Raw genomic sequence first — 94,203 nt, 5'->3', positions numbered from 1 at the left:
GGGCCAGGACTTTGCAGTCCTGGCCCGCTTCCACGCTGCGGAGTTGCGGCTACCGCGAGGCAGTCGGGGAGGCCGACGACGAGGCGCCGCTGCCCGAGGACATCGTCGCCGAAGAGGTGGACGAGGCAGTCGACGAAGCCGAGCCACTCGGCGAGGACGTGCCCATTGAACCCGACGAACCGGTGGAGGACGGGCTGGAAGTTGCGCCCCCGCCGTCGGCCTTCTTCAACACGTCATTGATGAGGCCCTCAAGTTCCTTCTGGTCCTTGTCACCCAGGTCGGTGCCGCTCTTCGTGGCCACCACCAGCAGGCGCCCCTGCGCGGCGGAAACCTGCATCAGCTTCTGCTGGTTGTCACCGCTGCGGGTGCTGACGGTGGCGAAGGTCTTGTCCGCGTCGGTGTCCGCCTTCAGTTCCTTGCTGGACACGTCGTATTTCTGCCCCAGCGCGGAGACCGAGAACTTGGCGCACTGGTCCATCTTGCCGCTGATGTCGTTCAGTGTCTTTACGGCATCCGGGCCGTCGCTGCCGGACTGGGCCGACAGGCTGCGCGGCTGGTTACCGTCGGATAGCGCCACGGCAACGTCACCGTTTTCCACCTTGTCCAGCAGGCCCGCCGTGGCAATGTCCTTGCAGTCCTTGGGATCGACGGTTGCCGTGCTCATGAGCAGGTTGGCGATGTTTCCGCCCTGGTCAACCTGCTCCTTGGAGTACAGCTTGAGCTCGTTGCCGTCGGCGTCCTTCATCCCCGAGATGAGGTCGCGCAGCTGATCCTCCGAGTACACCTTGGCGTCAGCAGTCTGGCTGGCGGACGCCGACGCCGTCGCCGAACCCGACGGGCTGGCAGTACCACTGCCCCCTCCCGAACAGCCGGCCAACGCCAGCATCGCCGCAGCCATGACTCCAAGCGCAGAAACTTTTCGCATCAGGTTCACCCTCCGAAATAGACAGCATGCTTAGCACTTTCACTGTAAAGGTTCCCACTGGCACGGTGAAATAACGGCACGGGGAAGTTTGCCTGATAGCGCCGCGTGCAGGATTTGTGCCGAATGCCCGCGGGCCCGTTGTGGAATAATCCGTGGCGGGAGGCGAGTGGACCGTGAACAGTGAGCTCATCCTCCGCGGGCACATTGTTTCAGCGAGCCTGGATGTGCCGGACGGTGTTGTAGCGGTCGACGGCGGCGTGGTCACCTTCGCTGGGGCGGCGTCGGAATTTTCCGGGGTTCTTCCGGATCGGGCCGCGGCCCCGGGGTTTCTCCTGCCCGGCCTGGTCGACCTGCACTGTCATGGCGCACACGGCTCTGACTTCTCGGAAGGCAACCTTGACGGTGCCCGTCACGCCGCCCGCTACCTTCACAGCCGCGGCACCACTACTCTTCTGGCCAGCATCGTCACGCGGCAGCCCGGGCACCTTGTCCGCAACCTTGCCGTTCTTCGGGGGCTGGCTGGTGAGGGGCTTATTGCCGGTTCGCATCTCGAGGGTCCATTCCTCTCAACGGAGCAGTGCGGTGCCCATGACACTGCGCTGCTGTTGGATCCCGATCCGGGTCTGGTGTCCGGATTCCTTGGTGCTGCCGGGGAATCAATGGTCTCCATGACCCTGGCGGCCGAGCTTTCCGGAGCGTTCGAACTTGTGGATCTCCTCGCGGCGCGCGGCATCATCCCGTCCTTGGGACACACGGCTGCGGATCATCCGACGGCGGCGGCTTTCCTTAAGGGCGCAGCGGGCGGTTTGGCCGCTGCCGGGCATTCCACGGGACGGCGGCGGCCGACGGTCACCCACCTGTTCAACGCCATGCCTCCACTGCACCATCGCTCCCCCGGACCAGTCGCGGCCGCCCTCAGCGCGGCACGGGCGGGAGAAGCGGTGGTGGAGCTGATAGCCGACGGAGTGCACCTGGCGCCTGAAACGGTGAAGCTGGTCTTCGATCTCGTAGGTGCGGCCAATATCGCCCTCGTTACCGACTCGATGGCTGCAACCGGCCTGGATGACGGCCGGTACCGGCTGGGCTCCCTTTCCGTCACGGTGGACCAAGGCGTGGCGCGGGTGGACGGCACTGGTGCCATTGCGGGTGGTACCAGCACGCTGCTGGAGGTCGTCCGGACTACTGTGGCAGCAGGTGTTTCCCTGCGCGACGCCGTAACCTCGGCGTCAGCTGTTCCCGCGTCCGTGCTGGGGCTTTCGTCGCTGGCCGGGGACCTGCATCCCGGCATGCTGGCGGACGTCGTGGTGCTTGACCAGGATTTGGAGCAGGCCCGCGTGCTGCGCAAAGGCGCGTGGGTAACCCCCTCGGGCTAACCGCTAACGCCTGCTGTGCCGGCCTGGCTTCGGGTGCCCTTTGAATGTCGGACCCCCGTTGGATGATGTTCTTATGGGAATCGACGGTGGTGTTGGGGTGGCGTTGGAGGGTGTCCGTGCCTCTGTTGCTGCCCTGGACGCTCTGGAGAAAGAGGACGCTTCCCTGGCTTCCGGGGCTCATGTTGGTGCCGGTGTGGATGCGTTGCAGCGGCGGTATGGGATCCGGCTGGAACGCCTGGAGCTTACGGCGCGGCTGGAGGCGCAGCTCGCTGCGGTGAAGGCATGGGACGCCGCTGAGGCAGTGGAGTTCCAGCAGGCGATGACACCGCCGGACGCATCCGCGCAGGACCGTACCTACGTCGGGATGTCCGTTATCGAGGAGATCGCCGCAGTCCTGACCATCAGCTCCGCGGCGGCAGGGGCGTTGGTGGAGCAGTCACGGCGGATCTGTTCCCTGCCGTTGGCTTTCGAAGCCCTGGCCTCGGGCGTGATGTCGTGGCAGCACGCCCGCATCATTGCCGACGAAAGCGAAGGCCTCACCGCCGAGGGCGCGGCGTCCCTGGTGGCGCACTTCTTCGACCCTGATGCACCGAACCCCGCCCGGGGTGCGGCTCCAGGTGACCTCGTTCCGTCCCGGTTCCGGGCCAAGGTCCGTAGCTGGAGGGAACGCCACCACCCCGACTCCATCGAGAAGCGGCACGCCAAGGGGGTGGCTGACCGGCGGATGGAATACACCCCGGACAAGGACGGCATGGCCTGGGTCTCGCTCTACCTCCCCGGGGACACCGCCTGCGCCATCTGGAACCGGACCACCGCCACCGCCCGTGGCCTGCAGGGACCGGACGAAGAGCGCACCCTCACCCAACTCCGCCCCGACATCGCCGCATCCCTGCTCCTCGGCGCTGGAACTGCCATTGAACTCAGCGAAGTCCCCACCCCGCGGGCCGACGTCCTGGTCACCGTGCCCGTGCTCGCCCTCCTCGGCCAAACCGACGAGGCCGCCGTACTGGATGGTTTCGGGCCGATCCCGGCATCCATGGCACGGAAACTGGTCGCGGACGGGGCGGACTCTTTCTACCGGGTCCTCGTCGACCCCCGCAACGGGGCAGCACTGGAAATCGGCCGCACACGTTACCGGCTCACCGAAACCATCAAACGCTGGATCAGGATGCGCGATGCCAAGTGCACCTTCCCGGGCTGCACCAACCGCACCCCCGACAACGACACCGACCACCTCACCGCCTGGGAACACGGCGGCACCACCAACGTCAGCAACCTGGCCCAGCTCTGCCCCAAACACCACCGGCTCAAGCACCACAGCCAATGGACACCCGACCCCGCAACCGAAAACAATCCGCCCGGCTGGACCTCACCAACAGGCAGGCACTACAAACCCGAACACCAGGACGCAGAACCAACCCACTGGCCACCGGAAAGCGGCCGGGATGGCCACAGTCGCCTATGCCAATGGAGCGAAGCCTCCTGGAGGAAGCCCTGCTGGAGAGCCTGGCCGTGTAGGAACTCTGCAGGAACTACAGTGCGCCTTGCCGTGTAGGAACTGCAAGACGGGGCTGCAGGGCAGGAACAGGGTTAGAAACCGTAGAGCGCCTGATGCTTCCCCGCGGCCCATCCCGGACAGCCCACGGGCCGGCTACGCAGCCTCGGGGGATCCCGCAGCGCGGCCGCGAAGCTTCATCCGTTGCGTGCGCTCCTTCATTGTGAGAGCCCGCAGCCGCGGAACGGCTCCAAGAGCAAGTGGCTGCCCATGGCCCGGTGCCAGCAACCGGGGGCCCAGTCCTGCGAGGCGTGTGATGGAGTCCATGGACTGTTCCCAGTTCCACGTGGTGTACCTGGGTGGCCCGGACAGCTCCGGTACGCCTGACAGGATGCCGCGGATGGAATTCAAACCCCCCGTCACCACCGCATCCCCGGTAATCAGAACCCCATCGCCCGCGCGCCAATAGGCAACATGTCCGGGGGTGTGGCCGGGTGTGGGAATCGCCGCCCACCCGGGCAGCCCTGGTATTCCTCCATCGCGGGGCAGGCTTTGGGCCACGTCGGTAATATCACCGGACGCCTCGATCCTGCGGCGGGCGCGGGCGGGCAAGGACCACAGGAGCGGGGCGATGATCCAGCGGTCCAGCGGCATTGAAAACTCGGGGATGTATTTTCCGGCGGCCATGGGCAGCTCTGCTTGGTGGACGTACACCGGCACCTCCCACCTCCGGGCCAGGGCACCGGCAGCGCCGGAGTGGTCCGGATGGATGTGCGTCAACAGGATGGCATCAGGCGTTTTGCCATTCCCCAACTCTTGCTCCACAGCGCGCCGGACCGGCTCCGCGCTGCCGGCCCAGCCAGAGTCCACCATCGCCCAGGTGGTACCCGAGCGCACCAGGTAGAGGTTTGCGGCCATCGGACCTGCACCGGAGGTCATCAACAGCACGCCGGAAGCAATCTCCCGCGGTTCGGTGATGCGCGTCATCGGTCCTTCACACCACCGGGTGGCGAATCAGCGTGCGCAGCTTGTCAGGTGCGCTCCGGCGGGGGTCGCCAAGGTAGATTTCGTGGTGCCTGCCGCGGACCTTCAGCCCGGCCTCCACCACCGCCGCGTCGAGGAGGGCGATTGTGGCACCTTCGTCAGCGTAAGGACCGACATGGAGCGTTTGGGCGCAGCGGCCCTCTTTCCAGCGCTCGAACTGGAGCAGGTCAAGTGCCGGAAGTTCCTTGGCCCGGGACTCCTCCCTGGCCCGCTCCAGCAGGGCTTTGTCGATTGGTTCGGGCTGAACCATCATGGCCTGCCATCGCCATGATTCCCGGTCGACTCCCGAGAGGCCGCCGAAGCCTGCTGTTACGGCCTCGTCGGGGTCAGCGTGCCCAGCCTCGTCGAACCACCACAGTGCTTCCAGGGGCATTACTTTCGTAATCAAACCAGCCTGCTTCTTGAGCCCGAAGTGCGCGGCGTAGCTGACCGTAAAGAGCACCTGAACTGCCTCCGCGAATGCAGGCCCGTCTGGGTCCCCCTTGCCCCGGACCATAGCGAAGAGCAGTGGAGGAACGTCGACGAAATCGACGAATCCCTTCCGCCCTTTGTAGAGGACCGCGATGTCCTCGCGAAGATCGCTCACCGCGCCTGGACTCACCTCGACTGGATTCCCCTTGACCTCGCCATGCACCCAGTTTTTCGCCGCCCCTGCCAACCCAAAAGGGCCGAACGGCCCTTCTAGCCATCAGCCCCCGGCAGGCGCACCTCCACGAGTTCACCGGTCACCCGCGTTTCGAAAAGTGGCTGCCGCGAAGTTGCCGGGCCGGCTTTCACTTCACCGGTGCGCAGTGAGAACGTGCTCCGGTGCCAGGGGCAGACGACGCACGGGTCGCCGTCGTTGTCCTTGATCTTGCCTTCGTGAAGCGGACCGGAGAGGTGGCTGCAGACGTCGGAGAGTACGTTAACCGTCCCGCCCTCACGGTGCACCAGCAAGGGGATGCCGGCCACTTCGCGCTTGTGCAGCCCGCCCTCGGGCAGCTCCGCCAACGGTGCCAGCGAATGCCAGCCGGACGGGAAGCGGTGCGGGATTTCCTCGCTGTGGTTCACGCCCGCAGCCTGGCGGTACGAAAGGTGGCCGCCCAGGAAGCCGCCGGCGCTGACGGTGGCCAGCCCGAGATACGCAAGCACCTTGCCGCTTCCCTGGCTGCCAGTTGCCCGCTGCACCAGTGACGCGATGTAGAGGCCCGTGGCGGTGACGTTGGCCGCTGCGTGCACCAGGCCCACCCTCTGCTGCTGTGGATGCAGCTGGGACCAATCGGTGAACCCGGCCAGCGCAGACGGAATCACGCTGGCAGTACCCACACCAATAAGCAGGCGGGCAGCTTTTTCTCCGCCCGGGACCGCATCGAGTACTCCTGCGGAGAGCCAGGCACCGATGGGCACCTGGACAGCAAGGGGGTGCACCGGGTGGCCGATGGGAACGCCGTGGAGGACATCACGGGCCCAGCGCGGTTTGATGACCTTCAGGACGGCTTTCCGGACGCTCTTGGCCAGTGGGTCAAGCCACTCGGCATCCTCGAAACGAGTGACAAGCTCAAGTGCGGGCAACGGTTTCATGTGTCCTCCCTTACCCCGATTACCGCAATCCACTCACTGCCAATTACCTGTCCTGGGAGGAGGTATTTCGCTTTGGCCGCAGCTCAGCGGAGGGGCGACCCCAGCACCGTGAACCGGTGGCCTCCCATTTCACCGGACAGCAGCGGCATCGCCTCGGCAATCGCGGCCCGCGTGCTGTCCAACTGCAGTGATGCCTGGTGCGCCTCGGCAGATTCCCACAGTTCCGAGACGAACACCGTGTCCGGCATGTCGGCATTGATTCCCACCTCATACAGCAGGCACCCGGATTCCTTCATCCCGGGTTTCGGCCGGAGCAGGATGGCCACCAGGGCCTCGCGCTGGCCGGGCTTGGTTCCCAACATTCCCACATTCGCAAAGGTCATAGGGACAGTCTGCAGCCTGCGGCGGACGCCGGAAAGGGGCTCAAACGGCCGGCACCGGCACAAGCGGCGCCCAACTCCAATGGGAGGGCGGAACTCTTGAAGGAAACCCGTCAAGCAGGGTGCGGTTGCCCCTAGCGCAGTCAAACAAAGCGGAGGATATTTTAAAAATCGGGTTCAGCAAACATAAGGATCCGGAGTCGAAGCCACCCGCACTGCGGGGCGCGCTGTTTGAAAACGGGACGGGCAGGCTCCTGCCACCAATTATTGAAATGTGCTCAATTCCGGCGGCTTAAGGCTGCCCGCAAAGGTGAATCGCATCCTTTGAGGAGCAACAAGATATGTCCAACACTCGAATTAAGAGGCCAACCCGGGCAAGGTTGGCCATGGTTCCGGTCCTCTCACTGGGTCTGTTCGGAGGCTTCCTCGCGCTGGCCGCACCCGCCAACGCGGAAACAAGCCGCAACGGCTGTACCGTCGACCCGAAGGATCCCAAGGATCTCCGAGGCAACAAGGCCGATTTCAGGATCAAAGTGGACTGCAACGGCGAAAAGACCGTCGAGATCCGCCAGCTGCGCTACGAAGACGACCCCGGTCCGCGCAGCAGCGACGACTTCCTCGGCCGCTCAGTATTCACCGAGCAGTTTGATCGCCACGACGGTGCAAGGACCATTTCCAGCATTGACCGTGTGCCCAACCTCGACCGCAGGGGCGAAGAAGAGGTCTACCAGCTGGTCTCATTCCGCGTGCAGAACCACGGCGGACACTGGTCCGACTGGACCCCATGGGAGAAGAGCGCCGTAGTGGAAGTTCACCGCGACGGGAAGTAGAACTCTTCCCCTCAGCGAGGAGCCAGGGGCAGTGCCCCTGGCTCCTTCCCGTTATAGCTCGTCGGTTTCAGTCTGCAGCGCCCAGGCTTCCGGCATGGACGATTGCGCCACTCGCCGTCGTATCTTCCTTCAGCATCCAGCCCACCCGCTTGACCGTCCGCAGCATCACCGCACTCTCCACAATGTCGATGCCGGGCACCTTCTGCTGCAGCGCCAATTCAGCCGACATGACGTCCGCCAGCGTGTGCAGCCACATGATGATCACGAAGTTGGTGGGTCCGGTGGTGGAGGCGCTCAGCCGCACGTTGCTGATGGTGCGGATCTCCGCCGCGGCTGCCTCGTGCTGGCCGGCCGGTACATTCACGAACCACTGGCAGGTCACCGGGAACGATGAGTAGCGCTGCGCGATTTCGCAGCGGAACGACAGGATGCCGCTGGCCAGAACACGGTTCAGCTGGCGCTGCACGGTGGCGGGATGGCGGCCAAGGGCACGGGCAATCTGGGCAGCTGTGGCACGGCCATCCCGGGCCAGGAACGGCAGCAGGTCAAGGTGGCTTTGCGGAAGCTGCCCGGCCACCTGCGCCGGCTCCGGGCTTGCCTGCGGTGCGAGGGTCCGCAGGGTGGCCAGCTGGGAACGGCTCAGGACATTCAACCGCCAATCGTCGCCGCTGCTGTGCAGCCGGGTGCACAGGGCCACCTGGTACTTGGTCAGGCCGTCGATGGTTTTCAGGTGCGAAACCACCCGGTCACTGAATTCCTCCAGCGAGCGGGTGATCACAGTCAGCATCAGGTCGCGGTTGCTGGCCGCCTCCTCCACCGTAACGATCTCCGGTACAGCGGCCAGCTGCGCCGTGACGCTGTCCCTCCGGTTCATTTCGCAGTCAACGGCCACATACGCCAGGAGCATCTGCTTAGGGTCACCCGCCAGGTGCGCCGTCACCCACGCGGCGCCCTGCGAGGCCAGCCTGTCCCAGCGGGCCGCGAGGGTAGTTGCATGGACGTCCAGCACCTTGGCGGCGTCAGCCCAGCCAAGCCTCGGCGCAGCCTGCAGCACCTGGATCAGGGCAAGGTCATCCTCGCTGAGCTCCACCCACGCCCCCTTTGCCTTGCATGAATCCTGACATCATCAGGCACTTCCAGAATAATTCGAGTGCTTTTCAGGAATGTGAACCACGCCACTTCAGAATAGTTCCCAAGCCCCGATGCCCATTGCCAAGGAGTAACACGTGACCATAACCGCCGACGCCAAGGACCTGCAGGATGACCTGGTCCGCCTGCGCCATGACCTGCACCGGCAGCCGGAAATCGGGCTCCACCTTCCGCGCACCCAGGAGAAGGTTTTGGAGGCGCTGGACGGACTCCCCTTCGAGATCACCCTGGGCAAAGAGACGACGTCCGTCACCGCCGTCCTGCGTGGTGCCAATCCTGATCCCGCCGTGCAGCGTCCCGCGGTCCTCCTCCGCGCAGACATGGACGGGCTGCCCGTCCAGGAAAAGACCGGAGTCGACTTCACGTCACAGGCCGACGGCGCCATGCACGCCTGCGGCCACGACCTGCACACCTCCATGCTCGCCGGAGCCGCCACCCTCCTGGCCGAGAAGCGGCACCAATTCCAGGGCGACGTCGTCCTCATGTTCCAGCCCGGCGAGGAAGGCTGTGACGGTGCCAGCTACATGCTACGGGAAGGCGTGCTGGACGCTGCCGGCCCCCGCGTCCAGGCCGCCTACGGCATGCATGTGTTTTCCTCACTGGAGCCGCACGGCACCTTTTGCACCAAGCCCGGCGTCATGCTCAGCGCGTCGGACGGCCTGGAAGTCACGGTGCTCGGCGCCGGCGGCCATGGTTCGGCACCGCACTCCGCGAAGGATCCGGTCACAGTGGCAGCAGAAATGGTGACAGCCCTGCAGGTCATGGTCACCCGCCAGTTCAACATGTTCGATCCCGTAGTCCTGTCCGTGGGTGTGCTGCATGCCGGGACCAAACGGAACATCATTCCGGAGTCGGCCCGCATCGAGGCAACCATCCGGACGTTTTCCGAAGCGTCGCGCCTGAAGATGATGGACGCCGTGCCCCGCCTGCTCAAGGGGATCGCCGCCGCACACGGGGTGGAGGTCGCCGTCGACTACCTGCAGGAATACCCGCTCACCATCACCAACGAAGACGAAACACACACCGCCGAAAAAGTGATCACCGAGCTTTTCGGCGAGCGCCGCCTCTCGCGCTGGGCCACCCCGCTCAGCGGCTCGGAGGACTTCTCCCGCGTGCTGGCCGAGGTACCCGGCACGTTTGTGGGCCTCAGCGCCGTGTCCCCCGGGGGCGACCCCGATGCATCGCCGTTCAACCACTCCCCGTATGCCACGTTCGATGACGCCGTGCTGGCGGACGGGGCCGCACTCTACGCGGAACTCGCCATCTCGCGGTTGGCCACGCTGTCGCGGACCGCCTAAGTTCCCCATCCCGTCACCGGCAGCAGCGCCGCTGCCCTTTCCCGCAGACCAACCGACCAGGAAGAAGACCATGTCCGTTGCAGTAACCAAGCCCCAGACTGGACGCATGTCCACCGCAAAGACCATCATCGGCACCGGCATCGGCAACGCCGTTGAGTGGTACGACTGGGCCATCTACGCCACCTTCACCCCGTTCATTGCCAGCCAGCTGTTCAGCAAGGCGGACCCGGCGTCCGCGGTGTTGTCCACCCTGGCGATCTTTGCGGTCGGCTTCGTGGCCCGGCCTTTCGGCGGCTTCCTCTTCGGCTGGATCGGCGACCGGGTGGGCCGGAAGACCTCGATGACCTTCGCCGTCGGCCTCGCCTCGCTGGGCAGCCTGCTGATCGGCATCGCCCCCACGTTCGCCAGCGTCGGGGCTTTCGCCTCGCTCATGCTGCTGGTGGCCCGCCTGGTGCAGGGCCTGGCACACGGCGGCGAGCTGCCGTCGTCGCAGACGTACCTGTCCGAGATGGCACCCAAGGAACACCGCGGCTTCTGGGCCACCCTCATCTACACCTCAGGGACTGTGGGCATCCTCTTCGGAACACTGCTGGGCGCCGTCCTGAACATGGCGTTGAGCACCGAGGCGATGAATGCCTGGGGGTGGCGCATCCCCTTCCTGATCGGTGCCGCCATGGGCCTGTACGCGTTGATCATGCGGTCGCGCCTGCACGAGACCGAGGCATTCCAGGACGAGGCCGTCACCACCAAGCGCGCTCCCATCTGGCCGCAGATTGTCCGCTACCGCAAGCAGGCCATGCAGGTCATCGGACTGACCGTGGGCCTCACGGTGATCTACTACATCTGGGGCGTCGTGGCGCCAAGCTACGCCACCACCGCGCTGAAGATCGACCGTGGCGAGGCACTGTGGGCCGGCGTGGTTGCCAACATCGTCTTCATCGCCGCACTGCCGGTATGGGGAAAGCTGTCCGACCGTATCGGCCGCAAAAAGGTCCTGTGGGCCGGCGCCATCGGCTCCGCAGTGCTGCACTTCCCCATGACCTGGCTGCTGAAAGACTCCGCCTGGCAGCTGGCCGTGAGCATGTCCGTGATGCTGGTCTTCGTGGCCGCGAGCGCCGCCATTGTTCCGGCCGTGTACGCCGAGCTGTTCCCCACCTCCATCCGCACCGTGGGCGTGGGCGTCCCCTACTCCATCTGCGTGGCTGTGTTCGGCGGCACCGCACCGTACCTGCAGCAGTGGCTGGGTTCCTCCCTCGGGGCGCCGCAGGTGTTCAACATCTACGCAGTGCTGCTCCTGGTGGTCAGCGCAGCCTTCGTGTTCACGATTCCCGAAACCAAGGGCAAGGACCTGACCCACTAGCCCTCCGGCAACACAAGGAAGGTCCCTGGCACACCGAGCCGTGCCGGGGACCTTCCTGTGGTGCGTTAATGGGCGCCGGTCTTCAGTGCCTCACGCACGGCCGCTTCGGCGCCCGCTTTCCAGGGCTCACCGTGACCGGGCAGGAGCGTGGTGGCTCCAGTGGCGGCGACGGCGGCCAGCGATGCCAGCGCCTGCCCGGTGTCCTTGGTGGCCGCGGACGCGACGATCTGCGGCCCAGCCTTCCCGGTGTAGGGGTCCAGAGTCACCAGGGCATCTCCGGTCAGGAGGACACCGCGGTCCGGCAGGTGCAGGATGCAGTGCCCGTCGGTGTGGCCCGGAGTATGTACGACGTCGGGACGGCCCGTTAGCGCGTCCGCCACTCCAGTGCCCAGCGGCTGAGTGTCGGAGACACCTTTGACGGCCAGGGCACCCGCCGCCGCCATGCTGCCGAGGCGCGGCAGGGACCTGGGGTGGGTGAAGGGATAGAGGAAGCGGTTGCGCTGCGGCTTGTAGCGGTAGGGGTGGGCCGCGAGACGGGCGTCCCCCGCATGGACCAGCACGGGAATTCCCCACTGCCGGTGGGCACGGAGCGCGAAGCCGACGTGGTCAAAGTGGCCGTGGGTGAGGACCAGCGCTTTGACATCCTGGGGCCGCCGGTTCCGCTCCTCCAGGAGCTGCGTCAGCATCGGCCACATGCTCGGCAGGCCCGCGTCCACGAGGGTCACGCCGTGGTCGTCCTCAACCACGTAGCAGTTGACGTTGGCGTGGGTTATCAGGTGGACGCCGTCTGCGACGTTGGGGACGATCATGCCGGAACTCCGTTCGCGTGGGCAAAGAACTTTCGTTGCTGCACGAAAGGTGCTGCACCAAAGGAAAGTACCCAGCAATCCCGGACCTAAAGCTTCGACCGGCGATGCCCCTTAGGCAGCACGCGGCAACACCAGGAGGTAGCCGGCGGCCAGGCCGCTGCTCCAGCGCCGCGGCTCCCGCACCACGAACTGCGTGGCCAACTGCTCCGGCGTGAGCAGGGCATTGGGTGCCGGCGACGGGCCCCACTGGCCACTGCCGTAGGGGTAGAGCGGATCGAGGACGCGGATTCCGGTCACTGAAAAATCGGGGAACTGGCGTGGATCGCCCACCGATTCGAATCCGCTCATCACCCAGGCGTGGCGGCCGCTCCACATCACCAGGCCCACCGGCCTGCCCGTCTCCGTGATGGCACGCGCCGCCGTCCGAACCGCTTCCTCATAGCCTGGGATGCTCACCACGGCGTAGGGTCCCATTCCCGCCTCCGTCAGCACCTGCGCCCACCCGAAGGGGTTGGCACCATTGAACGAGTCGGAGGAACGCGCCCTCGCCATCTCCCACAGTTCATTCTGCTGCGCGCGGTCAGCCCAGGTACCGCCGCCGGTGTCGTCAATCAGGTTGTGCGCCATCTGGATACTCGCGGCCACGCACCAGTCGAAGGTGTACTGCGGAACGAAGTCCCCCTCCCGGTACAGGTTGAGGGCAAAGGGCTCGGGCACCGGGGCGGGAGCGGGAGTACTGGCGGGAGCGGCCGCCGGGATCGGCGCCTGCGGAGGAGCGAGGGCGACGTCGGCCGCATCCGGCGCGGAGCTTGCCGAACCGGCCGCCGCGGTGGCCACCGTGGCGGCCACCCCTGGCGAGGTGGTCGCGGATCGAGGCACGCCCTGCCCAGAGCCCATCCCGGACGTGCAGCCGGCAAGGAAGGCCATCACGGCAATGAGCCAGGCCAGAAGCCGGAGGCGGGCAGCGGTCATGATCGCTCCAGTCCATTTCACGTTGAGCGGGCGTACCTGCTACCAGTCTCCCGCCCGCGCCTCCCCTTGACTACCCCACCCCACCTTCCCTACACTTTTCATAAAGCAGAATCTAAATTCCACAAAGCGGAAACGGTGAAGATGCCGGCAGCAAGGGAAGATAGATCAAAGCCCCTCCTCGGAAGGACCTACGATGACGTACACAGTGAACTGCTCCATCCTCCTCACGGAGCTTCCCCTGCTCGAGCGCCCCGCCGCCGCCAAGGCAGCAGGCTTCGACGCCGTTGAGTTCTGGTGGCCCTTCGAAACCTCGGTCCCGGCGGACAGCGAGATCACCAGGTTCGAGAACGCCATCACGGACGCCGGGGTGCAGCTCACGGGGCTGAACTTCAACGCCAGCAACATGCCCGGGGGCGACCGCGGCCTGGTGTCCTGGAAGGGACGCTGCTCCGAGTTCAAGGACAACATCGACGTTGTTGCCGGCATCGGCGGGCGCCTGGGCTGCAAGGCCTTCAACGCCCTCTACGGCAACCGGCAGGACGAATTCACCCCCGAAGAGCAGGACGAGCTGGCCGTCAAGAACCTGGCGGCAGCAGCTGAAGGCGTTGCCCGCATCGGCGGCACCGTCCTCCTCGAACCGGTCAGCGGTGCACCCAAATACCCGCTCCTCACCGCCGACGACGCACTCAACGTCATCGCGCGCGTCAAGGAGGAAGCCGGCGTCGGGAACATCAAGCTCCTCGCCGACTTCTACCACCTGGCGGTCAACGGCGACGACGTCCAGGCAGTCATCGAGAACCATGCCAAGGACTTCGGCCACATCCAGATCGCCGACAACCCCGGCCGCGGCGCCCCCGGCACCGGCACCCTTCCGCTCGGCGAATGGATCGCCCGCAGCCGCGAACTCGGTTACGAGGGCTACATCGGCCTCGAATACAAGGAACCGAAGGAAACGGCCTTCAGCTGGGCCATCCGCGAGCACGCCAGCAACTGATCCCCACCGCTTTACACAGACTTTCCAGAAAGAGAACCATCATGAGCAACGTTGCAGTCATCGGACTCGGAATCATGGGCCTGCCCATGGCCATCAACCTGGTCAAGGCCGGCCACGCCGTCACCGGCTTCAACCGCAGCCAGGACAAGATCGACAAGCTGGTCTCCGAAGGCGGCAAGGGCGCCTCGAGCATCGCTGACGCTGTTAAAGAGGCCGACGTCGTCATCACCATGGTGCCGGACTCCCCCGATGTCGAGGGTGTTGTCAGCGGCAAGGACGGCGTCTTCGCCAACGCCAGGCAGGGCGCCCTGTGGATCGACGCCTCCAGCATCCGCCCCGACGTCGCCAAGCGCCTGTCCGACGAAGCCCGCGAAGCCGGCATCCGCCCCCTCGACGCCCCGGTCTCCGGCGGCGAACAGGGCGCCATCGACGCCGTCCTGTCCATCATGGTGGGTGGCGACAAGGCAGACTTCGACGACGCGCAGGACGTCCTGAACGCCGTCGGCAAGACCATCGTTCACGTGGGGCCCTCCGGCTCCGGCCAAACCGTCAAAGCGGCCAACCAGCTGATCGTTGCCGTCAACATTGAAGTCCTCGGCGAAGCCATTGCGTTCCTTGAGGCCTACGGCGTGGACACCGACGCCGCCCTCAAGGTCCTCGGCGGCGGCCTGGCCGGCTCCAAGGTCCTGGACCAGAAGGGCCAGAAGATGCTGGACCGCAACTTCGACCCCGGCTTCCGCCTGGCCCTGCACCACAAGGACCTGGGCATCGTCACCGCCGCCGCCCGCGAAGCCAACGTCGCCATCCCGCTCGGTGCCGTGGCCGCCCAGCTCGTCGCCGCCACCGTCAACCAGGGTGACGGGGCACTGGACCACTCCGGACTCTTCAAGCAGGTCCTGCAACTCAGCGGCAGGAAGTGAGCACCCGCGCCAAAGGCGCCGAGGAAACACCAGCAGGGAACCCGCCGTCGTACACGAAAACGACGGCGGTTCCTCCACCACACCCAAAAACAGACTTTCAAGCTTTCAAGGAGCACCCCATGAGCAAGATGCGTACCGTTGATGCAGCGGTGGCCATCCTGGAAAAGGAAGGCGCCATCGAGGCGTTCGGCCTGCCAGGCGCCGCCATCAACCCCTTCTATTCCGCAATGCGCGCCCACGGCGGCATCCGGCACACGCTGGCACGCCACGTTGAGGGCGCCAGCCACATGGCCGACGGTTTCTCACGCGCCAAGGACGGCAACATCGGCATCTGCATCGGCACCTCCGGCCCTGCCGGCACCGACATGATCACCGGCCTCTACGCAGCCTGGGCAGACTCCATCCCCATGCTCTGCATCACCGGCCAGGCCCCGGTGGCCAAGCTGCACAAGGAAGACTTCCAGGCCGTGGACATCGAGTCCATCGCCAAGCCCGTCACCAAGATGGCTATGACCATCCTGGAGCCCGGCCAGGTTCCCGGTGCCTTCCAGAAGGCCTTCCAGCTGATGCGCTCCGGCCGCCCCGGTCCGGTGCTGCTGGACCTGCCCATCGACGTGCAGATGGCGGAAATCGAATTCGACATCGACACCTACGAGCCCCTCCCCGTTGAGAAGCCCAAGGCCTCCCGCAAGCAGCTGGAAAAAGCCCTGGACATGCTGCTCGCCGCCAAGCACCCGCTGATCGTGGCCGGCGGCGGCATCATCAACGCCGGCGCCTCCGCGGAACTGGTGGAACTGGCCGAGACCCTGAACGTTCCGGTCATCCCCACTCTGATGGGCTGGGGCACCATCCCGGACGACCACCAGCTCATGGCCGGCATGGTGGGCCTGCAGACCTCCCACCGTTACGGCAACGAGAACTACCTGCAGAGCGACTTCGTGATCGGCATCGGCAACCGCTGGGCCAACCGCCACACCGGCGGCCTGGAAACCTACACCGCCGGCCGGAAATTCGTGCACATCGACATCGAGCCCACGCAGATCGGCCGCGTGTTCTCGCCGGACCTGGGCATCGCGTCCGACGCCGGCGCGGCGCTGGCAGGGCTCGTTGAGCTCGCCAAGGAGCGCAAGGCGGCCGGGTCCCTGCCGGACTACAGCGCCTGGGTTGCCGAATGCCAGGACCGCAAAGCCTCCCTGCACCGCAAGACGCACTTCGAGAACATCCCCATCAAGCCGCAGCGCGTGTACGAGGAGATGAACAAGTCCTTCGGCCGCGACACCACCTACGTGTCCACCATCGGCCTGTCCCAGATTGCCGGCGCCCAGATGCTGCACGTCTTCGGCCCGCGCAAGTGGATCAACGCCGGCCAGGCCGGCCCCCTGGGCTGGACTGCCCCGGCAGCCCTCGGCGTCGCCCGTTCCAACCCGGACCAGACCGTGGTGGCCCTCTCCGGCGACTACGACTTCCAATTCATGATCGAGGAACTGGCCGTGGGCGCACAGTTCAACCTGCCGTACATCCACGTGGTGGTGAACAACTCCTACCTGGGCCTGATCCGCCAGTCCCAGCGCGGCTTCAACATGGAACAGAACGTGTCCCTGGCGTTCGAGAACATCAACAGCGCGCACCTGTCCGAGGACACCCGCGGCTACGGCGTGGACCACCTGAAGGTGGCCGAGGGCCTGGGCTGCAAGGCCGTCCGTGTGGAGGACCCCAGCGACCTCGCCGCCGCGTTCGACAAGGCCAAGGCACTGATGGGTGAGTTCCAGGTTCCCGTGGTGGTGGAAGTGATCCTGGAGAAGGTCACCAACATCTCCATGGGCGTGGAAATCAACGCCGTGAACGAGTTCGAGGAACTGGCGGAATCCGCCGCCGACGCTCCCACCGCCATCCTGGCACTGCAGGCCTAGCCATGCGCATCGTGATCGCCCCGGACAAGTTCAAGGGATCGCTGTCAGCTCCGGAGGTGTGCAGCCATCTGGAAAAGGGCCTGCAGCGCGGGGCCGGCGGCAACCTTGACGTGGTCCGGATTCCGGTGGCCGACGGCGGCGAGGGCACCCTCGATGCCGCCGTCGGCTCCGGTTTCACCCGCCGCACGGCAACGGTCGCCGGGCCAACCGGACAGCCGGTGGAGGCGGACTTCGCGGTCCGCGGGCACGAGGCCGTCATCGAAATGGCGACGGCGTCCGGGCTGGCCCTGGTGCCAAGCGTCCGGAATGGCGGCCGCCCGGACTCAACGTCTGCCGCCACGGCCAGCAGCCTGGGCACGGGCCAGCTCATCCGGGCTGCGCTGGACGCCGGTTGCCGGCGGATCATGCTGGGCGTGGGCGGCAGTGCCAATACCGACGGCGGCGCAGGGCTCCTGCAGGGGCTCGGCGCCAGGTTCCTGGACAACAGGAACAACGAACTTCCCCCGGGCGGGGCTGCGCTGGCCAACCTGCACAGCATCGACTTCACCGATTTCGAGCCCCGCCTGGTGGACACCCGCTTTGTGCTGGCATCCGACGTGGACAACCCGCTGCTCGGCGCCCAGGGCGCCGCGGCGGTGTTTGGTCCGCAAAAGGGCGCCGCACCACAAGACGTCGGCATGCTCGACGCCGCCCTGGCCAGGTTTGTCGAAGTCCTGGCCAGGGAAATCGGATTCCGCGCCGTCAAGGCTGCCGAGGCTCCCGGAGCCGGAGCAGCCGGCGGCGTGGGCTACGCCGCCATCGCGGTCCTGGCCGCAACACGGCGGCCAGGCATCGACGTCGTCCTGGAATTCACCGGGCTGGCGGACCGCCTGGCGGGCGCCGACCTGGTGATCACCGGCGAAGGCAGCCTGGACGAACAAAGCCTGCTGGGCAAGACACCCATGGGCGTTGCCCGCGCCGCGGCGGCGCAGGGGGTTCCGGTCATCGCCGTCTGCGGCCGGACCACCCTGGACCAGGACCAGGCAGCGGCTGCCGGGTTCGAGGATGTCTACGCTTTGACGGCGCTCGAAACCGATGTAAACAGGTGCATAGCAGAGGCAGGACCGCTGCTGGAGCAGCTGGGCACCCAGATCAGTGCGGGGTTGGCGGCCGACAGGACCGCCGCCGCAAGTACCAAGGAGGACCTCCGTGTCTGAAGAACGTTTTGACCTCGTCATCCGGGGCCGGCGCATCCTGACCACCGCAGGCATCGCCCCGCGTGAGGTGGGCGTGCGCAACGGGAAGATCGTGGCCATTGAGCCGCTGGGCAACGGCCTGGCCGGCACTGAGGTCATCGAACTGGCCGACGACGAAACCCTGCTGCCCGGCCTGGTGGACACCCACGTCCACGTCAACGAGCCTGGCCGCACCGAATGGGAAGGCTTCGCCTCCGCCACCCGCGCAGCTGCAGCCGGCGGCGTGACCACCATCATCGACATGCCGCTGAACTCAGTCCCCCCGACCACCACGGTGGAGAACCTCAAGCTCAAGCGCGAGGTGGCCGAGGACCAGGCGTTCATCGACGTCGGGTTCTGGGGCGGCGCCATCCCGGGCAACAAGGCGGACCTCCGTCCCCTGCATGACGAAGGCGTCTTCGGCTTCAAGTGCTTCCTCCTGCACTCCGGCGTGGACGAGTTCCCGCACCTGGACGCGGACGAGATGGAAGAGGACATGGCCGAGCTGAAGTCCTTCGACTCGCTCATGATCGTCCATGCCGAGGACTCGCACGCCATCGACCGTGCACCCCACCCCGGCGGCGACCACTACGAGACCTTCCTGGCTTCCCGCCCCCGCGGTGCCGAGAATAAGGCCATCGCCGAGGTCATCGAGCGCGCCCGCTGGACCGGCGCCCGTGCGCACATCCTGCACCTGTCGTCGTCGGACGCCCTGCCCATGATCGCCAGCGCCAAGCGCGACGGCGTCAAGCTCACCGTGGAGACGTGCCCGCACTACCTGACGCTGATGGCGGAGGAAATCCCGGACGGTGCCACTGCCTACAAGTGCTGCCCGCCCATTCGGGAAGCCTCCAACCGCGAACTGCTGTGGCAGGGCCTGCAGGACGGCACCATCGACTGCATCGTCTCGGACCACTCCCCGTCCACCCTGGACCTCAAGGACCTGGAGAACGGCGACTTCGCCGTGGCCTGGGGCGGCGTCTCATCCCTGCAGCTGGGACTGTCCCTGATCTGGAGCGAGGCCCGGCACCGCGGCATCCCGCTGGAACAGGTGGTGTCCTGGATGGCGGAGAAGCCTGCCAGCCTGGCCCGGCTAACCAACAAGGGGCAACTGGCTTTGGGCTACGACGCCGACTTCGCCGTGTTCGCCCCGGACGAGGCGTTCGTGGTGGACGTGTCCAAGCTCAAGCACAAGAACCCCATCACGCCATACGACGGCAAGGCCCTGTCCGGCGTGGTCCGCAAGACCTTCCTCCGCGGCGCCGTAGTGGACGGCCAGACCCCCACGGGCAAGCTGATCCGCCGCGGCGGCGTATAAGGGCCCGCCATGGCAGTGGAAGCCCACCATCCGCGGACGGCGGTCCCGCATCCGGTTCCGCACCGGGTTCCGCCCAGGCGCGCCACCGCCCAAGGGCTGGCCGTCTGGGTGGTCCCGGCCGAAGGGACCAGCCCGGATATCCTGCGCCACGCCGCCCAAATGGTCCTTGCCAGGGCCCTCGAAACTGCTCCGGAGGCGGAAGTCCATTGGCCTGCCGCCGGAGCCCCCACGTCCGGGGTCTCCGCCAATGCGGAAGGAGCCGCAGCCGACTCCTCTCGCGTTCCTTCCACGGCGGAGAACCCCGGCGCAACCGCGGCCGACGGCGGCACCCGCCTGCCGCCGTCGGCCGGCCCCGTCAGCAGGGTCGCCGTGGACCTCGCCGCCGACTCCGTCCTGCTGGACGGCAGGCCGGTGGCGCTGACCGGCGTCGAATACAAGGTGCTGCGCTACCTGGTGACGCACCTGTCCCGCACGGTAGGCCGCGAAGAACTGCAGGAGTTCCTGGAATCGCTGGATTTTCCCGGTGCCACCGCACGTTCCATCGATGTCTACGTGGGCAGGATCCGCAAGAAACTGGGCAACGCCCGCCATGCCGTGGCCACTGTCCGCGGCGGCGGCTACCAGTTTGTGCCGGGCCCGCACGCAGCCGTTCGGGGTCCGGCGGAATACTGCATATGACGCGCTGGTTTGTATCAGTAAGCGGTGACCCGCTTCACTTGATGTTTGGCCATCACTGACCGAGTCTTACAAAGGAACGCCATGAGCCCCACCCTGACCACCAAGCTTCAGCCCGGCACCCCGGCTCCTGATTTCACCCTCCGGGACGCCCAGGGCCGCGAGACCTCTCTGGCCGAATACCGTGGCAAGAACGTCATTGTCTACTTCTACCCGAAGGCCGCAACCCCCGGCTGCACCACCGAGGCCTGCGACTTCCGCGACAGCCTGGCCTCCCTGCAGGGCAAGGGCTATGAGGTAGTGGGCATCTCCCCCGACGCCCAGGAAGCCCTGTCCGGCTTCAGCGGCGACTTCTCCCTCACCTTCCCGCTGCTCTCCGACCCCGACCACGCGGTTGCCCTGGCCTATGGCGCCTGGGGCGAAAAGCTGGTCCACGGCGAAATCCACGAGGGCATCGTCCGCTCCACGGTTGTGGTGGACCCTGAAGGAAACGTCACCCTGGCCCAGTACCAGGTACAGGCCGACGGCCACGTCGCCCGCCTCAAGGAAGCCCTGGGACTCTAAGAACCCATCACTTCCTGGAGCATTTCCGCGGACGCCCCGGCACCTGGTGCCGGGGCGTCCGGTGTTTAATGCGCAGTTTCTGCCGCCACCTGCGCATACGACGCCGACACCCGGCGGTAGACCGGGGTCAGGAAGGCCAGCAGTGCCGCCACGATCATGATGATCCCGGCCACCAGGAACACCAAGGCGATGCCGCGCGAGGTGCCCTCACCCAACAGCGGTGCCAGGATCGCGGCGCCGTCCGCGGACCGCGCATACGGGATGATCCAGAACTGGGCGATGGGCGCGACGAGGAACGCCGTGACGGGGGCCGCGGCGGACTCAAAGGCCATGGCGAACCCGAAGACACGCCCCTGCCGATCCAGCGGCACCACCCGTTGGATCACAGTTTGTTCTGCCGCCTCCACGAACGGGACCAGCACCAGGTACAGCCAGATCCCCAGGATGTAGAGCCACGCCCACTCCCGCAGCGTAAAGACCGCGCCGAGTACGCCCATGGCCGCCACTGCGATCAGGAGGGTGCGCAAGGGGTTGGCGCCGAGCCCGAACTTACCGATCACGGCACCGCCAAGGATGAATCCCGTGGAACCAACCGCAAAGACCGCGCCCCACATCTCCACCGAAAACATTTCCAGCCCGTACGGGTCCATCAGCGCCATGTAGACGCCGCCGATGAAGTTGTTGAACGTTGAAAACAGGATCAGCGCGAACAGGCCCGATATCGCCAGCACTGCTGTAAACGAGCCCCGAAGGTCGAATCCACCGTGGGCGTCCGATGCCGCCGCACGCAGCTCCTCGGGCATCCGGAGGGTGAGGAGGTGTGCCGCAGCCAGCGCCGTGAGCACCAGCGCGACGGCGATGGTCCAGCCCATGCCCAGCAACCCGATGGACAGCCCGGACAGCAGGGAGGTGACGATGAACATCAGGCCCTGCACCATCCCCACCAGCCCGTTGGCATTCGCCCGCCGTTCCGGTTCGATGAGGATGGTCACTGTGGTGGATAGGGCGATGTTCCGCAGGTTCTCCACCACGGCGCCGACCAGGATGATCAGGGTGAAAATCCAGAACCATGGCTGCCCCAGGTCCAGCAGGGACGGGGCAGGCGTGAGCAGGAACATCACCCCTGACAGCACGAACATCACCAGGGTGAATCCGGCGGCGAAGCGCATCACTGCGAGCTTGCGGCAACGGTCCACGAACGTGCCGAAGCTGATGCTGGACAGGGCGATCAACAGCATGTAGGCGCCGCCCACCACCCCGGTGGCGATGACGTTGCGCGTCTCCAGGTACAGCCAGAACGTCAGGGCGAACCACAGGTAGCTGGTGGTGATGTTGGCCAATGCCGTGTTGACCAGGATTCCGGCGAAGGTGCGGGAGCGCTCAGCCGGCGTTCGCAGGGAGGCGGCAAGGGTATCCGGATCCGCGGCAGCACTGCCCGGTTCCTGCTGGGTCATGCGTCCCAGTGTAGTGAGGGGCAACAGGAGCCAACAGGGTGGAAACTGGGCTGATGGGGAGACACTCAGCTCCGCGGGATGAGGAAGGGATGGTCATGGACAGCGAAACGGACAAGGAAATACCTGCAGCCGGGACGGACCCCCGCCTGGCGCTGCTGCTGGCCTCGATCTTTGAGGCAGGCGATGACGCAACAGTGGAGCTCACCGTGGTGGTTGATGGAGCCGTGATCTCCGGATCGGTTGTGTCGGAGCGCGCGTGGACGCAGCGGCAAAATGACCAGGTCCGGATCGGGAGCTGGGCCATCGCCGGAGTTCTCGACGCCTATGGGTCCCCAGCGGGCGAGGCCGGCACGGAAGCCCAGCCACGGTACCTCCACTTCCTGGCGCCGGTGATGCTCTCAGGGGGAACCAGGGTTCCGCTGCAGGCCACCCGGGTTGACCTGCGCAGGGTCGCCGCCTGGAGCATTGGCCGGATTCCCGGCGACTAGGATCGCACCATGGCCATTGAGGTGCGCCCGGCAACCAGCTTCGAGGACGTCAAAATACTCGTAGGGCCCAAACGGCCCGACGCCACCGTCTGCTGGTGCCTGAGCTACCGGATTCCCTCGAAGCAGAACGTGTCATTGCGGGGCGAAGAGCGCGCGGAGCTGGTCAGGCAGCTGGTGGCGCAGGATCCGCCGCCAGGCGTGGTGGCGTACGACGGCGGCGAACCGGTCGGGTGGGCAGCGGTGCACCCGCGTGCGGACACCAGTTTCGCCCGGAACCGCAGAATCCCGCACGTGGATGACCGGGACGCCTGGTCTGTCTGGTGCTTGCGCGTCCGTCCCGGCCACCGGGGCAGGGGAATCTCGCACCATCTGCTGGCCGGCGCCGTCGCCCTGGCCCGCGCTTACGGGGCTCCCGTGGTGGAGGGCTATCCCGTGGACAACGGCGGCCACAAGGTGGACCTCACCATGGCTTATGTGGGAACCCGCAGGCTGTTCGAGGATGCAGGCTTCACCAAGGCGGCAGACACAACCTCGGTGCTCAACGGCTTTCCCCGGGTGCTGATGAGGCTGGAGCTGGCATGACAGCTCTACTTCCGGCGCCAGTACTTGCCCCAGTCGACTTCCATGGCCCACAACGCAAGCAGCAGCGCGTCCATGGTCATGAGTCCCGCCATCAGGTACGACCAGCCCAGCAACAAACTCACAGCAATCTCCTGACTATCCCCCAGCCAATCGATTGCTGCTAAGTGTGGCACCTACAGGGCCGCTACGGAATGCCCTCCGCCCGCAGTCTTTAAAAGGGCCTCAAGCCTGTGGTGGGCCTCGGTCTCCAGCTTGAGCCGGTGGGTGAGCCTTTCCACCTGGCGGGACATGTCCTCCCCCACCTGCAGCCGGTCCCCCGGCCAGCTGGATACTTCCCGTGATTCGGCGAGCGCATGCTCAAGTTCCCGGGCAGCGGCCCGCACTTTCCGGGAGTGGAAGAGGACGCGCAGCAGCGCCCTGGCTTTGTCCATCCCGCTCTTTTTGACGTATTCCATTGGCTTCCCCGCCTTCCGCAAGCCGTACAGCCCCCGCGCGGATCGTCGTCCCACCCTGCTGCCTGGAAAGCTGCTGTCGTTCTTCGAGTGTGACCGGCGTTCCTCAACGTCCCGGCAAGCAGGCACCAAGATTTCCGCAAGATCTGCTGGGTGCGGATCAATGCATCCGGACCTGTCAGCGACGCCACCGGAACCTGTGAAGCCTAAGACATGCCCTGTGCGCCTTAATACGGTAGAAGTAGAGCTATGGTCTCTCCCTCCGAATCCCGCCGTGCGGTTGTCATCGAAGATGACCCGGACATCCGCGGACTGCTGGTCCGTGTCCTGGTCAAGCAGGGCTTCGACGTCACCCAGGCGGGAGCCGGCCTGCCGGGTGTGGAGGAGGTCCGCCGCCGCAAGCCGGACCTGGTGACGCTGGACCTCAATCTCCCGGATCTCGACGGACTCGAGGTCTGCAAGCTGTTAAGGGAGTTCTCGGACGCCTTCATCGTGATGCTCACCGCGCGGGCAGACGAACTGGACAAGCTGACGGGCCTGGACAACGGCGCCGACGAATACATCAGCAAGCCGTTCAGCCCCCGCGAGCTGCAGTCCCGGATCAATGCGCTGTTCCGCCGCCGGCCCTCCGCCGCCGCTGAATCCGCTGCCCGGGGGGAGCTGGAACGCGCCACCGAGGTGCAGCAAAGCCTCCTCCCCAAGGAGGACATCCGGGTGGACGGCTACGACGTGGCAGGCCTCTTCCGGCCCTCCCGCAGCGTGGGCGGCGACTTCTATGACTGGTACCAGACCCCTGGCGGGCTCCACCTGACCTTCGCCGACGCCATGGGCAAGGGCATGGGCGCGGCACTGATCGCAGCCACCGTCCGTGCCGTCATGCGCTCCACCGGCCTGCGCCAGGACCTCGACGCCGGGTTCGCCTCAGCCAGCAAGGCGATCGCTGCGGACCTGGACTCCTCCAACTCCTTCGTCACCCTGTTCCACGCCCGGCTGGACGCAGCGTCCGGCAAGGTCAGCTATGTCGACGCCGGACACGGCCTTGCGCTGCACGTCCAGCCCGTGGGCCCCGCGGACCGCCTCCCCTCGGGCGGGCCACCGGTGGGCGCCTGGCCGGGGACCCAGTGGCCGAAGGCAGAGCTGGAACTGGCCGAGGGCGATTCCCTGGTGGTGGTCAGCGACGGAGTCCTGGACGTCTTTGAATCGGTGGAGGACTTCACCGACGCCGTGCAGCAGGCTACGCAGGCGGCAGCCTCGGCGCAGGAAGCGACCAACTCCATCCTGGCCCTCGCCCCCGCAGAGACCGCCGAGGACGACGTCACGGTGGTCGTGGTCCGCCGGCTTCCCGAGGAGATGGCCGCGTGACCCGCTTCTGGACCCGCGTGGTGGTGGTACTCACTGTCCTGACCGGCCTGAACTACATCGCCTGGCGCTGGGCGGCGTCCCTCAACTGGGATGCCTGGTGGATCGCCCTCCCCCTGGTGGTGGCTGAAACCTACAGCCTCATCGACGTCATGCTCTTCGGCATGACGGTGTGGAAGCTGAAGATCCGCAAGGGTGCGCCGCAGCCGCCGCACGACGCCACGGTGGACGTCTTCATCACCACGTACAACGAGGACCTGGACATGGTCCTCACCACGGCGCTGGCGGCCCAGAAGATCCGGCACCCGCACAGCACCTGGATCCTGGACGACGGCGCACGGCCGGAACTCAAGGCGCTGTGCGAACAGCACGGCCTGGGCTACGTCACCCGGAGCGAGGACTGGACCAAGGACCTCCCCCGGCACGCGAAGGCGGGCAATCTCAACAATGCCCTCATGGTCACCCACGGCGAGTTCCTGCTGATCCTGGACGCGGACCAGATCCCCGAGCCGGACATCCTGGAAAAGACCCTGGGCTACTTCAACAACCGCCGCGTGGCCCTGGTCCAGACACCCCAGTACTTCAGCAACGTTCCTGACAGCGACCCGCTGGGCAGCCAGGCACCGCTGTTCTACGGCCCCATCCAGCAGGGCAAGGACGGCTGGAACGCCGCCTTCTTCTGTGGCTCCAACGCCATCCTGCGCCGGGAGGCCCTGATGCAGCTGGGCCTGGTGGGCTACGTCAAGGAGACCGAAAAGAGCATCCGCCGTGCGCTGGCCGCCTCCCGGGCAGCCATCAAGCAGGCCCGGAAGTCGGCGGACGTGGAGTCACCCCTGGTGGCGGAGGTCCTGGACGAGGTGGAGGCCGCCACCCGCGAAGCCCAGGAGGAAGTGGACGCCGGCCGGCCCCTCAGCGAGGTCACCTACCGGGTCCGCCGCCGCGTGGACGCCGCGGTCCAGACCCTGGTCCAGGCCGACGTCGCAGCCCTGCAGGCGGACCTTGAGGAAATTGCCGCCATGGAACTGGCCCACGTGGGCGAGTCCGGCGTCCCGGTAGTGGCGGACGACGCAGTCCAGCGCATGTCCGCCCGTGACTGGTCGCCCCTGGGTGCCCTGGAATCCGTCCAGGCCGTGCTGGATGCGCTGACCGTGGAACGCAGCAACGAAGCCCAGCCCGTCATGCCCCTGGCCACCATCTCCGTCACCGAGGATATGGCCACCGCCATGCGCATGCACGCCATGGGCTGGGAAAGCGTCTACCACCACGAGATCCTGGCGTACGGCCTGGCGCCTGAGGACATAGCCACCATGCTGACGCAGCGGCTCCGCTGGGCGCAGGGCACCATCCAGGTGCTGCTCCGCGAGAACCCCCTGGTGCAGAAGGGCCTCAAGCTCGGCCAGCGGCTGATGTATTTCGCCACGATGTGGACGTACCTCAGCGGCTTCGCGGCGGTCATCTACTTCGCGGCGCCCATCATTTACCTGCTGCTGGGCATCCTGCCGGTCAGCAGCCTCAGCTGGGACTTCTTCATCCGGTTCATTCCGTTCATGGTGGTCAACCAGCTGCTGTTCGCAGTGGCCGGACGTGGCATCCCCACGTGGCGCGGGCAGCAGTACAGCCTTGCGCTGTTCCCCACCTGGATCAAGGCATGCACGACGGCGGCCCGCAACGTTTGGTTCGGCCGTCCCCTCGGGTTTGCCGTCACCCCCAAGGCCCGCCAAAGCGGCGGACCCAGCTGGAGCCTCATCCGGCCCCAGATCGTGGTGTCCATCCTGCTGGCGCTGGCCGCCGTCGTCGGAATTGCCCGTCTGGTAACCGGCCTGGCGGAACCGCTGGGCACCCTGGTCAACGTCGTCTGGGTGGTCTTTGACCTGGTGGTCATGAGCATCCTTGTCCGCGCCGTCCTCTACAAGGGGTACGAACCGGCCGCAGAACCTGCAAACAGAGAGGAATCCTGATGGAGTTCAGTTATGAGGTCAAAGACTCGTACGCGGAGGTTAAGGCGGACGGGCGGCTGAACATGGTCTCCGCGCCCAAGCTGCGCGAGTTCGTGACGGACGTGATCGCGGGTGGGTCCAACCGGATCGTGGTCAACCTGGAAAACACCGCGTTCATGGACTCCTCGGGCCTCGGCGCGCTGATCGGTTGCCTGAAGGCTGCCCGGCAGGCCGGCGGGGACCTGCGGATCGCTGCCGTGCAGCCGCAGGTGAACATGGTCCTGAAGCTGACCAGCATGGACAAGGTCCTCACCGCCTACCCCACGGCCCAGGAGGCGTTCAGCAATGACTGAGGTCCTGGCTTCGCGCAGCTTCCGGGGACCCGCTGCCGAGGACGCCATCGAGGCGGTCCACAACGACCTCGACAGCCTTTGGCTCGACGTTCCGTTCGTCAATGACATGGACCAGATGACGTTCACGACGGCGGTCATCGAGTCCGCGTCCAACATCGTCCAGCACGCCCAGCCCGCCGGGGACCGGGAGGTGGAACTGGGTGTGGAGACCACCGTGCAGCCGGCCATGCTGCAGGCACGGGTCAGCGCCTACCATGCAAAGCCGCCGTTCGGCCCCATGGAGCCGGCCGTCCCGGGCGAGGACGCAGAGTCCGGCCGCGGCCTGGCACTGATCGAGGCACTGGTGACCACGGTGACCTTCGAACGCCAGGACGGCACCAACACTTGGGTCCTGTCACGGACGTCATCACAGGACTAGGGCTCCCAACGGCTTGACAGTGCACCGCACCTGCTCTTGAATATTACGTATGCTGAAATAACAGTTCCATGATGCGGAAGCCTTGCTCGAGGGTAGGCGCCGGACTATCCGGCATCCGCATAGCCGTCACCATGGATGCCAGCATGACCCCAAGGATTGCGACCAGCATGAAGCTTGCCGAATTCAACAGCGCGGATGCCGCCGCCGCCCAAGCCATCCTCCGGCCCTGCATCGACGTCAGCCGCTGGGTGGAGGCGGTGGCCGGAGCCCGGCCCTACGCGGACCGCGACGAGCTCCTGGCGTTTGCCGCCGAGGCCGCCAGCCCCTTCACCCCGGCCGAGGTGGAAGCCGCCATGGCCCACCACCCCAGGATCGGGGAACGCCCGACGGCGGCCAGCACCGAGGCGTCCATGTCCCGTTCCGAGCAGGCCGGGGTGGACCCGGCGGATGCTGCTGTCGCCGATGCCCTGGCGCGAGGGAACCGGGAGTACGAGGAGAAGTTCGGCCGCGTCTTCCTGATCCGGGCGGCCGGACGCAGCGCGCAGGACATCCTGGCGGCGCTGGACCAGCGGCTCACCAACTCTCCCGAAGAAGAAGACAGCATCGTGGCCCAGCAGCTGCGCGAAATCGCCGTACTGCGGCTCGAAGGAGTGATCAGCGAATGAGCGTCTCCCATGTGACCACCCACATCCTTGACACCGGCGCCGGGCGCCCGGCGGCGGGTGTCGCCGTCGTCCTTTCGAAGAACGACGCCGGCACCTGGCGTGAGCTGGCCACCTCCAGCACCGACGCTGATGGCCGGGCCAAGGACCTGGGGCCGGAGCAGCTGGAACCCGGCCACTACAAATTGAACTTCGCCACGGGCGCCTACTACGCGGACTTGCAGACGCGGACGTTCTTCCCGGAAGTGGACCTGGTCTTCGAAGTCACCGGCCCCGAGCACTACCACGTGCCCCTGCTCCTGAGCCCGTTCGCGTACTCCACCTACCGCGGCAGCTAGCGGGCCCGCAAGGGCTTCCGCGGCCCGGCTGGCCTGCCGCAATGTCACGGCCGTCACATTAACCGGCATAGGATCAGGAAGTATGGCTTCGAATAAGGAAACTGAATCCGATACCGATGCGGAAGGCGGACAGTCCGGCGGCGTGCAGTCCGTGGAGCGGGCCCTGACCGTCCTGGAGATCCTGGCACGGGAGGGACATGCGGGCGTGAGCGAAATAGCCGAGGAAATGGGGATCCACAAGTCCACCGTGTCCCGGCTGATGGGCTCGCTGGTCACCCGTGAGATGGTCCATCAAAACAGTGAACGCGGCAAGTACCAGCTCGGTTTCGGGATCCTTCGCCTGGCCAGCTCCATTCCGGGCCGCCTGAGCCTGGTCCGCGAGGCAAGGCCAGTCCTGGAGAGCCTGGCGGAAGAGTTCAAGGAAACCGTCAACCTGGCTGTCCTGCGCTCCAACTACGCCGTGAACGTGGACCAGGCGATGGGCCCCTCCACCTTGGCCACCTACGACTGGGTGGGAAGCCTGACCCCGCTGCACGCCACCTCCAGCGGCAAGGTCCTCCTGGCGGCGCTGGAGGCGGACGACCGGGACCGAATCCTGAAGGAGACGGGCCTGACTGCCCGCACCGCCCGCACCATTACCTCCCGCAAGGAGCTGGATGCACAGCTGCTCGAGGTAGTGGCCAAGGGGTACGCAGTGGTGCGGGAGGAGTTCGAGATCGGCCTGAATGCCGTGGCAGTGCCCGTCTACAACCACCAAGGCGTCGTGATCGGGGCCCTCAGCATTTCCGGGCCGGCATTCCGGTTCGACCCGGAGAAGATCCCGGGCCTGCTGGAAACCCTCAAGGACGCAGGACTCAAAGTCAGCGCCAACATGGGTTACACGCGGCACTGACAGCCGCAAGAGTCAGCACGGCAATGACCCCGGGTTCGTTGGGACCTGGGGTCATTGCCCTTTTAACGGCGACGCGCCCCTCTTCTTAACGGCGGCCGGCCCCTCTCCGCCCGCCTGAAGAATCACGTTTCGCCGCGCCTGGTGCCCTTGACTTTGAAAGTGACGTACAGCACTCTTGTTGCTTAGCGCGAACTCTGTTGATCTTTGCGGAACACCTCCCCCATGGGGCTTAAGGCCCTGACCCCGCTGGCGACCGGCCAGGCGGCAATCCCTCCGCGGATTGCGCTGCCCACAGCCAGCACTAAACGCAAGCCCATGGACTAGCCAAAGGACCCGCTTTCATGGCCATTAACAGTGACCTGAGCTCCGCCAAGCCAAAAGTGCCGCCTTCAGGGGACATTCCCCCCGAGCCGCTGGACACCTATCAAGAGGAAGCGGCAACGGCCCTTCCCACAGTCAACGAACACAAGCAGATCCTGGAGGAACTGCGGCAGAGCAACAGGGAGCAGGCCGTCTCCCAGCGCCGCAACCGAAAGCTGACGCTGGACAAGGCGACGTTCGGCATCACCGGCGCCATCGCACTGGCGTTCGTGGCATGGGGATTCCTCGACAAGGACGGCCTGGCCACCACTTCCAAGGACGCCCTCGACTGGGTCATGGAGTACACGGGCTGGCTCTTCATGGTCCTCGCCTCCCTGTTCGTCGTCTTCGTCCTCTGGCTGGCCCTGGGCAAGTTCGGCAATATTCCGCTGGGCAAGGACGGCGAGAAACCCGAGTTCCGCACGGTGTCATGGATCGCCATGATGTTCGCCGCCGGAATGGGCATCGGCCTGATGTTCTATGGGGTGGCCGAGCCGCTGTACCACTTCGTCTCTCCCCCGCCCGGAACCGTTGACGGCCGGACCCCCGCAGCCATCCAGACGGCCATGGCCACCTCGATCTTCCACTGGACCCTGCACCCGTGGGCCATGTACGCCGTGGTGGGCATTGCCATGGCCTACGGCACCTACCGGCTGGGCCGCAGGCAACTGATTTCCGCCGCCTTCACCTCCCTGTTCGGCATCAGGACCGTAGAGGGGCCGGTGGGCAAGGTCATCAACATCCTGGCCATCTTCGCCACCCTGTTCGGCACCGCCGCCTCACTGGGCCTCGGCGCCCTGCAGATCGGCAGCGGCTTCACCTCCAACGGCTGGACAGGCGAGATCGGAACACCTGTGCTCGTGGGCATCGTGGCGATCCTGACAGCGTGCTTCATCGCGTCCGCCGTGTCCGGCATCAGCCGCGGAATACAGTGGCTGTCCAACGTCAACATGGTCCTTGCGGTGGTCCTCGCCCTCATCGTGTTCGTGGCGGGCCCCACTCTTTTCATCCTTAACCTCATCCCCTCGGCGGTCGGCGACTACTTGCGCGATCTGGCCGAAATGTCCTCCCGTACTGAGGCCGTAGGCGACGAGGCACTCCGGACCTGGATGTCCGGCTGGACCATCTTCTACTGGGCCTGGTGGATTTCCTGGACGCCGTTCGTTGGCATGTTCATCGCCCGGATCAGCCGGGGCCGGACCATCCGACAGTTCGTCACCGGCGTACTGCTGGTCCCCAGCATTGTCAGTGTCATCTGGTTCGGCATCTTCGGCGGCACCGCCTTCCATATCCAGCAGGAAGCGGACAAAGCCGGCACGCCTGGCCTGATGACCGTCACTGACGGCAAAGCAACCATCGATTTTGACGGCGCCCTGTTCAACCTTGTGAAGAACCTCCCCCTGCCCCCGTGGATGATTGCGGCCGTGATCGTCCTGGCCATGGTCCTGGTGGCAATCTTCTTCATCACCGGCGCCGACTCCGCCTCCCTGATCATGGCGTCACTGAGCTCCAACGGCAGTTCCGACCCCAAGCGTGCGCTGGTAATTTTCTGGGGTGCCCTCACCGGTGCCGTGGCCGCCGTCATGCTGTTGGCGGGCGGTGACCAGCCCTCCGAAGCGTTGTCAGGCCTGCAGCGGATCACCATCGTCGCGGCCTTGCCCTTCGTCATCGTCATGCTGTTGCTCTGTTTCGCCATCACCAAGGACCTGCGCAGGGACCCCCTCTCCCTGCGCCGCCGGCTGGCGGACTCCGTGGTGGAACGGGCTATCCGGACCGGCGTTGAGCAGCACCGCGGTGTCCAGTTTGAGCTTGTGACCAAGCATGAATGTGCCGAAGGATGCGCCCAAGGCACAAACTGCACCGGCACGGGTCCGGACGTGGAAGAGCCGGAGCCGGAAAAGGCAGCCATGCGGTAAGCAGTGTGGAACGGATGGAGCCCCGGCGCGGGAAGCGCCGGGGCTCCATGGTTATTGCCTGCGTTGAGAGCTCCAGCACCCAGCGCCGGGGGGCTAAACCCAGATTTGGTAGCCGGATGACTTATCGAAGATGCGCCGGGTGCTGATGCCCTCGGCGGCTATCCAGAGCACTGAGCCGTCCTCCGAGGCCTGGTCCACCACCCCGCTGGCCACGTGCTCCCCATGCAGCCACACTTCTACGCTGCGGCCGGCCAAGCGCGCCCAGTCGGCCCGGAGGCCGAGAACCTTTTTCGACGCGCCGCCGCCCTGGCCATCCTGTTCGGGGTTAAGGTCGGTGGCATCACGGGGGGCTTCAAGGGTTGCTTGGGAATTCACTGGTTACTCCGATCGCCGGCGCCGTCGCCGCTCGAATCCATCGCTGATATTTGATTGATATATCAATCTGGATCCAGTGTATGGTCCACGTCACACTCTGTGTCAACAGGCGCCCGGGGCGAAAGGCACTAGGCCTTGAAAAGCGCCTCCCGAACCGCACTTTCGAATCCGCTCACGTGGACGCGGGCAAGCTCGGCAGCCCGCTCCTCATCCCCGTCGATGACGGCGCGGAGCAGATCGAGGTGTTCACGAACGTGGTGGGACAGGTCCGGCAGCCGGTCGATGACCATACACCAGATGCGCGTTGCCAGGTTGTCGTAGCGGATCAGGATGTCTTCCAGGTGCGGGTTGGCGGCGGCGGCGTAAATGCCCTGATGCACTCGGGCATCTAGCTGCAGCGTCTCGGTCACGGTCGCCGAGGACACATCGAACGCCTCAACCTTTTCGAGCGTGGCACGCAGCTCGTCCCGGACCGCGGGGGAAGCCACCCGTGCGGCACGGGTGGCCGCGAGGGGCTCGAGCTGGGCGCGGATCTCCGAAATAAAGGAAAGGTCGGTCACGTCCACCCTGGTAGCAAAGGTGCCCCGGCGCGGGTAGGTCTTCACCAGCCGGTCCAGCTCCAGCCGCTTCAGGGCTTCGCGCACCGGAGTGCGGCCCACACCCAGATTCTTGGCCAGGAGCTCGTCATTCAGCAGCTCTCCGGGTTTGATTTCAAGGGTCAGCAACCAGTCGCGGATGCTTTCGTAGGCGACGTCAGCCAGGGACTTCTTTCCCGTGGCCTCCGCCACCGCTAAAGCTTCGAATGCCATGCTGAGCCCCTTCTTCCCAACCAGAAAAAACTATTGACCTCGCCTGTGGACCAGTATACGCTGGCACCCAATCTAATATATCAGTTTGTCGCTTTTGAATATATCTAGAAGGAGTAGGGTATGACCCTCATCGAAGCAGTCCCAGCAACCACCACCCTGCCGGCGCTCAAGGAAGAGCAGCCGCAGAAGTTCGTCCTGACCCTGTCCTGCAAGGAGCAGGCAGGAATTGTGCAGGCCGTCACCACGTTCCTGTTCGAGCGCGGCTTCAATATCGACGAGCACCAGCAGTTCGACGACAGCCTGCGCGAGACACTCCACCTGCGCACCGCGTTCTCCGGCTCCCCCAACTACACGCCTGCCATGCTCGAGGAAGAGTTCGCGGGCATCGCCAGCCGGTTCGACATGAAGTTCAGCTTCCACGACCAGACCCCCAAGCGCGTCCTGGTCATGGTGTCCAAGTTCGGCCACTGCCTGAACGACCTCATCTTCCGGTGGCGCGGCGGCAGCCTGGGCGGCGAACTGGTGGCAGTCGTTTCCAACCACGAGACCCACCGTGCGATGGCGGAAGCCGCCGGGCTCCCCTTCATCTACGTCCCCGTCACCCCGGACACCAAGGCCGATGCGGAGCGCCGGCTGCTGGAACTGGTGGATGAGTACGAGGCCGACCTCGTGGTCCTGGCCCGCTACATGCAGGTGCTCTCGGACGACCTTTGCCGGGCACTGGAAGGACGGGCCATCAACATCCACCACTCCTTCCTTCCCGGGTTCAAGGGCGCCCGCCCCTACCACCAGGCCTACGACCGCGGCGTCAAGCTGGTGGGCGCCACCGCCCACTACGTCACGGCAGACCTGGACGAGGGCCCGATCATCGAGCAGGAAGTCATCCGCGTGGACCACACCTATGGCCCGGCGCAACTGTCCACCGTGGGCCAGGACGCCGAGGCGCTGGCCCTCTCCCGCGCCGTCCGCTGGCACTGCCAGCACAGGGTGCTGAAGGACCAGACCAGCACCGTGGTGTTCCGGTAAGCACCCCTCGTCCGCAGACATAACCCGCAAAGCAGCAGGAGAGACCCCCTTGGAATCGTCACCACGCATTGTCATTATCGGAGCCGGCATCGTCGGCACCAACCTCGCGGATGAACTCGTCACCCGGGGCTGGAACAACATCACCGTCCTGGACCAGGGACCCCTCAACATGCCCGGCGGCTCCACCTCGCACGCCCCGGGACTGGTCTTCCAGACCAACCCCTCCAAGTCCATGGCCCTGTTCGCCAAGTACACCGTGGAGAAACTGCTGTCCCTGACCGAGGACGGCACCAGCTGCTTCAACCAGGTGGGCGGCCTGGAAGTTGCCACCACCGAAACCCGCCTCGCGGACCTGAAGCGCAAACTCGGCTACGCCCAGGCGTGGGGCATCGAGGGCTCCATCCTCACCCCGGCTGAGTGCAAGGAGCTCTACCCGCTCATCAATGACGAGGACATCCTCGGCGGCCTCCACGTTCCCAGCGACGGCCTCGCTTTGGCCGCCCGCGCCGTACAGCTCCTGATCAAGCGCACCGAGGCCGCCGGCGTAAAGTACATCGGCAACACCGAAGTCACCGGCATCGAACAGTCCGCCCGCCGGGTCACCGGCGTCCAGACGCCCGACGGCGTGATCCCGGCAGACATCGTCGTCTCCTGCGCCGGATTCTGGGGCGCCAAGGTCGGCGAGCTGATCGGCATGTCCGTGCCGCTGCTGCCGCTGGCGCACCAGTACGTCAAAACCACCCCGGTCCCGGCGCAGCAGGGCAAGAACGAACTGCCCAACGGCGCTTCGCTGCCCATCCTCCGGCACCAGGACCAGGACCTCTACTACCGCGAGCACGGCGACCGCTACGGCATTGGCTCCTACGCCCACAAGCCCATGCCCGTGGACCTGGACGAACTCGGCAGCTTCAAGCCGAACGAGATCAGCGAGCACAACATGCCGTCCCGGCTGGACTTCACCCTCGAGGACTTCCTCCCCGCCTGGGAGGCCACCAAGCAGATCCTGCCGGCCCTGCGCGAAAGCGAGATCGAGGACGGCTTCAACGGCATCTTCTCCTTCACCCCCGACGGCGGCTCGCTGGTGGGAGAGTCCAAGGAACTCGATGGCTTCTTCGTCGCCGAAGCCGTCTGGGTCACCCACTCGGCGGGCATCGCCCGCGCCGTCGCCGAACTCCTGGTGGACGGCAAGTCCAGCATCGACCTGGGCGACTGCGACATCCACCGCTTCGAGGACGTCCAGCTGACCCCCGAGTACGTCAGCGAAACCTCGCAGCAGAACTTCGTGGAGATTTACGACGTCCTGCACCCGCTCCAGCCCAAGCTCTCGCCCCGCAACCTGCGCGTGTCCCCCTTCCATGCCCGGCACAGGGAACTCGGCGGCTACTTCCTCGAAGGCGCCGGCTGGGAACGGCCCTACTGGTTCGAGGCCAACGCCGACCTGCTCAAGGAAATGCCTGCCGAATGGCAGCCGCCGGCCCGCGACGCCTGGTCAGGCATGTTCAGCTCCCCCATCGCCGCCGCCGAGGCGTGGAAGACCCGTACCGCCGTCGCCATGTACGACATGACGCCCCTGAAGCGCCTCGAAATCTCCGGACCCGGCGCCCTGAAGCTGCTGCAGGAACTGACCACCGCGGAAATGAACAAGAAGCCCGGAGCCGTCACCTACACTCTCCTGCTGGACGAGCAGGGCGGGGTCCGAAGCGACATCACCGTCGCCCGCCTGGACGAGCAGACCTTCCAGCTCGGCGCCAACGGCAACATCGACACCGCTTACTTTGATCGGGCAGCCCGGCACCAGACAGCAAGCGGAAGCGCCGAAGACTGGGTCCAGGTCCGCGACACGACCGGTGGCACCTGCTGCATCGGCCTCTGGGGCCCGCTGGCCCGGGAGGTTGTCGGCGCGGTCAGCAGCGATGACTTCTCCAACGACGGCCTGAAGTACTTCCGGTCCAAGAATGTCGTCATCGGTGGCGTCCCCGTTACTGCCATGCGCCTGTCCTACGTCGGTGAGCTGGGCTGGGAACTGTACACCAGCGCTGACAACGGCCAGCGCCTCTGGGATGCGCTCTGGAAGGCCGGCCAGCCGTTCGGCGTCATCGCCGCCGGGCGTGCCGCGTTCAGCTCCCTCCGCCTGGAAAAGGGCTACCGCTCCTGGGGCACGGACATGACCACCGAGCACGACCCCTTCGAGGCCGGCCTCGGCTTCGCGGTGAAGATGGCCAAGGAGAACTTCGTCGGAAAGGCGGCGCTGGAAGGCCGCACCGAGGAGAACTCCGCGCGGCGCCTGCGCTGCCTCACGGTCGACGACGGCCGCAGCCTGGTGCTGGGCAAGGAGCCTGTGTTCTACAAGGACCAGGCGGTTGGCTACGTCACCAGCGCCGCCTACGGCTACACAGTTAAAAAACCGATCGCCTACTCCTACCTGCCCGCAGAAGTCTCCATCGGCGACTCCGTGGAGATCGAGTACTTCGGACGCCGGATCGTCGCCACGGTCACCCAGGACCCGCTGTACGACCCCACCATGACCCGGCTCCGCGGCTAGCACCATGATCAGTTCAGAGACAGTCAGCAGCTACCTCACCCGGCTGGCCGCAAAGCAGCCCACACCAGGCGGTGGCGCTGCAGCGGCCCTGCACGCCGCCCAGGGTGCAGCCCTGGTGGCCATGGTGGCGCGCTACACCACCGGCGCCAAATACGAGCAGCATGCACCGCTGGTCCAGCGCATCACGCAGGCCGCCGACGGCCTTGTCACCGAAGCACTGAGCTTGGCTGAAGCAGATGAAGAGGCCTTCCAGGCAGTCATCGACTCCTACAAGCTCCCGTCCGGCACTGATGACCTCAAGGCCGCCCGGGCGGCCGGGATCCAGTCCGCGCTCATCCAGGCGGCACAGACGCCTGCCCGGCTCATCAAGCTGTCGGGCGCAATCGTGGACCTTGCCACCGAACTGTTCGACGTCGCCAACACCAACGTCATCAGTGACGTTGCGGCGGCCGCTGACGCCGCCCGCGCAGCTGCCACCACGGCGCGCGTCAACATCGACATCAACGTCGTGGCGGTCAAAGATACCGAGGCACGCGCACTGCTGGCCCAACAGACAGACGGCATTGAAGAGAAAGTGGTCCTGGCGGCAGATGCCCTCTCGGCCCGCGTGAGGGAAAGGATCCTGGGTTGAGCACCGCAGTACTTTCCGGAAAGCCTTTGGCCGGTTTGATCCAGCAGGAGGTCCAGGACCAGGTCCGCTCGCTTGAACGGGACGGCGTCCGCCCGGTCGTGGCGGTGGTCATGGCGACCGCAGATGAGTCAACGCGCTGGTACGTCCGTTCCATCAAGCGGGCAGCTGAGCGCGCCGGAGTCGGCTGCCGGATCATCGACCTTGGCCATGACGCAACGGAACCGGCACTGGCCAGGGTCCTGCAGGACCTGAGCGCCGAACCGTCCGTGAACGGCATCATCCTGCAAACCCCGCTGCCGGCGGGGGTCCGGACCGACAACCTGGTGGGCCTGATCGCCCCGGAAAAGGACATTGACGGCGCCAATCCGCTGAGCCTGGGCCGGCTGGCCGTCGGTCAGCCGGCCTTCGCTCCCGCAACCGCCCGCTCCGTCGTCGAAATCCTGGAACACTACCGGGTTCCCGTAGCGGGCAAGTCCGTGGTGGTGGTGGGCCGGTCCGCCGTTGTGGGCAAGCCACTGTCCCTCCTCCTGCTGGCACGCGATGCCGCGGTGACGGTCTGCCATTCCAGATCGGGCCCGCTGGAGCGCTACACGAAGGATGCCGACGTCGTGGTGGTCGCAGCCGGGCGCGCCGGGCTGCTGACCGGCAGCCACGTCTCCTCCCGGACCGTCGTGGTCGACGTCGGCACGAACGTCCTTGCCGATGGCTCGCTGGTGGGTGATGTGGACGAAGCCAGCGTCACCGGGACCGCAGCGGGGCTCACCCCCGTTCCCGGCGGCGTCGGCTCCGTGACCACCGCGCTGCTGCTCCTGCACACCGTCGAGGCCGCACGCCGGCAATCGTCCTCCCTGCCGCTGCCTGCCGAAGCCGTGGAGGCCCAGGCCCTGGAAGCGGCGGGCTAGGAAAGGCACAGCGTCAGCAACGGGTGTCCCGTTTTTCGTAAAAGGTGCTTCGGTGGGCCTAAGACCTGGGGAGGTATTCCTCATCGAAGCACCGTTTTCGGAAAACGGGGCCCCGCAGCCGGCATTTGCCGCTGAATCAGCAAGGAGGAGGCCCGGATGCCTGCCAATGGACCGACAGCCACCGTTATTAGGAGTACCGCCGGGACGGGTCCCGCGCCGGGCCCCGCCCCGGAAAGGGGATGCATACCGTGGTCCGAAGCGCGCCATGTCGCCTTCGGCTCAGCCAATCCGCTCCCGCCCGTGGCCGTCCCCCTCACTGAAGCCATTGGGCGGACCCTGAGCCGGGACGTCACCGCACTCCAGGACCTGCCGCACTATGCCTCGTCCGCGATGGACGGCTGGGCCGTGAACGGGCCCGGTCCGTGGCTGCTGGGCGGGTCCGGCCAGCACGGATCCCTGCCCCGTGAAGGCAACAGATTTTTACCCGCAAACAGTGCCGCCGTGATTGCCACCGGCGGCCTCGTACCGCACGGTGCCGATGCCGTCCTGCGGAAGGAAAGCGGCCTGGCCGCACGGGACACCAACGGCAACCACATCCTGACACTCCGCCCCGAGGCAAAGGCCGGCGAGCCGCGCAGCGGCCAGCACATCCGTCCCGCTGGGCAGGAAGCCCGGTCAGGGGACGTACTCTTACCTGCCGGCACTGTCCTTAATCCCGCGCACGTGGCCCTGGCTGCGGCGGCAGGGCACGACGCCGTGCAGATCCGCGCCCGGCCCGCTGTCGCCGTCGTACTCACCGGGGCTGAAGTGGTGACGCAGGGTGTCCCCGCTCCCGGGCAGGTCCGGGACACCTTTGGCCCGCAACTGGGAAGCGTGGTGTCCCTCCTCGGCGGTGTTGCCGGCACCCCGCAGAGGATCGGTGACTCCTTTGGCAGCTGGCTGGATGCCCTGGACAGCCCCGTCCTGCCCGCCGGCGGCACAGATGTCATCATCACCACCGGCGGCACCGGCAAGTCCGGGACAGACCATTTCCGTGCCGCCATCCATGCCCTGGGCGGACAGCTGCTGGTGGACGGCATCGCGATGCGTCCCGGCCATCCGGCCGTGCTCGCCAGGCTTCCCGACGGGCGGTTCGTGATCGGTCTTCCGGGCAATCCCCTGGCAGCCGTGATGGCCCTGCTCACTGTCGGCGCACCCCTGATCGCCTCGCTTGGGGGCGCGCAACTGCCGCCGCTGCAGCTTGTAATGTCCGGCTGCGACCTCGAGGGCGATCCAGGAATGACACGGCTCCTCCCTTGCCGGTTCCTGTCCGGCCTTGCGTTCCCGGTCGGGCACACCGGCCCTGGCATGATGCGCGGGCTTGCCTGGGCCGACGCGGTCATGGCCGTTCCTCCCCAGGGCGCTGACTCGGGGGGACCCGTACCCGTGCTCCCGCTTCCGTGGGCAGCACAACCAAGAACCTCAAGGACACCCGGGGCGGAGGCCGCCATCCCAGCCTGACGCAATGGTTTGCCTTGGTTACCCCCTCACCAGCCGCTGGGTACAACAAACCGGGGCGGTCTCCCTATCCCCATGGGCAGGGCTTTCGGCATGCCCCTGAACACTTAGCAGAAGGGCTTACATACTGCGCCTCTCAAGGGTCACACTCTTGACATTGAGTGTGAGCTAGCGCACGATTTTGTTGCATAAAGCGAACGTTGTTGATCATCACGGAACGCAACTCGCCCGGATGTGCTCCTCCAGTCCCCCGGCTCCACCCGTGATGGCCTTGGGAAACAGACGAACGAATTTCACGATGGCCGATCCGAAAGGGGCCTGGCCCCCCGCATCGGCCGCACAACGTTGTCAGCATCCTTGCGGCAGCGCCAGATCACCAAAGGAAACTGTCTATGACTATCAAAGGTGGCAGCACCATCGATCAAAGCAGCGCGGAGCGCCGGAGCCTGGGGGCGGCGCCGAAATCAGTCTGTGCGTTCAGGAAACGGCGCTCCGGTGCCGTCAGCGGTTTGCGCTGAAGCCCGAAGGGAACGAATTTCAATGATCAATCCGACCAGGACGACGGCCCCCGTCGACACCTCCACATCAACAGAGACCAGCTCCAAGTTCAAACGCCGCTTCATGGTGCGGCTTGTCGCGGTCTTCATCGGCGGGATGTTCCTCGACGGTTACATCCTCGGAATCATCGGCCCCGTCACCGGACCCATGCGGTCAGATCTCCAGCTCGACGCACTGTCGCTGGGCATGATCGCTGCAGGCCCCCTGGCAGGTATCTTCATCGGCTCCCCGCTGGCCGGCTGGGCTACTGACAAGTTCGGACGCAAGCCCATGTTCCTCGTGGACATGGGCCTGTTCCTGGTCGCATCAGCTGCCCAGTTCTTCGTAACCTCCGGAGACGGCGCCGTAATCCAGCTGGCCATCATTCGATTCCTGATGGGCGTTGCGATCGGCGGCGAGTACTCAATCGGGGGGCCACTGCTGTCAGAGTTTTCCCCTCCCAAGCTCCGCGGACGGCTGCTCGGGCTGACCCTGATCGCCTGGTACGTCGGTTTCATGATGGCATTCATCATTGGCACGCTCCTGCACGACGCCGGCACCCCGTGGCGCCTTGTCATCGGCACGAGCACGGTACTGGCATTCGTTCTGTTCCTCGCCCGCATAGGCCTCCCCGAATCGCCGAGCTGGCTCATTACCAAGGGACGGCGTGAGGAAGCACTTGCGATCGCACGCAAATACGTCGAATCACCACAGATGCACGACAGCATCACCGAGGAGATCGATCTGAGGATGCTCCAGGAGGCCCAAGCCGCGCAGGGCAGGACCAAAATCAAAAACGCCTCCTTCGGAATGTTGTTCTCGAAGGAGCACTGGCGCACCACCCTCTTCACCGCGGGTTTTTGGTTCTGCGCGGTCACTCCGTACTTCGCGATCGCGACCTTCGCCGACGACGTGCTCAGCCAGTTCGGCTTCGGCGGCGGCTGGGCCGGTGGAGTCGGCCTGTCCGCACTTGCGGCCGCGGGTGTTGTCACCACCGTGCTTCTGATTGACAAGCTGGGCCGCCGAATCCTCACCGTGCCCGGACAGTGGCTCTGCGCAGGCATCCTGCTGGTCATCGGCGTCTGGGCGGACGCACCAGCGATCCTCGTGCTCGCCCTGTTCCTCGCGTTCTCCTTCTTCAATGCCGGCTACACCACATTGACCCAGGTCTACCCGGCCGAGGTATTCCCCGCCCCCCTGCGCGGCATCGGCATGGGCTTCGCCGCGGCTTTCAGCCGCATCGGAGCCGCACTCGGCACCTTCGCCCTGCCGTGGGCAATCAGCAACATCGGCTTGGGCCCAAGCATGGTCGTGGCTGCCATCGTTGCATTGCTCGGCGCGGTCCTTTCGCAATGGCTCGCGCCTGAGACGAAGGGGCGCACCCTCGCCGAAATCTCAGCAGACGTTTCCCACTGACACCGGGACCGGACGGCCTCGCGCCGCCGGATAACCGGAGCTGCACCAAAGAGGCCTTCGCCGCACCAGCGGCGGAGGCCTCTTTGCTGCCTTTCGACTAGCGCTGCCGTCCCCCGCAACAAAGCAGGAAACCCTTGACATCATCTGTGAGCTGCGACACCCTGTTGCATATAGTGATGCACGTTGCTCATGGCGAAGCAAACTCCATCACCCGGTCAGGCGGATTCCAGCACCAACCAGGAGAACCCAACATTATGAGCGCATCACCCCGTGTCGTCATCATCGGAGCCGGAATCGTCGGCACCAACCTCGCCGACGAGCTGGCAAGCCGCGGCTGGAGCGACATCACCGTCGTCGAGCAGGGTCCGCTGGAGCTCGCAGGCGGCTCCACGTCGCACGCCCCGGGTCTCGTGTTCCAAAACAATCCGTCCAGGACCATGACGGAATTCGCCACGTACACCGTCAACAAGCTCCTCGCCCTGGGCAAGGACGGCCAGTCCTGCTTCAACCAGGTGGGCGGCCTGGAGCTGGCCACCACTCCCGAGCGCCTGGCCGACCTCAACCGCAAGATGGGCGTCATGACCTCCTGGGGTGTCGAAAGCAGGATCGTCGACGCCGACGAATGCGAAAAGATCTACCCGCTGCTGAACACCGGCAAGCTCGCCGGCGGCCGCGAGGTCCTGGGCGGCCTGCTCATCCCCACCGACGGCCTCGCCCTGGCGGCCCGGGCCGTACAGCTGCTGATCGAGCGCACGCGCGAACAGGGCGTCACCTACCGCGGCTCCACCACCGTCACCGGCATCGCCCAGGAGGGCGGCAAGGTCACCGGCGTCGAAACCTCCTCCGGCGTGATCCCTGCTGACATCGTGGTTTCCTGCGCAGGGTTCTGGGGACGTGAACTCGGCCGGATGGTGGGCCTGGAGGTGCCGCTGCTGCCGCTGGCCCACCAGTACGCCGTCACCACCCCCCTTGCCGAACTCGAGAACGTCAACGAACTTCCCAACGGCGCCAGCAAGCCCATCCTGCGCTACCAGGACAAGGACCTGTACTACCGCGAATGGGGCGACCGCATCGGCATCGGCAGCTACGCCCACCGCCCGATGCCCGTGGACATGTCCGCACTCCCGAAGGTCTCAGCCGAGGACATGTCCCACCACCGGATGCCCTCCCGCCTGGACTTCACCCTCGAAGACTTCGTTCCCGCATGGGAGGACAGCCAGGACCTGCTGCCCGCGCTGCGCAGCACCGAAATCCAGGACGGTTTCAACGGCATCTTCTCCTTCACCCCGGACGGCGGCCCCCTCATGGGCGAGGCACCGGACCTCGAGGGCTTCTTCGTGGCCGAGGCCGTCTGGGTCACGCACTCGGCCGGCGTTGCCAAAGCCATGGCAGAGCTGATCATCGACGGCCAGCCGCAGACCGACCTGCACGGCTGCGAACTGACCCGTTTCGAGAAGGTGCAGACCTCTGACGCGTACGTCAGCGAGACCTCACAGCAGAACTTCGTGGAAATCTACGATGTCATGCACCCGCTGCAGCCCCGCGAATCACCGCGGGACCTGCGCGTCAGCCCGTTCAACGTCCGCCAGAAGGAACTCGGGGCTTTCTTCCTGGAGTCCGCCGCCTGGGAGCGCCCGCACTGGTTTGAAGCCAACCGCGGGCTCCTTGAGGAGCTTCCAGCCGAGTGGCGGGCCCCTGAGCGGGACGAATGGTCCGCCATGTTCCACTCCCCCATCTCCGCCGCCGAAGCGTGGAAGACGCGCACCGCCGTCGGACTTTTCGACATGACGCCGCTGAAGCGGCTCTCCGTGGTGGGCCCGGGCGCGCAGGCGCTGCTGCACCGGCTCAGCACGGGCAACATCGCCAAGAAGCCAGGTGCCGTGACTTACTGCCTGCTGCTGGCGGACGACGGCGGCATCCGCAGCGACGTGACCGTGGCCAGGCTCGCTGAGGAAGAGTTCCAGCTGGGCGTCAACAGCAACGTGGACTTCGATTACCTCCGGGTGGAGGCCCGCCGGCAGTCAGCGGCCGATCCCTCCCAGTGGGCGCACGTCACCGACATCACCGGCAGCACCTGCTGCATCGGTCTGTGGGGCCCGCTGGCACGCGAGGTCATCGGCAAGGTCAGCACGGACGACCTCACCAACGACGGCCTCAAGTACTTCCGCACCAAGGAAATCTCGGTTGGCGGCATCCCCGTCACCGCCATGCGGCTCTCCTACGTAGGCGAACTCGGCTGGGAGCTCTACACCACCGCCGAGTACGGGCTGAAGCTGTGGGACCTGCTGTTCGAGGCCGGCCGGGAGCACGGCATCATCGCCGCCGGTCGCGGCGCCTTCAACAGCATGCGCCTGGAGAAGGGCTACCGGCTGTGGGGCACGGACATGACGTCCGAGCACCACCCGTACCAGGCCGGCCTGGGCTTCTCCGTGGCCAAGGACAAGACCGGGTTCGTGGGTGCCGAGGCGCTGGCGGTCCGCAAGGAACAACCGGCAGCCAAGACGCTGCGCTGCCTGACGGTCGACGACGGCACGTCAGTGGTGCTGGGCAAGGAACCGGTGTATGTGGCCGGGGAAGCCGTTGGGTACGTCACCAGTGCCGCGTACGGCTACACCGTCCGCAAGCCCATCGCCTACGCCTGGCTGCCCTCCTCCGTGACCGAAGGCGACTCCGTGGAGATCGAGTACTTCGGCAGGCGTGTGGCGGCCACGGTCACAGCCGAGCCCCTCTTCGATCCGGCCATGGAGCGGCTCCGCGGCTGATCTGTCCCGGCGGTTGAGCCGTCGAAATCTGTGGTTGGGCCCGCTTGAGACCGGCAGGCCCAACCATCTTTTTTGTGCCCGCTGGATGGTGCCATCCGCCCTGGGTCAAGGCCGTAGAATCACCTCGACAACCAAAAAATGGGGGATTGATGGTGTTCGGCAACAAGCAAACGAGCGGGATACGCGGGAAAGCGATGGCGGCCCACGACAGGGAGTGCCCACACGACATCCTCGCCTCCCTGCCGTGAATCAGCGGCCTGCCCGCCGCGCCTGGACGTTCGCCGCCGTCTGCGTCATGGTGGCCTCACTGACGCTCCTGATATTCGGCCCGGCCCGCGGGCCGATGATCCAGCTGCTGCCCTGGTATGTGGCGGCGTACCTGCTGATCGGGGCGTGCATCTTCGGCCCGCCCCGGAACGTGGTGTACCTCCGGCAGATTGCGGCGTTCCTGCTGCCCGGGGCCCTGCTGGTGCCCCTGGCACTGCTGAACGCCGGCGTCTGGGCAGGCGGCTGGCTGCTCGGGCTCCCCGCGTGGGGACTGCTGCTGAGCCGGTGGACGCCGGCCAACGCGCTCCGGGCCCTCGATGTGCTGAAGTTCCTCGGCCTGCTGGTGCTGGGCATGCTGATCTTCACCTTCAACGTCATCTACCCGGTCTTCAGCCTCGGCTTGTTCCTCCTCCCGGTCATCCCCCTGGTCCGGCTGGCCTGCCCTGAGTACCGGGCAAGGCCGCTGCAGGCGGCCATTGAGGTCCTTTTGGCCGTGGCCGCCGTCGTCATCGCATTTGTCCTTCCCACCCCCGAAGGATCCTGGGCCTCACCGTGGACGTATGCGGGCGGGGCGGCGACGGCAGGACTCATGATCGCGTATTCGGCCCGGGGCAACCCCCGCCGTTCACGGCCGGTGCGGCTCAATGACGGAGCCATCGTTTAGCGACCGCACCAGGCTCCTAGGAATGTCAGACCCCCTTGTCATGATGGGTTTATGGGGAAGGCAGCGGTGGTGAGGGCTTTTGAGGAGATCCGTGCTGCCCTTGCCGTGCTGACTGCAGAGGTTGGTGCCGTGGTTGATGGGGCCGGTGCAGTGCCTTTTTCTGCGGCTGACCCTCTTGCTGGTTTGGCGGAGGGCTGCCTGGACATTCTGGCCGGGTCCCGGGAGGTGGAGGCCGGGATTGCTGCGGTGAAGGCCAGGGCCGCTGTGAAGTACGCGGAGAGCGCCGCGGCTGTTGCGGGCCCGGATGTTCCGGTGCAGGCACAGGAGATGGCGGTCGCGGCGGAGATCGGGTGTGTGCTGGCTCTGGGTCCGCGGGCGGCGGGTTCGTTCCTGGCCACCTCGCACGCTGTCACGGCGACGTTGCCGCGGACGTTGGAGGCTTTGCAGGCCGGGGTGATCTCCTGGCAGCACGCGGTGGTGATGGCGGACGAGACAGCGTGTCTGGATGCTGTTGGGGCGGCGGCGTTGGAAGCCCATTTCCTGGACCCGGACGCACCGGACCCGGCACGGGGGTGCCCGGTGGGGCAGCTTCCGGCGCACCGGTTCAAAGCCAAGGCCCGCACCTGGCAGGAACGCCACCAGGCCGGGTCCATCGAACAACGCCACGCCAAAGGGGTCGCGGACCGGCGGGTGGAGTTCCGGCCGGACCAGGACGGGATGGCCTGGCTCTCCGCGTACCTGCCCGCGGACCAGGCCCTGGCCGGGTGGAACCGGCTCACGGCGACCACCCGTGGCATGCAGGGACCGGATGAAGGCCGCACCATGACCCAGCTGCGTGCGGACACCTTCGCCGACGCGATCCTTACCAACGGCACACCAAACGACAGCGACACCCGCGGCAGTGACAGCACCAGCGGCAGCTTTACCGAGGGTGTGAGTGCCGTGGGGGACCGGGTGCAGGCGCCGATCCGGGCGCAGGTGCTGGTCACGGTCCCGGTGTTCTCCCTGCTGGGCCTGACCGACGAGCCAGCGATGCTGGACGGGTACGGTCCCATCCCCCCGTCAATGGCCCGGGCACTCGTCGCCTCCGGTGCGGGGTCGTTCTACCGGGTGCTGGTGGACCCGCGGGACGGGGCACCGCTGGAAATCGGCCGGACAAGCTACCGGGTCACCGGCGCCATGCGGGCCTGGTTGAGGATGCGGGATGGGAAGTGTCCGTTCCCGGGGTGCAGCAACAACTCCCTGGACAACGACGCCGACCACATCCTCGCCTGGCACAAGGGCGGCACCACCGGAATCAGCAACCTGGGACAGCCCTGCCCCAAACACCACAAACTCCGCCACACCACCGGCTGGAAACCCACACCCGCCACGAAAATCGAACCACCCGGCTGGACCTCACCCACCGGCCGCCACTACCAAAGCGAACACCAGGACTGGGAACCACCACGCTGGCCGAATCTCCACAACCGCGTCCAGGCGCAGGAGGAAGGCAGTCCGCTTGGCGCTGTTCCGGATCTCGTGCACTTCCAGCTATCCCCGGCAGAAGATTGGCTGGACCGGGTCCTGCACCCCCCATCCGCCTGAGACGGCGAGGTCAGTGCGGCCCTGTCCAGGCCTTGCATGGTGTCTGGTGCCGGTGCTTGGCTGATGAAGAGGTATCCAAAGACATTCCAGACGACGAGCACCTGCTGGGAGGATGTGGCGCCGGGGTCTGAGGCGACACCGCAGGACACCCAGGATGACCAGTTCACGCCAGGCCAGACGAATGCCGGGCAGCAGGTAGCCGGGCTTGCCTCAGCGAGCGGCTATCGCAAGGACCTGGACCAGGAAGCGGGTCCCCGATGGAAACCACCCGGTGTAAAAGCCTGGTTGGGGGCAACAACGACGGCGACACCCGGCACCTGCCGGACTTGCCGCCGTCCTTATTTCGAGCTCTGGCGCAGCCAACCCACCGCGGTGGGGCTAAGCGTGTGTTCCGGCCAGCGCCCCCGCGGACTCTTCAGCCACGCCCACCCCGCCCTTGTGGGGTTCGAAGCGGACGAACATGGCCTTGAAGCCCGGGGTGTTGGATACGCGGGCGACGTTTTCCTTGTGGACCAGGGCGTTGGCCTCGGGGAAGTAGGCGGCGGCGCAGCCCCTGGCCGTGGGGTAGGCCACCAGGCGGAACTTGTCCGCGCGGCGGTCGACGCCCTGGAAGGTGCTGACCACGTCCACGAGGTCCCGGTCCTGGAAACCGGCTTCGGCGAGGTCATCCGGGTGGATCAGGATCACGCGGCGGCCGCCGGAGATGCCGCGGTAGCGGTCGTCCAGGCCGTAGAACGTGGTGTTGTACTGGTCGTGGCTGCGGATGGTCTGGAGAACCAGGTGCCCCGGCGGCGGGGTGAGGTATTCCAGCGGGCTGACGGTGAACCGGCCCCGGCCGATGTCGGTGGCGAAGGAGCGGGTGTCGCGCGGCGGGTTGGGCAGCACGAACCCGTTCTTCGTCCGCACCCGGGCGTTGAAGTCCTCGAACCCCGGCAGGACGCGGGCGATGTGGTCGCGGATCACGTCGTAGTCCTCGGCCATGCCGCGCCAGTCCACGGAGTGGTCCGGCCCGAACGTCGCTTCCGCCATCCGGGCCACGATCACGGGCTCGGCGAGCAGGTGCTCGGAGACCGGCGTGAGGCGTCCCTGGGTGGAGTGGACCACGGACATGGAGTCTTCCACGGACAAGAACTGGGCGCCCTTGGGATGCTTGTCGTCCTTGTCCGTGCGGCCCAGAGTGGGCAGGATCAGCGAGGTGCGGCCGTGCACGATGTGCGAGCGGTTGGGCTTGGTGGAAATATGCACGGTCAGCCCGATCCGCTGCATCCCCGCCTCCAACGCTTCCGTGTCCGAGCACGCCAGCGAGAAATTGCCGCCCATGGACACGAACACGTCCACCTCGTCGCGTTCGAAGGCCTCCATTGATTCCACGGCGTCGTAGCCATGGTGCCGCGGGGACGTGATCCCGAACTCGGCGTCGATGGCAGAGAGAAGTTTTTCGCTGGGCTTTTCCCAGATTCCCATGGTCCGGTCGCCCTGGACGTTGGAGTGCCCGCGGACGGGGCAGGCGCCGGCACCGGGTTTGCCGAAGTTGCCTTGGAGCAGCAGGACGTTGACCATCTCTTTGATGGTGTCCACCGAGTGCGGCTGCTGCGTCACGCCCAGCGCCCAGCAGAAGATCGAGGCCTTGGACGCCACCAGCATCCCCGCCACCTTCTCGATCTGTGCGCGGGACAGGCCCGTGGCCTTCTCGGTCTCCTCCCAGTCGAGGGTGCGGCGGGCGTCGCGGTAGGCGTCGAACCCGTCCGTCTGCGCGGCAATGAAGGAATGGTCGACGACGGTTCCCGGGTTTTGTTCCTCAGCCTCCAGGAGCAGGTGGCCCAGCGCCTGGAACAGCGCCAGGTCACCGCCCACCTTGATCTGCAGGTATTCGTCGGCGAGCGGGGTGCCACCGCCCACCACGCCCGAGATGGTCTGCGGGTCCTTGAAGTTGAACAGTCCGGCCTCGGGCAGCGGGTTCACGGCCACCACCTTCCCGCCCTTGTCCTTGCACTCCTTCAGCGCGGAGAGCATGCGCGGGTGGTTGGTGCCGGGGTTTTGACCGACGACAAAGATCAGTTCGGAGTCGTGGATGTCGTCGAGGGACACGGTGCCCTTGCCGATGCCGATGGTCGGGTTCAGCGCCGATCCGGAGGACTCGTGGCACATGTTGGAGCAGTCCGGCAGGTTGTTGGTGCCCAGTGACCGTGCGAACAGCTGGTACAGGAACGCGGTCTCGTTCGCAGTGCGCCCGGAGGTGTAGAAGACGCTGCGGTCCGGGGTGGTCGCCCGGAGGTGCTCCCCGATCAGTTCGAAGGCGTCAGCCCAGGAGATCGGTGAATAGTGCGTGTCACCCTGGCGGATCACCATCGGTTCACTGAGCCGGCCCTGGTTCCCCAGCCAGTACTCGGTCTTCCCTGAGAGTTCGGCAATGGAGTGCTTGGCCCAGAACTCCGCGCCCACGGTCCGCACGGTGTTCTCCTCGGCCACGGCCTTGGCACCGTTTTCGCAGAACTCGGCAGTCTTGCGCTTCTTGTCCGACTCCGGCCACGCGCAGCCCGGGCAGTCGAACCCGCCGCGCTGGTTCAGCCGGAGCAGGGAATGTGCCGTCCGGGTCACGCCTGCCTGCGCCACCGCCCGCTCCAGGGCCACCATGACGGCCTTGACGCCGGCGGCCTCGGTCTTGGGCTTGTGGACTTCGAGGTTGTCCTCATTGATGTCCGCGACGGGGGCAGGCTGCTTGCCGAACTTCATTGTCCCAACTTCCTCGCCGGCACCGGGGAACTCCCGGGTCGGCTCTCTTGTTCATTTGCAGTGGAGGGGGGGCGGGCCGCCGGCGGGCCCCCCCGGGGCCCGGTGGGTTGTTAGGGGGGTGCGGTTTTTTTTTCTTGTGGCGGGGGCGGCCGCCCCCCCCCCCGCCCCCCCTCCAGGGCACTCGTTGCTGATTTCCGCTACTGGGAAACCTTCGCCAGCGTTTCCTGCTCCGCGGCGATGGTGGTGTTGTCGCCGTGGCCGGTGCGGACCACGGTCTGAGCCGGGAGCGTCAGCAGGCGTTCGCGGATGGACTTCAGGATGGTGGGGTAGTCGCTGTAGGACCGGCCCGTGGCACCCGGGCCGCCGTTGAACAGCGTGTCCCCGGTGAACACGGTCCCTTCGCTTTCGAGGTAGAAGCAGGTGGACCCCGGGGAGTGGCCGGGCGTGTGGATCGCCTTCAGCGTTGCCCCGCCCACCTCGAACACGTCCCCGTCGGAGTGGTAGCGGTCCGGCTTGGCGTCAGGGTAGACCTGCTCCCACAGCACCAGGTCCTCCTGGTTCAGGAGGATCGGTGCTCCCAGCGCGTCTGCGACCTCCCGGGCGGCCCCGATGTGGTCGTTGTGCGCGTGGGTCAGCAGGATGGCCTTGACCTTGCGGCTGCGGACCTGGTTGATGATCGCGGCGGCGTCGTGGGGAGCGTCGATGATGACGCATTCCTCGTCGTTGCCCACGATCCAGACGTTGTTGTCCACGTCCCAGGTGCCGCCGTCGAGCGAGAACGTGCCCGAGGTGACCAGGTTCTCGATGGTGACGGCCATCAGATCTGCACCGGGCTGACTTCAACTACGGAACGCAGGACCTTGCCCTCGTGCATTTTGCCGAAGGCCTCCTCCACCTGGTCGATGGTGATGCGCTCGGACACGAACGCGTCCAGGTCCAGGTTGCCCTGCTTGTAGTGGGACACCAGCATGGGGAAGTCCCGGGAGGGCAGGCAGTCGCCGTACCAGGAGGACTTCAGCGATCCGCCGCGGCCAAAGACATCCAGCAGCGGCAGTTCCAGCGTCATCTCCGGCGTCGGCACGCCCACCAGGACCACGCGGCCGGCAAGGTCGCGGGCGTAGAACGCCTGCTTGTACGTTTCGGGACGGCCGACGGCGTCAATCACCACGTCGGCGCCGTTGCCTCCGGTGAGGGCGCGGATGGCCTCCACCGCGTCCTCCTGCTTGGAGTTCACGCCATGGGTGGCGCCGAGGGACTTGGCCATCCCGATCTTGTTGTCGTCGATGTCAACGGCGATGATCGTCGTCGCACCCGCCAACTTCGCCCCGGCGATCGCGGCGATGCCCACGCCGCCGCAGCCGATCACTGCCACGGACTCGCCGCGCTTGACCTCGCCGGTGTTGATCGCGGCACCGATGCCGGCCATGATGCCGCATCCCAGCAGGCCCACCGCCGCGGCGTCGACGTCGGGGTCCACCTTGGTGCACTGCCCCGCGGCGACCAGCGTCTTTTCAGCGAAGGCACCGATGCCCAGGGCGGGAGAGAGGACCGTGCCGTCCTCGAGGGTCATTTTCTGGGTGGCGTTGTGGGTGTTGAAGCAGTACTGAGGCTGGCCCTTGGCGCACGCCCGGCACTCGCCGCACACGGCGCGCCAGTTCAGGATGACGCGGTCCCCGGGGGCCACGGACGTCACGTCCGGACCAACTGCAGAGACAACGCCGGTGGCCTCATGGCCCAGCAGGTACGGGAAATCATCGCCGATGCCGCCCTGCTTGTAGTGCAGGTCCGTGTGGCAGACACCGCAGGTCAGGATGTCCACCAGGGCCTCCCCCGGGCCCGGATCCGGCACCAGGATGGTCTCCAGCGACACCGGGGCGTTCTTCTCCCGGACAACGACGGCTTGAACTTTATGGACCATGGTTCTTGTGTTCCTTTCCTGGATCCGGCCGGATCCGGTGAGTCGGCACCAAGTGCCAATCTAGCCGACATGCCACCTCCGGGGACCATGTCATTGCCGCAAAGCTGTGCATCGGATTGCGCATTACACAACACGGCGCACATCGTGCCCACAGCAAAATATGACAGTGGCCACACTTTGTGTCAATAGATATATCAGTTACAGCCTGGTTGGCTATCAGCTGCCACCCCTTGGTAAGTCGCGCGTCTCCGCTCCGGGACGGCGGCGGACCCGTTACACCCACTGTTTCGTCCGGCAGTAGGCTGGATGCCATGGCTTTTCACGAAACCCCTGCCGAGCGGCGCGAAGTAACCGTCCGCCGCGCACCCAAGTACGTTCCCTTTTTGATTGTGGGTGCACTGGCAGGCATTATCGCCGCCGCAGTGGTGGCTTACGCGCTGCCCGGCGACGCCACCTTCGACCCCGGCGCCGTCTTCGGATTCTTCATGGTGATGTTCGCGGCCGGCGGCGCTCTCCTTGGCGCCCTGCTGGCGCTTGTCCTGGACCGCCGCAGCGTGAAGCGGCAGGAACGGGCCGTCGTCGAGGCCGTCCCGGACTCGGAACCTGACACCGATCCCCAAGGCTAGCCGGGTCACAAACTGAAGCGGGGGAAAGTCATACCCCATAACGTGCGATAATCGATCAGTGGCACGCGGCGATGGCAAACTTTCCCATGATCTTCTTCCCGGCGAAAAAGGACCCCAGGATGCCTGTGGCGTCTTTGGTGTTTGGGCGCCCGGTGAAGAAGTAGCAAAACTTACCTATTACGGGCTGTATGCACTGCAGCACCGCGGTCAGGAGTCGGCTGGCATAGCCACCAGCGACGGCAAGCGGATCAACGTCTACAAGGACATGGGCCTCGTATCCCAGGTCTTCGACGAGACCACGCTGAACACCCTGACCGGGCATCTGGCCGTGGGCCATTGCCGCTACTCCACCACCGGCGCCAGCCACTGGGCCAACGCGCAGCCCACCCTGGGCGCTACCTCCACCGGCACGGTTGCCCTGGCGCACAACGGCAACCTGACGAACACCGCCGAACTCAACGCCATGATCACGGAGCGCAACGGCGGGCAGCTCACCGGCGAGATGAAGCAGGGCAACACCTCGGACACCGCGCTGGTCACCGCCCTGCTGGAAGGTGAGCCGGGCAAGAGCCTGGAAGAGACCGCCACCGAGCTTCTCCCCAAGATCAAGGGCGGCTTCTGCTTCGTCTTCATGGACGAAGGAACCCTCTACGCAGCCCGCGACACCTTCGGCATCCGCCCGCTGGTCCTGGGCCGCCTGGAACGCGGCTGGGTTGTCGCCTCCGAACAGTCCGCACTGGCCACCGTGGGTGCCAGCTTCATCCGCGAGATCGAGCCCGGCGAGTTCATCGCCATTGACGAAGAAGGCGTGCGGTCCAAGAAGTTCGCAGAGCCGACGCCGGCCGGTTGCGTTTTCGAGTACGTCTACCTCGCCCGTCCGGACGCCGCGATCGCCGGCCGTTCCGTCTACGAGTCCCGCGTTGAAATGGGCCGCCAGCTGGCCCGCGAAAACACCCACGAAGCGGACATCGTCATCCCCGTCCCGGAGTCGGGCACCCCTGCAGCCGTGGGTTACGCCGAGGAATCCGGAATTCCGTTCGCGCACGGCTTCGTCAAGAACTCCTACGTGGGCCGTACCTTCATCCAGCCCTCGCAGACCCTCCGCCAGCTGGGCATCCGGCTCAAGCTGAACGCCCTTGAGTCCGTGATCCGCGGCAAGCGCGTGGTGGTGGTGGACGACTCGATCGTCCGCGGCAACACCCAGCGGGCCATCGTCCGGATGCTCCGGGAGGCCGGCGCCGCCGCCGTGCACGTCAAGATCTCCTCCCCGCCCGTGCAGTGGCCCTGCTTCTACGGCATCGACTTCGCCTCCCGCGCCGAGCTGATCGCCAACGGCGCCACCATCGAAGAGATCTCCCAGGCCATCGGCGCCGATTCGCTGGCCTACATCTCCGAGGACGGCATGATCGGCGCCACCCGGCAGCCGCGCGAACGCCTCTGCACCGCCTGCTTCACCGGCAAGTACCCCATCAAGCTTCCGGACGCGGACAAACTGGGCAAGAACCTCCTGGAGCGCACCGACCTGGGCGGCCTCAAGCCCTCCCCCGCGGCCCTTCCCGGCGAAACGGCCGCCCTGGCCGTCGACGCCACCGAGGACCCGGCGGAAAAGGCCGGCGCCACGGGCTGCGATCCCGGCCCCGACTCCGAATTCGAGAACCTGCTGACCGAAGCCGACCTCGTGCCCGACGTACACGCCGCCACCAGCGCCGACAAGAAGGACTCCGTATGACCTCCGCCAGCCCCGCCGCAGACAACGCCGGCATCACCTACGCGTCCGCGGGCGTGGACGTCGAAGCCGGGGACCGCGCCGTCGAGCTCATGAAGGATGCCGTGAAGGCAACCCACAACTCCTCGGTGATCGGCGGGGTGGGCGGCTTCGCCGGCCTCTACGATGTCTCCCGGCTGCTGACCTACAAGAAGCCGCTGCTGGCCACCTCCACGGACGGCGTCGGCACCAAGGTCGCCATCGCCCAGGCCATGGACATCCACGACACCATCGGGTTCGACCTGGTGGGCATGGTGGTGGACGACATCGTGGTGGTGGGTGCCGAACCCCTGTACATGACCGACTACATCGCCTGCGGCAAAGTGGTCCCCGAGCGCATCGCCGGCATCGTCCGTGGCATCGCGGCAGCCTGCTCCGTGGCCGGCACCGCCCTGGTGGGCGGCGAGACCGCCGAACACCCCGGCCTGCTGGGTGAACACGAATACGACGTCGCCGGTGCAGCCACCGGCGTCGTGGAAGCCGATGCACTGCTGGGGCCGGACCGCGTCCGCGCCGGCGACGTCGTGATCGGCATGGCTTCCTCCGGCCTGCACTCCAACGGCTACTCCCTGGTCCGCCGCGTCATCAACCACGCCGGCTGGGCCCTGGACCGCCAGGTCTCCGAACTGGGCCGCACCCTGGGCGAGGAACTCCTGGAACCCACGCGCGTCTACGCCGCCGACTGCCTGGACCTGGCCCGCGCCTTCCCGGTCAGCGCCGGCGCGGCCGTTCACGGCTTCAGCCACGTCACCGGCGGTGGCCTTGCTGCCAACCTCGCCCGCGTCCTTCCGCAGGGCCTGGTGGCCACGGTTGACCGTGCCACGTGGGAACTGCCCGCCATCTTCAAACTGGTGTCCGAGCTGGGCAACGTTCCGCTGGCCGACCTGGAACGCACGCTGAACCTTGGCGTGGGCATGGTGGCCATCGTGTCCCCCGAAGCCGCGGATGCCGCCGTCGCACGCCTGAACGAACGGGGCCTGCCGTCCTGGATCATGGGCACGGTCACCGAGGACTCAGACTCCATCCTCAAGTCCGGACCTGACTACGTCCAGGGCGCCAAGGGCGTGGACGGCGGCGCTGTCCGCCTGGTGAACGCCTACGCCTAAAGCCTTTTTTGAGTGCTCCCCACCACCGGCGGGGAGCACTCGGCGTTTAAGCGGGGGTTTGGATCAGGTTGAGGACGCCGCCCTGCGGGTCCCTGATGGTGGCCAGTGATCCGTCGGCGGGACGCTCGTCCGGCTCTACGAGGACCTGGCCCCCTGCTGCCTGGGCGGCTGCTGCCGCCGCGGCAACGTCTGCCGTGCCGTAGTAGATCTGCCAGCCCGCTTCGTCGCCCTCATCGGCAGGAATGACCCCGGCCACCTCGTTGCCGTCGATGAGCAGCGTGCTGTAACTGCCGCCGTCGTCCTGGGGGTATTCGGTGACCTCATGCCCGAAAAGCTGCTGGAAGAAACCGACGGCGGCCTGGGGCTCCGGCGTGAAGAGTTCGGCCCAGGCCAGCGCGCCCGGCTCGTTGAAAAGTTGGCTGCCGTAGTGGCTTCCTGCCTGCCAGATTCCTGTGGTTCCGCCACCGGGAGGAGCGAGGAAGCCCAGAACACCGGTATCGCCTACCGCCTCCGGCCCGAATTCGGCCGCCCCTCCTGCGTGGGCCGCCTCCTCCAGTACGTCCGCAGCGTCTGCGGCGGCGAAGTAGACGTTCCACTTTGCGGAGGTGCCGGCCTTCAGCTGCAGGGGGCTTTGCGGTGCAATGGTGGCCACCAACCGCCCACGGACAAAGGCCTGCGCGTAGCTGCGGCCGTCCGGGGTGGGAAAGTCCTGGAAAGTCCAGCCAAAGAGCCTGCCGTAGAAGTCCTTGGCGGCCGCAACATCGGGGGTCTGCAGATCTGCCCAGCAGGGCTCGCCGTGACGGTATCCCTCAACTAATGCCATGCAGGCAAGGCTACACGGACCCCTTGAGCGGCAAAGGGGCAAGAGGCACAATAACGTCCACACGACTGGGCTCAGGGATCAGCGGCATCATCGGCAGAACGTCAATCCGGAACGGGAGAACACATGGCCGGCATCGTAGACATTGATGGACACCCGACCTGGTTGGAGGACCGCGGCGGCAATGGCGCTCCACTGCTCCTGCTGCACGGCGGCCTCAGCAACAGTGATGCCCTTCTTGGCACTATTGGCACCGGACTCGCGGAACACTACCGTCTCATCGCCTTCGACCGCCGCGGCCATGGATACACCGCCGACACCGATGCCGACTTCCATTACAGCGATATGGCGCGGGAGGCAGTCAGCGTCCTCGAGAGGGTGGCCGCCGGCCCCGCCCACCTCGTCGGCTGGAGCGACGGCGGCATCATCGCCCTCCTCGTGGCACTGGCGCGGCCGGACCTGGTGGCAAAAATGGTCATCATCGGCACCAACTACCACGTGGACGGCATCCATCGAGTGGACATGGACCCGGACTCGCCAGTGTTACAGGAGCTCGCCAGGGCCTACGCCGAGCGTTCTCCTGACGGACCCGGGCATTTTGAGGCGGTGGCCCGGAAAGGGATGCAACTGATCAGCACCGAGCCTTCGCTCACTACGTCCCAGGTCTCGCGGATCCAGCAGCAAGTACTGGTGGCAGTGGGGGACGACGACATTGTAACCCTGCCTCATACCGTCTCCTTGTATGAGGCATTGCCCAATGGGCAGCTGGCGGTGATTCCCGGGGCGTCCCACGGCCTGCCGTTTGAGCAGCCCGCAATACTCACCAGCCTTATGCTTCCGTTCCTGGCGGCCGATGGGCCTCCCATGACCCTCATGCCCGTCAGGCGCCGCGCACGTTAGCCGGGAACGGCAAAAGGTCCGTTGGGGGCACACCGGAAACAGGTGTGGTCCCAACGGACCTTTTTGACTGCGGTCAGCACCGATAGCGCTGCAGAAAAAGCAGCGAGGCGAAGATTATTGAGACTGGCGTGCAAACTGCCTAAAGGGGCAGTCGCTGCCGGCGACAACTAGCCGATGCGACGGTTGTCTACCTCGTCGTCATCGTCATCCAAATCATCCGCGTACTTATCCACATAAGCCGAATAGTCCGGTTCAACCGGCTCATTCGAGTAACGGCTCGTCGAACGACTGCCCGGACCCGTCAGCTCACGCTGAAGTGCCGAGTAGTCAGTGTTCGGGGAGTAGTACTTAATGTCCCGAGCCTGCTTGGTAGCTTTTGCCTTTTGACGGCCGCGCCCCATGGCGTGACCCCCTTTTGTACTTGGACCGGAGGTGGTCACCTTGGCGATCGGTGAGGCCCCGGAATGTTTGGTCAATTTGTCGTACACCTAGATTACATGCTTTCGGCGGGCCCTGCTTGCCGCCTCATGGCCCGGCCGCCCGCGTGGGGTACCATCACGCACCTGCGCCCGCGGGATTCCGGGATTTTTCTTCGGTAGAGTCACTTAAGAACTGCCGATTTTGTGTGGCCTTTGGCGAGCCGCGGTACCAAACCCAGGAGGATGCGCACCCGTGAACCACCAGGACATCCCGCCGAAACCAGCCTTGCCACCCCGGACCGGAAGCCTGCCAACAGTCCAGGGCGGGGACGCCGGTTCAGCACTCGCTCCGGAGTCTGTGACCTGGTCCCAGCCGCGCCAGGATCCCGGGCCCGAAAAGCGGGCCAACAGGAGGCCGGCGTTCTGGAAAGCGTTCCTCATCGTCGTCATCCTCGCCGTTGCCGGCTCGCTGGTGTGGCTCGCCGTGTGGCTGAACTCTGCTCCCGGCACCGACACAGCGAAAAGTGCAGCGCCGGGCGTGCTGCAGACCGCTGTGACTCCGCCGGCCACTCCCCAGCCGCTGCCCCGGGACGGCGTTGCGCCTGCAGACTACGCGGTAGGTGACTGCTTCAAGGACTTCGATCCCCAGGCCTTGGCGTCCACGGTGGTGCCATGCGACACGGGCCATTCCGCACAGCTGGTGGCCACCCTCCACTACCCGGACAGCGCCAAGTATCCGGGGGCAGACCCGCTCAAGGCCAAGGCCCTGGAAGTGTGCCAGGCAGCGAAACTCGGCCCGGCGGCCAAGCAGTTCCAGCTGAACTACCAGCGCAGCTATCCAAGCAACACCAGCTGGGAGTCCGGGGACCGCAGGGTGGACTGCTACGTCACTGCCGACGGCGGCAACGTGATCAACGCGAGCGTGCTGCCCTGACGGCTAAACCGCCAGGGCAGCACTCCCATATCCAATCGGCGGGCTAGTCCTTCCGCCGCACTGAGAGGCCGGAGCTCGGGGCACCCGTCAGCGCGTCGACGTTGCCCTCGGTGAGTTCGCCCAGGTCAGCGGCGGTATCAACCACCACGGTGTCGCCGTCGCTGATCCCACCGGCAAGGATGGCCTTGGCCAGCCGGTCGCCGATCTCACGCTGCACCAGGCGCCGCAGCGGCCGGGCGCCGTAGGCGGGGTCGTAGCCGGACAATGCCAGCCATGCCTTGGCGCCGTCGGTGACTTCCAGGGTGAGGCGCCGTTCGCGCAGCCGCCGCCCCAGCTCCTCCACGTGCAGCTCCACGATGTGGGCCAGCTCGTCCACCGTGAGGGCGTCGAACAGCACCACTTCGTCGAGCCGGTTGAGGAATTCCGGCTTGAAGGACGCGTTCACCGTGGCCATGACCGCGTTGCGCTTGGCCGTGGCGTCCAGGGACTGGTCCACCAGGAACTGGCTGCCCAGGTTGGAGGTCAGCACCAGGATCACGTTGCGGAAGTCCACGGTGCGGCCCTGCCCGTCGGTGAGGCGGCCGTCGTCGAGCACCTGCAGGAGGATGTCGAACACCTCCGGGTGCGCCTTCTCCACCTCGTCCAGCAGCACCACGGAGTACGGACGGCGGCGGACGGCCTCGGTCAGCTGGCCGCCTTCCTCGTAGCCCACGTATCCCGGAGGGGCCCCCACCAGGCGGGCGACGCTGTGCTTCTCGCCGTACTCGGACATGTCGATACGCACCATGGCGCGTTCGTCGTCGAACAGGAAGTCCGCCAGCGCCTTGGCCAGCTCGGTCTTGCCGACGCCCGTGGGGCCCAGGAACAAGAAGGAGCCGGTGGGGCGGTTGGGGTCGCTGATGCCGGCCCGCGCGCGTCGGACGGCGTCGGACACTGCGGTCACGGCCTTGGACTGGCCGATCAGGCGCCGGCCCAGCTCCTCTTCCATGTGGAGGAGCTTCTGGCTTTCACCCTGCAGCATGCGGCCGGCCGGGATACCAGTCCAGGCGGAGATGACCTCGGCGATATCCTCCGCGGTGACTTCCTCCGCCACCATCTGCGCGGACTTGTCCGTCACGGCGGCCTCGGCTTCGGCAGCGGCGTTCACCTCGCGCTCAAGGGCCGGGATTTCCCCGTAGAGGATCCGGGACGCAGCCTCCAGGTCGCCCTCGCGCTGAGCCTTGTCAGCGGCGGAGCGCAGTTCGTCCAGCTTGGCCTTCAGGTCACCCACCCGGTTAAGGCCGGCCTTCTCCGCTTCCCAGCGGGCGTTCAGGGCCGAGAGCTCCTCTTCCTTGTCCGCCTTGTCGGCGCGAAGTGCCGCGAGCCGCTCCACGGATGCGGGATCCGATTCTCCGGACAGTGCCAGTTCCTCCATGGTGAGGCGGTCCACCTGACGCCGCAGCTGGTCGATCTCCTCCGGAGCGGAGTCGATTTCCATGCGGAGGCGTGACGCGGCCTCGTCCACGAGGTCGATGGCCTTGTCCGGCAGTTGACGGCCCGAGATGTAGCGGTTGGACAGGGTAGCGGCGGCCACCAGGGCGGAGTCGGCGATGGATACCTTGTGGTGTGCTTCGTACCGTTCCTTCAGGCCGCGGAGGATGCCGATGGTGTCCTCCACGCTGGGCTCGCCCACGTACACCTGCTGGAAGCGGCGTTCCAGGGCCGCGTCCTTCTCGATGTTTTCGCGGTACTCATCCAGGGTGGTGGCACCGATCAGGCGGAGCTCACCGCGGGCCAGCATGGGCTTGAGCATGTTGCCGGCGTCCATGGAGGAATCACCGGTGGCCCCGGCACCCACCACGGTGTGGATCTCGTCGATAAACGTGACCACCTGCCCCTCGGAGCCCTTGATCTCCTCAAGGACCGCCTTCAGCCGCTCCTCGAACTCGCCGCGGTACTTGGCGCCGGCCACCATCGACCCAAGGTCCAGGGAGATGAGCGTCTTGCCGCGCAGGCTTTCCGGGACGTCGCCGGCCACCATCCGCTGGGCCAGGCCCTCGACGACGGCGGTCTTGCCCACGCCCGGTTCGCCGATCAGCACCGGATTGTTCTTGGTGCGCCGGGACAGCACCTGCACCACGCGGCGGATTTCGGAGTCGCGCCCGATCACAGGGTCCAGTTTGCCGGCGCGGGCCATGGCAGTAAGGTCCGTGCCGTACTTCTCCAGGGCCTGGAAGGTGTTTTCGGGGTCGGGGCTGTCCACCTTGCGGTCGCCGCGAACGCCGGGGAGGGCCGCGAGCAGCGCCTCCCGTGAGGCACCGGCTTCACGCAGCAGGCGTGCAGCAGCATCATTGCCGGCGGAGAGGCCCACCAGGAGCACCTCGGTGGAAACGAAGGAATCGCCCAGCCGGTCCGCTTCCTCCTTGGCGTGCTGGATGGCCTGCAGGGCCGGGCGGGACAGCTGCGCCTGCTGGCTGGAGCCGCCGGAGGTGGCGGGCAGGGCCTTGATGGCGCTGCTGGCCTGGACGCTGACGGCGTCCGGGTCCGTGCCGGTGGCGCGAAGGAGCGCAACGGCGACGCCCTCACGCTGGTCCATCAGCGCTTTGAGGAGGTGGGCCGGCTCAACCTGCGGGTTGCCGGCCGTCGAGGCGTTCATTGCCGCCGCGGAAAGAGCCTCCTGGCTCTTGGTGGTGAATTTGACGTCCAAAGAGAGCTCCTTTCGGGGGCTTGTTGACTAAGTTGAGTGTACTACGCTCAACTTTGCGCGGCGAGGTTCCCCTGCCATGTTTGCCCACGGCGAAACGGCTGTCCAGAGCCGGAAGTCCTTCCGGCCCACCGGCCGGTCCGCACCGGCCGGTCCTGGCGCTATGTGCCGTACACCGACACGGCGGCAGCCTTGACCACGAAGTGCACCGTCATCCCGGGAGCAAGGCCCAAGTCCGCAGAGGCAGCCGGCGTGATATCGGCGGCCAGGCTGCCGGCGCGGACGCGGATCTGGTCTCCATGGGGCTCGAGGTCGGTGATGGTCACAGCAAAAGAGTTCCGCGGGCTTCCGTGGGCGTCGTCGAGGAACACGGACACGGCCGACGGCGGGAACACGGCCACGCCCGGACCGCCCGGCCCGGGCAGCCGGCCGGGTTCCCCGGAGTCGCCCAGTTCTTCGTCGTGCCCCGCGATCCGCAGGCCTTGGCTGGTGCGCACGCCAGCGCCGTCGAGGGCGCCGGGGATGAAGTTCAGTCCGGCAAGTCCGGCAGCAAAGGAGCTGCGCGGTCGTTCCAGCACGGCACGCGTGGGCCCCTCCTCTGCAACCTTCCCGTCTTCCAGGATGACCACGCGGTCCGCGAGCACCAGCGCATCCAGGACATCGTGCGTGACGATGATGGCTTGCCGCCCCGCAAGGACCCGTTTGAAGAGGCGACGCAGCAGCGGTGCGGAATGGATATCCAGGGCGGCCAGCGGTTCATCCAGCAGCAGGAGTGCGGGGTCGGCGGCGAGCGCGCGGGCCACGGCAACACGCTGGGCCTGGCCGCCGGAGAGTTCGGCGGGACGGCGCCCGGCGAGATGCTCCGCTTCCACATCCGCCAGCCAGCGCAGGGCACGCGCCTTCGCATCCCGCTGGGGGACGCCGGCGCTGCGCGGCCCGAACGAGACGTTGTCCACCGCGCTCAGGTGGGGAAAGAGCAGGGGTTCCTGGGCGAGCAGGGCGGTGCCGCGGTGATGGGGAGGCAGCCAGACGGGCTTTCCGCCGTCGAGGTCAAAGAGCGTCCTGCCGTTGAGTTCGGCCCGGCCGCTGTCCGGCCGCAGCAGGCCCGCGATGCTGGCCAGCAGGGTCGATTTGCCGGCGCCGTTGGGGCCCATGACGGCCACCGATTCGCCCGGCCGGACGGCAAGGTCCACGTCGAAACCCCGCCCGGCCACGGCTGCGTGGAAGGACAGCGTCACCGGACGCCCCCTCCGGCCGGTGCGGCCGCCGTCGTCCGTTGTCCTGCTCCGGCACGTGCCGCTGCCGGCTGCCGGTACGCGAGCGCCACCACCGCGACGGCGACGGCCACCAGCACCAGGGACAGCGCGACGGCGGCGTCCGGGTCCGTTTCCCGCTGCAGGTAGATCTCCAGCGGCAGGGTCCGGGTGACCCCCTGGAGGCTGCCCGCGAAGGTCAGCGTGGCGCCGAACTCGCCCAGGCTGCGGGCGAAGGACAGGACCGCGCCGGAGGCCAGTCCTGGCAGGACCAGCGGGAGCGTGACGCGCCGGAAGACAGTGCCCGGGCGCGCGCCCAGCGTTGCGGCCACGGCCTCGTAGCGGGAGCCCGAGGTGCGAAGCGCCCCTTCCAGGCTGACTACCAGGAAAGGGAGCGCCACAAACGTCTGTGCCAGGACCACCGCCGTCGTGGAGAAGGCGATGCGCAGCCCGAGCACCTCCAGGGTCTGCCCCAGCAGCCCTTGGCGGCCGAACGTGTAGAGCAGGGCGATCCCGCCCACCACCGGGGGAAGCACCAGGGGCAGGAGCACCAGCGAGCGCAGCAGCCCCCGCAGCCGGAAGGAGTCCCTGGCAAGGACCAGGGCCAGGGGGACCCCCAGCAGGATGCACAGGAGGGTGCTCGCCACCGAGGTCCGCAGGCTCAGCCCCAGCGCCGTCAGGGACGGCTCCGACGTCACCAGCGGGATGAACTGCGCCCAGTCAATGCGCAGCACCATCGCCAGCAGGGGAAGCACGACGACGACGGCCGCCAGGACTGCCAGCGCACGGACCCACGCGGGGATGCCGGAGTAGGCCGCGGCCTGGGTGCGCGGCCGCGCCCGGGGCGGCCTCCCTGGCGGCTGTATCACTTGCTGCCCGGGCTGGAACCGGCCGGGCCGGAACCAGCGGGGCCGAACCCCGCCGCGGCGAGGACCTTCTGGCCCTCGGGACCGGTGACCAGGTCCACGAACGCCTGGGCGGTGGCCCTGTTCCGGCCGTTGGCGACGCCCGCAATCGGGTAGGTGTTGACTGCACTCCCCGCCTCCGGGAACTGGACGCCCGCCACTTTGGTCCCGGCAGCCTTGATGTCCGTGCCGTAGACCAGCCCCGCATCCGCCTCCCGGGAGGTGACCTTGCCCAGGACGTCAGTGACAGCGTTTTCCTCGCTGACCGGGCTCAGCGCGACCCGCGCCGCTTCCGCCACTTTGGCTGTGGCAGCACCGCACGGGACCTGGCGGGCGCAGGTCACCAGCTTGATGCCCGGCCGGGCCAGGTCCTGCAGGGATGCGACTTTCGCCGGGTTGCCCGGCGGCACGGCGATGGCCAGGGTGTTGGTGGCGAAGTCCTCCGGCGTGCCGTCGGTGAGGCCGGCGTCCTGCACCTTTTGCATGTTGGCCGTGTCCGCGGAGGCGAAGACGTCAACGGGCGCGCCCTGGTTGATCTGGCTGGCAAGGTCCGAGGACCCGGCGAAGCTCAAGGTGACCGTGGTGCCCGGATGTTCCGCTTCGAAAGTGCCCGCGAGTTCGGTGAAGGTCTGTTTGAGTGAGGCGGCCGCGAAAACGGTGATGGCGCCTGCCGGTTTGGTGCCGGAACCGGGGGCGGTGCCGGAACGTGTTCCCGCGTCCGGGCTGGGCGCCGGGGCACAGCCGGACAGGACGGCAAGCAGCAGCACAGCCAGTGCGGGGACGGCGGCCCGGAGGGTGGAAGCCGCGGACCGGAGGGATTGCCGGCTCATGCGGTGGCCCGGCCCTTCGGCGACTCGATGATGACGGTCGTTGCCTTGACCACCGCGGTGGCCACGGCACCAGGTTCCAGCCCCAGCTCACGCACGGCTTCGCTGCTCATCAGCGAGACCACCCGGAAGGGCCCGCACTGCAGTTCCACCTGCGCCATGACCTTGTCCGTGATGACATTGGTAACCAGGCCCACGAACCGGTTCCGCGCCGAACTGCTGCCGCTCTTCGGGTCATCGGGGAGCTGGGCGAGCTTCTGCGCGTGCGTTGCCAGTTCCAGCCCGTCCACCGCCAGGCGGCCGGAGGGGTCCCGGAGCGCGGTGAGGGTTCCCTGCTCCGTCCACCGGCGGACGGTATCGTCGCTTACCCCCAGGAAACGGGCGGCCTCTGAAACGCGGATAAGTGCCATTCGGCGATTCTAGTCCGCACATGAGGGGTGAGGGCACGTTTTAAGACGCAGCAGCGGTCATGAACGTGCCACGCGGCTGAACGGCGTCCGCCGGAAGGGCAGCACTAGACTCCTTCCATGGCCATCTACATCGACCCGCCGCTGTGGCCTGCACACGGAACACACTTTTCGCACCTGGTCTCGGACGCGTCCCTGGACGAGCTGCACGCCTTCGCTGCCGCCGCGGGGATTCCGGAGCGGGCGTTCGACGGCGACCACTACGACGTGCCGGAACGCCGCTTTGATGACCTGGTGGCGGCTGGCGCGGTGTCGGTAGAGGGCCGGGTGCTGGTCCGCAGGCTCATTGCCAGCGGACTGCGGATCCCGGCACGCCGGCGGAACAAGTCATTGAAGGTCCCCCTCCTGAACCGCTGGGAAGCCATCATGCCGGGCCACGACGCCCTGTTCCTGGACCTGCTGGACCGGTGGAGCGAACCGCACCGCCACTACCACGGCTGCACCCACCTGCTGTCCGTGCTGGAGGCGCTGGACCTGCTCACCGAACCGGCTGAAGCACCGCGGACCGTGCTGCTGGCTGCCTGGTTCCACGACGCCGTGTACCGCGGCGCAGCGGGCATGGATGAGGAGGAGTCGGCACGGCTGGCAGAGGAACGGCTTGCCGACGCCTGCCTTCCGGAGGCAGAGGTGGCTGAAGTGGCACGCCTGGTCCGGCTGACCTCGGACCACCGGCCGGAACCGGGTGACGACGACGGCGCCCTCCTTTGCGACGCCGACCTCTCAATTCTCGGCGGCGAACCGGAGGAGTACGCCCGCTATGTTGCTGCCGTGCGGAAAGACTACGCGCACATCGGCGACGCCGACTTCGCAGCCGGCAGGGCCGCCGTCGTCCGCCACCTGCTGGAACTGGACCCGCTCTTCCGCCACCAGCGGGCCAAAGAACTGTGGCAGGACGCCGCGCACCGCAACCTGAACGGCGAATTGAAGTGAACGCGCCCGGCAGCAGCGAACGGCACACGTACTCCGCCAACGCGGCGCACCGGCAGCTGCCCTTCACGGTCCGGCTGGACTGGGGTCTGGATGGGGCCAGGACGGTGGTCTCCGGGGCCGACATAGCCGTGGTGGTGGACGTCCTGTCCTTCGGCACCTGCGTCAGCGTGGCATTGGACCGGGGCGCCGACGTCTTCCCCTACCGCTGGCGGGACACCACTGCAGAGGACTTCGCCGCCCACCACCAGGCCCAGCTGGCAGGCCCCCGGAACGGCGGCGGACTGAGCCTGTCCCCCGCCAGCCTCCGCGCGGCCGCCTCGCTGGAGCGGGTGGTCCTGCCCTCCCCCAACGGTTCTGAACTCTGCCATGCCCTGGCGGCGGAGGTGCCACTGGTGGCCGCAGTATGCCTCCGGAACGCCGCGGCCACGGCAGACTGGGTGGCCGCCAACCTTCCCGGCGATGCAGTGGTGGCGGTGATCGCCGCGGGCGAACGCTGGCCGGACGGCACCCTCCGCCCTGCCGTGGAGGACCAGATCGGAGCCGGAGCTTTCATCGCAGGGCTGGTGGCCTCCGGCAAGGGCGGCTATGAGGCCGGGGACGGCAGGCACGGCTATGCTCCGGAGGCAGTGGCGGCCATGGCTGTCTTCGAAGCGGCCGAGCCGCGCCTGCGCGAAACGCTCCAGCAGTGCGCCAGCGGCCGGGAACTGTCCGGAGCTGGCTACGCGGAGGACGTGGACATCGCCGCTGAGTTGGACGACAGCGACTCGGCAGCCATCCTGCGGGACGGGACATTCCGCCCGCTGTGACGGGACGGCACCTTTGACGGGAAGCCACCGCCCGGCAGTAAGCGGCGGTCCTGCGGGATGGGAGTCCTGCCTGGCGGTACTTCCTACCTGACGCGGTACGTCCCGCCTAGCGGTAGGTCCTGAGGGGATAGGTGCTCGCAAAAGGCGTGGTGCTGGGCACGATCTGCTTCCCCAGCGGCATCAGGGACACCGGAATGAGCTTGAGGTTGGCGATGGCCAGCGGGATGCCAACGATGGTCACAGCCATGGCGAACGCGGTCACCACATGTCCAATGGCAATCCAGATCCCGGCCACCAGCAGCCAGATCACGTTGCCCAGCAGCGGGAAGACACCTGTGCCGCCGGGCTTGTCCACCACCATCCGGCCAAACGGCCACAGCGTGTAGGCAGCGATCCGGAATGAGGCAATGCCCCACGGGATGGTGACGATCAGCAGGCAGCAGACCACACCCGCCAGGAAGTAGCCCAGGGCCAGCCAGAAGCCGCCAAAAACCAGCCAGATGATGTTCAAAAGTGTCTTCATGCACCCATTGTGCCCTTGACCCCCTGACAAAAAGGCCTTCGGCCCAAAAGATCGGGGACATCCCTGATCCTCCCCTGACCCTGATCCGCCCGGGCCACCAGAGGCTTGGGCGGCTAAACCGTGGCAGCCGCTTTCGCAGCCTGGACGAACGCCCGGACCTTGGCCAGGTCCTTCACGCCGCGGGTCGCTTCAACGCCGGAGGAAACGTCCACGCCCCAGGCGTGCGCGGCGGCTGCTGCCTGGCCGACGTTCGCCGCCTCAAGGCCGCCGGCGAGCAGCCAGTTCCGTCCCTGAAGCACGGGCAGGGCCGCCACGGAGGCGTAGTCCCAGGACTCACCGGAGCCCGGTACGGCGGCATCGATCAGGAGCAGGTCCTCACCCCAGTCTTCGAACTCGTCCTGGCCCGCACCCATGGTGATGGCCCTGACCAGCTTCATGCCGGCGTCGTGCACTGTTGCCACGTCTGCGCGTGACCGGCCGCCATGCAACTGGATCCATTCCAGGCCCGCGGCCCGGGCGATGGCAATGGCATCGGCGGTGGGCTCGTCGCGGAAGACTCCGATCGGGGTGACGCTCTCCGGAACCCCGGCCAGCAGGGAGGCTGCCTGCGACGGTGAGACAACGCGGGGGCTGGCGGTGAGGACAAACCCCACGGCGTCTGCGCCGGCGTCCACTGCTTCGCGGACAGATTCGGGCGTGCTGAGACCACACACTTTGACGAACATTCCCGGGCTCCTTCAGGCTGTTTTCGTGTTGACCCCCCGGAGGAGATTAGCAGGGACCGGACACAACTGCGATGAGCGGTCCTGGCGGGGAACTAGGCTGGGCTGATGCAGATCATCCGCTTCGCTGACCTCAAGGCCGAACCATGGCGCAACGGCGGCGGGGTGACCAGGGAAATTGCCCGCCAGGCTTCACCCGACGGCGGGTGGGACTGGAGGTTGAGTATCGCGGACGTGGCCAAGGCAGGCGACTTTTCGCCTTTTCCGGGCATGGAGCGCGTCCTGACGGTCATCGAGGGCGAACTGCTGCTCCTCACCGTGGACGGCGCGGAACAGCCCCTGGAGAAGTACCGTCCGTTCCGGTTCGACGGCGGCGCCGCCACCGGGGCCAAGCTGCCCACGGGTGACATCCGCGACCTCAACGTCATCACCCGGACCGGGGCGTTCAAGGGCTTTACCTCCATCATTGAGCTGTCCAAAAAGCGCGCCCACCCCGTGTTCGAGGGGCAGTTGGGGGTTCTGCTGCAGGGACAGGCGAAGGTCAGCGAAAGCGCTGGGGAACCACTGGAGCTTGGTCGATACGACACAGTCGTGGGGTCGGACAGCGATTCCCCGGAAATCCTGGGCCGCGGCTTCCTGGCCGTGGTGTCCATCGACCCGAACGGCCCCACGGTCTGACTCCCGGCGCAGCTGGTGGGATTGGGCACCATAGGTTGAACGGCCGACGGCGGCGCGCCTGCTGCTGCTCTCCGGAATCGCCGCGTGCGTGGTCGGCCTCAAGGTGGTGGCGTGATGTTGAAACGCAGCCTTCCGTGGCTGGTGCTGCTGGCCTCCGCCGTCCTGGAGGCGGTCTGGGCCACCGCGCTCGGCCTGTCCGACGGGTTCACCCGGCCCGTGCCCACCATCGTCTTCGCCGTCACCGCAACGCTCAGCATGCTGGGCCTCGGCATGGCCATCCGGAACATCCCGCTGGGCACCGCCTACGCCATCTGGGTGGGCATCGGCGCCGCGCTGACGGTGGGCTGGGCGATGGCCACGGGCGTTGAGCCCTTCAGCGTGGTGAAGCTGCTGTTCATTGCGGGGATCGTGGGCTGCGCCGCTGGCCTGAAAGTGTTGCCGGCCCAAAAAGATGCGCCGCGGGTGCGCAGCGGTGACTAGGCTTTTGCCATGCACTCCCCCGAGATCGCCATGGCCGTGGATGCGCTGCGGCGCCGGCTGCTGCCCGGAACGCGCACCATCCTGGGCATCGCCGGGGCGCCGGGGTCCGGCAAGTCCACCTTTGCCGCCTGGCTGCAGGAGCAGTTCAGCCCCGGAACCTCGGTAGTGGTGCCGATGGACGGCTTCCACCTAGGCAACGCGATCATCGAAGGGACCCCGCTCCGGCAGCGCAAGGGAGCCATTGATACATTCGACGCCGGCGGCTACCTTTCGCTGCTGCGCCGCCTGGCGCAGCGGGACGAGGCAGTGGTGTACGCACCAGAGTTCCGCCGCACCCTGGACGAGCCGGTGGCCGCCTCCATCGCCGTCCCGGCCGAAGTCCCGCTGGTGATCACGGAGGGCAACTACCTGCTGGCGGACCAGGAGCCGTGGAAGGAGGTGCGGGCGCAGCTGGACGAAGTGTGGTTCCTCGAAACGCCGCCCCCGCTCCGGTTGCAGCGGCTGGTGGACCGGCACATCTCGTTCGGCATGGAACGGGACGCAGCGGTTGCCTGGGCCACCGGGCCCGATGAAGCCAATGCCCGGCTGATCCAGGCCACCCGCCCGGCGGCTGACCGTGTCCTCCCTTGGCTGTAATTTTCAAAAGCAGGAAACGAACAGGAGAACCATGGCAAACGCACCCACTGAACCCGGCACCCCTGAAGCCGCGGGAACTGTCCAGCTCGGCGACGGACTGACCGTCAGCCGCCTGGGCTTCGGCGGCATGGCCCTCACGCCGGTCTACGGCGAGGTGGACCCTGCTGAGGCACTGCAGACCCTGCACCACGCCGTCGACGCCGGGGTCAGCTTCATCGACACCGCTGACATCTACGGCGGCGGCACCAACGAGGAGCTCATTTCACAGCTGCTCAAGGACCGCCGGCACGAAGTGCAGCTGGCCACCAAGTTTGCGCTGGTGGGAACCCCCACTGACGGCTACACGGATATCCGCGGCGACGCCCGGTATGTGCGCGAGGCCGTGGACCGGAGCCTGCAGCGGCTGGGAACCGACGTCATCGACCTCTATTACATGCACCGCCGCGATGTCCGCGTCCCCATCGAGGAAACCGTTGGAGCCATGGCCGAGCTGGTCAACCAGGGAAAGGTCAAGCACCTGGGCCTCTCCGAAGTGACGGCACAGGAACTGCAGGACGCATCGGCGGTCCACCCGATCTCGGCGGTCCAAAGCGAATGGTCCATCTGGAGCCGGGACGTGGAACGCAACGTGGTTCCAGCCGCCGCCGGCCTGGGCGTCGGCTTCGTCCCGTACTCCCCGCTGGGCCGCGGCTTCCTCACCGGAACCGTGGACACGTCAAGCCTGGGCGCCAAGGACTTCCGGCGGAACATCCCCCGTTTCGCTCCGGACGCCGCAGGCGCCAACCAGGCCGTGGTGGACGCCGTCCGGTCCGTGGCCGACCAGCTCAACGCCACGCCCGCGCAAGTGGCCCTGGCCTGGCTGTTGGCCCAGGGCAAGCGGCTCGGCCTGCCGGTCGTTCCCATCCCCGGCACCCGCAAGGCCGCCCGGATCGACGAAAACCTCGGCGCACTTGCCCTGGAGCTCACCCCGGCGCACCTGGAGGCGCTGGACGCAGCGTCTGACGCCGTCGTCGGCTCCCGTTCCGCGGACCCCACGTGGGTGTCCGAAGGGCGGGAATAGGGCGCGTTTCCCAAAGCCATCACACTGTACCTTTTGACCGATACCCCAAGGAGACCCATGACTGCCATCGTCCACTTTGAAGTCCAAATCGATCCCGCCCGCCGGGAGGACGCCGCCAAGTACCTCTCCGAAACCCTGGCCGCCACCCGGGCGTGGCCCGGCAACCAGGGGATCGAGGCTCTCGTTGACGACGCGGACCCGTGCCACATCCTGGTGGTGGAAACCTGGGCCACCACGCAGGACCACGACGACTACGCCGCCTGGCGGAACACGCCGGAAGGCAAGAGCGAGCTGCACGAGATCCTGGCCGGCCCGCCGTCCAAGCAGGTCTACTCCACCACTATGCCTCTTGACCTGCAGCCGTCCGCGGGCTGACGAGCATGGACTCACTTCGATATGACCTGCCGGCCCTGACCATCCGCAGCATCTCCGTCAGCGGGATGGACAACAACGTGTACCTGCTGACCGCCAAGGAGAGCGGCGCACAGGTGCTGATTGATGCCGCTGACGATCTCCCGGCCATCCGCCAACTGCTGGCGGACGGGGCTGCGGACACCTCTGCAGCTCCGCGGCTTGCCCTGGTGGCCACCACGCACCAGCATTGGGACCATGTGCGGGCCCTGAAGGAACTGGTGGAAGCCACGGGGGCGCGTACGGCAGCAGGGGCGGACGACGCCGATGCGCTGCCAATTGCCGTCGACCGGCGGCTCGGGCACGGGGACACGGTGGCCGTGGATGGCTTCGAGCTCACGGCGGTGCACCTGCGCGGCCATACGCCCGGCTCCATCGCGTTTGTCTATGAGGACCCGGAAGGACCTGCGCACATCTTCTCCGGCGACTCGCTGTTCCCGGGCGGCGTGGGCAACACGGAGAAGGACCCAGAACGGTTCAACCAGCTCCTGTCCGACGTCACGGAGCGGCTGTTCGGCGCCTACCCGGACACCGCCGTCGTCCATCCCGGGCACGGCAAGCCAACCACGCTGGGTGCCGAGCGGCCGCACCTCGATGAGTGGCGCGCCCGCGGCTGGTAAATCCCCTTAAATGGCTGAGCGGGCCCACCTAAAAGGCGGGCCCGCTCAAAAAGCACTTCTAGCGGCCGCGGCGCTCGTTCGACGCAGGTGCGGACGCGCGGCGGGGGCCGCTGCGGGCGGGACGGCCCGAGCCGCCGTTGCCTGAACTGCCGCTGCCGGAACCGTAGGAGCCTCCCGAGGTTCCGCCGGTGTTGGAGGACCAGACTGCCTTGCTTCCGCCGGTTGCGCCGGAGCGCTGGCCGGAGGTACCCGCTGCGGCGCGCTGGCCGGTTGCGGGGCGTCCGCTGCGCTGGCCACCGCCCGAGGCAGGGCGTCCGCCGGCGGGGCGTCCGGTGCCGCCACGGGGAGCGTCACTGCGGGTGATTCGCGAATCGCTGCGGCCCTCGCCTGCACGCCCGTCCGATCCGCGGCCGGCCGATGAGCGGCCACCTGCTGCGGGAACGTCGTTGCGGTGGGTCGAAGCGGTGCCGCGGCCGCGGGCGTTGCGGCGGGCAGCGGCTGCTGCCACTGCGCGGTCCTCGTTCTGCTCGGCATTGCGGTCGAACGCGGCACGGGCTTCCGTGCGGCCCTCGAAGGCGACAGCCCGGCGCTCGGCGCGGGTGGCGTCGCTGCGGGCGGGTTCAGCCGAAACCTTGCCGCGTCCACCACGTCCGCCACGTCCACCGGTGGTGGGAGCAGCCTGGCGGCGTGCACGCTTGCGCTCCGCGTTGGCGCCGGTGGAGGTGCCGCCGCCCTGCTTGGGTGCCTTGGCTGCCAGCAGCGCGGCACGGGTGCGGGGGTCGACCTTCTCCGCAAGGTCGCCAACCAGTTCAGCCACGATGGGTGAGCTGGCCGTGACGCGCTCAAAGCTGACGTCCACGCCGGCGGCCTTCATCAGCTTCTTCACGTCGGCCTGCTGCTCAGGCAGGGTCAGCGTGACCACGGTGCCGTCGGAACCGGCACGCGCGGTGCGGCCTGAACGGTGCAGGTACGCCTTGTGCTCGGTGGGCGGGTCCACGTGGATGACCAGTTCGACGTCGTCGACGTGCACACCGCGGGCGGCGACGTCGGTGGCCACCAGGACGCGGACGTCACCGTTGGAGAACTCGGCCAGGTTGCGGTCACGCGCATTCTGGGAGAGGTTGCCGTGCAGGTCCACGGCGGGGATCCCGGCGTCGGTCAGGGTCTTGGCCAGCTTGCGGGCGTGGTGCTTGGTCCGCATGAACAGGACGCGGCGGCCGGCGCCGGAGGCGAGCTCCACGATCAGCTGCTTCTTGACGGTCTGGTCGTTGACCACCAGCACGTGGTGCTCCATGGTGGTCACCGCTGCCTGCGGATCGTCCACGGAGTGGGTGAGCGGGTTGGACAGGTAGCGCTGGACGATCTTGTCCACGCCGTTGTCCAGGGTGGCGGAGAAGAGCAGGCGCTGGCCCTGGCTGGGGGTCATGTCCATGAGCTTCTTGACCACCGGCAGGAAGCCGAGGTCGGCCATGTGGTCGGCCTCGTCCAGGACGGTGATCTCCACCGCTTCAAGGGTGAGGATGCGCTGGCGGATCAGGTCCTCCAGGCGGCCGGGGCAGGCGATGACGATGTCGACGCCGGCGCGCAGCGCCTTTTCCTGCCGGGCCTGGGAGATGCCGCCGTAGATCACGGTGGTGTTCAGGCCGGCGGCCTTGGCCAGCGGCTCGATGGTGGCGTTGATCTGGGTTGCCAGTTCACGGGTGGGTGCCAGGACCAGGCCCATGGGGCGTCCGGGCTTGCGGAAGTACTTGGCTTCCCGCTCAGCGAGTCTTGCTACAAGCGGGATAGCGAAAGCAATGGTTTTACCGGATCCGGTCCGGCCCCGGCCCAGGACGTCACGGCCGGACAGCGTGTCCGGAAGGGTCTTCACCTGAATGGGGAACGGTTCAACGATTCCCTGGGCGGTAAGGGTGTCTGCAAGGGCCTTGGGAGTACCGAGGGCAGCAAAAGTAGTCATGTAGTTTTTTACGGTCTTTCTGGCGGTATCCAGGCGGATATCGGCCCCCGATGCCGGTTGGACCAGGGGTTTCGCCGAAGAAAAGTCAGGTGATCAACCGGGCGCTGTAAATAAGGACAGCCGGCCGGGACCAAATGGAACGCGTTCATCGACGCAGGATGTGCCTCTCACATGAAGAAAGCCCACTCCCTGGAAAGGAACCTCCAGATCCGGAGCAGGCGGCATCACTGCACATCAAGTTCCCCCAGTCTATCATCCCCGCGCCGGGAACCCGTCGTCGGCGTTGCCTTCGGGGGCATGGCGGGGCAGTGTTGAGGCATGAGCGAGCACCAGGACACCCAGCACGAAGGGCACGCGCACGACGGCGGCACGTCGCCGGAAGGGGGCGGCGGCGGCAGTGACGCGGCTTCCGCCTGGGACGAGCGGTACCGCAGCAAAGCAAGGCTGTGGAGCGGCAAGCCGAACCCGCAGCTGGTCCGGGAGGCCGGTGGCCTGCGGCCCGGGAAGGCGCTGGAACTGGGATGCGGCGAGGGCGCCGACGCCATCTGGCTGGCTCAGCAAGGCTGGTCCGTGACCGCGGTCGACGTCTCCGCCGTTGCCCTGGAACGGGCCCGCTCCCACGAACTGGCCGAACTGGCGCGGGAAAGCGTGCACGCCTCGAACGGCAATATGGAAAGCCGGATCACATGGCAGCTGGCGGACCTGACGCAGTGGCAGCCGGAAGATTCCTATGACCTGGTGACGTCGCAGTTCCTGCATTCCCAGGAGCTGGACTGGCGGATCCCGCTGCGCACCGCGGCCTCGGCCGTCAAACCGGGCGGAACGCTGCTGGTGGTGGGCCACCACCCGGACCGGCTGCCGCCGTGGGGTCCGGGGCACCACCATGAAGGCATGTTCTACACCGGGAACCAGCTGGTGCGGGAACTGGGACTGGATCAGCCCGGATGGCAGCTGGAGGTCCTCACCAGCCGGGAGCGCCCAGTGACCGGGCCGGAAGGGCAGGAGGCCACCATCGCCGACGTCATCGTGCGCGCCACCCGCCTTTCCTAGCCGCCCACGCGCCCCCCGGCGGTGACGCGCGGTGCCACCAGGACCGCGGCGACCCCGATGGCGGCGGTGAAGGCGAAGACCCCTGCGAAGGACTGGACCGGCGTCGTGAATGCCGCGAACACAATCCCGGTGGTGGCCAGGGACAGCGCGCCGCCCAGGGAGTCTGAGATGGACATCGCGGAGCTGTTGAAGCCTTCGTTCTCCTTAGTGGACAGGGCCAGGGTCATCACGCTCAGGCGGGGGTAGAGCAGGCCCATGCCACCCCCTGCCAGCACCCAGCCCGCGATGGCGGTGGCGGGCGGCCAGTGCAGCGCGGTGGTGGCCAGGGCCAGAGTTATTGCGGCCAGGACCATGAGCGAACCGGACTGGACGGCGCGGCGGTGCGGCAGCCGTGTGCCCATCCGGCCCTGCACAGCGGCGGCCCCCGCCCATGCCAGCGCGCCGCCGGTGAGGGTCAGGCCGGCCAGTGTGGGCGGGAACGAATACTGGTCGATCAGGAGATACGGAAGGTAGACCTCGGCGCCGAAGAACGAGGCCGATGCAAGCCCCCGGGCAAGGATGACGCTGGGCAGGCCGCGGCGGGCGGCGAGGGTGCCGGAGGGCACCAAAGGGCGCACAGCCACCAGGGCAAGGACGACGGCGGCGAGCGCCAGGAGTGCCGTGGCTGCCGGGAAGCCGGGGATGCTGGCGTCCGCGGAGAGATTGAGCCCCAGCACGGCGAGCGCGGCCAGTGCCGCCCATCCCAGCCGGCCCAGGGCCCACGGCTGTGCGGTTTCGTCGGGTTGGCCCGTCCCGGCCGGCCGCCCCTCCGCGTCGGGTCCGTCCAGTCCGCGCAGCACGGGCACGATCATCGCGAGCGCCGGAATGACCAGGCCCACCACCCCCAGGAACACCCAGTGCCAGCTGAAGACCTGCGCCACCACACCTGCGGCGAAGGGTCCCACCAGGGACGGGACCACCCAGGCGGCCGAAAACGCAGCGAAGATCCGAGGGTGGAGGGGGCCCGGGAAGAACCGCGCCACCAGCACGTACAGCGCGACCGTGAGGGCGCCGCCGCCCAGCCCCTGCACCAGGCGCCCCACCACGAGCATGGGCATGGACGCCGAGCTGCCCGCGATGAGCAGGCCCAGCACGAACAGCGCCACCGAGGCATACAGCGGCGCGGCCGGCCCTCGGCGGTCTGACCAGTTTCCGGCTCCCACCATGCCGATCACGCCCGTGGCCATGGGCCCCGCAAAGGCCAGCGCGTAGAGGCTTCCGCCGTTCAACTCCCGGCTGACCAGGGGCATGATGGTGGTCACGGCAAGGGATTCGAAGGCGGCCAGGAACACCAGGGCGCAGGTTCCCACGGTCACCCAAAGGTATGGTGGCCGGAAGATCCCGGCGGCGTCGCGGGTTCCCGGGAGCGTGGAGTCCTGCACAGCGGTTCCTACTCCACGAACCGGTTCCGGCCGGACCGGTAGCCAAAGACCGCCGCGAGCAGGCCCACCACCATGAACAGGACCCCGGCGGGAACGAAGGACCCCGTTGCCTGGTGGAGCTGGCCCACCATGAGGGTGCCCGTGGAGCCAACTCCGTAGCCCACACCCTGCATCATGCCGGAGAGGTGGGCGGCGGTGTGCCCGTCACGGGTGCGGAGCATGATCAGGGTCAATGCGGCGGCGGTGAGGCTTCCCTGCCCCAGTCCCAGCAGGCCGGCCCACACCCAGATGAGGTTGAGCGGGCCGAGGATGCTCAGCACGAATCCCCCGCCGGTCATCAGTGCCACCACCGTGTTGATGGCGCGCTGGTCGCGGAACCTCGCAGCAAGGGCCGGCGCGAACAGGGAGCCCAGCATCTGCAGCACGATACACACGGCAACGATCAGCCCTGCGGTGGCCCCGTCCACGCCCCTTTCGCGGAGGATCGGCGCCAGCCAGGCGAAGCCACTGAAGGACATCATGGCCTGCAGCACCATGAAAATAGTGACCTGCCAGGCGACCGGTGAGCGCCACACATTCACGCCGTCCTTGACGGCCTGGTGCCGGACACTTCCCTGCCGCACGGCAACGGGAAGGAACAACAAGAGGACGACGGCGGCGGGCAGCGCCCAGACCCACAGCGCCTTGGTCCACTCCCCCGTCGCCGTGTAGACCGGGTAGGTGAAGCCGGCCCCGAGGGCGGCTGATGCGCAGATCGCGGTGGTGTAGAGGCCGCCCATGAGCCCCAGCCGGTGCGGGAAGTCGCGCTTCACCAGCCCGGGGAGGAGCACGTTGCACAGGGCGATTGCCGCCCCGCAGGCTGCCGTTCCAACGAGGAGGGCCGGCAGGTGGCCCGAACCGCCGGCGGCTGCCCCGGTGTCCACCGGCCGCAGCAGCAGTCCAGCGGTCAGCAGTGCCATGGCGCCCAGCAGCACACGCTCCGCGCCGAACCGCCGGGCCAGGACCGGGGCGACGGGTGCGAACACGCCCAGCAGTGTCACGGGAACCGTGGTCAGCACCACCACGGACCAGCCGGGCAGCCCGGCCTGCGATGTCACTTCCGGCAGGACGGCGGAGAGGCTGGAAAAGACGCTGCGCAGGTTCAGGCCGATCAGGACCAGGCACACACCCAGATATGCCAGGGCGCGCCGGCTGCCCACGCGGGTGGGTTCCGCAGGCGGCAGCTCATCAATTTCTGCATCCACCAGGGTGCTGAGGTCCACCAGGCTGCTGCCCGTCCTGGTCCGGCCATGGGCTTCCCCGGAGTCAGCCCTTCGCTGCTGCATCCCCGGTTCGGCATTCGTTGCGTCGGTCATCCGCCCATTCTTGCAGGCGGGCACCGGCGTGGAGTTTTCCACATACGGACGTGCGCACCTTCCGGCGCTCCAGGCAGATTCGTAGGTTGTTACCAGCCGCGGCCACGCACCTGGCCGCACCTAGCAACGGGAGCACCATGGAAACGACACCGCAGCCGGGATCACCCCCCGCCCCGCCCGAGAGCCGGACGCTGAAGGGTGGACCACTGGAGGGCACGGAGTTGGAGGGCACAGCGTCGGAAAGTGCAGGGCTGGAGGGCACGGAGTTGGAGGGCACAGCGTCGGAAAGCGCAAGGCTGGAGGGCGCATCGCCGGAGAACGCACCGGCGGACGGGACGGGGCCGCCTCCCTTCCACGGCGGCCCTGGTCAGCCGCCGGGAGCGCCCGGTCATAAAGCGACGAACAGCCTGGTCCTGGCGATCCTTGCCCCGGTCAGCATGCACCTGACGGGACCGTTCGCCGGGCTGGCCATGCTCCTGACCTATTCGGACAACGGCTACTCCCGCACTCCCTGGGTAGCTCCCTTCGTGCTGTTCAGCCTGCCTCTCCTCTTCGCCTTCCTCGGTCTCCGGCTGGCACTCCCGGCACTGAAACAGTTGCCACGGGGATCAGGAAGCCGGTCCGTGGCGGCAGTTGCCCTCTGCATCTGCGGCGTGGTCTTCGCCCTGGCACTCGGTCCCGCACTCGACCTCATAGGCGTGTTCTGAGCATCGGAGTGCTCCGGGCACAGGCGTATTCAGGGCGTTCCGATCGTCCATCGTCGCCGCGGCGCTATTCTGGAAGGGATGAGCGAATCCCCTGAAAACCCCCAGCAGCCGCATGTCCCCAGGCCCGTGACGCCCGGCACCCAGGCCTCCTTCGGCACGTACGGCGGCCGCCCCGTCAGTTTCGTGCGCCGCGGCACCAGGCTTCAGGGGCGCCGGCAGGCCGCCTGGGCCGAGCACGCCGAGCGGTGGGCAGTCAACGTGCCACGGCATGTAGCCAACACTTCGGTCCACCCCGACTACACCTTTGACGCAGCCACAGAATTCGGCCGTGAAGCCCCGCTCATCGTCGAGATCGGATCCGGACTCGGCGACGCCATCTGCCATGCGGCGGAACAGAACCCGGACACCAATTTCCTGGCCGTGGAGGTCTACACGCCGGGGCTGGCCAACACGATTATCAAGATCAACAGCAGGGGCTTGAACAACGTCCGCGTGGTGGAAGCAAACGCACCCGAGGTCCTGGCCACCATGCTGCCCGAAGGCTCGGTCAGCGAACTGTGGGTCTTCTTCCCGGACCCCTGGCACAAGTCGCGGCACCATAAGCGCCGCCTCATCCAGCCCGAGTTCGCCGGGCTTGCGGCACGGGCGCTGAAGCCGGGAGGCCTGTTCCGGATCGCCACCGACTGGTCAAACTACGCTGTCCACGTCCGGGACGTCATGGCGGGTTCGGGAGACTTCGAAAACCTGCACACCGGCGAGCGCCGCGGCCCCGAAAGCCCCCTGACGCAGGTGTGGCAGTCCGGCGTCGAATCGGTGGTGGGCGGGGCGCCGGTACGTGAGGGGCGCGCCCCGGTCAGCACGGAACACACCGGGCCCAACGAGGGCGTGGACGAAACAGGCGGCTGGGCTCCCCGCTTCGAGGGCAGGATCCGGACCAGCTTCGAGGCAAAGGCCCACGAGGCCGGGCGGCTGATCTTCGATCTCTGCTACCGGCGCCGCTGAGGCCCGGGGACGCCCCTAGCCGACGTTGATGGCGGCCACGATCTCCTTGAGCATGGCCAGGCGCGGTTCCGCTTCCGGGTTCAGGTAGGGCCAGACGACCACGACACCGATGAACCGGCCGCTTTCCCACACGCCCACTGTGGCCGCCACCTTGGCGGGGCCGCCGTCGTCGTCATATCCCACCACCACGGCGTAGGCCGCCTTGCCGGGCAGGTTCAACTCGCCCTCCGCCAGGAGGGTGCCGCCGCGGTCCTCAAGGTAGAAGTCAGCCATCAGGTGCGCCCAGCCGTTGGCCTGCGGCGCATCCTGCACGGAGGTGTCATCCTTGATGACGGTGACCAGGACGCCGCCCAGCAGGCCGTACTGTTCGCTGTTGGGCCCGGCCGTGGAATCCTCCAGGACCTGGGTGTGCTCGGGAAAATCTGCGGTGAAGCCCAGCGGGGATTCGATGTGCACTGACATTGGTTTCAGAGCCTCTCGAGCTTGGTGTCGTTGGGGACTTTATAGTACGTGGACACATTGGTGGTGGCCTGGTTCTCGGTCTTGACGTCCACTTCACCCACCTTGACGTCGAACCCGGCCTCGTTGGTGGCCGTCACGACGGAGTTCACCTGCACGGTGGCGGAGCCGGCCTCGTACAGCCGGGCGGCATCTCGGGCGGCACCCGCATCATTCCCCAGGGCCACGTTGCGCAGGTAGCTGTCGATGACCGGGCGGTTCTCGGGCGAGTAATCGACATCGATCCTGACGCTGCCCTGGGTACCGGCCGTCACGGTGGAATCGAACTTCGCAGCCTCGGTCTTCACACCGGACGTGACGCCCTGGGCCACGGTCCCGTCCATGGAGACGGACACGGAATCGATGTTGTTGTCCTTGTCCATGTTGACCTGCAGGCCGCCCTTGCCGGAGGCCTCGAAGACCCGGCCGTCCAGCTTGAGCTGGCCCTGGGCGGAAACCTCCCCGCTGGCTGTGGAAGTACCGTCCGTCAGGTTCCGCTCATACGCAAGATCGAGCTTCGCCCCGCCGGACGCCGTGCCGGACTCGCCGCTGGCATCGAGCGAGAACGTGCCCTTGGCCTTGTCCGTCTGTCCGGTGGAGCCGTTGTCCTTCGCCGCATCATTGATGGTGTCCAGAATGTATCCGGGCGGGTTGCCGGCCACATCCTTGATTTCACCGATGCTGTCCGGCGGAAGGTCGCGGTACATCTGCCCGCGGGCAGCCATGGCTTCCTCCACGCTGCCGAACGTGTACTCGCGGGACACCTCGCCGGTGAGCGTCGCCCCCGCCGTGCCGCTGGCGTCGTTGACGCCCAGGCCCATGTTTCCGTACACCTTCATGGTGGCGGAGCCGTCGGCGTTCTCCACCACTTCGGTCCCCACCTCGGCGCCGCCGTGGACCCAGGCAACCCGGGCTTCGATGGAGGCCTTGCCCGTTTCCGTGTAGACCGGGATGTCTGCTTTGGCCAGGTCCTGCAGGTGCTGTTTTGCCAGCTCCTGCGCGGACGCCGGAATGCCGCCATCCATGCGCATGAGGTCCTCGGCGAACGGGCCATCGCTGCCCTCGCCCTGGATCAGGTACGCCCGGTCGGCATCGGACAGGCCGGCCCACCACTTCGCCTGCTCTTCCGGGCTGGCGTTGAGCATCCGGTCCAGTCCCGTTTCGAGCTCCCGGCGGTGTTCGGCAGCCGCCCTGGCTTCTTCGGCCCTTTCCTTGAACCACTCCTTCGCCTGGGCGGCCATCGAGGTGAGCCGGTCCCAGGTGCTGCTGCCGGAGCCGCCGGTTCCGGCCGTTGACGCTTTTTCCTGCTCGTCGGCATGCTTCATCAGGATTTTCGAGTTTTCCCGCAGGCTTGCCACCACTTTGTCGAGGCTGGGACGGTGGCTGGCACTCCACTCCTGGCGGAACCGTTCACCGTCCCGGCCCTTCCACGGCGCGGACTGGATCTGGCTGTGCAGGGACCCTGCGCGGCTGCTCAACAGTGATGCTGCCTGGTCCGCGGCCTTGGCCAGCGCCCGCAACTGGCTGATGTCTGCGCCGTAAAAAGTCATGGTTTCCCCCGGAAAAGAGTGCGGTACGTGTCGATCGCTGGTCCTTATGGTTGCACAGGTGCCGGAACCGGGCGATGGGGATCCCTCCCCATCGCCCGGGCGTGCCCGCCCGACTGTTCCGCGCCCCGGCGGCGTGGGACGATTGGCCTTGTAAGAAGGGCACGCACACCGGCGCACAACCGCGCCTGTCCAAAGGAAAGACGATCAAAGAAGAACTGAAGCAGGTCGTTGACAAGGCCGAGGACGTCACCAATTCGCGGGTCCTCGAGTTCCTGGCCCGGACCGGGTTCGCGGCCAGCGGCATCCTGCACCTGCTGGTGGGTGCCATCGCCATCCGCCTGTCCATGGGCGGCACCGGGCACGCCGATTTCAGCGGCGCCGTGGCTGAGCTCGCCACCATGCCTGTGGGGCCGTTCCTGCTGTGGGGAAGCTTTGCCGCCTGCGCAGCCTTGTCACTCTGGCAGGCCGGTGACGCGATCTTCGACTTCAACCACCAGGCCACCAAGAAAAAGGTCAAGAACAAAGCCAAGGCCGCGCTGCAGGCAATCGTGTATGCGGTGCTGGCGCTGACTCTCTGGCATTTCGCCACGGGTACAGGCACCGGCGATGACAACCGCAAGGCCACCAGCGACTTCACCATTTCCATGATGGCTGCCCCCGGCGGCGTGGCACTGCTGGTGGTGATCGGCGTGGCAGTCGCTGTTACGGGGGTGGCCTACGGTATGCGGGGCCCCAAGAGAAGCTTCGAGAAGCAGCTGCGGATGCCTGCCGCCGGCGCGGCCCGGACCGCTGTGCTGTCCCTGGGCATTGCCGGCTACCTGGCCAAGGGTCTGGTACTGCTGCTGACGGGGCTGCTCATCGTCATCGCCACCATCAAGGAACACCCGGAGGACTCCACCGGCCTGGACGGCGGCCTGCGTGCACTCCGCGACCAGCCCATGGGCCCCTATCTCCTGGCCGCGGTGGGAGCCGGGCTGGTCTGCTACGGCGCGTATATGATCATGCGCGCCCGGCTGGCGAAAATGACCAAGTAACACCCTGCGGCGTGGTTAGGTTGGGGCATGCCCCAGGTACGCGCTGAACGCCTTATCCGTATCGATCCGGAGACTGCGTTCGCCCTCTCCCAGACCACGGGAGACTTCCGGCTCAAGTGGGACCCCTTTATTTCCGCCCAGGGCTTCCTTGACGGGGCGCGTGCGGCGGGAAAGGGCGTCCGCACCCGGACCAGGTCCCGGCTGGGCCTGGTGATGGTGAGCCAGTACGTCTCCTACGCACCGCCACGGAACGTCGGAATGACCATGGTGGCCGGGCCGTGGTTCTTCACGAACTTTGGCGGTGGCTGGCGGTTCACGGCGGACGACGGCGGCACCCGGGCGGTCTGGAAATACACCTTCTCATGCCGTCCGGCTTTGCTCCGGCCCCTCATGGAAGGGATCGGCAGCCGGCTGCTGGGCTACGAGATCGAACGCCGGATCGAGGCCTTCGCCCGCGCCTGCGAGGACCCCGCCCTGGTGGCGGAATTCCGGGCACTGGGGAATGCCGGTGAAGCAGCCAACCAGGCCAGGAACCCGCAGCCCTAGGGAACGGTGATGACCGCCACGGCCCGCTGGGCGCCGTCGCGCAGTTCAACGCTCGAGATGCTGCCCAGCTGGATGGGCGTCGCCCCGGTGACCTTGACCTTTCCGCTGGGGGTTGCAGTCCAGGCGCAGGCCCGGTCCTCCGTGCCTGCCCGGTCCCGCACCCACAGCGAGAGGGTCCCTTCCGCCGGCAGGCTGCTGCCGCTGACCGCAAGTTCGGTCCCCCAAGTCTTCCGGGCCATGTCGATGTTCACCTGGAGCCCTCCGCCGGACGCCACGGAATAGGTGGCATCCGGCTGCGGCGGCCTGACGAGCAGGGGCCCCACGGCCAGGCCCACAGCCAGGCACGCGGCGGCAACAGCCCCGGCCAAAGCCGCCCACCGCCGTCGTAAGGTCCGACGGCGGTGCGCCAGTTCGTTGAACAGGCGCGCCGGGGTGTTGGCATCAGTTCCCTCGCTGCCGCCGGGCACGGCGCTGCTGCCTGGAATGCCGCTGAGCGCCACTGCGTCAGGAACGGGAAGGGAATCAAGGAGCATGGGCACTTTCTCCAGTACCGCCAGTTCCTTGCGGCAGGCGGCGCAGTCCTGGAGATGCGCCTCGAACAGGGTGAGGTCGGCGGGGTCAAGGCCGCCCAGAACGTAGGCGCCCAGCAGGTGGTGCGGGTTGGTGTTCACCGTTCCACCCCCATTTCGTCCAGGATGGTGCGCAGGGCCCGGAGGGCGTAATAGGCGCGGGACTTGACGGTGCCGCTGGGGATGTTGAGCTGGACCGCGGCCTCGTTGACGGTGAACCTGCGGTAATGAAGGGCCACCAGGACGTCCCGGTGTTCCTTGCTCAGCCGCAGCAGCGCTTCCTCCATCAGGACCCGGTTGAGCAGCTCGTCAACGCGGCCCATCACCTCGGCGGGGTCGGTAAGGCTGCTTTCCAGCGCCTCGTGCGGACGGCGCTGGCTCCGGCGGTAGTTGTCGATCATGATGTTCCTGGCTGTGCGGTACAAGTAACTGCGGAAGCTGCCGTTGATTTCCGGGGCATGCTGCCAGACGCGGAGCACGGTTTCCTGGACCACGTCCTCCGCGAGCTGCGGATCCCGGGTGGCGCTGAGCACGAACCGGCGCAGGGCGCTGCCGTGTTCACGGTAGATGGCCTCCACCACGTTGTCGTCGAGCGGCATCCCGCTCCTCCCGTCACTGCCCGTTCCCGCCACTGTCCCGCCCAGACACTGCCCCGCCCAGATCACTGCCCTGCGCACATCGATGCCCTGGGCACATCAATGCCCGCGGGGAACGCCACGGCATCTGCGCTCCCGGCTGTTACCACGACAGGGAACAGGAATCGGTTCAATCGGACAGCGCCACAGCGTACCTGTGAACCATTCTTTACCCGGAGGCGTCGTAGGGGTTAGCGCCCCATGATCCAGAAACGGGCGCCCGGCCGAAGAGGCACCAGCCAAGAAAGCACACAGCCAAGGAGCACACCATGAAACAGCATCTCGGGGCAGGCCTTGCCATCCTGGCCCTGGCGGCAGCCCTCACCGGTTGCGGCAGCAACGCCGGCACCACCCCGGCGGCCACGGCCCCGGCCACCACCGGCGCGTCCTCCTCCAGTGCCTCCTCCACGGCACCGTCGGGCTCTGCACAGTCATCGAAGGCAAGTGCCGCCGTCGAGCTTAAGACAGCTTCCTCTCCGGACGGCAGCATCGTCGTGGACGCGAAGGGCATGAGCCTCTACTTCTTCACCAAGGACACCAAGGACTCCGGCAGCAGCGCCTGCACCGGTTCCTGCCTGGTCCAGTGGCCGCCGCTGACCACCACGTCGGGATCCCCCACCGCAGAGGGCGTGACCGGGAAGCTGGGCACCATCACCACGCCTGACGGCAAGAAACAGGTGACCTTGAACGGCATGCCTCTTTACTACTTCGCAAAGGACACTAAGCCGGGCGACGTCCTGGGCCAGGGCGTGGGCGGAGTCTGGTACCTGTCCGACCCGTCGGGCGCCATGGTCAAGGCAGCGCCGGCCCAGGGCTACTAGGCAAAGCTCCGCGATCCGGGAGAGCTGCAGGACCTGCCCTACTTCAGGGGAACGTCCGGGGTTTTGCCCGGGAGCGGGATCTCGGTAGGCAACGGAACGGGCAGCTTGGGGCCCTGTTCCAGGCCCTTCCTGACGTCCCCCGACACGTCGGTGGGCAGTGCAGGCTCCGCGGGAACCTGGGCAGGCTTCTGCGTAGCCGTCCCGTGAGTGGGGGTGTTTCCCTGCCGTGCCGGAACGCCCGACGGCGCCGCGGCGGCAGGTGCAGAGGCGGGCGCGGGTGCCGGTGGGACGGCATCCGCGCTGCTGGTTGCCGACGGCCGGGGTCCCGCCGGACCGGGTACCGGAGCCGGTTTGGTGTCGTTGCCGGAAGGTGCCGCCGCGGATCCAGTTACGAACGAGGTGACGGCATGGTTCAGCTGGGAGATGGAGTCGCGGAAGCCCTGGTCGGAGGCGGCAGCCACTGCGCCGCCGGCAGCGAGCGAGGCAGCCACCGAGAGTGTAGTGAGCGTGATGCGGCGCTTGGCCCTGCGGCGGGCTGCGAGTTCATCAGCCGGTTTCAGTGGGTTGGGTTGAGCTGGGCTCGGTTGAGCTGCCCCGGCGTCCGCGGCGGCCCCGGCGGTGGGAAGCACTGTGGTGGCGGCCGGCACACCAACGGGCAGCACGGTGGTGGCGGCAGTTGACGTGCCTGCCATCAGCGCTGCGATGTCGGCGGAGGGTGCCGGGGCCTCTGCCGCCAGTGCACGCAGGTTGAGCAGGGCGTCACGGAGCTGGCCGTCGTCGTCCATGCCTGCCTCCAGCAAAAGCTGGTCGACAGCCCCCTGGTTGCGGGATCCTGCGGTGTCACTCATGATGTGCCTGGTTTCTCTTGAGCGTTTGTGCCTTGAGGTTTTGCAGTGCCCGGCGCTGGAGCTGCTTGATGGCTCCGGCGCTCTTGCCCATGATGGCGGCCACTTGGTCGATGGACAGGTCCGCCACGACGCGAAGGGCCAGGACCTCCTGGTGTTCTTCGCTGAGCCCTTCCAGCATGGCTTCGGCGCCGGCCGTCAGTTCCACGGCGTGGTCCTCCGCGGACGGCGTGGTCCGGCCGTCATGCTGGGGGTCGTACGGTGTGAGCTGCGGCCTGCGCTCCACCCGTCGGTAGTGGTCCACCATGCGCGCGTGGGCAATTGAGAAGATCAGCGATTTGGCGCCCTGCAGGCCGCCCGTGAGCGTGCCGATCCTGGAGTGGAAGGCCAGAAAGACGTCCTGGGTAACGGCCTCGGGGTCATCGAGTCCGCGCGCCTTGAGGTACCCGTGGACCGGGCCCGCGAAGGTTCGATAGGCAGCAGCGAACAACACGGCCGGATCAGTTCCGGCTGCGTTGTCGAATATGTCGATCTCTTCTTGGGCCAAAGTGTCCAGCACCAGCGGCTCCTCCATCCCGGGGCCCGGGCTTGCGCCTGGTCCCGGTTTCCGGTTCGGACTGCCAGTTCCCGTGGTATTCCGGCTGCCTTTTTGCGGGTTTGCCAGGGGCGCTCTTCCAAAGGTGCGCGCCCCCGCCCGGCTGCCCGGACTGCGGCCGCAACCGCAGTCCAGACTAGCCAATGAGCCTTAGCGGGCCGAAACCGACGGCGTGTGGATGGTGTTGCCACCCACGGCGGGAACGGCAGGAACAGCAGGAACGGTGTTGGCGCCGTCGACGCCCGGGACGGCCGGAACGGCGGGCACTGCAGGAGCGGACGGAACGGCGGGGATCTCCGGCTTTGCGGCGTCAACGGACACGGAACCCTTGGTTCCGGCACTGGCCTTGGCTGCGGCGTCGGCCTTGGCCACGACGTCGGTGCAGTAGCTCTTGATGTTCGCCTCACCCTGTGCCGCGATGGACAGCGAGGAGAACGCCTTGGAGGAAGCGTCCAGGCCGCCGTGGGTGAAGGCGGTGCACAGGCCCAGGGCGGCGGGACCGGCTGCATCAACGGCGGTGTTGGCCGTGGCGGACCCGGTTGCGTCGGCGCCGGCCTTTTCGTCAGATGCCTCAGCGGACGCGGAAGCCTTGGCTGTGGCCTCTGCGGTGGCGTCGGCGCTCTTCACGGCGTCGATGACTGCAGCGGTGGCGGAGGGGGCAGGGGTGGCCTGCGCGTCAGCCGCTGCTTCGGCGGCGAGCTTGGGGGTGGGTGCACCGAAAAGTTCGTGGGCGGTCTGCTGGGCCTGGGCGGGAAGGACACCGGAGACGGCGGCGGCACCGGTTCCTCCTACTGCCAGGGTTCCGGCGGCCAGGACTCCGGCGGCGACTTTGCTGGTGGCGAGAACGGTGAACACAGACATTTACTTCTCCAAAACCTAGACAACACATCGGACTGGGCCCGCCGGGCGGACCCATCACTGACTACATCGCCTGCGGTTGCGGAAAGGTTACGGGTGCCCGGAAAATTCTTCTTTCGGCCCTCCAAATCGCTGGAAACGTTCCGGATCGCCGGTCCGCTCCGGCTGTTTCACGGCGATCCGGCGATCCGCAGAGCTGAGGCACCGGCTGCTTTACGTTCGGCCAAGTCAGGAACCATGGCAGCGAGCCGCTGGATGTAGGGGCCCACTTCCTCGTCGTCCAGCACCAGCAGGTCCGGTTGGCCACGCAGCCACCGCGCATTGAAGGCAGTGATGTTTTCGCGCTCCAGCAGTTCCTCGAACTCGCCGTCAAGCTCCCCGACCCGGAGGAGGGCGCCGGCAACGGCCCCGCTGTCACCGGCACCGCCGGCCAGGTAGGACGCTTCGGTTCCGGCGGTCAGCACGCCGTAGGCCTCCGCGGCCCGGTTAAACAGGTCCAGGTGCGCGGTGGCCCCCATCCCTGCCATGCCTTCGCGGACCAGCGGGTCGGTGGCGATCCGGCCGCCCGCCATGACGGCGTACTGCGCGAAGCCGCCCTCCAGCGCCTGCGACAGGTAGAAGTCCACCAGGCAGCTTCGGACGGCCACCGGAGACATGTCTTCCAGCCGCAGCGTGGCCCTGCGCATCGCATCGATGATGGCCGCGTTGGCCTCCACCACCTCCTCGTCCCTGCCTCCGATACTGCTGCTGGTCAGGACGACGGGCTGGGGCGTGATGGTCATGGCAATCCTTGCTCGGCGGGGGCGGTGCTCCGGACGCTTTCACGCTACGACGGCCGGTTCACGCCAGCATCGGGAAGGAAATGAACGTCGAGCGAAGTTTTCGGGACGACCAGGGCAGGCAGCCGGCGGCATGGGGGTGCCGCCCGGCGAACTAAGATGGATCAGATAACCACCCACCGGACCCGGCTCCGCCGTGGCCTGCCGAAAGTAGCGCTCACCATGCCATCCCAACCGGACGAAAGTGCGGACCTGGCAATACAGACACCCGCCATCAACGACCGCTCGCTGGCGGCCGGGCTGGCGTATGCCATGGCAAGCAGGGTCTCCGGCATATCGTTCGACGGCGGCACGGGGCTCATGCTGGGAAAGGTCCGGGGCGGCGCGGAAGTTCCGTACTCCACCACGGCCAAGCTGGTCCGGAAGGCCGGCGGCTGGAGCTGCACCGTGGGCGTCTGCAGCTGCCCCGTCCGCAAGGACTGCAAGCACGTCGCGGCCCTGCTGTTCGCGGCCGAGGACAACCCCTCCATCCGGATGCAGCTGCTGGCACCGTCCACCTCCACGCAGGTATCCCGTGCACCGTCCGCGGCCCTCCCGGACTGGGAGCAGGCCCTCAGTCCGCTGATCTCCCAGCCCGGTTCCGCCCCCTCCACCAGCGGGGTTCCCCTGGCCCTGCAGTTCGAGGTGGAGGAACCACCGCCGCACTTTTCCTACACGGGCCGCCGGGACCCGGTTCGCGGCGTCCGGCAGCTCAAGGTCCGCCCCGTCATCATGGGCGCCAAGGGCAAGTGGATCCGCGGTGACGTTTCCTGGAACACCCTGAGTTACCTGAACTTCCGGCGCGAATCGAACCAGGCGCACGTGGAATGGCTGCAGGAGTTCCTGGCCGGCCATTCCTCCTCCGCCAGCCGGATGCACAACTCCGCCGGCCTGTGGCTGGGCCTGAACTCCTACGCCGGCAAGAACCTGTGGAGCCTGCTGTCCGATGCCCCGAAGATCGGGCTCGCCCTGGTCCACTCGCGCGGCACCGAGCCGGTACGGGTGGCCGAGTCCCCTGCCGCCGTCGGACTTTCCCTCAGCCGGTACGGCACCCCCGTGGCTGAGCCGTCCAGCGTGAAAGGCGGCGCCGCCGGCCCCGGCGCCAATGCAGAGGCGTCCGACGGCGGCCTGGAGCTTTCGCCCACCATCACCGTTGACGGGGCCGAGGTTGATCCGGCGGCGGTGGGCACCATCGGCAGGCCCGCGCACGGCCTCTTCTTCACGGCCGGGGAAGCCGCCCTGCCCGGCGTCCCCGACCCAGACGGCATCATTACGCTGGCGCCGCTGGAAAACGGGCTGAGCGAGGAGCTGCTGGCGTTCGTCACCGCGGGAAGCATGCTGCACATCCCGGCCCGGGACGAGTCGCGGTTCCTGACGGGCTTCTACCCCAAACTCAAGCAGACCGCCCGGGTGACAACCCGCGATGAGTCCGTGGAACTGCCCGAACTGGCCGTCCCCACCCTCTCTCTGCTGGCCAACTACGGCGCGGACCATCGGGTGCGGCTGCACTGGGAGTGGCACTACAAAACCGGCAAGCTGGTCACCGCGCAGCCACTGTGGCGCCACCCCGGCGACCACGGCTACCGCGACGACACCGCCGAGGCCCGCATCCTGGAAGGGATCGGCCACCCCTGGGATGTGGTGGCCGCCCTGGGCGAATCGGCGACGGGCGGCTGGGGCACTCCCCGGCTGGCGGCGTCCGCCGAGCTGACCGGCCTGGACACGCTGGCCTTCACCGAGGACGTGCTGCCGCGGCTGCGGGAAGCCCCGGACGTGGACGTGGAGACAGTGGGCGACATCGCCGACTACCGCGAGGCCGAGGAAGCGCCGGTGGTGTCGATCTCCACCAAGGCCACCGAACAGCGTGACTGGTTCGACCTGGGCATCCAGATATCACTGGAGGGCCAGCCCGTGTCCTTCGCCGCTGTCTTCTCGGCCCTCGCCGCCGGCCAGACCAAGATGCTGCTGCCCAGCGGCGCCTACTTCTCCCTGGACCTGCCGGAGCTGCACCAGCTGCGGGCTTTGATCGAGGAAGCCAGGTCGCTGCAGGACAACAAGGACGCGCCGCTGCAGATCAGCAGGTTCCAGGCCGGGCTGTGGGATGAACTGGCGCAGCTGGGGATCGTTGACGAACAGGCCGCCGCCTGGCGGTCCGCGGTGGGCGGACTCCTGGAGGGCGGCACGGACGGGCTGCCGCTGCCGTCGTCCCTGAACGCCGAGCTGCGACCGTACCAGCTGGAGGGCTATAACTGGCTCAGCTTCCTGTACAAGCACGGACTGGGCGGCATCCTGGCCGACGACATGGGCCTGGGCAAGACCGTGCAGGCGCTGGCCCTGATGTGCGCGGCGAAGGAGCTGGCCGTCGCGGCTGCTGCGTCCCTGGAGACGCCCGACGCCGGTGCCGCCGCGGACCCTGGAAACCGGCCCGCCGCCGTCGCACCCTTCCTGGTGGTGGCCCCCACCAGCGTGGTGGGCAACTGGGCCCTCGAAGCCGCCCGCTTTGCCCCCGGGCTGATCGTGCGGACGGTCGGCGAGACCTTCGCCAAGAGCGGCCAGGGCGTGGCGGAGGCCCTGGGCGGGGCAGATATCGTGATCACGTCCTACGCCCTGTTCCGGATTGACTATGACGCCTACGCCTCGCGTACCTGGAACGGGCTGGTGCTGGACGAGGCGCAGTTCGTGAAGAACCACCAGTCCAAGGCCTACCAGTGCGCGCGCAAGCTGCCGGCCGCGTTCAAGCTTGCCATCACGGGCACGCCGCTGGAGAACAACCTGATGGAGTTCTGGGCGCTGACGTCCATCGTGGCGCCGGGCCTGTTCTCCAGCCCCAAGCGCTTCGCCGAGTACTACCAGAAGCCGGTGGAGAAGAACGGCGACAAGGGGCAACTGGAGAAGCTCCGGCGCCGGGTCCGGCCGCTGATGATGCGCCGCACCAAGGACCAGGTGATCAAGGACCTGCCGCCCAAACAGGAACAGATCCTGGAAGTGGTGCTGAATCCGCGGCACCAGAAGGTTTACCAGACGCACCTGCAGCGCGAACGGCAGAAGATCCTCGGGCTGATCGAGGACGTCAACAAGAACCGGTTCACCATTTTCCAGTCGCTGACCCTGCTGCGGCAGCTCAGCCTGGACGTGTCGCTGGTGGACCCTTCCCTGTCCGCGGTGCGGTCCTCCAAGCTGGATGTGCTGTTCGAGCAGCTCGAAGACCTGGTGGCCGAGGGGCACCGGGCACTGATCTTCAGCCAGTTCACCGGCTTCCTGGGCAAGGTGCGGGAGCGGCTGGACGAGGAAGAGATCGAGTACTGCTACCTCGACGGCGGCACCAGGAACCGCGCCGACGTGGTCAGCGAGTTCAAGAACGGCAGCGCGCCCGTGTTCCTGATTTCGCTCAAGGCCGGCGGGTTCGGCCTGAACCTCACCGAGGCCGACTACGTCTTCCTGCTCGATCCATGGTGGAACCCGGCGTCCGAAGCCCAGGCCGTGGACCGGACCCACCGCATTGGGCAGGCCCGGAACGTGATGGTGTACCGGCTCGTGGCCAAGGACACCATCGAGGAGAAGGTCATGGCGCTGAAGACCCGGAAGTCGCAGCTGTTCGCTGACGTCATGGAAGGCGACGCCCTGGCCGGCGGAGCCATCACGGCGGAAGACCTGGCGGGGCTGTTCAAGGAGTAGGGCCCTCCGCCGGGGCTCAACGTCTAAGCTGGTGCCCAACGCGAAACTACAACGTTGGAGAAACATTGCTGCACCAGCTGCCCGTCACGGAAAATCCTGCAGCACCGCCCCTGGTGCCGCTGCGCCCGGACGCATTCGCCACCCCGTACCGGGACCCCGTGTGGGACGGCCCCACCGACCCCATCCTGGTGGCTGACCACCTCACAGGCGGCTGGGTGCTCTTCTACACCCAGCGCCGCGCCACCCTTCCGGGGCTGACGGGGGTGGAATGGGTGCACGGGACCGGCATCGGCGTCGCCAAATCGTCCGACGGCGGCACCACCTGGCGCTACCACGGCACCGCGAACGGACTCGTCCCGCCCGGAACGGAACTTCCGGCAACCCTCTGGGCGCCCGACGTCGTCCGTATTGGCGACCGATGGATCATGTACGTGACCGTCCTGGGCGGCAGGCGCACGGACTGGACCGGGACGGCGGAAATCGTCCAGTTCGCCAGCACGGATTTGGAGAAGTGGGAGTACCTGGGCCGGATCGACCTGGACTCCCCCCGGGTCATCGACGCCGCAGTAGCCCGGTGCGGTGACGGCCGGTACCGCCTCTGGTACAAGGACGAGGCCCGCGGCTCCAACACCTGCAGCGCGGTCAGCGACACTCCGGAGGACCCGTCGTCGTGGAAGCCCGAAGGTGTGGCAATCCCCGGGCGCCCGCACGAGGGACCCAAGGTCTTCCGGCTGGGCGGCAGCTACTGGATGATCGTGGACGAGTGGCGGGGCCAGGCGGTCTACCGTTCCGCAGACGCAACGGGCCATTGGGTCCGGCAGGAGCACTGTGGCGGGCTGATCCTCACGGCGCCGGAATCGGTGGACGGAAGGCCCGTCGTCGGACGCCACGCGGACGTGGTGCCCCTGACGGAACGGGCACCCGGGGAAACGTCCGACGGCGGCGCGCAGCGTGCGCTGCTGGTGTACTTCACGCACCCTTACTGGGGCGGCGAGGACATCGACACGATGGCACCGGACCCGCGCACCCGCCTCAGCCACATCCGGGCGGCAGTGCTGGAAGTGCGGGACGGCATCCTGGTGTGCGTGGAAAACTGACCACTGCACACAGCAGCTGCCGGCACGACGAAGGGCCAAACCCTGGAACTATAAGCCGGCGGCTGCCGGCACCGGTCCAAGGATTGGCCCTGACTCGTGCATTCGGGGCGGGCCCAGCGTGAGCTGGGCCGCCGGAAGGGGACCTGCCGAAGCTAGACCCGCTGCGGCGACCCCAGCTCCACCGGATCCTCATCCATCAGGTAGGCCAGCTCCGAGTGGGCCGCGAGGTCGATGCCGCGCAGTTCGTCCTCGGGCTTGATGCGCAGGCCGCCCATGGTCTTGTCCAGGATCTTCGCCAGGATCCAGGTGACGCCGAAGGAGTAGGCCAGCACCGTGACGGTGGCCAGGGCCTGGATGCCCAGCTGCTCGAAGCCGCCGCCGTAGAACAGTCCGCTGACGCCGTTCGGGGCCTTGTCCGTGGCAAAGAGTCCGATCAGCAGCGTGCCCAGGATGCCGCCCACCAGGTGGACGCCGACGACGTCGAGGGAATCGTCGAAGCCCAGGCGGAACTTCCATTCGATGGCCAGCGAGCAGACAGCCCCGGCGATCGCGCCGATGGCCAGCGCGCCGAGCGGGCTGACTGCGCCACAGGCGGGAGTGATGGCTACCAGCGCCGCGATGAGGCCTGACGCGGCCCCCATGCTGGTGGCCGCACCGTGCCGGACCCGCTCAACAAGGGCCCAGGCAAGCAGCCCGGCGGAAGCAGCGACGGCGGTGTTCAGGAACACCACCGACGCCGACTGGCCGGCAGCCAGTGCGGAGCCGGCGTTGAAGCCGAACCAGCCAACCCACAGCAGGCCCGCGCCCACCAGCACCAGTGGCCGGCTGTGCGGCTTGGCGTGTTCCACCTTGGGCCAGCCGGAGCTCTTGCCCAGGACCAGTGCCAGTGCCAGTGCTGCGGCGCCGGCGTTCATGTGGACCGCAGTGCCGCCGGCGAAGTCGATGGCCTTGATGCCGTTGGCGATCCAACCGCCGACGGTGCTGCCGTCCGCCGAGTCGAACGCGAACACCCAGTGCGCGATGGGGAAGTAGACCACCGTGGCCCAGATGCCGGCGAACAGCATCCAGGCGCCAAACTTCATCCGGCCTGCGGCGGCACCGGCAACGAGTGCGGTGGTGACGCAGGCGAAGAACAGCTGGAACGCTGCGAACAGGATGACCGGAATGGACGCGGAATCATCCTTGGCCAGCAGCTGCCCCATGCCCGGGAACTCGGTGACGTCACCGATGAGCCCCAGTCCGCCCACGGAGTTTCCGAAGGCCATCGAGTAACCGAACAGTGCCCAGAGCACGGCCACCAGGCTGGCGCCGCCGAAGCACATCATCATCATGTTCAGGATCCGGCGGGACCCCACCATACCCCCGTAAAACAGGGCCAGGGCGGGAATCATCATGCATACCAGCGCCGAGCTGGCCAAAATCCAAGCGACATTTCCCGAGTCCATGGGAAACCCCTTTCAAGATGCGAAAAGAACGGTACGTTGCCGTCAGAGCCGTTCGCCAAGTGGGACGCGGGAGGAGAAACCGCGGCCGGCGGAGGGGCGGCTTTTGCCGTCTGATACCAATGTATGGCGGCTATTTTTGGGTAGGTTTCGGGTGTGTTAAATAGTGGTTTCAGCCAATTGCACGCGAGTTTCACAGGTCCCGTTGAGCGCAGGGCGTCACGCTGGGCACGCTTTTGGCCAGGGCACGACGCCGGCGCCCCGGGTTTCCAGGGTGCGCGGCACCTGGGTGCGCCGAAAGCGTGCCGTGCGTGACGCCGCGTCGAACAGTGCAGGCATGCACCTCCAGGACCAGGCAGTGCAGGGCTAGCGGTCTAGCGTCGCTGGCGCGCCGTGTTCGGAGAAAGTTTGCGGCTGCCTCGCCCCGGGCTCTGGCCGGGGATGAGGTTTTGGGCAGATCATGGAGGTGTCTGCCGCGGTGGACGCCGGT

The 94,203-nt window shown here is 67.0% G+C and carries 88 protein-coding genes and 1 pseudogene; 53 read left to right on the top strand and 36 right to left on the bottom strand.

From position 1 onward, the window contains the following. Positions 1-49 precede the first annotated feature (49 nt). Complete coding sequence (locus ACWRN3_RS15900; RefSeq protein ID WP_255173405.1) at positions 50-925, bottom strand: hypothetical protein; 876 nt, start codon at positions 923-925, stop codon at positions 50-52. Between the two features lie 173 nt (positions 926-1,098). On the opposite strand from ACWRN3_RS15900, the gene ACWRN3_RS15895 reads away from it, so the two are divergent. Together ACWRN3_RS15895 and ACWRN3_RS15890 are read left to right on the top strand one after the other, a co-directional pair. Then, positions 1,099-2,298, top strand: a complete 1,200-nt coding sequence (locus ACWRN3_RS15895; RefSeq protein WP_476741256.1) for an N-acetylglucosamine-6-phosphate deacetylase — start codon at positions 1,099-1,101, stop codon at positions 2,296-2,298. Positions 2,299-2,371: 73 nt separating this feature from the next. Beyond that, entirely contained in the window at positions 2,372-3,853 is a 1,482-nt protein-coding gene (locus tag ACWRN3_RS15890) for an HNH endonuclease signature motif containing protein (RefSeq protein WP_476741255.1), read from the top strand. Between the two features lie 96 nt (positions 3,854-3,949). Here the strand turns inward: ACWRN3_RS15890 and ACWRN3_RS15885 are convergent, their stop codons facing one another. From ACWRN3_RS15885 to ACWRN3_RS15870, 4 genes are all read right to left on the bottom strand, one after another. Further along, on the bottom strand, positions 3,950-4,780 hold the full coding sequence (locus tag ACWRN3_RS15885) for an MBL fold metallo-hydrolase (RefSeq protein ID WP_476741254.1): 831 nt from the start codon (positions 4,778-4,780) through the stop codon (positions 3,950-3,952). 7 nt (positions 4,781-4,787) lie between these two features. Next, the gene (locus tag ACWRN3_RS15880) at positions 4,788-5,423 is read right to left on the bottom strand and encodes a GyrI-like domain-containing protein (RefSeq protein WP_476741253.1); all 636 of its coding nucleotides are present in this window, start codon (positions 5,421-5,423) and stop codon (positions 4,788-4,790) included. 95 nt (positions 5,424-5,518) lie between these two features. After that, positions 5,519-6,397, bottom strand: a complete 879-nt coding sequence (locus tag ACWRN3_RS15875) for a Rieske (2Fe-2S) protein (RefSeq protein WP_476741252.1) — start codon at positions 6,395-6,397, stop codon at positions 5,519-5,521. A gap of 83 nt (positions 6,398-6,480) precedes the next feature. Further along, positions 6,481-6,780 (bottom strand): putative quinol monooxygenase, encoded by a 300-nt coding sequence (locus ACWRN3_RS15870; RefSeq protein ID WP_476741251.1) that lies wholly within the window; start codon positions 6,778-6,780, stop codon positions 6,481-6,483. 383 nt (positions 6,781-7,163) lie between these two features. On the opposite strand from ACWRN3_RS15870, the gene ACWRN3_RS15865 reads away from it, so the two are divergent. Continuing rightward, the gene (locus ACWRN3_RS15865) at positions 7,164-7,607 is read left to right on the top strand and encodes a hypothetical protein (protein WP_476741250.1); all 444 of its coding nucleotides are present in this window, start codon (positions 7,164-7,166) and stop codon (positions 7,605-7,607) included. Positions 7,608-7,674: 67 nt separating this feature from the next. Here the strand turns inward: ACWRN3_RS15865 and ACWRN3_RS15860 are convergent, their stop codons facing one another. Continuing rightward, the gene (locus tag ACWRN3_RS15860) at positions 7,675-8,697 is read right to left on the bottom strand and encodes an Lrp/AsnC family transcriptional regulator (protein ID WP_476741249.1); all 1,023 of its coding nucleotides are present in this window, start codon (positions 8,695-8,697) and stop codon (positions 7,675-7,677) included. 136 nt (positions 8,698-8,833) lie between these two features. Here ACWRN3_RS15860 and ACWRN3_RS15855 point away from each other — a divergent pair, with 136 nt between their 5' ends. Beyond that, positions 8,834-10,054: a M20 metallopeptidase family protein gene (locus ACWRN3_RS15855; protein ID WP_476741248.1), complete on the top strand. Its 1,221-nt coding sequence runs from the start codon at positions 8,834-8,836 to the stop codon at positions 10,052-10,054. A gap of 106 nt (positions 10,055-10,160) precedes the next feature. Further along, positions 10,161-11,414 (top strand): MFS transporter, encoded by a 1,254-nt coding sequence (locus ACWRN3_RS15850; protein WP_476741247.1) that lies wholly within the window; start codon positions 10,161-10,163, stop codon positions 11,412-11,414. A 65-nt stretch (positions 11,415-11,479) separates the two neighbouring features. Here the strand turns inward: ACWRN3_RS15850 and ACWRN3_RS15845 are convergent, their stop codons facing one another. Together ACWRN3_RS15845 and ACWRN3_RS15840 are read right to left on the bottom strand one after the other, a co-directional pair. Continuing rightward, entirely contained in the window at positions 11,480-12,223 is a 744-nt protein-coding gene (locus tag ACWRN3_RS15845; protein ID WP_255173416.1) for an MBL fold metallo-hydrolase, read from the bottom strand. A gap of 111 nt (positions 12,224-12,334) precedes the next feature. Further along, entirely contained in the window at positions 12,335-13,195 is an 861-nt protein-coding gene (locus ACWRN3_RS15840; protein ID WP_476741246.1) for a hypothetical protein, read from the bottom strand. A 193-nt stretch (positions 13,196-13,388) separates the two neighbouring features. On the opposite strand from ACWRN3_RS15840, the gene ACWRN3_RS15835 reads away from it, so the two are divergent. From ACWRN3_RS15835 to bcp, 7 genes are all read left to right on the top strand, one after another. Beyond that, positions 13,389-14,189 carry a hydroxypyruvate isomerase family protein gene (locus tag ACWRN3_RS15835; RefSeq protein WP_476741245.1) on the top strand — a complete coding sequence of 267 codons (801 nt, stop codon included), beginning with the start codon at positions 13,389-13,391 and terminating at the stop codon, positions 14,187-14,189. Between the two features lie 41 nt (positions 14,190-14,230). After that, positions 14,231-15,109: a 2-hydroxy-3-oxopropionate reductase gene (locus tag ACWRN3_RS15830; RefSeq protein WP_324643248.1), complete on the top strand. Its 879-nt coding sequence runs from the start codon at positions 14,231-14,233 to the stop codon at positions 15,107-15,109. A gap of 119 nt (positions 15,110-15,228) precedes the next feature. Continuing rightward, positions 15,229-17,019, top strand: coding sequence for a glyoxylate carboligase (gene gcl, locus ACWRN3_RS15825; protein ID WP_476741244.1), 1,791 nt, complete (start codon positions 15,229-15,231; stop codon positions 17,017-17,019). A 2-nt stretch (positions 17,020-17,021) separates the two neighbouring features. Continuing rightward, entirely contained in the window at positions 17,022-18,215 is a 1,194-nt protein-coding gene (locus ACWRN3_RS15820; protein WP_324643250.1) for a glycerate kinase, read from the top strand. Then, positions 18,208-19,551, top strand: coding sequence for an allantoinase AllB (gene allB / locus ACWRN3_RS15815; RefSeq protein ID WP_255173422.1), 1,344 nt, complete (start codon positions 18,208-18,210; stop codon positions 19,549-19,551). Before ACWRN3_RS15820 ends, allB begins: the two co-directional genes overlap by 8 nt. Before the next feature lie 9 nt (positions 19,552-19,560). Beyond that, positions 19,561-20,229 carry a winged helix-turn-helix domain-containing protein gene (locus ACWRN3_RS15810; protein WP_476741243.1) on the top strand — a complete coding sequence of 223 codons (669 nt, stop codon included), beginning with the start codon at positions 19,561-19,563 and terminating at the stop codon, positions 20,227-20,229. 81 nt (positions 20,230-20,310) lie between these two features. Next, positions 20,311-20,790: a thioredoxin-dependent thiol peroxidase gene (gene bcp, locus ACWRN3_RS15805; protein WP_255173424.1), complete on the top strand. Its 480-nt coding sequence runs from the start codon at positions 20,311-20,313 to the stop codon at positions 20,788-20,790. Between the two features lie 65 nt (positions 20,791-20,855). Here bcp and ACWRN3_RS15800 read toward each other — a convergent pair whose 3' ends face one another. Continuing rightward, the gene (locus ACWRN3_RS15800; RefSeq protein ID WP_476741242.1) at positions 20,856-22,244 is read right to left on the bottom strand and encodes an MFS transporter; all 1,389 of its coding nucleotides are present in this window, start codon (positions 22,242-22,244) and stop codon (positions 20,856-20,858) included. A gap of 95 nt (positions 22,245-22,339) precedes the next feature. Between ACWRN3_RS15800 and ACWRN3_RS15795 the strand changes: the two genes are divergently transcribed. Next, positions 22,340-22,732: a hypothetical protein gene (locus ACWRN3_RS15795; protein WP_476741241.1), complete on the top strand. Its 393-nt coding sequence runs from the start codon at positions 22,340-22,342 to the stop codon at positions 22,730-22,732. A 9-nt stretch (positions 22,733-22,741) separates the two neighbouring features. Continuing rightward, positions 22,742-23,314: a GNAT family N-acetyltransferase gene (locus tag ACWRN3_RS15790; RefSeq protein WP_476741240.1), complete on the top strand. Its 573-nt coding sequence runs from the start codon at positions 22,742-22,744 to the stop codon at positions 23,312-23,314. A gap of 173 nt (positions 23,315-23,487) precedes the next feature. On the opposite strand, the gene ACWRN3_RS15785 is transcribed toward ACWRN3_RS15790, so the two are convergent. Continuing rightward, positions 23,488-23,769 (bottom strand): hypothetical protein, encoded by a 282-nt coding sequence (locus ACWRN3_RS15785; protein ID WP_224023239.1) that lies wholly within the window; start codon positions 23,767-23,769, stop codon positions 23,488-23,490. Positions 23,770-24,015: 246 nt separating this feature from the next. On the opposite strand from ACWRN3_RS15785, the gene ACWRN3_RS15780 reads away from it, so the two are divergent. From ACWRN3_RS15780 to ACWRN3_RS15745, 8 genes are all read left to right on the top strand, one after another. Continuing rightward, positions 24,016-25,128: a PP2C family protein-serine/threonine phosphatase gene (locus ACWRN3_RS15780; protein WP_324643264.1), complete on the top strand. Its 1,113-nt coding sequence runs from the start codon at positions 24,016-24,018 to the stop codon at positions 25,126-25,128. Beyond that, complete coding sequence (locus ACWRN3_RS15775; protein WP_476741239.1) at positions 25,125-27,083, top strand: glycosyltransferase family 2 protein; 1,959 nt, start codon at positions 25,125-25,127, stop codon at positions 27,081-27,083. Before ACWRN3_RS15780 ends, ACWRN3_RS15775 begins: the two co-directional genes overlap by 4 nt. After that, the gene (locus tag ACWRN3_RS15770) at positions 27,083-27,415 is read left to right on the top strand and encodes an STAS domain-containing protein (protein ID WP_255173429.1); all 333 of its coding nucleotides are present in this window, start codon (positions 27,083-27,085) and stop codon (positions 27,413-27,415) included. The genes ACWRN3_RS15775 and ACWRN3_RS15770 overlap by 1 nt, the downstream gene beginning before the upstream one ends. Then, positions 27,408-27,833: an ATP-binding protein gene (locus tag ACWRN3_RS15765; protein WP_224023244.1), complete on the top strand. Its 426-nt coding sequence runs from the start codon at positions 27,408-27,410 to the stop codon at positions 27,831-27,833. The genes ACWRN3_RS15770 and ACWRN3_RS15765 overlap by 8 nt, the downstream gene beginning before the upstream one ends. Positions 27,834-28,000: 167 nt before the next feature. Beyond that, positions 28,001-28,498 carry a 2-oxo-4-hydroxy-4-carboxy-5-ureidoimidazoline decarboxylase gene (gene uraD, locus ACWRN3_RS15760; protein WP_476741238.1) on the top strand — a complete coding sequence of 166 codons (498 nt, stop codon included), beginning with the start codon at positions 28,001-28,003 and terminating at the stop codon, positions 28,496-28,498. Next, positions 28,495-28,833, top strand: a complete 339-nt coding sequence (gene uraH, locus ACWRN3_RS15755) for a hydroxyisourate hydrolase (protein WP_324643268.1) — start codon at positions 28,495-28,497, stop codon at positions 28,831-28,833. Before uraD ends, uraH begins: the two co-directional genes overlap by 4 nt. 82 nt (positions 28,834-28,915) lie before the next feature. Next, positions 28,916-29,725, top strand: a complete 810-nt coding sequence (locus ACWRN3_RS15750) for an IclR family transcriptional regulator (RefSeq protein WP_224023249.1) — start codon at positions 28,916-28,918, stop codon at positions 29,723-29,725. Between the two features lie 341 nt (positions 29,726-30,066). Beyond that, positions 30,067-32,001: a BCCT family transporter gene (locus ACWRN3_RS15745; RefSeq protein WP_476741237.1), complete on the top strand. Its 1,935-nt coding sequence runs from the start codon at positions 30,067-30,069 to the stop codon at positions 31,999-32,001. Positions 32,002-32,094: 93 nt separating this feature from the next. On the opposite strand, the gene ACWRN3_RS15740 is transcribed toward ACWRN3_RS15745, so the two are convergent. Both ACWRN3_RS15740 and ACWRN3_RS15735 read right to left on the bottom strand, forming a co-directional pair. After that, positions 32,095-32,376, bottom strand: coding sequence for a hypothetical protein (locus tag ACWRN3_RS15740; RefSeq protein ID WP_476741236.1), 282 nt, complete (start codon positions 32,374-32,376; stop codon positions 32,095-32,097). A 128-nt stretch (positions 32,377-32,504) separates the two neighbouring features. Continuing rightward, on the bottom strand, positions 32,505-33,185 hold the full coding sequence (locus tag ACWRN3_RS15735; RefSeq protein ID WP_476741235.1) for a GntR family transcriptional regulator: 681 nt from the start codon (positions 33,183-33,185) through the stop codon (positions 32,505-32,507). A 120-nt stretch (positions 33,186-33,305) separates the two neighbouring features. Between ACWRN3_RS15735 and purU the strand changes: the two genes are divergently transcribed. From purU to ACWRN3_RS15690, 9 genes are all read left to right on the top strand, one after another. Further along, entirely contained in the window at positions 33,306-34,211 is a 906-nt protein-coding gene (purU, locus tag ACWRN3_RS15730; protein ID WP_255173436.1) for a formyltetrahydrofolate deformylase, read from the top strand. A gap of 49 nt (positions 34,212-34,260) precedes the next feature. Continuing rightward, positions 34,261-36,753 carry a GcvT family protein gene (locus tag ACWRN3_RS15725; RefSeq protein WP_476741234.1) on the top strand — a complete coding sequence of 831 codons (2,493 nt, stop codon included), beginning with the start codon at positions 34,261-34,263 and terminating at the stop codon, positions 36,751-36,753. Positions 36,754-36,757: 4 nt separating this feature from the next. Continuing rightward, positions 36,758-37,384: a cyclodeaminase/cyclohydrolase family protein gene (locus ACWRN3_RS15720; RefSeq protein ID WP_476741233.1), complete on the top strand. Its 627-nt coding sequence runs from the start codon at positions 36,758-36,760 to the stop codon at positions 37,382-37,384. Further along, positions 37,381-38,286, top strand: a complete 906-nt coding sequence (locus ACWRN3_RS15715) for a bifunctional 5,10-methylenetetrahydrofolate dehydrogenase/5,10-methenyltetrahydrofolate cyclohydrolase (protein WP_476741232.1) — start codon at positions 37,381-37,383, stop codon at positions 38,284-38,286. The genes ACWRN3_RS15720 and ACWRN3_RS15715 overlap by 4 nt, the downstream gene beginning before the upstream one ends. A gap of 156 nt (positions 38,287-38,442) precedes the next feature. Then, complete coding sequence (locus ACWRN3_RS15710) at positions 38,443-39,786, top strand: molybdopterin molybdotransferase MoeA (RefSeq protein ID WP_255173440.1); 1,344 nt, start codon at positions 38,443-38,445, stop codon at positions 39,784-39,786. 537 nt (positions 39,787-40,323) lie between these two features. Continuing rightward, entirely contained in the window at positions 40,324-41,736 is a 1,413-nt protein-coding gene (locus tag ACWRN3_RS15705) for an MFS transporter (protein WP_476741231.1), read from the top strand. A 254-nt stretch (positions 41,737-41,990) separates the two neighbouring features. After that, the gene (locus ACWRN3_RS15700) at positions 41,991-44,498 is read left to right on the top strand and encodes a GcvT family protein (RefSeq protein ID WP_476741230.1); all 2,508 of its coding nucleotides are present in this window, start codon (positions 41,991-41,993) and stop codon (positions 44,496-44,498) included. Between the two features lie 244 nt (positions 44,499-44,742). Beyond that, entirely contained in the window at positions 44,743-45,429 is a 687-nt protein-coding gene (locus ACWRN3_RS15695) for a hypothetical protein (RefSeq protein WP_476741229.1), read from the top strand. Positions 45,430-45,480: 51 nt separating this feature from the next. Beyond that, positions 45,481-47,016, top strand: coding sequence for an HNH endonuclease signature motif containing protein (locus tag ACWRN3_RS15690; protein WP_476741228.1), 1,536 nt, complete (start codon positions 45,481-45,483; stop codon positions 47,014-47,016). A gap of 378 nt (positions 47,017-47,394) precedes the next feature. Here ACWRN3_RS15690 and ACWRN3_RS15685 read toward each other — a convergent pair whose 3' ends face one another. From ACWRN3_RS15685 to ACWRN3_RS15675, 3 genes are all read right to left on the bottom strand, one after another. Further along, positions 47,395-49,749, bottom strand: a complete 2,355-nt coding sequence (locus ACWRN3_RS15685) for an FdhF/YdeP family oxidoreductase (protein WP_476741227.1) — start codon at positions 49,747-49,749, stop codon at positions 47,395-47,397. 197 nt (positions 49,750-49,946) lie between these two features. Further along, on the bottom strand, positions 49,947-50,567 hold the full coding sequence (locus tag ACWRN3_RS15680; protein WP_255173446.1) for an MBL fold metallo-hydrolase: 621 nt from the start codon (positions 50,565-50,567) through the stop codon (positions 49,947-49,949). Beyond that, the gene (locus ACWRN3_RS15675) at positions 50,567-51,667 is read right to left on the bottom strand and encodes an S-(hydroxymethyl)mycothiol dehydrogenase (RefSeq protein WP_476741226.1); all 1,101 of its coding nucleotides are present in this window, start codon (positions 51,665-51,667) and stop codon (positions 50,567-50,569) included. The genes ACWRN3_RS15680 and ACWRN3_RS15675 overlap by 1 nt, the downstream gene beginning before the upstream one ends. Before the next feature lie 311 nt (positions 51,668-51,978). On the opposite strand from ACWRN3_RS15675, the gene ACWRN3_RS15670 reads away from it, so the two are divergent. Genes ACWRN3_RS15670 through purM form a run of 3 tightly spaced genes read left to right on the top strand, consistent with a single transcriptional unit; the run spans position 51,979 to position 55,164 of the window. Next, positions 51,979-52,293, top strand: coding sequence for a hypothetical protein (locus ACWRN3_RS15670; protein ID WP_324643276.1), 315 nt, complete (start codon positions 51,979-51,981; stop codon positions 52,291-52,293). A 58-nt stretch (positions 52,294-52,351) separates the two neighbouring features. Then, positions 52,352-54,022 (top strand): amidophosphoribosyltransferase, encoded by a 1,671-nt coding sequence (gene purF / locus ACWRN3_RS15665; protein ID WP_255173449.1) that lies wholly within the window; start codon positions 52,352-52,354, stop codon positions 54,020-54,022. Beyond that, on the top strand, positions 54,019-55,164 hold the full coding sequence (gene purM / locus ACWRN3_RS15660; protein ID WP_476741225.1) for a phosphoribosylformylglycinamidine cyclo-ligase: 1,146 nt from the start codon (positions 54,019-54,021) through the stop codon (positions 55,162-55,164). The genes purF and purM overlap by 4 nt, the downstream gene beginning before the upstream one ends. A gap of 46 nt (positions 55,165-55,210) precedes the next feature. Here the strand turns inward: purM and ACWRN3_RS15655 are convergent, their stop codons facing one another. Continuing rightward, positions 55,211-55,987 (bottom strand): VOC family protein, encoded by a 777-nt coding sequence (locus ACWRN3_RS15655; RefSeq protein ID WP_476741224.1) that lies wholly within the window; start codon positions 55,985-55,987, stop codon positions 55,211-55,213. Between the two features lie 123 nt (positions 55,988-56,110). Here ACWRN3_RS15655 and ACWRN3_RS15650 point away from each other — a divergent pair, with 123 nt between their 5' ends. After that, a complete protein-coding gene (locus ACWRN3_RS15650; protein WP_476741223.1) occupies positions 56,111-56,884 on the top strand; it encodes an alpha/beta fold hydrolase in 774 nt (257 codons plus the stop codon). A gap of 167 nt (positions 56,885-57,051) precedes the next feature. On the opposite strand, the gene ACWRN3_RS15645 is transcribed toward ACWRN3_RS15650, so the two are convergent. Beyond that, on the bottom strand, positions 57,052-57,285 hold the full coding sequence (locus ACWRN3_RS15645; RefSeq protein WP_159635036.1) for a DUF3073 domain-containing protein: 234 nt from the start codon (positions 57,283-57,285) through the stop codon (positions 57,052-57,054). Positions 57,286-57,556: 271 nt separating this feature from the next. On the opposite strand from ACWRN3_RS15645, the gene ACWRN3_RS15640 reads away from it, so the two are divergent. Next, positions 57,557-58,237 (top strand): septum formation family protein, encoded by a 681-nt coding sequence (locus ACWRN3_RS15640; protein ID WP_476741222.1) that lies wholly within the window; start codon positions 57,557-57,559, stop codon positions 58,235-58,237. Positions 58,238-58,280: 43 nt separating this feature from the next. Here ACWRN3_RS15640 and clpB read toward each other — a convergent pair whose 3' ends face one another. The 5 genes from clpB to ACWRN3_RS15615 form a co-directional block, all read right to left on the bottom strand. Further along, positions 58,281-60,923: an ATP-dependent chaperone ClpB gene (gene clpB, locus ACWRN3_RS15635; RefSeq protein ID WP_324643280.1), complete on the bottom strand. Its 2,643-nt coding sequence runs from the start codon at positions 60,921-60,923 to the stop codon at positions 58,281-58,283. A gap of 158 nt (positions 60,924-61,081) precedes the next feature. Continuing rightward, positions 61,082-62,158: a sulfate/molybdate ABC transporter ATP-binding protein gene (locus ACWRN3_RS15630; protein WP_476741221.1), complete on the bottom strand. Its 1,077-nt coding sequence runs from the start codon at positions 62,156-62,158 to the stop codon at positions 61,082-61,084. After that, positions 62,155-63,042, bottom strand: coding sequence for an ABC transporter permease (locus tag ACWRN3_RS15625; protein ID WP_476741220.1), 888 nt, complete (start codon positions 63,040-63,042; stop codon positions 62,155-62,157). The genes ACWRN3_RS15630 and ACWRN3_RS15625 overlap by 4 nt, the downstream gene beginning before the upstream one ends. After that, positions 63,039-63,908 carry a molybdate ABC transporter substrate-binding protein gene (gene modA / locus ACWRN3_RS15620; protein WP_476741219.1) on the bottom strand — a complete coding sequence of 290 codons (870 nt, stop codon included), beginning with the start codon at positions 63,906-63,908 and terminating at the stop codon, positions 63,039-63,041. Before modA ends, ACWRN3_RS15625 begins: the two co-directional genes overlap by 4 nt. Continuing rightward, entirely contained in the window at positions 63,905-64,315 is a 411-nt protein-coding gene (locus ACWRN3_RS15615; protein ID WP_255173457.1) for a TOBE domain-containing protein, read from the bottom strand. Before ACWRN3_RS15615 ends, modA begins: the two co-directional genes overlap by 4 nt. Before the next feature lie 117 nt (positions 64,316-64,432). Between ACWRN3_RS15615 and ACWRN3_RS15610 the strand changes: the two genes are divergently transcribed. Together ACWRN3_RS15610 and ACWRN3_RS15605 are read left to right on the top strand one after the other, a co-directional pair. Next, a complete protein-coding gene (locus tag ACWRN3_RS15610; protein ID WP_255173458.1) occupies positions 64,433-65,302 on the top strand; it encodes a DUF4031 domain-containing protein in 870 nt (289 codons plus the stop codon). Beyond that, positions 65,299-66,108 carry a 2-phosphosulfolactate phosphatase gene (locus ACWRN3_RS15605; RefSeq protein WP_255173459.1) on the top strand — a complete coding sequence of 270 codons (810 nt, stop codon included), beginning with the start codon at positions 65,299-65,301 and terminating at the stop codon, positions 66,106-66,108. The genes ACWRN3_RS15610 and ACWRN3_RS15605 overlap by 4 nt, the downstream gene beginning before the upstream one ends. 106 nt (positions 66,109-66,214) lie before the next feature. Here the strand turns inward: ACWRN3_RS15605 and ACWRN3_RS15600 are convergent, their stop codons facing one another. Together ACWRN3_RS15600 and ACWRN3_RS15595 are read right to left on the bottom strand one after the other, a co-directional pair. Next, entirely contained in the window at positions 66,215-66,631 is a 417-nt protein-coding gene (locus ACWRN3_RS15600) for a YccF domain-containing protein (RefSeq protein WP_255173460.1), read from the bottom strand. A 113-nt stretch (positions 66,632-66,744) separates the two neighbouring features. Beyond that, a complete protein-coding gene (locus ACWRN3_RS15595; RefSeq protein ID WP_255173461.1) occupies positions 66,745-67,356 on the bottom strand; it encodes a phosphoribosylanthranilate isomerase in 612 nt (203 codons plus the stop codon). 105 nt (positions 67,357-67,461) lie between these two features. Between ACWRN3_RS15595 and ACWRN3_RS15590 the strand changes: the two genes are divergently transcribed. The 7 genes and pseudogenes from ACWRN3_RS15590 to ACWRN3_RS15560 all read left to right on the top strand — a co-directional run bounded on the left by ACWRN3_RS15590 (position 67,462) and on the right by ACWRN3_RS15560 (position 71,238). Then, positions 67,462-68,031 (top strand): HutD/Ves family protein, encoded by a 570-nt coding sequence (locus tag ACWRN3_RS15590; protein WP_255173462.1) that lies wholly within the window; start codon positions 67,462-67,464, stop codon positions 68,029-68,031. Between the two features lie 34 nt (positions 68,032-68,065). Then, positions 68,066-68,146, top strand: a pseudogene (locus ACWRN3_RS15585) (QacE family quaternary ammonium compound efflux SMR transporter); the annotation flags it as partial. Continuing rightward, positions 68,146-68,511 carry a DMT family transporter gene (locus ACWRN3_RS15580; protein ID WP_255175670.1) on the top strand — a complete coding sequence of 122 codons (366 nt, stop codon included), beginning with the start codon at positions 68,146-68,148 and terminating at the stop codon, positions 68,509-68,511. The pseudogene ACWRN3_RS15585 and the gene ACWRN3_RS15580, both read left to right, overlap by 1 nt. 9 nt (positions 68,512-68,520) lie before the next feature. Next, complete coding sequence (locus tag ACWRN3_RS15575; protein ID WP_476741218.1) at positions 68,521-69,147, top strand: nucleoside/nucleotide kinase family protein; 627 nt, start codon at positions 68,521-68,523, stop codon at positions 69,145-69,147. Between the two features lie 31 nt (positions 69,148-69,178). Next, complete coding sequence (locus ACWRN3_RS15570; protein WP_476741217.1) at positions 69,179-70,207, top strand: aldo/keto reductase; 1,029 nt, start codon at positions 69,179-69,181, stop codon at positions 70,205-70,207. A 57-nt stretch (positions 70,208-70,264) separates the two neighbouring features. Continuing rightward, a complete protein-coding gene (locus ACWRN3_RS15565) occupies positions 70,265-70,582 on the top strand; it encodes a putative quinol monooxygenase (protein ID WP_476741216.1) in 318 nt (105 codons plus the stop codon). 5 nt (positions 70,583-70,587) lie between these two features. Beyond that, positions 70,588-71,238, top strand: a complete 651-nt coding sequence (locus tag ACWRN3_RS15560) for an MBL fold metallo-hydrolase (protein WP_476741215.1) — start codon at positions 70,588-70,590, stop codon at positions 71,236-71,238. Positions 71,239-71,296: 58 nt separating this feature from the next. On the opposite strand, the gene ACWRN3_RS15555 is transcribed toward ACWRN3_RS15560, so the two are convergent. Next, a complete protein-coding gene (locus ACWRN3_RS15555) occupies positions 71,297-73,195 on the bottom strand; it encodes a DEAD/DEAH box helicase (protein ID WP_476741214.1) in 1,899 nt (632 codons plus the stop codon). 318 nt (positions 73,196-73,513) lie between these two features. Here ACWRN3_RS15555 and ACWRN3_RS15550 point away from each other — a divergent pair, with 318 nt between their 5' ends. Beyond that, a complete protein-coding gene (locus ACWRN3_RS15550; protein WP_324643290.1) occupies positions 73,514-74,245 on the top strand; it encodes an SAM-dependent methyltransferase in 732 nt (243 codons plus the stop codon). Here the strand turns inward: ACWRN3_RS15550 and ACWRN3_RS15545 are convergent. Then, on the bottom strand, positions 74,242-75,666 hold the full coding sequence (locus ACWRN3_RS15545) for an MFS transporter (RefSeq protein ID WP_324643291.1): 1,425 nt from the start codon (positions 75,664-75,666) through the stop codon (positions 74,242-74,244). The two genes, ACWRN3_RS15550 and ACWRN3_RS15545, sit on opposite strands and share 4 nt — an antisense overlap. An 8-nt stretch (positions 75,667-75,674) precedes the next feature. Then, complete coding sequence (locus ACWRN3_RS15540) at positions 75,675-77,021, bottom strand: MFS transporter (RefSeq protein WP_324643292.1); 1,347 nt, start codon at positions 77,019-77,021, stop codon at positions 75,675-75,677. Between the two features lie 137 nt (positions 77,022-77,158). On the opposite strand from ACWRN3_RS15540, the gene ACWRN3_RS15535 reads away from it, so the two are divergent. Both ACWRN3_RS15535 and trmB read left to right on the top strand, forming a co-directional pair. After that, positions 77,159-77,728, top strand: coding sequence for a hypothetical protein (locus tag ACWRN3_RS15535; protein WP_324643293.1), 570 nt, complete (start codon positions 77,159-77,161; stop codon positions 77,726-77,728). A gap of 78 nt (positions 77,729-77,806) precedes the next feature. Further along, positions 77,807-78,730: a tRNA (guanosine(46)-N7)-methyltransferase TrmB gene (gene trmB, locus ACWRN3_RS15530; RefSeq protein ID WP_255173473.1), complete on the top strand. Its 924-nt coding sequence runs from the start codon at positions 77,807-77,809 to the stop codon at positions 78,728-78,730. Between the two features lie 15 nt (positions 78,731-78,745). Here the strand turns inward: trmB and ACWRN3_RS15525 are convergent, their stop codons facing one another. Further along, positions 78,746-79,192 (bottom strand): hypothetical protein, encoded by a 447-nt coding sequence (locus ACWRN3_RS15525; RefSeq protein ID WP_255173474.1) that lies wholly within the window; start codon positions 79,190-79,192, stop codon positions 78,746-78,748. Positions 79,193-79,197: 5 nt separating this feature from the next. Further along, positions 79,198-80,778 (bottom strand): hypothetical protein, encoded by a 1,581-nt coding sequence (locus ACWRN3_RS15520; RefSeq protein ID WP_324643294.1) that lies wholly within the window; start codon positions 80,776-80,778, stop codon positions 79,198-79,200. Between the two features lie 215 nt (positions 80,779-80,993). Between ACWRN3_RS15520 and ACWRN3_RS15515 the strand changes: the two genes are divergently transcribed. Together ACWRN3_RS15515 and ACWRN3_RS15510 are read left to right on the top strand one after the other, a co-directional pair. Next, positions 80,994-81,812, top strand: a complete 819-nt coding sequence (locus tag ACWRN3_RS15515) for a DUF1206 domain-containing protein (protein ID WP_324645321.1) — start codon at positions 80,994-80,996, stop codon at positions 81,810-81,812. Between the two features lie 27 nt (positions 81,813-81,839). Then, positions 81,840-82,358 (top strand): SRPBCC family protein, encoded by a 519-nt coding sequence (locus ACWRN3_RS15510; protein ID WP_324643295.1) that lies wholly within the window; start codon positions 81,840-81,842, stop codon positions 82,356-82,358. On the opposite strand, the gene ACWRN3_RS15505 is transcribed toward ACWRN3_RS15510, so the two are convergent. Both ACWRN3_RS15505 and ACWRN3_RS15500 read right to left on the bottom strand, forming a co-directional pair. Continuing rightward, on the bottom strand, positions 82,355-83,029 hold the full coding sequence (locus tag ACWRN3_RS15505; RefSeq protein WP_324643297.1) for an anti-sigma factor family protein: 675 nt from the start codon (positions 83,027-83,029) through the stop codon (positions 82,355-82,357). The genes ACWRN3_RS15510 and ACWRN3_RS15505 overlap by 4 nt on opposite strands. After that, on the bottom strand, positions 83,026-83,526 hold the full coding sequence (locus ACWRN3_RS15500; RefSeq protein WP_255173478.1) for a sigma-70 family RNA polymerase sigma factor: 501 nt from the start codon (positions 83,524-83,526) through the stop codon (positions 83,026-83,028). The genes ACWRN3_RS15505 and ACWRN3_RS15500 overlap by 4 nt, the downstream gene beginning before the upstream one ends. A gap of 305 nt (positions 83,527-83,831) precedes the next feature. Between ACWRN3_RS15500 and ACWRN3_RS15495 the strand changes: the two genes are divergently transcribed. Then, complete coding sequence (locus ACWRN3_RS15495) at positions 83,832-84,383, top strand: COG4315 family predicted lipoprotein (RefSeq protein ID WP_324643299.1); 552 nt, start codon at positions 83,832-83,834, stop codon at positions 84,381-84,383. Between the two features lie 38 nt (positions 84,384-84,421). Here the strand turns inward: ACWRN3_RS15495 and ACWRN3_RS15490 are convergent, their stop codons facing one another. The 4 genes from ACWRN3_RS15490 to ACWRN3_RS15475 form a co-directional block, all read right to left on the bottom strand. Beyond that, positions 84,422-85,231 (bottom strand): hypothetical protein, encoded by an 810-nt coding sequence (locus tag ACWRN3_RS15490; protein ID WP_476741213.1) that lies wholly within the window; start codon positions 85,229-85,231, stop codon positions 84,422-84,424. Then, a complete protein-coding gene (locus ACWRN3_RS15485; protein WP_255173481.1) occupies positions 85,224-85,802 on the bottom strand; it encodes an RNA polymerase sigma factor in 579 nt (192 codons plus the stop codon). The genes ACWRN3_RS15490 and ACWRN3_RS15485 overlap by 8 nt, the downstream gene beginning before the upstream one ends. Before the next feature lie 171 nt (positions 85,803-85,973). Further along, positions 85,974-86,684 (bottom strand): protein tyrosine phosphatase, encoded by a 711-nt coding sequence (locus ACWRN3_RS15480; protein WP_476741212.1) that lies wholly within the window; start codon positions 86,682-86,684, stop codon positions 85,974-85,976. A 167-nt stretch (positions 86,685-86,851) separates the two neighbouring features. Further along, positions 86,852-87,463, bottom strand: a complete 612-nt coding sequence (locus ACWRN3_RS15475) for a DMP19 family protein (protein ID WP_476741211.1) — start codon at positions 87,461-87,463, stop codon at positions 86,852-86,854. 219 nt (positions 87,464-87,682) lie between these two features. Here ACWRN3_RS15475 and ACWRN3_RS15470 point away from each other — a divergent pair, with 219 nt between their 5' ends. Next, positions 87,683-91,174, top strand: coding sequence for a DEAD/DEAH box helicase (locus ACWRN3_RS15470; RefSeq protein ID WP_476741210.1), 3,492 nt, complete (start codon positions 87,683-87,685; stop codon positions 91,172-91,174). Between the two features lie 65 nt (positions 91,175-91,239). Then, complete coding sequence (locus tag ACWRN3_RS15465; RefSeq protein WP_476741209.1) at positions 91,240-92,271, top strand: family 43 glycosylhydrolase; 1,032 nt, start codon at positions 91,240-91,242, stop codon at positions 92,269-92,271. Positions 92,272-92,423: 152 nt separating this feature from the next. On the opposite strand, the gene ACWRN3_RS15460 is transcribed toward ACWRN3_RS15465, so the two are convergent. Beyond that, complete coding sequence (locus tag ACWRN3_RS15460; RefSeq protein ID WP_324643304.1) at positions 92,424-93,716, bottom strand: ammonium transporter; 1,293 nt, start codon at positions 93,714-93,716, stop codon at positions 92,424-92,426. Between the last annotated feature and the right edge of the window lie 487 nt (positions 93,717-94,203).

It is taken from the genome of Pseudarthrobacter sp. rb, assembly GCF_056389225.1.
This window is presented reverse-complemented; position numbering and strand designations above follow the sequence as displayed.

What these genes read in the sequence shown, in the direction of transcription:
- ACWRN3_RS15700 (WP_476741230.1), top strand. Translation starts at nt 41,991, where the DNA reads ATGAGCGCATCACCCCGTGTCGTCATCATCGGAGCCGGAATCGTCGGC.
- ACWRN3_RS15765 (WP_224023244.1), top strand. Translation starts at nt 27,408, where the DNA reads ATGACTGAGGTCCTGGCTTCGCGCAGCTTCCGGGGACCCGCTGCCGAG.
- ACWRN3_RS15490 (WP_476741213.1), bottom strand. Translation starts at nt 85,231, where the DNA reads ATGAGTGACACCGCAGGATCCCGCAACCAGGGGGCTGTCGACCAGCTT.
- ACWRN3_RS15745 (WP_476741237.1), top strand. Translation starts at nt 30,067, where the DNA reads ATGGCCATTAACAGTGACCTGAGCTCCGCCAAGCCAAAAGTGCCGCCT.
- ACWRN3_RS15575 (WP_476741218.1), top strand. Translation starts at nt 68,521, where the DNA reads ATGCACTCCCCCGAGATCGCCATGGCCGTGGATGCGCTGCGGCGCCGG.
- ACWRN3_RS15870 (WP_476741251.1), bottom strand. Translation starts at nt 6,780, where the DNA reads ATGACCTTTGCGAATGTGGGAATGTTGGGAACCAAGCCCGGCCAGCGC.
- ACWRN3_RS15840 (WP_476741246.1), bottom strand. Translation starts at nt 13,195, where the DNA reads ATGACCGCTGCCCGCCTCCGGCTTCTGGCCTGGCTCATTGCCGTGATG.
- ACWRN3_RS15670 (WP_324643276.1), top strand. Translation starts at nt 51,979, where the DNA reads ATGGCTTTTCACGAAACCCCTGCCGAGCGGCGCGAAGTAACCGTCCGC.
- ACWRN3_RS15580 (WP_255175670.1), top strand. Translation starts at nt 68,146, where the DNA reads ATGTTGAAACGCAGCCTTCCGTGGCTGGTGCTGCTGGCCTCCGCCGTC.
- ACWRN3_RS15595 (WP_255173461.1), bottom strand. Translation starts at nt 67,356, where the DNA reads ATGTTCGTCAAAGTGTGTGGTCTCAGCACGCCCGAATCTGTCCGCGAA.
- ACWRN3_RS15900 (WP_255173405.1), bottom strand. Translation starts at nt 925, where the DNA reads ATGCGAAAAGTTTCTGCGCTTGGAGTCATGGCTGCGGCGATGCTGGCG.
- ACWRN3_RS15690 (WP_476741228.1), top strand. Translation starts at nt 45,481, where the DNA reads ATGGGGAAGGCAGCGGTGGTGAGGGCTTTTGAGGAGATCCGTGCTGCC.
- ACWRN3_RS15705 (WP_476741231.1), top strand. Translation starts at nt 40,324, where the DNA reads ATGATCAATCCGACCAGGACGACGGCCCCCGTCGACACCTCCACATCA.
- ACWRN3_RS15875 (WP_476741252.1), bottom strand. Translation starts at nt 6,397, where the DNA reads ATGAAACCGTTGCCCGCACTTGAGCTTGTCACTCGTTTCGAGGATGCC.
- purU (WP_255173436.1), top strand. Translation starts at nt 33,306, where the DNA reads ATGACCCTCATCGAAGCAGTCCCAGCAACCACCACCCTGCCGGCGCTC.
- ACWRN3_RS15485 (WP_255173481.1), bottom strand. Translation starts at nt 85,802, where the DNA reads ATGGAGGAGCCGCTGGTGCTGGACACTTTGGCCCAAGAAGAGATCGAC.
- ACWRN3_RS15735 (WP_476741235.1), bottom strand. Translation starts at nt 33,185, where the DNA reads ATGGCATTCGAAGCTTTAGCGGTGGCGGAGGCCACGGGAAAGAAGTCC.
- ACWRN3_RS15565 (WP_476741216.1), top strand. Translation starts at nt 70,265, where the DNA reads ATGACTGCCATCGTCCACTTTGAAGTCCAAATCGATCCCGCCCGCCGG.
- ACWRN3_RS15540 (WP_324643292.1), bottom strand. Translation starts at nt 77,021, where the DNA reads ATGACCGACGCAACGAATGCCGAACCGGGGATGCAGCAGCGAAGGGCT.
- ACWRN3_RS15685 (WP_476741227.1), bottom strand. Translation starts at nt 49,749, where the DNA reads ATGAAGTTCGGCAAGCAGCCTGCCCCCGTCGCGGACATCAATGAGGAC.
- ACWRN3_RS15780 (WP_324643264.1), top strand. Translation starts at nt 24,016, where the DNA reads ATGGTCTCTCCCTCCGAATCCCGCCGTGCGGTTGTCATCGAAGATGAC.
- ACWRN3_RS15535 (WP_324643293.1), top strand. Translation starts at nt 77,159, where the DNA reads ATGGAAACGACACCGCAGCCGGGATCACCCCCCGCCCCGCCCGAGAGC.
- ACWRN3_RS15645 (WP_159635036.1), bottom strand. Translation starts at nt 57,285, where the DNA reads ATGGGGCGCGGCCGTCAAAAGGCAAAAGCTACCAAGCAGGCTCGGGAC.
- uraH (WP_324643268.1), top strand. Translation starts at nt 28,495, where the DNA reads ATGAGCGTCTCCCATGTGACCACCCACATCCTTGACACCGGCGCCGGG.
- ACWRN3_RS15560 (WP_476741215.1), top strand. Translation starts at nt 70,588, where the DNA reads ATGGACTCACTTCGATATGACCTGCCGGCCCTGACCATCCGCAGCATC.
- ACWRN3_RS15650 (WP_476741223.1), top strand. Translation starts at nt 56,111, where the DNA reads ATGGCCGGCATCGTAGACATTGATGGACACCCGACCTGGTTGGAGGAC.
- ACWRN3_RS15785 (WP_224023239.1), bottom strand. Translation starts at nt 23,769, where the DNA reads ATGGAATACGTCAAAAAGAGCGGGATGGACAAAGCCAGGGCGCTGCTG.
- ACWRN3_RS15480 (WP_476741212.1), bottom strand. Translation starts at nt 86,684, where the DNA reads ATGTCTGTGTTCACCGTTCTCGCCACCAGCAAAGTCGCCGCCGGAGTC.
- ACWRN3_RS15475 (WP_476741211.1), bottom strand. Translation starts at nt 87,463, where the DNA reads ATGACCATCACGCCCCAGCCCGTCGTCCTGACCAGCAGCAGTATCGGA.
- ACWRN3_RS15615 (WP_255173457.1), bottom strand. Translation starts at nt 64,315, where the DNA reads ATGGCACTTATCCGCGTTTCAGAGGCCGCCCGTTTCCTGGGGGTAAGC.
- ACWRN3_RS15810 (WP_476741243.1), top strand. Translation starts at nt 19,561, where the DNA reads ATGGCAGTGGAAGCCCACCATCCGCGGACGGCGGTCCCGCATCCGGTT.
- uraD (WP_476741238.1), top strand. Translation starts at nt 28,001, where the DNA reads ATGAAGCTTGCCGAATTCAACAGCGCGGATGCCGCCGCCGCCCAAGCC.
- ACWRN3_RS15750 (WP_224023249.1), top strand. Translation starts at nt 28,916, where the DNA reads ATGGCTTCGAATAAGGAAACTGAATCCGATACCGATGCGGAAGGCGGA.
- bcp (WP_255173424.1), top strand. Translation starts at nt 20,311, where the DNA reads ATGAGCCCCACCCTGACCACCAAGCTTCAGCCCGGCACCCCGGCTCCT.
- ACWRN3_RS15590 (WP_255173462.1), top strand. Translation starts at nt 67,462, where the DNA reads ATGCAGATCATCCGCTTCGCTGACCTCAAGGCCGAACCATGGCGCAAC.
- ACWRN3_RS15890 (WP_476741255.1), top strand. Translation starts at nt 2,372, where the DNA reads ATGGGAATCGACGGTGGTGTTGGGGTGGCGTTGGAGGGTGTCCGTGCC.
- modA (WP_476741219.1), bottom strand. Translation starts at nt 63,908, where the DNA reads ATGAGCCGGCAATCCCTCCGGTCCGCGGCTTCCACCCTCCGGGCCGCC.
- ACWRN3_RS15830 (WP_324643248.1), top strand. Translation starts at nt 14,231, where the DNA reads ATGAGCAACGTTGCAGTCATCGGACTCGGAATCATGGGCCTGCCCATG.
- ACWRN3_RS15470 (WP_476741210.1), top strand. Translation starts at nt 87,683, where the DNA reads ATGCCATCCCAACCGGACGAAAGTGCGGACCTGGCAATACAGACACCC.
- trmB (WP_255173473.1), top strand. Translation starts at nt 77,807, where the DNA reads ATGAGCGAATCCCCTGAAAACCCCCAGCAGCCGCATGTCCCCAGGCCC.
- ACWRN3_RS15555 (WP_476741214.1), bottom strand. Translation starts at nt 73,195, where the DNA reads ATGACTACTTTTGCTGCCCTCGGTACTCCCAAGGCCCTTGCAGACACC.
- ACWRN3_RS15770 (WP_255173429.1), top strand. Translation starts at nt 27,083, where the DNA reads ATGGAGTTCAGTTATGAGGTCAAAGACTCGTACGCGGAGGTTAAGGCG.
- purM (WP_476741225.1), top strand. Translation starts at nt 54,019, where the DNA reads ATGACCTCCGCCAGCCCCGCCGCAGACAACGCCGGCATCACCTACGCG.
- ACWRN3_RS15525 (WP_255173474.1), bottom strand. Translation starts at nt 79,192, where the DNA reads ATGTCAGTGCACATCGAATCCCCGCTGGGCTTCACCGCAGATTTTCCC.
- ACWRN3_RS15850 (WP_476741247.1), top strand. Translation starts at nt 10,161, where the DNA reads ATGTCCACCGCAAAGACCATCATCGGCACCGGCATCGGCAACGCCGTT.
- ACWRN3_RS15495 (WP_324643299.1), top strand. Translation starts at nt 83,832, where the DNA reads ATGAAACAGCATCTCGGGGCAGGCCTTGCCATCCTGGCCCTGGCGGCA.
- ACWRN3_RS15720 (WP_476741233.1), top strand. Translation starts at nt 36,758, where the DNA reads ATGATCAGTTCAGAGACAGTCAGCAGCTACCTCACCCGGCTGGCCGCA.
- ACWRN3_RS15885 (WP_476741254.1), bottom strand. Translation starts at nt 4,780, where the DNA reads ATGACGCGCATCACCGAACCGCGGGAGATTGCTTCCGGCGTGCTGTTG.
- ACWRN3_RS15510 (WP_324643295.1), top strand. Translation starts at nt 81,840, where the DNA reads ATGCCCCAGGTACGCGCTGAACGCCTTATCCGTATCGATCCGGAGACT.
- gcl (WP_476741244.1), top strand. Translation starts at nt 15,229, where the DNA reads ATGAGCAAGATGCGTACCGTTGATGCAGCGGTGGCCATCCTGGAAAAG.
- ACWRN3_RS15655 (WP_476741224.1), bottom strand. Translation starts at nt 55,987, where the DNA reads ATGGCATTAGTTGAGGGATACCGTCACGGCGAGCCCTGCTGGGCAGAT.
- ACWRN3_RS15795 (WP_476741241.1), top strand. Translation starts at nt 22,340, where the DNA reads ATGGACAGCGAAACGGACAAGGAAATACCTGCAGCCGGGACGGACCCC.
- ACWRN3_RS15460 (WP_324643304.1), bottom strand. Translation starts at nt 93,716, where the DNA reads ATGGACTCGGGAAATGTCGCTTGGATTTTGGCCAGCTCGGCGCTGGTA.
- ACWRN3_RS15710 (WP_255173440.1), top strand. Translation starts at nt 38,443, where the DNA reads ATGCCTGCCAATGGACCGACAGCCACCGTTATTAGGAGTACCGCCGGG.
- ACWRN3_RS15820 (WP_324643250.1), top strand. Translation starts at nt 17,022, where the DNA reads ATGCGCATCGTGATCGCCCCGGACAAGTTCAAGGGATCGCTGTCAGCT.
- ACWRN3_RS15500 (WP_255173478.1), bottom strand. Translation starts at nt 83,526, where the DNA reads ATGCCGCTCGACGACAACGTGGTGGAGGCCATCTACCGTGAACACGGC.
- ACWRN3_RS15600 (WP_255173460.1), bottom strand. Translation starts at nt 66,631, where the DNA reads ATGAAGACACTTTTGAACATCATCTGGCTGGTTTTTGGCGGCTTCTGG.
- ACWRN3_RS15610 (WP_255173458.1), top strand. Translation starts at nt 64,433, where the DNA reads ATGGCCATCTACATCGACCCGCCGCTGTGGCCTGCACACGGAACACAC.
- ACWRN3_RS15865 (WP_476741250.1), top strand. Translation starts at nt 7,164, where the DNA reads ATGGTTCCGGTCCTCTCACTGGGTCTGTTCGGAGGCTTCCTCGCGCTG.
- ACWRN3_RS15845 (WP_255173416.1), bottom strand. Translation starts at nt 12,223, where the DNA reads ATGATCGTCCCCAACGTCGCAGACGGCGTCCACCTGATAACCCACGCC.
- ACWRN3_RS15675 (WP_476741226.1), bottom strand. Translation starts at nt 51,667, where the DNA reads ATGGTCCATAAAGTTCAAGCCGTCGTTGTCCGGGAGAAGAACGCCCCG.
- ACWRN3_RS15790 (WP_476741240.1), top strand. Translation starts at nt 22,742, where the DNA reads ATGGCCATTGAGGTGCGCCCGGCAACCAGCTTCGAGGACGTCAAAATA.
- ACWRN3_RS15835 (WP_476741245.1), top strand. Translation starts at nt 13,389, where the DNA reads ATGACGTACACAGTGAACTGCTCCATCCTCCTCACGGAGCTTCCCCTG.
- ACWRN3_RS15570 (WP_476741217.1), top strand. Translation starts at nt 69,179, where the DNA reads ATGGCAAACGCACCCACTGAACCCGGCACCCCTGAAGCCGCGGGAACT.
- ACWRN3_RS15520 (WP_324643294.1), bottom strand. Translation starts at nt 80,778, where the DNA reads ATGACTTTTTACGGCGCAGACATCAGCCAGTTGCGGGCGCTGGCCAAG.
- ACWRN3_RS15680 (WP_255173446.1), bottom strand. Translation starts at nt 50,567, where the DNA reads ATGGCCGTCACCATCGAGAACCTGGTCACCTCGGGCACGTTCTCGCTC.
- ACWRN3_RS15800 (WP_476741242.1), bottom strand. Translation starts at nt 22,244, where the DNA reads ATGACCCAGCAGGAACCGGGCAGTGCTGCCGCGGATCCGGATACCCTT.
- ACWRN3_RS15550 (WP_324643290.1), top strand. Translation starts at nt 73,514, where the DNA reads ATGAGCGAGCACCAGGACACCCAGCACGAAGGGCACGCGCACGACGGC.